Source organism: Enterococcus sp. DIV2384 (genome assembly GCF_050534975.1).
GTDB lineage: Bacteria > Bacillota > Bacilli > Lactobacillales > Enterococcaceae > Enterococcus > Enterococcus faecalis.
This window is the reverse complement of the sequence record NZ_CP172905.1, coordinates 794216-875000: the sequence shown is the minus strand read 5'-3', so window position 1 is coordinate 875000 and position 80785 is coordinate 794216. Positions and strand designations below refer to the sequence as shown.

Here is an 80785-nt window from a genome sequence, read left to right as displayed (position 1 = left end):
AGTAGACCTCTCAAAACTGAACAAAGTAAAGACGAAATGTGTATTTCCGTAATATTCCTTAGAAAGGAGGTGATCCAGCCGCACCTTCCGATACGGCTACCTTGTTACGACTTCACCCCAATCATCTATCCCACCTTAGGCGGCTGGCTCCAAAAAGGTTACCTCACCGACTTCGGGTGTTACAAACTCTCGTGGTGTGACGGGCGGTGTGTACAAGGCCCGGGAACGTATTCACCGCGGCGTGCTGATCCGCGATTACTAGCGATTCCGGCTTCATGCAGGCGAGTTGCAGCCTGCAATCCGAACTGAGAGAAGCTTTAAGAGATTTGCATGACCTCGCGGTCTAGCGACTCGTTGTACTTCCCATTGTAGCACGTGTGTAGCCCAGGTCATAAGGGGCATGATGATTTGACGTCATCCCCACCTTCCTCCGGTTTGTCACCGGCAGTCTCGCTAGAGTGCCCAACTAAATGATGGCAACTAACAATAAGGGTTGCGCTCGTTGCGGGACTTAACCCAACATCTCACGACACGAGCTGACGACAACCATGCACCACCTGTCACTTTGTCCCCGAAGGGAAAGCTCTATCTCTAGAGTGGTCAAAGGATGTCAAGACCTGGTAAGGTTCTTCGCGTTGCTTCGAATTAAACCACATGCTCCACCGCTTGTGCGGGCCCCCGTCAATTCCTTTGAGTTTCAACCTTGCGGTCGTACTCCCCAGGCGGAGTGCTTAATGCGTTTGCTGCAGCACTGAAGGGCGGAAACCCTCCAACACTTAGCACTCATCGTTTACGGCGTGGACTACCAGGGTATCTAATCCTGTTTGCTCCCCACGCTTTCGAGCCTCAGCGTCAGTTACAGACCAGAGAGCCGCCTTCGCCACTGGTGTTCCTCCATATATCTACGCATTTCACCGCTACACATGGAATTCCACTCTCCTCTTCTGCACTCAAGTCTCCCAGTTTCCAATGACCCTCCCCGGTTGAGCCGGGGGCTTTCACATCAGACTTAAGAAACCGCCTGCGCTCGCTTTACGCCCAATAAATCCGGACAACGCTTGCCACCTACGTATTACCGCGGCTGCTGGCACGTAGTTAGCCGTGGCTTTCTGGTTAGATACCGTCAGGGGACGTTCAGTTACTAACGTCCTTGTTCTTCTCTAACAACAGAGTTTTACGATCCGAAAACCTTCTTCACTCACGCGGCGTTGCTCGGTCAGACTTTCGTCCATTGCCGAAGATTCCCTACTGCTGCCTCCCGTAGGAGTCTGGGCCGTGTCTCAGTCCCAGTGTGGCCGATCACCCTCTCAGGTCGGCTATGCATCGTGGCCTTGGTGAGCCGTTACCTCACCAACTAGCTAATGCACCGCGGGTCCATCCATCAGCGACACCCGAAAGCGCCTTTCACTCTTATGCCATGCGGCATAAACTGTTATGCGGTATTAGCACCTGTTTCCAAGTGTTATCCCCCTCTGATGGGTAGGTTACCCACGTGTTACTCACCCGTCCGCCACTCCTCTTTCCAATTGAGTGCAAGCACTCGGGAGGAAAGAAGCGTTCGACTTGCATGTATTAGGCACGCCGCCAGCGTTCGTCCTGAGCCAGGATCAAACTCTCATAATAAAAGTTAGAACAATCTTGCGATTGTTAAGCTCAATTTGTTTGCTAGCATATTGCTTGCTCGTTAAAAATGTTTGTTGTCTTGAATTGAATCAAGACGCCCTACACATTTGGTTCGTCTATTCTTTGTTCAGTTTTCAAAGGTCTACGTTACCTCGCAGCAACTTTTATATCATAACAAACTTTCGTTTGAATGTCAAGAACTTTTTAAAAAAGTTTTTTTAAGTTGTTTTGCTCGGTTGTTGTCGTCTGTTGTGACAACTTCTATATCTTATCATTATCTCAGTTGTTTGTCAACAACTTTTTAAAACTTTTTTGTTATTTTATAACAAGTTTTTTTGATCAAATGATTGATTTAAAAGCAATCTCTTTAACGACTTTGTTATTCTAACATGTTATTTATCTTTTCGTCAAGAAAAATTTTTAACTTTTTAAAACTTTTTTCTTAACGAACTGTTTGTCAGAACAGATATTAATATACCAAGGATTTTTCTAAAACGCAACTATTATTTTGCAGAAAAATAACATTTTTTTCAATTTCGAACGATGAATATTTTCTGCAAAGAAAACATTCGTTTCTTTATCTTATAATCCCTTTTCTCTTACTGAAATGTTCGTTAATCATTCGTAAAAAAAGCAACGTACTTTATTGTACGTTGCTCTCTTCTTTTATTCCAGCGATTGGAATAAAAATTCTAAAGATCGTTCCTTGATGCAATACGCTTTCTGCATCAATACGTCCTTTATAGTTTTCGACTAATTGTTTTGCAATCGATAGTCCTAAGCCATTACCGCCTTTATTTCTTGCACGGGCTTTATCTACTCGGTAGAATCGATCAAATATTTTCTCCAAGTCTTCTTCAGTGATTCCTTCACCAAAATCTTGCACAGCTATTTCAAATTCATTCATCGTTCGAGAAATGGAAATATGCACTTCTTTTCGATCGGTTGAATATTTAATCGCATTATCTAATAGAATAATTAGCAATTGTTCAAAGTGATTACGATAGATTTTCAGCTCAACTTCGGTTGGTAAATCGTCATCTAATGTGATATGAAACTCAGGATAAACCAATTGGAAGTTATTGAATACTTGGTAGACTACTTGTTTAGCATCTGTTCGTTCATTTGCATATTGGGTGTCCACTTGTTCAGCGCGTGAAAGGTCAAGCATTTCTTGGACCAAACTCTTCATGCGACTAATTTCTTGTAAACTGGCCTTTAATGATTCATCTAAAATTTCAGGATCGTCTTTTCCCCAACGATTTAAAAGGTTTAAATGGCCTTCCATAATCGCAACGGGCGTTCTTAATTCATGGGAAACATCTTCAACAAACTGCTCTTGTTGTTCGATATAGCGTCTCATACGATCTAACATTTCATTAAAGATTTCCGAGATATCTGCTAACTCATCTCTCGTATTAATCTCCGGCATGTGGACATCTGATTGCGGGTCTTTGCGGATTGTATCCATCGTGTCTCTCAATACTTTTAATGGTTTTAAGAAATAAGAAGAGAGGATAAAGCCTAAGACACTACTTACAATCAGAGAAATCACTTCTAAAACTACAAGTGTTAATAATAAATGATTACGAATTTCATAAAAAGAAGAAAGTTCATAAAACGCTTGAATATAGCCAATCTTTTCTCGTGTTTCTTTTGAAAAAATAGGTTCCACGGAATAAAAACCGGTTTTATCAAAAACGGTTCGAACAACAGGTAATTGTCGATCCAATTGTAATAACTTATCATATTCATTTTGTGTTTTAAAAACTAGCTTTTGGTTTGTGTCATACACAGATAAATAAAGTTCTGGTTGTCCTAGTTCAGATATGAAACTGTCCATTTCCATAAACGAACCTTCTACTGCTGTATGCTTATTATAGTAGTTTTCATCTCTTTCACTCGGCGTTTTTAAATAGTCAAAAACGTCTGTTACCGTTAAATTTTCATTGGCATTAGCTAATCGATTTGTTACTTCTGCAATCGTTGCTTCGACATTTTCCTTTTCTTTGGCAACAATAAGACTGACAGAAGACTTATAGGTAATCACCGCAAAAATGGTAAAAACTACAAATATAAAGAAAGAACTTGCGAAAGCCCACTTTATAGTTAAAGATGGGCCTTCCAGTTCTTTTTTAATCGTTCTTTTCATTAATTAGTTCTCACGAACGCATAACGTAGCCAGTTCCACGGACAGTTTGGATGTAGCTTTCTTCTCCAGGTACGTCAATTTTATTTCGTAAGTAGCGGATATACACATCCACAACGTTTGTTTCTACTTCTGTTTCATAGCCCCAAACTTTATTTAGTAACACATCACGTGCCAAGACAACATTCACGTTTTCCATTAGCGTTAATAGTAATTCGTATTCGCGTTTTGTTAATTCAATCATTTCAGAATTACGACGAACGACACGATTTTCTTTTTCAATTGTTAAGTCACGATATGTAATCGTTGTTTGTTTTGCAACGTTTTTATCGCCCTCAATATCAATACGACGAAGTAACGCACGTAAACGAGCTAACAATTCTTCAATTGCAAATGGTTTAACAATATAATCATCCGCTCCATGGTCTAAACCAGAAACACGGTCAATTACTGAATCACGCGCAGTCATCATAATAATTGGTGTATTTTTCACTTGGCGAACACGGCGACATACTTCTAATCCATTCAATTCTGGTAACATCAAATCAAGAAGGATAGCATCCCATTCGTTGTTAAGAGCGGCTTCCAATCCTGTACGACCATTGTAGTGTACTTCTGTCGTATACCCCTCATGTTTTAATTCAAGCTCAACGAATCTCGCTAAGTTCTTTTCATCTTCAATAATTAAAATGTTGCTCATTTGATTAATTGTCCTTTCTCTTTAAAAGCTATACTCAAGCTCAACCTTTTTATTCCTTACTACTTATTAGAGAATTACTACTCAATCTGTCTGGTTCTTTTTTAAGCCACAGTAAAACCATGAGCATGGTGAGCCACACTCATGGTCTCCAGCGTGTTTATTCTTCGTTGTACCAGCTGTAATGGTAGATTCCTTCTTTGTCTGTGCGTTCGTACGTATGAGCACCGAAGTAATCACGTTGTGCTTGAATTAAATTCGCTGGTAAGCGATCTGAACGATAAGAATCGTAATAAGCAATTGCAGATGAGAATGTTGGTACAGGAACACCTGCTTGAACAGCAATCGCAACAACTTCACGAACGGCTTGTTGATATTTTTTCGTAATTTCTACGAAGTATTCATCTAACAACAAGTTTTCAAGTGCTGGATTTTTTTCATATGCATCGGTAATTTTTTGTAAGAATTGTGCACGGATAATACAACCTGCTCGCCAGATTTTTGCAATTTCACCAAATGGTAAATCCCATCCGTATTCTTCAGAAGCTGCACGAAGTTGTGCAAAACCTTGCGCATAACTCATTAATTTACTAAAGTATAATGCTTCGCGAATTTTTTCAATCAATTCTTTTTTATCACCTGCAAAGTTAAAGGCTGCAGGTTTTGATAAAATGCCACTTGCTTTTACGCGTTCTTCTTTGTAAGCCGAAATAAAACGTGCAAATACTGATTCTGTAATTAATGGTAATGGTACGCCAAGATCTAACGCACTTTGGCTTGTCCATTTACCTGTTCCTTTGTTGCCTGCTGCATCAAGAATAACATCAACGATTGGTTGGTCGGTTCCTTCATCATCTTTACGTGTCAAAATGTCAGCCGTGATCTCAATAAGGTAACTATCTAATTCGCCTTCGTTCCATTCTTTGAAAATCTCTGCCATTTCATCAACAGATAAACCTAAGATTTGTTTCATTAAATCGTAGGATTCAGCAATTAATTGCATGTCCCCATATTCAATCCCATTATGAACCATTTTTACATAATGTCCAGCACCATTTGGGCCAATGTAAGTCACACATGGTTCACCGTCTTCTGCTTTAGCTGAAATTTTTTCAAGAATTGGCGCAACTAACTCATACGCTTCTTTTTGTCCGCCAGGCATGATAGATGGTCCTTTCAAGGCTCCTTCTTCTCCGCCAGAAACGCCAGTACCAATAAAGTTAATTCCTGAGTTTGCTAGTTCTTCATTACGTCGCATTGTGTCTTTGAAGAACGTATTACCGCCATCAATTAAGATGTCGCCTTTATCAAGGTGTGGTAACAATTCTTGGATTGTCGCATCTGTTGCAGGTCCAGCTTTAACCATCAACATAATTCGACGAGGTTTTTCAATTGCATTCACAAATTCCTCAATTGAGTATGTTGCTTGAAAGTTTTTGTCAGGATGTTCTTCAACCACTTCTGTTGTTTTTGATCCTGTACGGTTATACAGCGCAACTGTATAGCCTCTGCTTTCAATGTTTAAAGCAAGATTTTTTCCCATGACAGCCATGCCGACTACGCCAAATTGTTGTTTTGTCATTTTATGACCTCCTATATTATAATCAACGAAAATTCTATGAGCATTCTCTTATAATCCTCACTATTATAACGCACTATCTTTCATATGAAAACAATATAGTGCCAATAAATTTCCAATTTCTTCATATTTTCTTAAAAAAATACAAATCCCCTAGGCTCCATGGTTAGCCTAGGGGATTCAACATTTCAAAAAATGTTTTTATGCTTATGCTTCTTTAGACATTACGTCTTTTCCATCGTAGTGACCACATGCTGGACATACGTGATGGCTTTTTTTCATTTCACCACAGTTTGAGCATGCATTTAAGCCTTTGATTGTTAATTTGTAGTGTGTGCGACGTTTTGCTTTTTTCGCTTTAGAAGTTCTTCTAGCTGGTACTGCCATTGTTGTTCCACCTCCTTGTAAAGATGCGTGTATTTACATACACAATATATTCCAACCTAGCTGTTATCTTCCTCTTCAGCATTATCGCTGAGTAATTCTGATAGTTTAGCCAGACGAGGATCCACTGTTTGTTCTGCTGCTTTCTGCTTACTTTCCAAATATGCTTCTTCTGAAATCACTTCCCAGTCATTGCCACTTGGCATTTCTTGACTGTTTTGTTCTTCTTCTGTAAGCACTTGAATTGGAATGGACAATAGAATGTTGTCTTCGACAGATTCATCTAAATCAATTGTTGGCTTGTCCAATAAAATAATCTCTTCAGCTGCAAATCGTTCATCTCTTATATCCATTTGTTCTTTTGTCATAAAGACTTCATCGACCGTGATTTGCATTGGCAAAGCCACAGGTTCTAAAGAACGGGATGAAGGAACGGTTACAGTTACCTGAATAGTGTAATGAAGTAAATATTCTGATTTATTGACTGCTAATAAGCCTTCTACTTTGATTGGACTTACATCCAACAAGGTATCATCTCGTTGAAGAAGCTCTTCTTTAAGATGCAATGTTTCTGAAAACACTAGCGGCTCTTCTTTGTATTTATTTAATTCTAACAAAGACCACTTCATAATTATCACTCCTAAGCAACAAAAGCTATTATACAGGGGTATGAAAGCTTTGTCAATGAAATTTTCTTGACAGCCCTTTCTTATTTCCTGTTTTTCTTTCGTTTTTTTTATAATTGTTTTTCTGTTGAAGATAACTTAGCGCTTATTTAATTAAATAACAAAATTTTTGTGTGAAATAACATAAATAATTTAAAACTCAGACATAATTTTACTATTTGCGCCCAACTCTTTATTTACTGAATACGTGTTTTCTGAACATTTCGTACTACTGTCTTCTTTGTAAAAAAAGCTGAGACAAACTGACGAATCGGTTTGTCCCAGCTTTGCGTCCGAGTACATATTGCTTAGAATCAAATGATTGAATTAATTAGACTTAGATAGCTGTTGTTGCTCCGCGGTAAACAATACCACGACGAGGATCAACAGTAATCACTTCGTCATTATTAATTAATGATGTTGCATCTGCAGCACCTACGATAACTGGAATATTTTGCGCAATCGCTACAACAGCTGCATGAGAAGTTAAACCACCTTCTTCAACAACTAATGCTGATGCTTTTTCAATTGCAGGCATGTATTCTTTATCTGTTGTTTTTGTAACTAAAATAGCTCCTTCAGTCGCTTTAGCAACTGCTTCTTCAGCAGTTCCTGCCACAACGGCTTTTGCAATAATTGCTTCTTCGCCGACACCTTGACCTTGAACTAATTTAGAACCGATCATTTGAATTTTCATTAAGTTTGTTGTGCCTTTTTCGCCAACTGGAACACCAGCAGTGATAATGATTAAATCACCTTCTGAAGCATAACCTTCTTCTTGTGATACTTTTGAAGCTAAGTTAAACATTTCATCTGTGCTTGATGGTTTGTCAGCAACTGTTGCGTAAACACCCCATGATAATGATAAGCTACGTGCTTTTTGTTCTGAGAACGTAATTGCAACGATATGTGCTTTTGGACGGTATTTAGAGATCATACGTGCTGTATGGCCTGATTCTGTTGCCGCAACGATTGTTTGGATACCCAAATTACGTGCTGTATGGCCAACAGATTGTCCGATTGCTTCAGTCATATCTGTTTTGCTATATAATTTCAATGCGAATGAATCTTGGTTAACTAATGTTTCTTCTGTACGAACTGCAATACGAGCCATTGTTTGAACAGCTTCTAATGGGTAATCCCCTGCTGCAGTTTCGCCTGATAACATTACTGCATCTGTTCCATCGTAGATTGCGTTTGCTACGTCATTTGCTTCCGCACGTGTTGGACGTGGGTTACGTTGCATTGAATCTAACATTTGTGTTGCAGTGATAACTGGTTTACCTAAAGCATTACATTTTTTAATTAAAGCTTTTTGGACAACTGGAACATCTTCTGTTGGAATTTCAACACCCATGTCACCACGAGCAACCATTAAACCATCAGAAACTTTTAAGATTTCATCGATATTATCGATACCTTCTTGGTTTTCGATTTTAGGAATGATTTGGATGTGTGTTGCGTTTTCTTCTTCTAAAATTTTAGTGATTTCTAAAACGTCAGAAGCACGACGAACGAAGCTAGCTGCGATAAAGTCAATTCCTTGACCAATTCCGAAACGGATATCGTTAGCATCTTTTTCAGTGATCCCTGGTAAGTTTACAGAAACGCCTGGTACGTTAACGCCTTTTTTGTTTTTCAAGACGCCTTCGTTTTTAACAACTGTTACGATTTCGTTTGCATCACGGTCGATATCAGTTACTTCTAAATCGATTAAACCATCATCTAAAAGAATGTGTGAACCTACGTTTACATCATTGATTAATTCTGGATAAGTGATTGAGAATTTTTCATTTGTTCCTAAAACTTCTGTCATAGAAATACGTACTGAGTCACCAATTTTCATTGTGATTGCGCCATTTTCCATGTCATTTGTGCGGATTTCAGGACCTTTTGTATCTAGTAAGATCGCTACGCGTTTCCCTGTAATTTTTACAGCTTCACGAATGTTTTTAATACGAGCACCATGCTCTTCGTAGTCACCATGTGAAAAGTTCAAACGGCAAACATTCATACCTGCATTAATTAAGTTTACTAGCATATCAACGGATTCACTAGCTGGTCCAATCGTACATACGATTTTCGTTTTTTTCATTACTAAAACGCTCCTATTCCAAATTTGTTTATACAAAGCTAATAAGATTAGCTAATATACAAGATTAAAAAGAAATTTCATGATTTAACTCATAAAGAGATAAATCTGGTTTGTGTTTATTGTTTTCTAACGTGTCAATAATATCAGCTGCAACTACTTGGTTATCTAACATACCGATACATAAACCGCCTTTGCCTTCTTTTAGAAGTTCAACAGCATATGACCCAAATTTACTTGCTAATACACGGTCACGAGCACTTGGGGAGCCCCCACGAACCACGTGTCCTAAAATTGATACACGCGTATGGAAATCACCGTATTCAGAAAGTTTATCAGCAAATTCATTTCCGCCCATTACGCCTTCTGCTAAAATGATTAAGCAATGTTTTTTCCCGCGGTCGCGGCCTTCTTGAATACGTTTGGCAACGTTTTTCATATCAAAATCATGTTCAGGAATAATGATTTCATCTGCTCCGCCTGCCACGCCTGACCACAATGCGATATCACCAGCGTTACGTCCCATTACTTCGATAACGAATGTACGAACATGAGAAGTCGCTGTATCACGAATTCGGTCAATTGATTCCAAAACAGTGTTAATCGCTGTATCAAAACCGATTGTGAAATCTGTTCCAGGAATATCATTATCAATTGTTCCAGGAATTCCAACAGCAGGGAAACCACGTTTTGTCAAAGCCATTGCGCCATGATAAGAACCGTCTCCACCAATAACAACTAAGCCTTCAATACCGAATTTTTTCAATTGTTCGATTCCTTTTAATTGCCCTTCTTCAGTAGCAAATTCAGGATAACGAGCAGAGTACAAGAATGTTCCACCACGTTGAATCTTATCGCCAACGTCAGCAACATCTAAACGACGGATGTCGCCTGCGACTAAACCGGCAAATCCATAGTTAATACCGTAAACTTCGATTCCATCAAAAATACTTTTGCGTACGACTGCACGAATTGCAGCGTTCATTCCAGGGGCATCTCCCCCGCTGGTTAAAATACCAATGCGTTTCATTCGCTATTTCACCTCATATAATATACTTTCAACTGCCAAAAGAAACCTTTTCGCAAAAATTGATATACAAAAATATTACGTCATTCATTTTACCATTAAAGAACCAAAATGTCTTGAGTTAAGAAGAAAAAAATGAAAAAAGTTGAAAACAACTAGTATTTTTTACCGTAAATCATTTGAAAATGACGTTTTTCTCGCCTAAAACGTAAGCTAATTGTTGCTGACTAGCGCTTGTATGAGCGACCCAATTTTCTTCATTTAATACTATTTTCTTTCCTGTTTTTTCAAAATAGACAATCACTGGAATGTGTCCAGCATGACGACTGAGTACCTCTTTCATTTTCTGAAAAACGTCCGTTTGTTCGACATCTTTTGTAATTCTGATAAAACACGTTTCGTCACTAATTGATGTTTCTACTTGTTGCGCTTTTTCTATTCGTTGAACCAATATTTGCAATTCTTGATTGTACGTACTGCGTTCCACTTTTCCTTCCACATAATAAACTTGCCCTTTCTCGACACTCTGTCTTAACTGGCGAAAAACAGTTGGGAACAACGTTAGTGAAATACTTCCTGTTGTATCATCCCCATCAACAAAGGCCATTTGTTCTCCCTTTTTGGTCCGAATCGTCCGAATGTTTTTGACATAAATCAATAATTTCGTGGGCTGATTTTCAACAAGTTCATGAACAAGTTGCGTTTGCTTGGCTAAGCGTGTTTTTTTGAACTCTTCTGTCGGATGTCCTGATAAATAGACCCCTAAATATTGTTCTTCTTGTTCTAGTCGCTCTTCTAGCGGATAATCGGCAATTTCTTCTTCCTTTGGCTTCAACGTTTCTAACAAATCCATACTACCACCGCTGAGAAGAATACTTTGGATATTACTCTCTAAACCTACCGCTAATTGACGGCGATTAGGCGCAATTTCGTCAAATGCACCGATGGCAATCAATGGTTCGATATTTTCAACTTTCAACCACTTACGGTCAATTCGCAAAAGAAACTCATCGAACGTTTTGTACGGTCCGTTTTCTCGGCGTTCATTTAAAATATTTTGAATGAAGTCTCGGCGGATTCCTTTTAAAGAACTAAAACCAAATAAAATTTGCTGTTGCTGATTTAGGTAAAAGCTGTAGTGACTTTGGTTAATTGACGGCTGCAAAATCGTCTGCTTGTTTTTTCTAGCTTCGCCAATATATTCTTTAATTTTTGTTGGATTATGACGAACAGAATGCAACAATGCGACATAAAAAGCACTCGGATAATGAACCTTCAAGTAAGCCATTTGAAAACCAATAAAGGAATAGGCAAATGCATGCGAGCGGTTAAAGCCATAATTAGCAAAGCGCTCAATATAATCGTACACTTGGTTAGCTGTTTCTTGGGGATAGCCTTGTTGTAACGCACCATTAACAAAATGATTTCGTTCTTCATCTAGCACATCTTTTTTCTTTTTACTAATGGCCCGACGTAAAATGTCAGCTTGTCCTAAAGAGAAGCCTGCCATTTTCGCAGCAACTTGCATAATCTGCTCTTGGTAAACAATAATTCCGTACGTATTTTCTAAAATGGGGGCGAGACTAGGCTCTGGATAACTAATTTGTTCCAAGCCTTTTTTCCGGCGGATGAAAACATCAATATTTTGCATCGGCCCAGGACGATACAAGGCATTGACAGCAGCAATATCTTCAATGCTAGTTGGTCCTAATTTTCTTAATACATTCCGAATTCCAGCAGATTCAAACTGGAAAACACCACTTGTTTCCCCTTTTCTAAATAAAGCCAGCGTTGTTTCGTCATTTAATGGAATCTGATTTAAACGAATGGTTTGATTATAGACGCGTTTAACAGCTGTGAGGGTATCATCAATGATGGATAAATTTCTTAAGCCCAAGAAATCCATTTTCAGAAGACCAATTTTTTCAACATCATTCATAGTAAATTGGGTCAATAAAATTTCATTCGATCCTGGTTGTAACGGAACCAAATTCAAAAGATTTTCATCACTAATTACCACACCTGCTGCGTGCGTAGAAACATGGCGAGGCAATCCTTCTAGCTGAACAGCTGTTTTATAGAGCAATTGATTATTTGGTGAAAAATTGACCAATTCTTGCATCCGTTTCGACTCTTGGTACGCTTCTTCTAACGTAATTTTCAGCTTGTTTGGGACAGCTGCCGACCAACGATTCGCTTCACTCTGGGACAACCCGAAAACACGTGCAACGTCCCGTAAAACCATTTTCGCAGCCATCGTACCAAACGTGGCAATTTGCGCCATGTGATAATGACCATATTTTTGACTGACATAAGCTAAAACTTCCTCCCGCCGATTATCAGGAATATCTAAATCAATATCGGGCATCGTGTAGCGTTCTGGATTCAAAAAACGTTCAAAAAGCAAATCATATTTGATTGGATCTACATCTGTAATTGATAGCACATAGGACACTAAAGAGCCTGCAGCTGAACCTCGGCCAGCGCCTGTAACAATTTGATTGTTATGACAGAAGTCCATCACATCCCAAACGATTAAAAAGTAATCATCAAAGCCCATATTGTGAATGATGGTTAACTCTTTTTCTAATCGTTTTTGGTAAACTTCATTTAGATGAGGCACTCTTTCTGGTAATTTTTCTAAACACAATGTACGTAAATAAGAACCTGCCGTTTGATTAGCTGGCACAGGAAAATGCGGTAATAATTTTTGATGTAAAGGAATGTCAACTCGGCAATTTCCAGCTAGCTGAATCGTATTCTGGACCACTTCTGCACCAGCTATTTGAAGCATTTGTTCCATCGTCGTCTCTGCTTCACGCAAGTAATTCAGACCTTCTATTTCCGGTGTTTGGCTTGTAATATTCAATTGATTATTTTCTTTGATGCTCTCAAGAACAGTTACGGCAAAGCCTTCTTCCCTTGTTAAATGACGTACCTCTTGCAAAGCCACGCCAGGTAATTGTTCTCTTTGGTAAAAAGAAAAGAGCGCTGGATTGCGTTGTTGATTCATTGAAAAAGAATGTTCAACAAATAACGACTGGGGATCAAAATATGAAGCAAGTTGTTGGAAAGCGTGAACCGCTTGTTGTTCATCTTCAAAAAATGTTTGGGCGACTTCTCCTTTAGCTGACAAAGTCACGGCAAATAAATCACTTAATAAGGATTGATGTTCCGCTAAGTAAAAGGGTCCCTCTGTCGTCATTTTACTGCTAGATAGTTGCATTAATTGCTGATACCCTTTTAAATTTTTAGCAAATAAAAGCAACTCGGAATGCCCTTCTTTTTCTGCTGGGGTATATTCTAATCTTAAACCGATAATTGGTTGAATTCCCGCTTCTTGGCATGCTTCATAAAATTCAACCGCCCCATGCAAGACATTGATATCGGTAATCGCTAATGTTTGATAACCTAACGCTTTCGCTTGTTTTACATAGGAACGAATCCTAACCGTACTAGATAAAAGCGAATAGGAAGTAACGGTATGTAATTGTGGAAATGACATTGGACAGCTCCTTTTTGAATCCTTGCTATTTTTTGCCTCTTCTCTTATTTTCCTATCGCGGATTCTTTACTTTTAAAGAAAATATGCTAAACTAAGAGCTAGAAAAGAGGTGCTCATATGCGTTATCTTGTTGTATTTTTCTGGACCTTCGCATTAGGCCAAGTCGTTGGATATATCGGCGGTGCATTATCTGGTGGTTCATACGACTTTAAAATGACAACGATTCTATCGTTGGTAACAGCCGTTATTATTTTATTAATTGCACACTTTGCAGTACCGAAAGAAACCAAACCTGTTAAATAAGAAAAAACCAGTTACTAAAGTTATTGTAACTGGTTTTTTTATCTTTTCAACTGTTTAGAGCTTTTTATTTAAAACTTTTCGGAAATTAAAGAAGGACAGCCCAATGTTTCCTAAAACGAAACAAGCGGTTACCAGAAAAACAGAAGAATAGCCAAAACCATGGGCAACTGTCGACCCTACCATCGGTCCTAAAACTTGACCGAAATTACTACACATCTGATTGTAACTATAAACTCTACTTACGCCCTCTGTTGGCGTTATTTTACTAATTAACGTATTAATTGATGGCATTAAAGCACCTGTTGAAAAACCTAAAAGGAATCGTAAAACACCTAACTGAAAAGGTGTTTGCACAAACGCCATGGGAATGTAACAAATAAAAGAAAGAATTAATCCGCCTAATAAAACTTTTTGGTTCCCAATGCGGTCCCCAATTTTTCCCAAAGTTGGAGAAGAAATAATTGCTGAAACGCCGGCAATCGAAACAATCAAACCACTAACAAATAATACATTCTCTGTATCGCCACTTAAAGATCGAATATATAGCGTTAAGATTGGGCTGATACTTGTAATTCCTAATTGTAAAATTAACGTAGTCACAAACAAACCAATCAATACTGAAACATGATCCATCTTACTAAAAATTTCTTTCGTCGTTAATAAATCCTTTTTCTCAACTGGTTGAAAATCTTCTTTAACTAAAAAGATAGTCAACAACGTTGTAATGAATAAAATAACGCCGGTAATAATAAAGACATTTTCCATTCCAAACCACTGTGCCAACGCACCGCCAATCGATGGCGCAATTAACGTCCCAGCAATTGCACCTGTTGATAATGTTCCTAGAGCCCAGCCATTTTTCTCTTTTGGCGCCTGCGACGCAATCATCGCTGTTGCGTTAGGAATATAGCCGGATAAAATCCCGTTCATAAAACGCATAATCAACAGCCAGTATACATTAGGGACAAATGCTAACGCCCCCATCGTGATCGTCATTCCTGCTGCAGCCCGAATCATCATAATTTTCCGACCTTTTCGATCAGCTAAATTTCCCCAAATCGGTGCAACAATCGCAGCAGCAAACGCCGTGACAGAAATTGCCAATCCAGAAAACAACTCTACTTGACTCTTAGGCGTCCCTAATTGTTCAACATATACTGGAATAAACGGCATAACTAAGCTAATACTCGCCCCTGTAAAAAAGCAACCAATCCATGCGACTAACAAATTCTGCTTCCATTTTATTTTCATACTTTTATCCACCTTATCACCTCTTCACCTACCACTATACTCTAAAAGAGTGAATCTCTCAAAAGAAAATTCTTTAAAAAAAAGTCTGACAGACCGGTCAAAACGACCAACCTGCCAGACTTCTTAACACTTGGGCTTAAGATAAACAGCTGAATAAATACAACACCTTCAAAGCTAACCGCTGTTATCTTAGCCTCACTTCTGTTTACTATAAAATAGCTAAGATTACAAAGTTTAAGATAAACAACGCATCAATGACCCAAATAATTGGTGAAACTTCTTTGGCTTTTCCTTTGACTACTTTCACCACTGCATAAAAGATGAACCCAGCAGCAATCCCATAAGAGATGCTATAACATAACCCCATGAAAATTGAAGCAAAAAATGCTGGAATCGCATCTTCTAAATCCGTCCAATTGATGTCTTTGAAAGAAGCTAACATCATAATTCCCACTAAAATTAACGCTGGAGCCGTAGCTTGTGCTGGCACAATAGCAATAAGTGGTGAAAAAAGACTACTTAGGGCAAATAGAATTGCTACCACTACCGATGTCAAACCTGTTCGACCACCCGCACCGATTCCTGCTGCACTTTCTACATAAGTTGTCGTATTCGATGTACCAAAAATCGCACCGATAGATGTTGCAATAGCATCTGCAAATAGAGCTTTGTCCATTTTAGTGCTGAAACCCTTACTATCTTCTAAAGCTAATTCATCTTCTTTAGAGAAAATCCCTGTTCGACGTCCCGTACCGATAAATGTTCCAATTGTATCAAACGTATCTGATAAACTGAAGGCAATAATGGTCATTAAAACTTGAGGAATTTTTGAAGAATCGCTAAACAATGACTGTAAGCCCTCAGCACCAAAAGCAGCGCCAAAAGTTGTACCTAATTCTTTAAATGAATTGCCCAACGAATTAGCATGCCAATCAACCGAAGCAGTGTCTACCACCCCCATTGGAATTGCGACTAACGTAGTAACCACAATGCCAATTAAAATAGCCCCACGAACATTCGTGACAACTAAAATCGTTGTTAAAACTAACCCAATTACCGCCAAAATAATGGCTGGATTATCAAAATTTCCTAAAGCGGGCACGATACTCGAACCATTCACAACACCATTTTGAGGTTCTGCTTGTACTGTGAAACTTAGTAAGCCAGCATTTTTCAACCCTACATAAGCGACAAAAATTCCAATCCCACCACCAATAGCATGTTGTAAACTCTCTGGAATTGCTTTAATAATCATTTTGCGAATTTTTGTCACTGTAATCAAAATATTAATCAAACCACAAATAAAAACCATTGCTAATGCTTGTTGCCAAGTATATCCCATCCCAAAAACGACCGTAAACGTGAAGAAAGCATTGAGTCCCATTCCCGGTGCTTGAGCGTAAGGTACATTAGCAAACAGCCCCATAATTAATGTGCCGATGATTGAAGCAATAATGGTCGCTAAAAAAACAGCCTGAAAAGGCATCCCTGTTTCTGAAAGAATGGACGGATTAACAAATAAAATATAACTCATTGCAAAAAAGGTCGTAACCCCCGCCATTATTTCAGTTGATACCGTTGTCTTGTTTTCCTTTAATTTGAAAAACGTATTCATAATTGCACTTCTCTCCCTTAAAATCCATGTTTTCGAATAATTACTCTTTGATTATAAGAGAATCGCTATCTTTTTACAACAAAATATTAACTATTATATATATATTTCTATATAACGTTCGTGTTTTGTAGATATAAAAAAAGAAAAAGCTTTACATTGCTTCTTCTTTTCCTAATAATTGGATTAGCCCAAACAACAGCATCTGTAGAAACATCATTAATAAAATAAACATTAATTTTTGAAGGGACCAGTCAAAAAAGATAATTTTCACTGTTTCAATTGGACTCATAAAAAGATAGACACTGTGTAATCGATCAAAACGTCCAACATAAATCGCCAAAGCAGACAAGAAATGAAGGCTGGCTTGAAAGACTACAATTGTTCTATAGTCACAATAACTTTGCAATTTCTGACTAACAGTTGTTACTGTTTTCATCCCTAAAAGTCCATATATAACAATCCCGCTAGTTAAGCAAACAAACGCCCACCAATCACCAATTTGGTTTGCAAAAATCGTATTAAAGCCTCGATAAATAGATAGCGTTTCTAAATGAAAAAAATCCGTAAATAGGTACGGCGCATTAGGATAAAAAATTAACCAAGCAAAACCTATCAACCAATCCCTTTTACGTTTTTCTGCGTTTAAAAGATAACTAAGTTCAATTGGAATATAGGCTAACAACACGTTCAACGCCATAAAATGAAAATGCGTAGCAAATAACCACATATAGATACAATAGATTAAGGTGATCACTCGTAAATAATTTCTAGAATTTTTCAAGATGCTCTGCGCTCCTTTTTCAAACGGTTTATTTTAGTGTAGCATACTTCTTAAGCTTTTTTTTAAACCTTATAAATGAACATGCTTCTCCCCTTGATAATCTTCGGTTTTATGCTAGACTGAGTAAAAGGCATTTAGGAGGAATTTTTACTTGAAAAAATTAATTGCTATTGATTTAGACGGCACAACATTAAATGCACAGTCTTTAATCAGTCCAAAAACCGAACAAACACTAAAAAAAGCGATTGACAACGGTCATTACGTCAGTATTGCCACTGGACGTCCCTATAGAATGAGTCATCAATTTTACCAACAACTTGGCCTAACGACCCCTATGGTTAACTTTAACGGTGCTTTAGTCCACATTCCAGAGAAAAAATGGGACTTGGAAAGCGAAGCCAATATTGAGCGTGACCTAGTCTTTGACATTTTGGCACAGAAAAAAGAATTACAATTAGATTTTGTTGCTGCTGAAAACAAAGAAACATTTTATATCGATACGTTAGATAGGTTCGATCCGAAATTTTTTGCTTCCAAAGCAACCTTAGATAATTTACTTACTGCTAAAAATTTACGAACAAATCCTACCTCAATGATGGTTCGGACCACACCAAACCAAGCTGAAAAAGTTGCTGATACATTGACAAAACAATATGGTGATTATATTGATGTCCGCACTTGGGGCGGTCCAATGCCTATTTTAGAAATGGTCGCAAAAGGAATTCAAAAAGCCCATGGCGTTGATCAAGTGGCGAACTTTTTATCTGTCAAACCAGCTGATATCATTGCTTTTGGCGATGAACATAATGACGAAGAAATGTTAAGTTATGCTGGTTGGGGTGTTGCTATGAACAATGCCACGGATAAAATTAAATCCGTAGCCAACGATGTCACTGAAAAAACAAATGATCAAGATGGTTTAGCAGATTACTTAGAAAATTATTTAGATCTATAAAAGGCTAAAATAAAAGTATTTCTTTAAAAAGAACTCACTTTGATTTAGCTGATAATCTTAAGATTACGGAAGAGAATGAGAATGGGACAATAATCAGAAAAAAATCTGATTATTGCCCCATTTTTTTAATTTCAAAGTACACAAAAAGCACTCATTCCTGTAAGATTAAAGTGACGAAACCCAATCAGAAAGGAAGCGAGTGCTTTATGTTTAAAAATTATACCATCAATCAAACAACTTTACCATTAGATATGGAACAATATATTCCTGAAACAGATGTCGCTTTTGCGGTTAATGCTTTAGTCGAAGCCATGCCACAAACACTCTTTCTTAAATTAGAAGAACAACTAGGCCGACCGGCCTACCACCCCAAAATGATGTTAAAAATTATTTTATATGCTTATACGCAACGTGTTTTTTCAGGTCGTAAAATTGAATTTCTATTAGATGACAGTTATCGTATGCGTTGGCTAGCTAACCACGAACAAGTCAGTTACCGGACCATCAATCGCTTCCGAAGTCAGGAAACAACTGCTCACCTTTTAGCAGAAGCCTTTGTCTTATTCCGCCGTCAATTAATCACCAATCAGGTAATTGACAATGAAGCGCTATTTATTGATGGTACAAAAATCGAAGCGGATGCCAATAAATTCAGTTTTGTCTGGCGCAAAGCAACAAATCGGTATGAAGCTGCTTTGGATAAACAATCAAACGAATTCTATCAAACCCTTTATAAAGAAGAAATCTTGCCTTCTTTAAAAGAAGAAAACCAAAGTGATAGATTGACAAGCACCCAATTGGAAGAAATCGCGCAGCACTTGGAAACAGAGTTGGTGGCGACAGAAGAACAACTACAAAAGGAAAAGAAGAAAGAAAAACAAAGCCAATTAAAGAAAAAAAGAAGAACCTACAAAAAGTATCTACGCAAAATCCAAGCGGATTATTTACCAAGAAAACAAAGATATGAAACCTATAACCGCCTTTTTCAAGAGCGAAATAGTTTTTCTAAAACAGATACAGATGCCACATTTATGCGGATGAAAGACGATTATATGCGCAATGGTCAACTAAAGCCAGGCTACAATTTACAAATCGCAACAGAAAATCAATATGTCCTAGCGTATGATCTGTTCCCGAATCCAACAGATACAAAAACTTTAAATCCATTTTTAGACAGCTTTTTGGAACAACACAACGAATTACCCGAGTATATTGTAGCGGATGCCGGCTATGGAAGTGAAGAAAATTATACGTATATCAACGATGTCTTGCATAAAACGCCATTAATCACCTATGCTAGTTATCATAAAGAAAATAAAAAGACCTATAGAAACAGTCCTTTTATGGTTGATAACTGGCGCTATTTGGAAAAAGAAGATACATATATTTGTCCTGCCCATCGGGCAGTTCCCTTCAAGCGATATAGTCGAAGAAAAGATAAAGGCGGATTTGTCCGTGACTTCAAAATTTATGAATGTGAAAATTGTCGAGATTGTCCTGTTCGTAGTCAATGTACGAAGGCAAAAAGTGAGCAAAACCGACAAATTTTAGTGAATAATACATGGCGCTATTTCAAAGCCGAATGTAAAAAGAAGCTTTTAGAGGAAAAAACAGGTTCGATTTATCGGAAACGGAAAATCGATGTCGAACCAGTGTTCGGCCACCTAAAGGCTCATTTGGCGTTCCAACGTTTCCACTTACGAGGGAAACAAGGAGCCAAGATTGACATTGGCTTGGCGCTCATGGCATTAAATTTAAGAAAATTAGGGAAATATATGGAGAAAAAACAACGTAAAAATGAAAAACCAAGTCCGATTTTGAAAGTAATCATCAAAATCGGACTTGGTTTCTTTTGGAGAAAGGACTATTGTCCCACTCTCTTCCGTTTTTTTTATTCCTTCAATAAATTTTGAAACGTGCTGATTTTTTCAGCCAATCTTTGATAAGTCGTAAAAGACGGATGCTGTAGCTCTTGTTCTTCGTTAACGGATAAAGTTTGTTGTGTCGTAATGGCCTTTGTTAGTGCATCTACAAAATGAATAAAAGAATTGTTGGTTTGTTTATTATATCCTGGTGAATAATATTTCGATTGACGATAAAAAGGCCGCAGGGCTGTTTCTGTGATTTTTTCCTGTTCATCTGAAAAGTATTCATCATAGCTGACATGTTTTATTTTCTGCTCTTCTGTTATCACTTGAAGTCGAGCGATTAGGCCATTGCCTAAATCTTCTGCGTAACCGATATACGTTTCTTTCGCTGGCTCTTTTAGCCGAGTGTCCATCTCTGCTGCTAAAGGCATTAAACCTTCACGCGCAGAAGTTGATGAACCGCGTACCGTATAAAAATTACCTGTGACACGATTTTCGTCACGCATTTGTTTTTCTACATAAGTAATACCATTAACAACGGTGACTAACGTATCGTCTGTACGCGTGTTGCTTGCTTGAAATTCAGGATAATCCGACAGGCGTTTGTTGACACCCGAATAGCGTGTATCATAGTAAGGGTCACTAGCAAACTCTGTAAACTCAACATTCAGAATCCGTTGCGTTTCAGGTTCTGTAATAATCTCTACAATGCCGTAATTTCCGCCAGTAAATACACCTTCATTTTTATAATAGTTACCCGTCATTAATCCCAAAGGCGGTTGATTGGACCAAAACATTTTTTCCTTTTTTTCTTCTGGTGTATATTTTGCTGGTGGGGTTGTCCCAAATGTCGTTTGTGTGGCCCCTGTAACCACTTCGTACGTGTATTCATGAGAATCAAAAGTCAATTGATTAGCAATCAGTTCGTCATTTTTAGTCGGCGCTTGTTTTTCCACCGCAGAAGTCGTTTGATTGGTGACGGTAACTTGCTTCACTTGCTTTGTCTCTTGCGGACCACTTGTTGTTTGTTTCGTTGGCTCTTGATCTGGCGCACAACCAACCAAAATAAATAATCCGATAAAAACCAACATTCCTTTAATATGTTTCATTCACTTCTCTCCTTTTTATAAACGCTTAATTTCCTCTTATCTCCAGTGTAGCAAACATTTATAAACCAAAACTGACGGAAAAATGAATAAATAATAAACAAAAACGCTAAGTCTCCTGCAGCTTAAGAGACTTAGCGTTTTTTTATTTAATTGCTTGGCGCTTTTGGCGCAACCACTCTTCTTTAATGTGTTCAGATAGGCGAATCATTCGTTTACCAACTTCACTATATTGGTTAGTAGCTAAATTGGCTAAAGAAATTCGAACTGACCATTTGTCACTCCCGAAAGCATCCGCTTTTAAAAGCATTAATTTTTCTTTTTCTGCTAAAGAGGTTAATACTTTTGTGATCGTCCAAGATTTCGTTAAATAACTTGAAAATTCTGGGCCATAACGTTTTTCTGTCCAATCTCTAAAGTTAATTTCACAATAATATGCTGTATTTAAACTTGCTAAAGGCTCTTCAATACCTAAAGTGCGGAACAAGAGCTTTTCACGCGTATGACAAATATCCATCACTTCGTCTTTATATGCTTGACCGTCTTTTAACAAAGCATACAAACTAAATAAAGCCATCATCGCTTGCTGAATAGAAGAAAGTCCCGCTGCATGGTTCAACGCAATATCGCGGCTGTCTGCGACTAAGCGGCTGATAAAGTTAATTTGACTTGTGTCTGCATTCAATGTAGCATAACGTGCCTGTAATTCCATTTTTCGAGCCACTGGCAATTCTTTTAATAATTGATCAAAGATGTTCTCTTGGCTAACCGCAATAGTCCCCACACGCCAACCAGTAGCGCCAAAGTATTTAGAATAAGAATAGATACAAGCTGTATTGTAAGGTAACTCCGTAAATAGTGAACGGAAAGCTGGCACAAAAGTTCCGTAAACGTCATCTGTTAAAATCATTAACTTAGGGTTATCCACTGCAACGATTTGTTTGATTTGTTCAATGGTAGGTTTTCCCATAGCATTAGCAGTTGGATTGCTGGGATTTACGACAAAAACCGCTTTGATGGACGGGTCTTTTAGTTTATCAATTTCCTTGTTTGAGTATTGATACGTCGTTTTTCCATCAATAATCATTTGCTCTGCTTTGATTTTAACCACGTCAAAATCATAACGTGGTAGTTCTGGAATTTCTAGATAAGGAGCAAACGTTGGTAATAACAACGCAATACGATCACCTTTTTCTAGTAAATAATTATTTGCCAACGTATCAAACAAGTAACAAATCCCTGCTGTACCACCTTCAACGGCAAAAATATCAAACGGTTGTGCTTCGCTGGAAAATAATTCTTGATTTAAATATGCTTTAATCGGTTGTTCACACGCCTTCAAGCAACGAACAGGATTCGGATAATTATCCCCAATCACATAGTCTAACATGGCATCTAACCACATTTCCTTATCCATCCCAAAATAGTTATGCTCTGCTGTCCAAATTTCTTGTAAGAAAGTTGCCCCTTTGCTAGGATTTTCTGCTAAAAAGTTTAAGAAGCGTTGCGTTCTACCAAAGCTTGGCTGAATCATACCAGCCGTTTGTTCGCTCCCCTCTCTTAAGGTTTCTTTTGTAGCAAATTGACCTAATAAAAAAAAGGCTTCCCTTGGTGTTGGCGCCGTCCAATTAGGATTGCCTCGCCCTGCATTTAACAATGTTTCTAAATTATGATTTTCTTCATGTAATTTCTTCTCTAAAAATAGACTTAATTCAAACGGACTAAGGTTTTCTGTCAATTCATCACTTGTTATCATTTTATCCTCCTGAAGCACACGCAGTCATTTAGTATTTAGTATGTAGTCTATACTACTCTTCTACCTCCAGATGTCAACCATTTAAGCGGAATATTCTGACAATTAACAAAAAAGAAACAATCCTTTATAAAAAATAAAGGATTGCTTCTTTTTCGCTGATTAACCAAAGAACCGTTGCATCTCAATTTTTGCTGATTGAACAGAATCAGAAGCATGGATTAAATTTTTGGTGACAGACAACCCATAATCCGCTCGTAAGGTGCCACTTTCAGCATCTAACGGATTCGTTGCTCCAACTAATTTACGCACTTTTTTAACCACATTGTCCCCTACAACGACCATCACAACCACTGGGCCACTTGTCATATAGGCTAATAATTCAGGAAAAAATAGTTCATCTTTTAAATGCTCATAGTGTTCCTTCACTGTTTCTACTGTTAGTCGTTCGAATTTAAGGTGCAATAAGTCAATACCTTTATCTTCAAAACGTTGAATGATTTTGCCAACTAACTTCCGTTCAACGCCATCTGGCTTAATAATTACTAAACTTGTTTCCTTCATTTTTTCTTCCATCCCTTTCAAAACTTCCTTTTGCCCTTTCCCAAGGGGTAGCTACAGAATAAAATGAAAGCGGATACTTTGTCAATGATAAATTTTCTTTTCCTTTTGATTAAATAAAAAATTAAAGATTATTCACAAGGTTTGTGAATTGTTCTTTCAGTTCTGTATTACTTGTTTCTTTTAAAAACAAATAAGGTTGCTCTTCTACTGGCTGTTCTTTACTCACATAAACTTTGGCTTCACCATTCACTAAAGTAAATAAATAGACATGCTTCTGGGCAACTTGTGTCGCACTGTCAGAGTATACTGCCACCAGACAATAACCCCCTTCGCTGCCTGTTTCTGACCAATTTAACCAAATGGGATTGTTCCCAATAGCTGGTTGTATTTTAGGTTCATAGCTCAATAAATCATCAGGCACTTGAATCGTGTAAAAAGCTACAGAGTGACCTGGTTGGTACGCTTGATAGTTCTGATTGCGTTCTTGACCCCAGGTTTCCATGTATTGTCCTAACTGTTTTGCTTTTTGCTGATTCCAAATCGTCCCTTCTTCTGTAACTAATTCAGTTAATTCTTGTGTTTGCGTTGTTTGCTCTAATTCCAACGCCGTAGTTTGACTAACTTCGGTTGCTGAAATTGCTCTTGTTTCTTCAGTATTTACATTGTTTGTTTGTACGGTTTGTACTTTCTGTGATTCCTCGTTCGATTTTTGCCAACCACAGCTAGATAAAACGCTTCCAACAACCGCTATCATAATAATCCCGTTTAGTTTCATTCCTTAAACTCCTGTTTTTATTTTTATTCTATCGAAATAAACCTAAAATCTCAATCCCTTTCTTTGGATAGTTGAAAACCATTTGGGAACTAGTAATTCTCCACAATTATAGTCCTCTAGTAATTGTTGGTATTGCTGTTCCATAGTCCTGATTTCTTTTTCACCAAAGCTAAGTGCCCAAACTAAAGAATAGAGTCCTGCGTGAAAAGTATAAAGCTTTTGAAACTGCCAAAATAAGGTAGGAACTTTCCCAGCAAAATAACCTTGTAATTGACCATAAGCAAACAATGGCGAAACATTTCTTGAAAAAAATTGTAACTTGTAAAATTCTTCATAAGGATCCCCAAAATCCCATCGATTAAAATCAATCACACCGACCTGCTTAGTTGGCAAGTAAATAAAATTTCCCACATGGAAATCTCCATGCTGATAAACCACAGGCCGTTGTTGCAATAACGGTAATTGTTTTTCTAAATATGAAATTATTGGCTGCTGGTACGGCATACAAAATTGAGATTCCTTATACTTATTTAGTTGGCTCTGCTTTTTTTCGTATAAATTTCGCGCAATCTCTCTTTGACTAATCCTTTCAGGCAACAAAAGCTTATGGATTTTGTTTAAATAGCGGCCCGCCTCTACGCCTAAGTTCAGTTGTCTTTTGGGAGAAAGAGCGGGTAAAACATCGCTTAAGTCTTCACCTTCTAGATACGTTAATAACATGTATCCTTGTTCACTTTCAGGAATAGGTGCACATAAAAAAGGTTTAGAACTGGGAAATCCTAACGCCGCTACTTTTTTGATAAATTGATATTCTTGTTGTTTGGCTAATAACTCTTCTTGTTGAAAAATTCGCAATAAAAAGGTTTCTTGATTTTTAGTAACTTTAAACTTTAAATCAGTTGACCAACCACGGTGAATAGCTTCAACTTTTTGCCATTGCTGAAACGCTGGAATCTTCTCAAACGCCCTCATTACTTTCGCCTCCATTTCCCTATTGGTTTTAGTATACCAAAGAAAAAAGGCTGGAGACAATTGGGGATAAATTGTCTCTAGCCTTCACTGGTTATTGTTTTCTAGTTTTCCTTATATAAATCGTTCCACTCGTTACTAAGAAAGCTCCTCCTAAAACAATCCAGAAAGTACTAGGTACTTCTGCACCTGCTTTTGGTAATACTTTTTTGGGAAGCTGTTCTTGTTTCCCAATCATATTTTTATCAGAAAAAGCATGTGTACTTCCTGTTGATTTGGTTCCCTGATTTGCTGATGAATTCAGCGAATTAGCTAAGGATGACTCACTAGTAGTTTTTCCAGCTTTGTCTGGGTTTTGGTTTTTTCCTTCGATTGGTTCTTCACTTGTTTTTGTTTCTTTGTCTTTTTCTGGTTTGCCACTTGCATCTGAGTCTTTGTCTTTTTCTGGTTTGCCACTTGCATCTGAGTCTTTGTCTTTTTCTGGTTTGCCACTTGCATCTGGTTCTTTGTCTTTGTCTGCTTCGCCACTTGCATCTGGCTCTTTGTCTTTTTCTGGTTCGCCACTTGCATCTGGCTCTTTGTCTTTTTCTGGTTTGCCACTTGCCTCTGAGTCTTTGTCTTTGTCTGGTTCGCCGCTTGCATTTGGCTCTTTGTCTTTGTCTGGCTCGCCGCTTGCATCTGGCTCTTTGTCTTTGTCTGCTTCGCCACTTGCATCTGGCTCTTTGTCTTTGTCTGCTTCGCCACTTGCATCTGGCTCTTTGTCTTTTTCTGGTTCGCCACTTATATCTGGTCCTTTATCTTTATCTGGTTCGCCACTTGTATCTGGTTCTTTGCCTTTGTCTGGTTCTTCTACATGTGGTTGATTTATCTTGTGGTTATTTTCAAATAAAGCACCTAATTGTAGCAACGTTCGGTCTTCATTTAATGCACTATTAAATTGAATCCCCAAAGGCAGTCCTTCTTTTGAAACGTAAGTTGGTACACTTAATGCTGGATGTCCAAATAAATTTGCTTGTTGTGTAAACGGTGTATATGTGAACGCCGTCAGCCATTGGTCATAAATCAATTGTTTTTGTTCTGCTGGTGACAATTGATCAATTTTTTCCATCTGTGCTGCATGTTCTGGTTTTAGTAACGGATTATCAATACTAGGTGCCGTGGCAGCTGTCGTTGGTGTTAATAAGATAGGATACTGTTGATAAAATTCGTCCATCGCTTGTGCTTGTAAAGCAATATCTGTCCAAGCCGCAGTTGTCTCTTCACTCGTTATATTTTTTCCTGTTTGAAAAAGCGCCCATGTTAACAGTTCTACATCATTTCGTTCAAGCGGTCTTTTCAATTTCTGCCGCGCCATAAAATCGGCAATTCCTGCTGAGCCAGCAGCTACAGTATAATAATTTTTCATTAAACGTTCCCCATCAACAGGGTGCTTCACTTCAACCAATGTGTACCCTTGGTCTTTTAAAAAAGCAACAGCTTCAGCGACCGCCTCTTTTGCTTCGGCACTTACAGGCGTTCCGGCAGGGGATTCTGTTGTATAAGCAATGGGTTGCGCTTGACTTAAATGTCCCGCAGGAAGATCTTTTTTGGTTAATAAGGTTTCAAATAATGCATTTGTATCCGCCACGGTTCGACTTAAACCAAAGTGAACAGTTTGACCTTTTGCACTATTAGAATTGCCAATGATTACTCCTCTAGAAGGTTTCAAGCCTACGGTGCCTGTCCAAGAAGCAGGGATGCGGATAGAGCCACCAGCATCACTTCCAGAAGCAATGGGAACAAATGCCGCGGCGACACTAGCACCCGCTCCGCCTGAAGAACCACCTGAATAATGGTTAGGATTCCATGGATTGACGGAAACACCATATAACTTCGAATCTGAAATATTCTTCCAACCTAATTCTGGATAATTCGTTTGACCAATGATTATGAATCCGGCATTTTGTAGTGCTTTGACAAAGGTCGATGTCCCACCAGCTACTTGATCTTGGAGAAAACCAAAACCGTTCGTGTTGCTTTCACCTTTCAAGGATTGTCCTAACCCTTTTAGTAAGAGCGGCACACCTAGAAATGGTTGACCTGTATCTTGTAAAGCTTTTGCTTCTGTCAAAGCCGCTTCTTCTCGTAAAGTAATGACCGCATTTAATGTAGGATTTTCACGTTTAGTGATGGCCAACGCAATTTTTACTAATTCTTCGCTTGTCACCTTTTTTTCTCTTACTAAAGTTGCTAACTCCAGTGCAGTTGCTTGTTTATAATCTGCTTCTGAAAAAACACTCTCTGCAGAAACAGCTTTTCCATCTGTATCACTATTTTGTATCTCATTTGTGGTTTCAGTGGTTACTGCAACCACATTTCGGCTACTGCTTTCGGCGATTGCCGCAGAGGATTCTTTTTCCTGCATCACCGTTTGGCTAGTAGTTTCAGATTCCAAGTTAGCTACCGTCTGACTGGTTTCTGTTGTTACTGATTCCGTCTCTGTTTGAACGGTTGTTTCTAGTATACTTTCTTGTGCCAACATCGGTACCCCTACCAGTGTTTGGCTAATTAATAAAATAATCCCTAACATTTTGAACAAAATCGACTTCTTCATAAGTCACATCCTTTATCTATTAATACAGTTAAAAAATCTGTATTACTTATAGCATAAATGAAAGCGATTAAAAAGTAAAGTTCTCTTGAAAATTCCCATGTTCAACTTTTAGGCTAGGTTCTTTTTATATGCTAAAATAGAATAGAAACGGAGGTTTTTTAATGGAATGGATTGAAATTAAGCACGCAACACAAAATAATTTGAAGAATATCTCTGTCAATATCCCTAAAAAGCAACTAACTGTTGTTACTGGACTTTCGGGTTCAGGAAAGTCCTCCTTAGTATTTGACACATTAGCCGCTGAATCACGTCGTGAACTAAATGATACATTTAGTTCGTTTGTTCAAAATTACTTACCCAAATATGGTCGTCCAGAAGTTGAAAAAATCGAGAATCTTCCTGTTGCAATTGTCATTGACCAGAAAAAAGTAGCAGGTAATTCTCGTTCGACAGTGGGAACGTACACAGATATTTATACGTTTTTACGTTTGCTGTTTTCACGAGCAGGTTCTCCATTTGTTGGTTATTCAGATACTTTTTCGTTTAATCATCCAGATGGAAAATGTCCAACATGCGACGGCTTAGGAAAGATTACCGAAATCAATCTTCATCAGCTAGTTGATTATGACAAATCATTAAACGAAGGGCCTATCGATTTCCCCACATTTACAGTTGGCAACTGGCGGTGGAAGCGTTATGCCCATAGTGGTCTATTTGATTTGGATAAAAAAATCAAGGACTATTCTCCTGAAGAGTTAGCATTATTTTTATATGCTCCACAACAAAAACTAGCTAATCCACCCAAAGAGTGGCCTCATACAGCTTTGTATGAAGGAATCGTCCCGCGCATGCAACGTAGCATATTGCATACAGACGAAGGCAAACGTCATCAAAAATACCTTAATCACTTTGTTACCGTAAAAAGATGTCCTGATTGTTTAGGAAGTAGAGTCAATGAACGTGTTCGTAGCTGCAAAATTAATCAGAAAAGTATTGCTGATGCTGTTGACATGCCACTCACTGAATTACATTCTTTTATTCGTTCAATGGACCTATCCTTAATAAAAACTATTCAAGAAGAGCTACTTGTACGTCTAGAAGCATTAATTAATATCGGTCTCTCCTACCTCACATTAGGACGAGCAACTGAAACACTTTCTGGTGGTGAAGCACAGCGGATTAAAATTGCTAAGTATGTAAACAGCGCCTTAAATGATATTATGTATATTTTAGATGAACCAAGTGCTGGCTTACATCCAAAGGACATCGAACGGATCAGTCGTGCATTGCTCAATTTAAAAAATAAAGGAAACACCGTGGTTCTCGTGGAACATAATCCACAATTAATTAGAGAAGCTGATTTTATCATCGATATAGGACCTTTCGCAGGCGAAAATGGTGGCCATGTCCAGTTTTCAGGAACGTATGACGCATTTTTAGCCTCCAAAACCTTGACTAGTCAAGCGCTTCAAGAGCCGCTCCTTTTAAACGTCCAACCAAGAAAAGCAAGGAAGTCTTTAACAATCGAACATGCGACACTGCATAATTTAAACAATCTATCTGTCGAAGTTCCGTTAGGAGTTTTGACTGTTATTTGTGGGGTCGCTGGTTCAGGTAAATCATCATTAGCGGAAGAAATTTATCAAAAAGCCCAGGCTGATAACCAAGAAATTATTCATCTTTCACAAAAAAGCATTACCGCAAATTTACGATCCACACCTATGACCTATCTTAATATTTTTGATAAGGTCCGCAAACTGTTTGCGGAAGAAAATCATGTTAGTCCAGCTTTATTTAGCTATAATTCCAAAGGCGCCTGTCCTACTTGCAAGGGGAAAGGCATAATTGTCTCCGATATGTCTTTTATGGAGGATGTTACTAGTATTTGCGAAACCTGTCACGGAACGCGTTACAAAGAAGAGGTGCTTCATTATCTGTATAACGGAAAAAATATCGTTGAAGTACTAGCTTTAAGCGTTAAAGATGGCTATGATTTTTTCAAAGACCAGCCTTTTGCTCTTTCATTAAAAAATTTACTGGAAGTTGGCTTAGGCTACCTTAAACTCAATCAATCGCTCTCAACATTATCTGGTGGCGAATTGCAAAGGGTAAAATTAGCAGACACACTTCACCAAAAAAAAGCTATCTATTTAATGGATGAACCTACAGATGGCTTACACTTAATTGATATCCAACAAAGTCTTCAACTTTTCAATCGAATGGTAGAAGAAGGAAACAGCTTGATTTTATTAGAACATCACATTGATGTGATTAAAAGTGCCGACTGGTTGATTGAACTAGGTCCCGAAGGTGGAGAAAATGGCGGACAGCTTCTTTTTACAGGAACCCCAGCAAATATGTTAAATTCCACTCACTCTATTACTAAAGGCTATCTGTAAAATAAAAAGTACAAACGGTGCAAGCAACAAGCACCGTTTGTACTTTTTCTATTTCAACCCCACTTCCATCTTCACAGGTTGGTGATCTGTATATTTAAATTGTTCGTCCTTTGTTTTCACGCTATGAACAGCCACATTATCAGAAACAATAAAACCATCAATTACATACACTTGGGATGTTTCATAAGAGCCAGTGTAAGGCTTATTAAGCACCCGCACAGTCGGTTGTTGGTCATCATAAGCAAGTGAAAAATGTTTAGGTAAGTCTGCTGGATCAATTTCTCCTGGTGCCCAACCAGCTTCACCTAGGTCAGGATATCGATGACTGCCTTTGAAAACTTGATTAAAGTCACCTCCAGCAATTACATAGTTTCCTTTAGCGTATTCTTGGGATAATACGTCAGCTAACTTTTTGCTTTGAGCAATCTTCCCTTCCCCATTGTCATAGGCTTCCAAATGTAAGTTAAAAACCACTAATTCTTTGTCTGTGCCTTTAATTGGAAAGCGCGTTTCTAGAAGCGCTCGTTTTAAGTTACTAATGCTAACGGGCCAACGAAAGGGATTGGGTAAAGCAATACGTTTGGCCTCTGTTATTTTTTCATTTGATAATGTTAATAAACCACTTTCTACTCGTCCAATCGGCGGCCAAGGAATGGGCACATAATCTACCTTAAAATTATAAGCAAATGCGCTGTTCAGCTGTAGCTGTTTTTGTAATTCTTCCTCTTGATTGACTTCATAAGAACGTTGCGAGCGACGATCAACTTCTTGAAATAAGTAAATCATCGCTGGTAATTCTTTTAAGGTTCCTTCAATGCCTGTTAAATTCTGTTGGACCATTGCCTTATTAACTGGTTGGACAGTTTTGCCACCGTCCATAAAAAAATCTTCTGTTTGTCCTAGGCCGGCATAGCCTATGTTATACGTGACTAAAGAAATGGATTGCTTTTTTTCGATGGTTTGCTCTGAAAATTGTTTATTTATAGCAACTGGTTCAACCGCTCGTGGTCGAAACTCTCGGAAGGTTAAATATCCTATCAAAATTAAAGCTATGCTTAGAAGAAGGACCATCAAGCTACCGAGATATTTAAAAAACTTTTTCATTGATTCCGATGTTCCTTTCACATTATGTCAAACCAAAAGTAGTAATTATCTTCGTTGCTACTTCTTCTGGTGTCATGTTTGAATTATTTATTTTCGTTATTTTTACATTTGGAAATGTACTTTCTAGTTCACCTTCGTGGCTTACTAATCGATGTTCTTTAAAGGTATTGAGTAATTCTTTTCGAGAAAAGTCGACATCGCGTTTTGAAGGTTTTGCCTCTAGCCGCTCTGGATGAACATTTCGTTCTAGGCGGATTGATGTTGAAGAGACGAGTTCGACGAAATAAACGGCCTCATGTTTATTAAGAAAAATTTCTGATATTTCTTCTAAAAATTGAAAATCCTGTTCTTGATCAAAAGCAATCACCACTGTAAAAATAATGTTTTTTGTTGTATTTGTGGCTGGATTTTCTACAAAGGCATGAAAAAGTTCCTTTCTAACGGAATCAGACAATTGAAATGCACGTTCCGTATACCCAAGATAGTTTGCAAATAAGTCAATGGTTTGATGATTAAATAGTAATTTAGCATCTAACTGCTTTTCTAAAGCCTTGCCAACGGTCATTTTCCCGACAGCTTGGGCACCAATTAAAACGATTAAAGACATCAACTTTCCCTCCTCTAGTCTAATTTTTAGGTGGCTATCTTCTACTATATCACACTATATTACAACACCTTACAAAACTGTTCGGAAAATTTTCTGTTTTTTATTACAAAAAAAAGACAAAAGACTCTATAATGAGAGAGGACTCGATTGATTATAGATGAGATAGGTGACGGAGAATGGCAATAGAAAAATATTTTCAAACAATAGATGGCAGTCAAATTTTTTATCAAATTTTTGGCAAAGAAACAAATTACCCCCTTGTGTTACTTCATGGTAATGGCAATGATCATACTTTTTTTAATTATCAAATTTCTTATTTCTCCAAGGAGTATCAAGTTATTGCGGTGGATACCCGCGGACATGGACGTTCCACCAATACACAAAGTCAATTAACTTTTCCGCTTTTGGCAGAAGATTTAGCTGGTATTATTCAACAAGAACACTTAACAAAAATTAATTTATTGGGCTTTAGTGACGGAGCAAATATTGCCATGGTTTTTACCCATTTATATCCTGATTTCGTCAACAAACTCGTCTTAAATTCTGGAAATGTCACCATGTCTGGTCTGAAAAAATATGTAACGATTGCCACTTATTTTCAATATTGGTTTTGTCGTATTGGCGCCTTTTTTTCAAAAAAATTGCGCGCACGGCTCCCTATCGTGGCTCTGTTATTTGAAGATACTGGACTGACAAAACAAGATTTAGAACACATCCCCTGTCCTACTCTTGTTATTACTGGCAGTCGAGATTTAATTGCGCTTTCCCATTCACGGGCGATTGCTGATGCCATTCCTGCTGGCAAATTGGTCTTGGTAAATAAACAGGGTCATTTATTTGCCAAAAACTCACCAGATATTTTTAATAAAACAATCGAAAAATTCTTAAAGGAAATGAAGGTGTCTAAATGAAACAAATTATTCATTGGATCAAAACGCATACAGGATTACTAAAAACACTGTTTGTTATTGCGGTCTCAATTATTGTTGTTGCCCAACTTTTATCAATTGGTAAAACGATCTCATTTGAACAGTTAAAACAGATTTTTGATGAGATTCCGCTATGGAAATTGTTATTGATGATGGTTATCGGTTTAGTTTCCGTTACTCCGATGCTAAATTATGACTTAACATTAAATCGCATTTTAAACTTGAAAGTCTCAAAACGGGAACTCCTTGAATCTAGCTGGATTGTCAATACCATCAATAATATTGGTGGATTCGGTGGTTTGGTCAGCATGGGACTTCGTTCTGAATTTTATGGAAATAAAACAGAGGAAAAGAAAATTTTACCTGCGTTAACCCATATTTTACTTTTTGTGTTATCCGGTCTATCTATTTATAGTATTCTTTGCTTTTTCCTTGTTCAGTTTGATCCAAAGATGGCTTATTTACAGCAATATTGGATTTGGTTATTAGGTGGCGGTCTTTATTTCCCGTTACTTTATCTTATTTTACATTTCCAAAAAAATAGTTCCTTTGGTAACCTCGATGCAAAAAATCGCTTATCTTTAGTTGTTTCTTCGTTTTTAGAATGGACAGGTGTTTTAATTACCTTTATTAGTATTGGTTACTTATTGGACGTGCCGATTCCTTTAATTGATATTGTTCCTTTATATGTAGCAGCTTCGATTATTGGGATTGCTTCGATGATCCCAGGGGCTTTAGGTAGTTTTGATGTCATGATGATTTTAGGACTAAGCAACTTAGGTGTCGATCGTGAAATTATTGTTTTGTGGTTATTGCTCTATCGTTTATTCTATTATATTATCCCTTTCTTAATTGGCTGTTTGTTCTTTACAAAACACTTAAGCCAAAAGTTGGATACTCACTATCGTCAATTGCTAAAACAAATTACTTTGGAAATTGCCCACAAGCTGGAAGTGGTTTTACTTTATTTTTCAGGAATCATGATGGTGCTCCTAGCCACTATTCCAGAAGCCTTCACTCAAGTGCATTGGTTAAGAGATATTAACCCCTTCCGTTCTCATATTATTATTCAAATTCCGAGTATTGTTTTAGGCTTTGCATTATTAATTATGGGACGTGGGATTGCTGATCGTGTTAAAAGAGCCTATTATCCAACGATTATTTTATTAATTGGTGCTATCTTGTATTCATTTGTTGTTGACTTTAGTATGTTTTCCATTTTCTATTTAGCTATTTTATTATTTATCGTTATTTTTTCAAAATCAGAATTGTACCGTGAACAACTGGTTTACTCTTGGGAGTGGATGACGATTGATGGGTTTATCTTTGGCTTGTTGACCTTGTTATACCTGGTAATTGGTGTTTATAATTTACCGAACTTCCCACACCATCGTCATCATTTTGTGGAATTTTTCTTGTTCCCTTCCGAACGGATCTGGTTGTCAGGATTTATCGCTATCCTCTTAGTTATGAGTTTTAACTTTCTATTTGTTCGCTACCTCCAAGGGAAAAAACACCAAGTGGGTGAGTTTCCAGAAGATAGTATCTTGCATAATATCTTAACAACTTATGGCGGGAATATTGACAGTGAACTTGTCTTTCTTCATGATAAACAGGTTTTCTTATATCCCAAAGAAGAACCGACTGTCTTTTTACAATTCAACACCATTAACAATAAATGCGTTGTGATGGGCAACCCTTCTGGGAACAAAGAAGATTTTCCTGCGGCGATTGATGCATTCCTTAAAGAAACAGATCGTTTCGGCTATGTACCCGTCTTTTACGAAACAAATGAGGACAGCGTGATGTTACTACACGAATACGGCTACGAATTTATCAAAATGGGCGAAGAGGCCTTAGTTAATCTAGAAACATTTACGATGTCTGGGAAAAAATTCAAAGGTACCCGCGCAGTGTTTAATAAAATTACCAAAGCCGGCTATTCATTTGACGTACTCCAACCTCCTTTTAGTGCCGAACAAATGCACGAATTAAAAGCTATTTCGGATAGTTGGTTAGACAATCGAAAAGAAAAAGGCTTTTCACTAGGATTTTTCGATGAAGCGTATCTTCAAAGAAACCCAATTGCTGTTGTCCGAAATGCTGAAGGAGAAATGGTCTCTTTCGCTAATATCATTCCTAGTTACACAAATGAAGTTGGTACCATCGACTTGATGCGTCACCATAAAGAAAAAGCCCCTTCTGGAAGTATGGATTTCCTATTTATTCATTTATTTGAATATATGAAAACAGAAAATATTCATTATTTCAATTTAGGGATGGCTCCGTTAGCCAACGTTGGTCAATCAAGAAAAAGTTTTATTCAAGAACGGATTGCTGCGTTAATTTATGAATTTGGTTCAGAAATCTACTCCTTCCAAGGATTACGCGAATACAAGGAAAAATTTGCTAGCAAATGGCAACCCCGCTATACACTTTATTCTAAAAGTAGTTGGATTGTCTACGTGATGATCGCTTTACTCATTGTCGATCAAAAAAATATTGACTAACAAAAAGAAGCCCAATTAAGTATAAAAAGCTTGGCAACTTCACTGAAATTTAGTGAGGTTGCCAAGCTTTTTAATTTCTTTCATCTAGTTTTTCTTTAATTAAAAAGGCTGTTTCTTCGACAGATTTTGCGGTTACATCAATCACTGGGATGCCATACTTCGCAAAAATTTCTTCGGCATAAGCTAATTCTTGTTCAATCCGTTCAACATTGGTATAACTGGTCTCATTACCTAAACCTAAGGAAGCCAACCGACTGCTACGAATCTGTCCTAATGTTTCTGGCGAACAAACTAAACCAATCATTTTTTGTGGATCCATTTCTTCCAAAATTGGCGGCAATGGAACTTCTGGAATTAATGGTAAGTTAGAAACGCGGTAGCCTTGATTTGCTAAATACATACTGACTGGCGTTTTTGAGGTCCGCGAAACGCCTAACAACAATATATCAGAATCAAGAAACCCTTGAGGATTTTTGCCATCATCATATTTTACAGCAAATTCAATCGCTGAGATTTTATCAAAGTAAGCACGATCTAGTTGGTGGCGTCGTCCAGGCTCTTCAATAGGATCTACTCCGGCTTTCGCTTGAATTAATTCAAAAAATGGCGCCATTAAATCTAAATATAACAACCCTGTTCGTTCACTAAATTCTTTCGCCGCTGTGATTAGTTGTTTACTGACTAATGTACTGACAACTAAGGCTTTATCTTTTAAGGCATCTTTTAAAATCTCCAATAATTCTTCTTCTGTTGTGACAAAAGAAAAATTGTATCGATTAAGAAAAGAAATATCTGGATATTGTGCGCTTGCTGCAGCTAACAATTTTTGTGATGTTTCTCCAAGTGAATCGGAAATAGTATAAACAATGATCTCTTTTTTCATAATTAAGCTCCCTTATCTATTTTGTGCGGCTTCTTTCGCTTGTTGCGTAATATAGGTTAAAATTTTCGTTTTCGTAATTTTTCCAATAACTTTTTTAGGATTTTCTTTTTCAACGACTGGCAAAGAATCCACTTCGTATTTTTGCAAAGTGTCAGCAGCTTCAAGAATAGTAAATTCTGGTGTGCAGGTTTTCACATGTGGCACTCTTGTCATACAAACAGCAACAGGTGTGCCATCAATATTTGTATTTAAAGAGGCCCGTAATAAATCTTTTCGTGACAAAACCCCTAATAATTCTTTTGCTTCATCCATGACATAAAGAGAACCGACATCATACATAAATAAGTTGGTAATCGCATCTCGAATTGAGGTGTCTTGGGCAACCATCAATGGTGGACTCATGATCTCCTGAACTTTTGTTTGAAAAACATCAAAAAAGAAAAAAGCCTCCATATTATCACTTTCGTAAGTATACCCAACTTTCGGACTTGCTTTTAAAATTCCTGAAAGTGTTAAAAAAGACAAATCAGAACGCAATGTCGCACGTGAAACGGCTAGTATGTCCGAAATGCGTTCACCACTAACTGGCTGATGCTCTTTTACAACAGCGATAATTTGCTCTTGTCGTTTACTTAATTTCATCATTTCCTCCTCAATTCCTCTTAAACAAATTGTGCATTCGCTTACAATTATACACATATTTATTGTTTTTTCAACATATTGACAAGAATTTTTTTCTATTGACAAACTTATTCCTGTCTATTATGATGTTTATTGAACATATAAGACACATATTAAACGGAGGTCACGCATGAAAAAGTTTATTTATTCTTTTAACGAAACACACAATGAAGGTAAAGAGACTCTTGGTGGTAAAGGGGCGAACTTGGCAGAAATGACACGCTTAGGTTTGCCGATTCCGCAAGGATTCACGATTACAACCCGTTGCTGTATGGACTATTTGGCAGATGCTACTTTCTTTGAAGAACACTTACAATCAGAAATTTTGAAAGCGGTTAAAAATCTAGAAACTGAAACAGGCAAATCTTTTACCGCAGACAATGAGATTCTCTTAGTTTCCGTTCGCAGCGGTGCTGCCTTCTCGATGCCTGGTATGATGGATACTATTTTAAATTTAGGTTTAAATGATCAACGTGTGAAAAAATTTGCGACCTTAACCTCTCCTGGTTTTGCTTTTGATTGTTATCGCCGACTTATTCAAATGTTTGGAGACGTCGTCTATCACATTCCCAAAGAATTATTTGACCAACAAAAAGAGCGCTTGGAACAAGAGCTAAACAAAAAAATTACCGCTTTTCAAGAAGCAGATCATTTCGCCTTGATTGTCCGCTACCAAGAAGTTTTTGAACAACATCATGTGGTCTTCCCGCAAGACCCTGTCGCACAACTTTTTGAAGCAATCAAAGCTGTTTTTGATTCATGGAATAATCAACGTGCGGTGGTTTATCGAAACTTACATCATATTGCACATGATTTAGGTACAGCTGTCAACATTCAAGAAATGGTTTTCGGCAATCGTGGACTAGACAGTGGCACTGGCGTTGTTTTCACTAGAAATCCGGTCACAGGGGAAAATCAACTGTTTGGAGAGTTTCTTTTGAACGCGCAAGGAGAAGATGTAGTGGCTGGTATTCGGACGCCAGAACCCATTCGTCGTTTACGTTTGACTATGCCAAAAGTTTATCAAGATTTTCGCCATTACGCAGAACTTTTAGAATATCATTATCGTGACATGCAAGATATTGAATTTACCATTGAAAATGAAAAATTATATATTTTACAAACAAGAAACGGGAAACGAACCGCCGCAGCTACGGTTAAAATTGCTTTAGACTTAGCCAAAGAAAATCGCATTACTAAACAAGAAGCACTGTTGCGTGTGACACCTGATACGATTGATCAATTAATTCATCCCGTGTTTGATCAAGAGAAACGACAACACATGGAACGTTTAGCTATGGGACTTCCTGCTAGTCCTGGTGCAGCAAGTGGCCAAATTGTTTTTACAGCAGAAAAAGCCAAAGAACTGACCAATCTAGGAAAGAAAGTCATTCTTGTTCGTCAAGAAACTTCACCAGAAGATATTGAAGGCATGGTTGTAAGCGAAGCAATTGTGACCAGTCGTGGCGGAATGACTTCTCATGCCGCTGTGGTCGCACGAGGAATGGGAACTTGCTGTGTGACTGGTTGTGAAAGTTTAACCGTCAATGAAGAAACCAAACAACTACACTGCGGGCCACAAGTCATCTTAGAAGGAACAATCATTTCCGTCGATGGCTCAACGGGGGAAATTTATCTTGGCGAAATTCCTACAATTTCTGCTGATAATAACGATGACCTTCAAGAGCTCTTGTCTTGGGCAGATGCGTATGCTGATTTAACTGTTCGTGCCAATGCAGAAACTACACAAGATTTAGAGACTGCTATCCGTTTTGGCGCAGCGGGGATTGGTTTAGCGCGAACAGAGCATATGTTTTTCGGTGAAGAGCGTGTCTTGGAAATGCGTCGACTAATTTTAGCAGAGTCTGAAAAGGAAGCAACCTATGCGTTGGAGCAACTTCTTCATTTTCAACAGGAAGACTTTTATCAAATGCTGAAAGTAGTTCAAGACAAGCCCATGGTGGTCCGCTTGTTAGATCCGCCGATGCATGAGTTTTTACCTCATGAAAAGAATGATATTCAATTATTGGCGAAGCAACTACAACGGTTCCCGGTGACCATCGCCAAACAAATTGAACGGTTACAAGAAACCAATCCAATGTTGGGCCATCGTGGTTGTCGTTTAGGTGTGACCCAACCACAAATATACAAAATGCAAGTTACAGCCTTATTTACTAGTGCCATTCGATTAGTCAAAGAAGGAATTACTGTTTATCCAGAAGTGATGATTCCTCTAATCGCCGAAAAAGAAGAACTTCTCTATCTCAAACGCATTTTAAAAGAAACGATTGACGGTCTCTTTGAAGAACATAAGATGACTCCTTTCCCTTACGAAATCGGGACAATGATTGAACTACCGAGAGCTTGTCTGATTGCGGATCAGTTAGCAGAAGAAGCAGACTTTTTCAGCTTTGGAACAAATGATTTAACACAAATGACCTATGGTTTTTCTCGTGATGATATCGGTAAATTCATTAATACGTATCGAGAAAAGAAAATCATTACCCAAGATCCGTTTCAATCACTAGATCAAACAGGTGTTGGTCAACTGATTCAATTAGCTGTAGAGAAAGCGCGTCGCACTAAACCAAACATGAGTATTGGCGTATGTGGAGAAGTCGGTGGTGATCCGCAATCCATCACGTTTTTCCAAACACTTGGCCTAAACTACATCTCTTGCTCACCTTATCGGGTACCTATTGCGAAACTCGCAGCTGCCCAAGCCAAAATTTTAACCGAACCGGCTGTGACTGAAGAACAAATGGTCCTTCTTTAATTTAACGTGTGTAACAAATGATTCATCCTTACAAGATAAAAAGTGCTAGGAACATCAGTCGAAACGATTGATGTTCCTAGCACTAAATTTTAAGATCAATGATTGCACTCTGGTTATTTTCTTATAAACGCAGCATCTTTTGTCAAGGGGTCTGTTACATCTGATACATATCTTTCTACTTTCATATGCAAATCATATTTTTCTCTAAGTTCCGTAATACGGGTCATCATTGGAGAAGCGTGGTGTTTGTCTAATGCTTCCTGATCTGTCCAACTATCAATCAGCAGAACTGTTTCTTCATCGTCCATTGGAAAAAAGTATTCATAGCGACTATTCCCTTTTTCTGCACGGATTGCCTCTACAATTCCGCTGGCAATCATTTCTTTGGCAAATTCTCTTGCACGTCCATTTGTCCCACTATAATAAATATTTATAGTAATCGCCATCTGTCTTCCCCCCTAAATTTACTTGCCTTTTTACGTTCCCGACTAAGGTTTTTCATCATTTTACTGTGTTCTTCTGTGTTCGAAATCACTATAATATAGCAATTCTGTTTTGTAAAGAAAAATAGAACTCTAAAATTTTTGGCACATTTTTTGGCACATTTTTTGTTTATTCTATCCAAGTATCATCAAAATATTCATCGACAAATTCATCTATTGTTTCGTCGTGTTCTGGTTCTTCCTCAAATGGATTTTCTTCAGGTATATGATCTTCGCTCCATTTCGTGAAGTTATGAATCTGAATATGTCTTATGTCGTAAAAATCTACTTCATTTTCTCCAATCAACACGACGTCAAATTCTGCCATCCCACGGAAAACTCCGAAAACGTGTGGCTTCACTCGTTCATATTCATCTAATGAGTTCAACTGGATTTCTAGTACCTTATTTTGCTTAATAGAGCGATCTAAAAAATATTCTATTTGTCGCTGTGATTGCTGCGGCAATCTATCAATATTGCGAGCATGATATTCATCAGTACTCTTTATTGCTTCAGTCAATTCACCCAACGGAAAAGCTGTGGGCCACTTTAATTCGAATGGCCTGTCAACATAATCATTGTAAGGTTTAAACTCTTTTTTAGTTCGTCTCACCATCTGATACACTCTCCTATCAGAAATATTATACGAACGTTTGTTCTATTTTTCAACAAAAAAATATTAACATAACAAAAAAACACCTATCTCTCATAAGAAAAAGAGGTAGGTGTTTAACTATGGACCATACAGGACTCGAACCTGTGGCCTAACCGTTATGAGCCGTTTGCTCTAACCAACTGAGCTAATGGTCCTGAAAAAATACCTCTTAAATAATAAGAGGTATTAATAAATTACTATTTGCATTTATGAGACTTATGTTTTGGATCAATCCTGTATATCACTAAATACCCGTCTTCATTATAATAACCAAATACCCTAAATGGATTTTGGTCTTTGCCATAATGATAAACTTCTCTTTTGATCCCATTAATTTCAACTTCTTCATAATTACTTCCTCGGCCTTTTGTCCGCAAAAATAATTTATCGACCTCTGTAATTGATAAATTTTTTCCTGCTGTTTCAGCTATAAATTTATCTAATTCTTTCAAAGAACCTTTATCCATTTTTTTGAAGCAGTATTTATTGTCCAAACACTCTTGAATACAAAATCGAAATTTCATTGATTTTCTATCTAAAAAAGAACCATTTTCTACAACTACATCTCTTGTTAATTTCTTCGCCAACTATTAGTCACCTACATACACACTTTTATAATAATTAGCCATGTCTTCTGTAGATATTTTTTCCCTACAACTATCTCCTTCTGAAACTCCAGCTCTTAATCTTGCTTGTTTCCAAGGTAATTCTGTATGAGTCAATGCTTCAAGCTCATTTGCTGACTTATCACCATAAGTAATCCAAACTGATTCTAGAACATCCACAGTTTGATTATCTATTGCAGCAGGTGAAGTACATTTAGGAATAGAATTCCATTTATATTCTCTATATTTATTATACAATTCTGGAGAAACAGGTCCATGCGCCCAAGCCTGAAATTCAGAATCATCTATTATGCTGTCATCTAAAAGTGCATTGTTCCACGCTTGTGCATAGTAACAAAGTTTTTGTAACTTTTTAGGAGTCATTGACTCTTTATTCAAAAACCAATCAGCTATTTCAAAAATACTATATTTTTTATTCATACTAGCCCCTCCTTAACACTTATAATATAACATTTAGCTACATTATATGCAATAAAAATATAGCATACACCCCTTTGGAAAACGGCATTAAAACAAGTTTAAGAAGTTTTTTTCACTTACAAACACGTAAATATGCCTAATCATAAGCTGGTTATCATATTTGTTAAGTTTAATTAAATAACAAAAAAAGAGCCACCTTGGGGAAGGTGACTCAAGAGAAATTTAAATAAGTGTAATCTTATTTTATATTAAAACTATCAATAGTTCAACGTTTGTCCTGGATAAATCACGTTAGGATTATCTATACCGTTTTGTTGTGCTAACTCTTGATAAGTCGTGCCAAGCTTAACTGCAATGCTTGATAATGTGTCACCGTATTGAATCGTGTAAACGTTGCTTACTGCTGATCCATTGACTTTCAAAACTTGACTAGGATAAATAAGATTTGGATTAGCCAATCTATTTAAAGCCGCCAACGTTTGATAGTCTGTTCCATATTGATAAGCAATGCTGGATAACGTTTCACCGTATTGTACCACATGGGTTGCCTCTGGTTGCTTATCAGGGACAACTGTTGCATCTGGCAATAGTTCAATATCCCCTTTACTAATCCACGATAAGATGCCTTCTAACAATACTCTGCTTCCAGTTACTTCTTGCACTTTGTAACTATTGCCTTTTACCCATTGCGGAATAGCTTCGCCAGTTGCCCATGCATCTACATTAAATTTCACTTTAACTGTGTCGCCGACTTTAACATCAGAATTAGATGTTTTTTCGATTTCTTCACCTGCATCTGTTGCTGGCGTGTCCGTTTCTGGCTTATTGGTATCTGTGTAGCCATTATCAGTAATACCTGTTAAGTCTACGTTACCATCTAACCCACCAGCAATATAAGTAGATGTAAACTGCCAAATTGCAATACCATCCATACTTGGAAAATAGTTATACAACGGACTTGGTGTTATCTCATAACTAGGATATGCAGCAATCCATAAGGAATTAGGGAACTCTTTAATAATTCGCTGATAGTCTACGTATTGCAACGTAAAAGGTTTATAGCTGTAATACATTGGCGTATACCCTGCTTGTTTGATGCGGCGCATACCATACAAAATCGTTTCTGTATTTGCGTTTACATCAGAACTAGCGCCATGTTCAAAATCTAATGCAACGATGGAATTTTTAGGTGTTTGGATGCGTGGCAAGAAGTAATCCATTGTCATTTTGGCAATATCCATGTTTCCCCAGGTGTCATACCAAATATAGGTATGCGCACGTTTACCTTGAGCAATAGCACTTGCTACTTGGGTTTTATAAGTATACTGTTCGTAAATACCACTTGCATTGTAGCCACCAATTTGAGCGATAGTAAATTTATCATGTGCATAGCCAAAGCGACCTTGTTCACCTTGATAAATCGCCCAATCCACACCTTGGTCACCTTTTGCAGCAAACACATTTAAAGGCATAAAAAATAGAGCGATTAACGCTCCTACTAAAATTTTCTTTTTCATTCGTTTACTCCTTGTCTTTTAAATTATAAGCTGACACGCCTGTTATTACTCCTAAAAAAGTTGCAATAGCATTGATAGTTAAAACAGCCATATCTGTTTGTTGCCAACCGTAGGCTTTGCCTAACGTTGCTACTAAAACAGAACTAGCAGGAAGCACGGTTAGCACTCCCCATTTGATGATTTTGTAATACTTGTCTGGTAATATCATTTCTAAATTCCTCCTAAGTATTTCGTGATTAAATAAACAGCAACAGAAACACCAATTCCTGCAATTGTTCGCCACGTCCACTTTTGATTCTCTTTTATTTCCGCAATATCGCCTTCATTGTTTTTGGCCATTGAGAGCGCTATGTCTGCTTTCTCTCTTAATTGTTCATGATTATCCAACTTTGTTTCAATCCGTGCCAAACGATCGACGATTTCAATTAAAGGCTCATCTTTCAAGTTATCGTCTCCATCCCTCTAACAAAAGAACCGCCTAGCTTTTGCTAAACGGTTCACCTGTCATTTTAGTAAATTCATCTTCTGTAATACAACTAGGCACAAATTCTGCAACCTGCTCTGGAGTAAATAGTCCCCAATCATACATCAGTTTAATGTCATCATATGAATACATTATTTTGCACCTCCGATTTGTTCTTTAATAGCGTCAATTTCTCTTGTATTTTGAAGAGAAGTAAGCATCGTCTTAGAATTGATTTGTGCAAGTGATTCTGCTTTAGCAGTTAGCTTTTCATTTGCTTGTTTTAACTCACTATTTGAAACTTCTAAGCCATTAGCAAGATTTTCTAACAAATTCAATTTTTTTGTATAATCCTGTGTCACTGCTTCTTCCCATTTTTGTTCTGAAAAGTTAAAGAATTGGGATTGTTCATTCACTAAATTTTCTAGTGGTTTCTCCTCTACAAATGGCAATGCTACAACATAATCATCTTGAACTTCAAAGGTTTGAAATCCTACTGGGTAGAGTACTTTATATATTTTTTTCATTTTATTATCCACTCCTATTTACGACGCATAACGCCGATTTCTCTAAAAACAATTTTTTTATTTGCTTCATTTAATGTGTTTGCAGTATCTCCTGTAATCACTAAAGATGTACCAGATTTAGAAATAGATATTTTTTTATACGCCATTGTTGGGTCTGCTGAAGCAGAACCTACCCATGCAACTGCTGGTAATTCGTATTTTAATTTTGTGATATTCGGAGTAACTGGTATTGAGTGAACAATACCGCCACTGTTATCGTTGTAACGCGAGAATATCAAAACAATTTCATCTACATTGCTGCTGTTTGAAATTGTTACTGATTGAGATTCTGTCAAATAAGCACCAGTGCCATCCCAGTAGTCTTTCACCACCTCATAGGTTGGTTTTGCATTAACTGATACAGATTTCCCACCAATTTGGATTCCATCTTGAAAATTCTTTGTCCCTAAAACAGTCTCATTTCCAACGGCCTTTACTAATTTTCCTTCCACGCCGTCAATAGCATCTGCATGTGTTTTCATATACTTTACAACACCATTTTCTTTTAGCTGAACGATATCTGCCATTACGCTTCACCTACCTTTTCAAATGTAAAAACTGGTAATGCATCCAATTTTGCTTTATCCGTTTTAGACATTAAACCGTCTTTTTCAGAAGTGGCATTGCTAGGAAGCGTTGGAATAACAGTTGTGTCTGGCAGTGCTTTTACATCAGAAGCAGTTAAAATAACTTCACCTGTATGACCATTTACAGACGAGACAGTGCCTGCTTCAGCACCACTAATTTTTCCATCAACAAATTCATTTAATCCAACAACGCCAGCTGTACTAGTTTGTACATCAATAGCTACGCCGTCTTTTTTCACTACATATAAATCAGGCATTTATTTCTTCATCTCCTTTTACTTTTTCAAACTCAACACCAGAACCACCTAGTTTTCCAGCTTCATAATCAGCTAAAATTAGTTTGAATTTTTCATATTCTTCTTGAGAAATCATAATCCCATCGTTAGGTAAATCTAAGTCTGCACGCGTAATAATAACTGCTCCAGTTTTTCCGTTAACAGATAAAACTTTTGCCTGTCCGCTCATTATTTCTGATAAACCAAGGATTGCTGAAAAATGTGTAATAGGAAAAAACTGACGTTTAATCCCATTTTCATCAGTTTCCATCATTCTTTTAGCATCAACCATTGTCTACACCTTCAATCGTAAAAACATTTTGTTTTGAATCATCAACTGTCGCTATAATTAACGCCCCTTCTTCAATTGGATGATTAACTGTTCCCAATACTTCAACTTCATGATTCTTAGAAAATGAATTATCCTCTAAAATTTCTAACGTGTTTACATTGCCATATTTGACGGTGTATAGTCGTTCTTCTAATCTCTGATACAAATATTCCATATCCGACAACAAACGCTCTGAAAGTGAATTGTGGCGCACTCCTTGTATGTCTACACGTGCATCCATTAATTCGGCTAACATTGTGCCGCCTGGATCAACAGATTTTAAGATATCTTTGATTGATTCGAACCACATTAGATAATCTGTTTCTTGACCGTTCCGCCAAGCTTCAAATGTATCTTGTTGATTTTTGCGCCACTTTTCAAACTCTTCTTTTCTAGCGTTCATCCATGCTGTGAAGTCGCCTTTATTTTCATTGATAAAAGCGGTCATATCAGCTATCAAATCTTCTATTGATTGCCAATACGAACCCATTTCACCTTCTGTTTTAGAAACAGCATTCACAACAAAGTAAGAAAAGTTCTGCGTTGAGCCAATTAGATTGTCGCCTTTATGAATACTGAAGTATGCTTCCTGTCTGTGCAATGACTGCATAGAATATTCATCAAAGGTATACTGGATAATCCCTTTTTTGGCATTCACAATTTTTGCTACTCGTTGAATCGGATATTTGTTATCAATAACTGATTCAAAAAAAACTTCGCAACCTGTTAAATCAAGTGGCAAAGCATTTTCAACTAATACAGCTTCTAAAACCTCAGTATTTCGGTTCCCTTGTCGCACATTTTGAATACCAATGTAATTGTATGGCTCCGTGGTGCTTAGTGTCGCTTGCCATTTAACCATTTGTTTGCTCCTTTCTAAAAATTAATAACATCACGTGGGTTGATTCGTTGCCACTGTCCACCTTTCCACACTTCAAAGTGAAGGTGAATACCTTTAGCAAGTCCAGTGGATCCCATTATCCCAACACGACTATTAGTAGTCACTTTTTCGCCAACAACTAAATCAACTGAATCCAAATGACCATAATAGGTCCAATAACCATCATCGTGCTTAATTACTACATAATTTCCTCCTGTTCCGTCATAAGTGACAGTTTCAACTGTGCCGCTACGTGCCACATAAACAGGGGGACTCGTGCCTGCTGGCACTGAAGCAATATCTATGCCGCCGTGAATAACGTTCGTTCCCCAGCCAATCTGATCCCATTCTTGAGTAATCGTATAAGTTGAACGAACAGGGTTCATCCAGGTTAGCTTGCTAGGTTTCAAGTCTTTCAGCAAGTTGTACCAATATTGAGCCATCGGAATTCGTTCTGGATGTGTGACCGCTGGGCGTTCAAAGTTCGCTTCAAATGCCATCGTTGCAGTGCCAATATCTGTTAGTGCTTTGAACTCTGCAACGGAATATGGATAAGCCGCGGAAGGAATATATTGACCATTATGCATATGCCAATCTAATAATTTCAGCTGCGTGGTAATATTTCGATAGTCGCCACTGATACCAGCTTGAGCCAATAATCGTTGCACATAAGCACGGCCACTTTCACCAGCGATTGGCGACGTCCATTGAACTAGACCATAACCAGGACCTCCGCCACCTTCATCGATATCGGGCATGATTCCAGATTCTTGATCCATGTTCCCTAAAATCCCAGCGGTTGCTTGTTCGCTGTATCCTTTTGATTTCAAGAACTGCCAAACCGCCCAAGCATTTTTCTCTTTTTCGGTTGTTAGCTCTGGTGGTACATCACCATCATTGCCGCCTGATCCATCACCAGGTATTACTTCTTTACCTCCGACAATCAATCTATCAACATAAATAGTTGATTTGTTACCGCCTTTTCCGATGAAATAAGAGTTATTAGCAAGATTCCACTGGGTAGCTCCCCTAATGATCAAACCTGTACTTTCTTCGTTAGAAAGACCGATGATGTTAGTGGGACTGTTACCCACAAGTAACAACGATTTACCATCTGTTACTACGGGATTACCATTCGCGTCGTTTAATAATGGAAATGGGTTTCCTTTAGTCCCCATGTTGCCTACAGGGCTCGAACCATCCCAAAACCCCATGCCTTTTCGGGTTAGTTCCATTATTTTAGTTTTCCCATTCCAAGCTTGCAGAGCGCCGTTAACTAAACGCAAAATATCTCCATATGCATTGAATGATGTCTCAAAAATATCAGATCTAATTTTCCCCGATCGGATAAAGTCGGCATTTAAAATACCATCAATGGTCCAAGCGTTTCTAAAGGGACCTTTCCATCCAGTAGTTGAAAAACCGATACCTTGGTTATTAATAGCGATAACATTCTTCGCGGTATCTGTGGAATCTGTATCCATAAAATAAAGCGTATGTGGCCTATTTTTAGGATATTGAAGAATACTACCACCTTTCACGCCATTGATTAAATCGGTAATGTAATCAATAAAGTTACTCATGTAGTCTTTTTTAGTTAAGGTTTTAATTGCTTCTTGAAAATCTTGACTTTGCTGTTTATAAAAAGCAACTTGGATATCTCCAGCAGTAATCTTTATTGTTTTTTCTGCTAAAGCATCATAGACAATCCCTGTAACTTTCGTTTGAATGTCAATATCATAAAACTTGTGATACACAGTGAACGTATCGAATAAATTATAGTTTCTCATTTTCGCAAATTCTTTTGCTTCTTCTGAATCTGTGAGTTTCTCAATTTCTAGTTCAATAGAGACTTTAGGCTTATCACTTCCTGGATATAATGTAGTGAAGTATTTACCTGCTACTTTATTTAAGCTGGATAAATCTTTTACTCCTTGATCTTCAGTAAACTGAACGTATTGAGCGTAAACATCTGGATACTTGGTAATATATTCGCTTTTAACCGCATTTCCATAAATCCGTTGAGAAGTTCCGTCTGCTCCGCTTTGTAGCTCTGCAAATGGTAAAACTTTAGTAACAATTGATTGCCAATCAAATTTAATGGTTAATCCTTTTAAATCCTTTCCATAACGAACAGTTCCAACGTTATCTCGTCCTCTACGTCTTAACAAAGATAATTTAAAAGGTTCTCGTTTGATTTCTCCACCCCAATATTGAAGCAAAGAACCTTGTTCGCCAGCAATACAATTAAGTACGTTTCTAGCTTCGAATACCGTACTAGAAGCTGTGTTAATATCAGAATGAAGTTTGATATCGCATGGTTCATCCATGTTCTGTTCGATTAATTTCATTGCTTCTGCACCATTACGATTATCAACTGTAACTAGCCTCACTTGTCTGTTTCCTAGTTTATAAGTACGAGATTGAGCATAAATGACAATACTATTGGTAAACGTATCTTTAAACGTTTGTTTGATCTCGAAAATGTGATATTCTTCTAAATCGTTTGGCTTTGCTTTAATTTGATAGCCATTTTCGAAATAATCACTAAATCTGCTAATCGCTGGATAGTCCATTTCTAGTTCATATTTTCCGTTTGCTTCTTCAGTGATTTCGCAACGTGTCGCATCAATAAGACGTCCTAAGCCGTTTGTTGTAAAATCTTTTTCTCCAGGTTTAAAAATAACTGGAATCAAACTTTCCGCCTCCAATTAGGCTGAACCTTAAACTCTGTCACTTTTCCAGTCCAGCGAAAATTATTTTCTCCACTTTTTAAAATTGGGTAATCTTTGAAAAGTGTTTTATGATCCAAGATTTCAAACGCTCCACCTGATTTTCGATAAGCTTCTTGTTTTTCTGAATCAATAATGATATCTCCATCTATAGCTTTTAATGCGTATTCCTGATTATTGATGAAAAAAGAAATATCCCCAGAACCCAAAATCTCAATAGTAGGTTCTGAAGGATATTTTTCTGTGTTTATTAATTGTTTAGGATTACTTGTCCAATATTGGCCAATACGATTTTTTTTGAAAGGTCGGATACTTACAGTAAACTCAAAAGGAATTAAAATCCCTGTTTTTCTTGTTCCTGTAAACTTTGGCGGACTTGTTACGATAGCTTGATAGATGTAATGTTCATCAAAATAAACTATGAAGTCCGAATAGTTGCCCATATCGAGCCAGAACGAGATTTCATCTTCTAAGAAAGAAACTTCTTGTAAATTTCTTGCTTTTGCATAGCATGTAATGGTGCGATCTACATTTTTATAATACTCAAAATCAACAGCTATTGAGTCATTACCCATTCGTTCCCTCAGCTCTACTACACGTCCCGCAGAAAGCCGTTCAGGTCTTTCTCTCATAAACACATTGAATTCAGAGCTATGTTTTCCATTAAGAAAAAACTGACCTCTTTTAAATTCCACCAAAAGCACCTCCTACTGCATCGCTATCTCTATTTTTGACGACTTGAATGTATTTAACTAATTTTTGAGCCATGCTAATTAATTGCTTATCATCTAATTCACCCATTGCTTGTAAATTAATGTTAAAGGTATCACCACCAACGGTAGTCGTTGCATTGTTGTTCTTATTCGATTTAGATGCTTGAGATTCCTGTTGACTAACATATCTACCTGTGACAGAAAAATCCGGTAATTCTGTTGGTAAATCAGCCATATTTTTAACCGATTTATCCAAAGTTCCTTTTTCTTGGTCAATGCCATCCACAACACCCAACACGATATTTTTACCTATCATGTCACGCATCCAACGTGAAGGAGAATGAATTTTTAAAGCTCCTTTAATCCCATCTTTAATATTCCCAGCAACTTCTTTAATTTTTTTACCAACAGCACCAATCATGGACCCGATACCATCGACCAAACCTTGAATAATGTTTTTACCAATTTCAAATAAATCAACATGTTTTAAATCTTCAAAAGTTTGTTTTACATTCGAAACCGTATCACTAACACTTCTTGTGAGATTATTCCATGCGTTTTTAGCCCCTTGTACCATGTTGTTGAAGGTTTCTATTGTGCCATTCCTAATTCTATACCAGGTTTGAACAACTCCATCTTTTATTCCAATTGCCGTATCAACAATCCACTGTTTGAAATTGGACCATGTATCTTTTGACCATTGAACAGTTGCATTAAATGTATCAATGGTTCCTTGTTTTAGGTTGTTCCAGCCATCAATTACACCATTTTTAATGTTTTCTACTGTTTCAAAGAACCAAGTTTTCAAACTTTCCCATATTCTAATTGCTTCAAATTTAATATTTATCCACGTTTCGATGATAGAATATTTAATTTCAATCCAAACGTTGATTGCTCCGTATTTAATGTCAATCCAAAGTAAGGTGAAAAATAACTTCACATCAATCCAAATCTTTTTAATTGTCAACATCAGTCCATTAAAAATAGAAGTGACTGAATAGGAAATAGCTGTGACAGTGTTATAAAAGATATTTTTAATACCAAACCAAATAGTTTGGGCTGCTTCAGCAATATTATCCCAGACAGCAATCATGTTCTCTTTTGCTTCTTCCCATCCGCCTGTAATCATTGATGTGATGAAAAGTATTGGAGCTAACAGAACATTTTTTAGAATGGTAACGACATTTTCAGCGATCATTTTGACATTTTCAATGTTCGCTTTCATAGCGTTAACAACCATTTTAAACGCGTTTTTGATTCCTGTTACATATGGACCAATATATTTCCAAACAAAATCAAATGCTGTTGTGAAAACATCTGATATTGATTTTCCAATACCCTTAAACCAATCTTTCGCATTATCAAAGCCATTTTTAAAACTTTCACCGACACTTTTAGCACTATCAGCAGCACCCTGCTTGATATTTTCCCATGTGTTTTTTGAGCCTTCTTTTGTTGAATCCCAAAGTCCACTAAAGAATTCTTTAGTACCATTCCATTTATTTTTAACCCAGTCGGCTGCATTTCCAGGTGCTTCTTTCATCCATGTACCAGCATTTGAAAAAGCTTCTTTTGTGCCATCCCACATATTGCTGAAGAATTCCATTGTCGAATCCCAAGCTTTTACAACTACATCAGCAGCGCTTGAAATGACCTCCTGGATGTTTTTCCAAATGTTTTTAACAGCATCTCTAAAACCTTCATTGGTTTTCCAAAGATAAATAAATCCTGTGACTAACCCTACAACCGCAGCTAGAATAGCGACAAAAGGATTTGCTAACATTGTTGAATTAAGTATCGCTTGCGCAATTGATAGTCCTTCCGTTGCTTTTTGCCAAGCTGTAAATGCTGCACTTACTTTTTTAGCAAGCATTAACGTCCCGATGCTACCCGCTAAACCCGCAAGTAGCGGTGCATAAGGCTTTAACGTATCATACAATGTTTTAACTGTTTTTATCATTGGTGGAATCGTCTCAGCAAACTTAGATAAAGCTGCTTCCATCTTTGCGCCTTTGTCAGCAATGATTTCACTAATACTTCCAAAACCTGCACTTTTTAAGCCTTCGTCAATTTTAGTTACAACGTTAGCCACACCACGAACGATTGCTGTCTTCATGTTAGCCAATCCGGTTTTAATACCCGCGGTAGAATCTTTAGCAATCTGCTCTAATGATTTAAGGCCTCCACCGCCCTCTTTATTCAATTTAATTAGAGAGTCTTGAAATTCTTCAACTGAAATTGAACCATCAGAGAGACCTTCTTTCATCTGACCAGCAGTTAATCCCATTTGTTTTGCTAATGCATTTAGAGCTGGACCCAAACCACTGTTAATCATTGAGTTCCAAGTTTGCGCATCTACTTTACCATTTGAAAACGATTGGGACAGCTGGATGATGGCGTTGTCTACCATCTCAGCAGAACCACCGAAACCGAGAATTCCGTTATTTAAAGCCGCAAAAATCTGTTCTGATTTCCCTAAGTCATTTGTAGACGAAGCAATTAATTGAACATCTTTAATTGCGCTGTCTAAAGGTGTAGGCAACCCTTGGATACTCTTCTTTAAGCTATCCATTGTTTTTGATGTTTCACCAGCTGAAAAGCCCATATTTTCAAATACACGGTTTGCATTATTTAACGTATCCACACGATTAATGGCCCCATCGATGTTGCTGGTAATCAGCCCAATTCCTTTTGAAATGATTTTGGTTGCTCCGCTGGCTAAAAAGTTACCAACAAATGACGTCCAAATAGATCCAAGAGAGCGGCCGCCTTTTTGTCCTGTTCTGTCAACCTCTCCATCAAAACCTTGCAACTTTTTTACTGCCGAATTTAGACCTTGGGAGAATCCTGATTCATCTAGTATCATTTTTAAGACTAAGTCTTCATTGTTCAATAAGTACCCCCTCCCTTCTTAGAACATTGTGTGTTCATCAAGGAATTTAAGTTCTTCAAATTCTTTAACAGCATCTCTGAACGCATAAAGCTTCATAAGTTCGTTCAAGTCTGTATTCTCAATTTCGTTTAGTGTCCACCCATTTTCAAGCAACGCAATTTTTAATTCTGCTTCTCGGTACTGTGGACTAAATTTAAAATGAGGATGATAAAGGAGATCTATTACTTTTTTTTCTGATCAGAATAAACTGCATCATAACCGCTAGAAACAGACCCTAATAGTTGCCCCGTAATTTTTAAGATTTCACGTGCATCCATTCCGTCAAGAAATTCTTGGCCCGTAAATTGACCTTCAAAAATAACTTTTGCGATAAAGTCATAACACTTACGCAAGACAGGCCGAATTTCCTCCATGTCGTTTGTTTTGACGATTTCTTCTAGTTCTACTTGTAATTCTGTTGCATCTTCCATAACAGATCCTGGTAACATTTCAGCAGATTTAAATTGTTTAGTGGTGAAATTGCCTTCTTCATCTTTCAAATAAAGTTTAATTGTCGTTTGTAATTTGCTTGCCATTTTTTTAGTTCCTCCATATAGATAGGACGACACTTGGCCGTCCTTAAATTTTATTATGCATTAACTGTTACGTTGCATTCAGCTGTATGGTTGCCATCTTCAGTAGTGACAACAATATTTGTGGTTCCTGCTGCTACTGCTGTAACTTTTCCTTGTACAGGTGTTACTGTTGCAATTGAAGTATCATTTGATTTTAATGAATATTTTTTGTTGTTTGCATTTTCAGGTGTAATTGTTGGCGTTAGAGTTGCGGTTTCACCAACCGTTAGAACTAATTCCGTTTTATCTAAAGTTACACCACTGACAGGATTTGTAGACTCTTCACGTGGATTAGTAACCTTAGTAAACCAATTTTTGATCATATCTAAGTCAACACCTTCATCGTCTTCATCGACTGAATACATGTATCCGACACCAGGAACATCAACAAATGAACCTGTCCACTCTGGATGAGTGTAAGATACTGAACTACCTTCTAGAGTTGATGATTCATCAGAAGTCAATGCAAATTTTCCTTTATAAAAAATTGTATAGCGATATTTACCATTTGATTTACGACGGCGATAAGCAAATGCTCCATCTGGTGCAATATCATCTGCGGATCGTAAAACACCGCCTTTCAATTTTTCACCACCCGTAATTTCAGCTAAAACTTCATTTTGATATCCATTTGTTTCCAAAGTAACTTCTGCACCACCAAATGCAACGTACTGATCTTGAACTACACTATCGCCATAGTCAGGCGTTGTTTCTGTTGTAACATCTGGTTTAATACTTACTGCAGTCCCGATTGTTGTTGGCTCTCCGTAGATTGGGAAAGTACCTGTGTCATCTGTTAATGGGAACCAGGTTGGTTTCTCCACAGAAATGACACTTATATTTTTTTTAACTGCCATCTATTCTTCACTCCATTCGATTAATTGAGGAAAAGCAACATTAAAATTAACATGTTGAATTCCATCTGTTTTAAATGTCTGATAATCTTCTGAAAATAGTTCATTTTCATCTAAATTCAAGACATTAAAAAAAGCCCCACAGTTTTCTGTTAGGCTTGTTACTAATTGTTTATTTTTCTTGCTATCAACTAACGCAATATCAACGTTATATGCTTTATTCTGAACGTTTTGGCCAACATTATCAGTCATGCTTTCTTCTACGCTTAAAACAAAATAAAACGGTTCTGACGATTGCATCACATCATCAAGATAGATAGGTGCATCCGAGAACTGTTTTATTTTGCTAGTAAGCATTTTTAAAATTTTATCGTACATACTCTATCCTTTCTTAGCGATGACAATCGCCATTTGTTTAAACCGTTTTGGAATATAAGTTGCATGAGCTAATTTATAAGACTTTTGCAACATGAATCGCCCTTTTACAAATCCACCATTCTTGGTTCTGTGTCCGTCATTAACATATTTGAAATATTTTTCATTGTTAATTAAGGCGCCAACGATTCTACCACTTGATGTTTTTCTAGCTTTAATGATTCTGTATCCACGTCTTAAATCACCTGTTTTAATCGGCGTAATAGGTACAATTAACTGATAAATCTTCGCTAAGGAATCATTGACCATCGCCATACCTTCTTTTTCAGCAATTGGTGTCATTTTCTTCAAGTTTGCAATAACTTTGTCCGCATTCGAAGTCATTCTAAAATCACTTTTACTCATCGATTGCACTTCCTGTCAATGTTACTTCGATGTGGCTTGGATAGTTAAAGGGTTTCTTTGCAAATAAAATATGCTTTTGACCTGTACTTTGAATGACAGTGATTCTGTCGGCCTTTTTCACATCTACATCAGGCATTAAGAATAATTTTTGATCTTCGTAAGTGATATTAAAGGTCCCTTTGTTTTCAACAACTGGTAAGCTACCAGCGCTACCCAGGCCACTTTGAGACAATGCGCATTTTAACTTTCCATCATGGATTGGTGAATACCCTTGCTCAGTGATGCCCGTTTCAGAATTTTCAATATCGTTCATTCTTTCAATGACACACGAATCAAGATAGGTCATTGCCAAAATATCCGCTTCATTCAATAGAAAAACACCCCACTATCACAGCCAATTAAACGTTTTATAGTGTCGCTGTAGTTGCCAAGCAACGCTGTTATACTCTGCTGCGTAGTTGCATAGCTAATAGATGTATCACCGCGCTTAATGCTAGTTACAGCTTGTTCCGTTTCACTTTTAAGTGACTGATATAGAATTTCAATTACAAGCGAGGTAAGTAAATCCCAATCAATTTCAATCTTACATGTATTGTAAGATCCGATTTCCAAAAGAACTAGGTCTAAGACAGACGAAATACGCTCTTTTGAAACATTAGGTAGCATTTTTGAAACTTTTTCTATAATTACTTTTTTTTGTTCGTCTGTCATATAATCACCTAAATTTCTGTTAAATCTGCAGCTTCTTCTAAAATTGCAATAGCTTTTTTATCAGAAACACTCACTTCGATTTTTCCGTCAACTGCTGTAATAAATTTACGTGTTTCAGGATGAACAAAACCAACGAAATTTTTATTTTTTAAAACTTTGAATGTTTTTGTTTCAGGTTTCACTTCTTCAGTTACTTCTTTTGTCTCTTCGATTACTTCTTCTTTGACCTCTGACTTTTTAACCATAATTATTCTCCTTTACTTTTTAATTATTCACCTGGTGCTGCAGTTGCAAGGTTTAAGATTGCCCCTGAATTTGAAGCGTTGTATTCAATCGTGTATTCACCAACTAAACCAATACGTTTTGAATCAGTTGTTTTCGCTAATTCCTCTGCGCGCCATTCACGTAACGGACGTAGCTCCACATAGTTTGTATCTAAAGCAATCATTGTTCCACTTGGCAGTGACGGCTCAATTAAAGCTGTACCTGATCCATAATTTGAAACAATTTTCCCTAGTTGCAATCCAAAAGCTACTTGATCTCCAAAGTTAAACACTTTAGTGCCCGCTTTATCAACTTCATCGGTCATTAAATCAACCATATCAGTCGAAACCAGACATAGTTTTTCACCTGCATAACCTTTGTCAAACATAGTTTTAAACATTTTATCCACATCTTTACGTGTTACTGCATCAGCTGCAGACGTTTTAACTAAGTTATCAGAGTTGATTAAGTTAATTACACCAGCCATTTGACGCCCTTTAGCACCATTTTCATCAGCTTTTACACCAATTAATAGCTTTTTGTTCAAATCTAACTTCATTTCTAGCGCACGTTGAGAGACTTGGTTAGCTAATTCACTACCTACGCCATTAACATTAATTGCATCTAATGTTCCTGAAACAGAAGTAGATTTTCGGAAAATTTCGGTGTAGTTACTGAACCATTTACGCCCTGAATCTGCATCTTTGTATTCTCCACCTTCTAATTGTGCAGATGAATCTTCTCCATCAAGTTCTGATTCACGCCATTTGATCTCCGTAGAAGTTGCTGGGCTAGTTTTACCAGCTCCTAATAACCAGCTTAGAAACGGTGTTGACGGACGTTGTAATGCATTTACCTCTTGTGAAATATCTAAGTATTCTAGATTATTTACTGTAGTTTTTTTCATTTATAAATTCCTCCTAATTAAATGCTTGTAATTTTTGACCTAATGCTTCTTTAGGATTTTCAATCGGCTGCGTTGACTGATTACCATTAGTCGCATTAGTTTGTTGCTTATTACCGAATGCTTTTGTCATTTCCATGTTTTTAATTGCTTCAGCATGCTTTTCATTGATGGTGCTTAAGACACCTGTGAATGACTCTACAGCCTTTTGTGTGAACTCTGTATCTGAACTAACTAAAGTGCTTAACATGAATTGAGAAATTGAATCTTTCAATTCTTTATCCAAATCTAACCCCGCGATTTGTTCAGCAACAAAAGCTTTATTTTCGTTCGAACGGCTCTTAGCTTTCTCTGCTTCAAACTCAGCTTTTAATTTCTCAAGTTCTAGCTGTTCTGGTGTTTTGTTCTTTTTAGCTTCTTCATATTGCTTCACGGCTTCCTGTTTTAGCTTATCGAGGTTATTCTGTTTCCAAGCTTCTAACTGTTTATCTGCAGCACTTTGTGATTGAGATTGAATGAATTTCTGTGCATCTTCATTCGATTCGACAAATGCTTTAAAATCATCAATAGTGAACTCTGGTTCATTTCCCCCACCATCAGCAAACATCTGCAAATTCATTGGTAATAATTTTTTTGTTTTCATTTTATTTCTCCTTTCGCCCCACGATTCGTTTTCACGCCCCGCATTGCTTTAGATTATTTATTGCGCCCCGCCATTCAATCAAGCCCAGCATTACGCTAGTTTTACGTCATTTCGGACAAAATAAAAAGCCCAACTTTTGTTAGACTACTTTAAACAATGTTCATTCTGTTATCCTTCCATTTCATCCAATACTTGTTGTTTTGCCACATCTAGCATGCCTAATAATGGTAAACTACCACTTTGGCTGTAATACGTAGTGACATCTCCGTTCGGCCGCTGTATAACGATTACAGCCTGTTCAAAATCAGGTTCTCGACTTGATACCCATTCGTAAAACTCTTCGTTCGTCTGTCCACGTTCTTTCTTACGCTGAAAATCTTCAATGGTATTGACTTTTTTTGCCATAAGATTCTCCTTCCTCAAAAATTCTTCATAATCACTATCTAAGTAATCATAGGGATCCATCTAATCACTCCCAATTCTTATGGACCAGTTCAGCGTCTAGCATTTGATAATCAGCGACAGCATCTTTTACATTTTGTAGAGTCCTAGACACAATCGAAATAGTTAGTTTACTTTTTTTACCTGGCAAAGAATACAAAATATCGACGTGACAATAATTGCCACTCCAAACTGATTTAAGCTCATCTTTGACGATATTACCGTTGCCGTCTCTCAAAGTGTGCTTGGTCAAATATCGCTCATTTTCTTCTTCAAAAGCTTTTTTATAGGCTTTTTCTGTACCATTCGTAACTTCTAGATTTAATACTGCTTCGAATAATCCTTTCATTGCTATCCTCCTCTCCTATTTAATTTTATTCCCCAATTATTATTAGCGAATTCATCCAATAAATCACCGAACATTTCTTCATACAATTTATCTATATCATCACTAATTTCAGGGATAATTGGTATTTCAGTACAACGACAACGTCCATGATACGGTGGATGCCAATCGTCTTTAATCTCTTTTCCGTGACGTCCACCACAAATAGAGCAAACACGCTCATCTTCTGCTGACCAGCTTTGTGTTTGCTTAACACTTATATCCTTTAGCGATTTTCTTACACCCTCTACAGCAAAATGTGAATATTCCGTTCTAACAAGATTTTCAATCGATCGATTAAACTTTCCTTGTTCCAACTTAAACATGTCGCTAATAACACTATCGTTTTTCATCGTTTTAAGAGCTTCTAAAACACCTTCGCCGCTTGCCAACGAATTAATAATAGAATTGCTCAAACGTTGCTCTAGGGTTGATATATTGCCCCATAAACGAGATGAAAATGTTTTTCCGCTCCACGGATAATTCAGAATGTTTTCCATCTCTTTTTTTGATAAACCAGGAGCAGAGCCGCCTAATAATTGCATCAACGCATTAGAATTAGAATTATAGATTCGTTTTGCAATATTTTCTAAGTCGTTATTAAATTTACCGTTGACATCACTAGATATCGCTTCACCTGCAAGAGTAGAAAAAATGTCTGCTCGTAATTGCAATAGGCGATTGACCTTGGCATAGTCGTAAGATGGAAAATACTCATCTATGAATTGCTTATAAGCTTCGTCAGACTCCATCAACTTTTCATAGTTTTTCTCAATGTACTTGCGGTACTTTTCTTGGTCTCGTTTGCTAAAATCTTCTAGCATTTCGCTTTGTGTGATGTCGTGTAAATCCGCTTGTGACAATAGCTGTCGTTGTATTTTAACTAAAGCACGTTCAAAAACTGATTCAAGCTCACTAAGAGTTTTCTTCTCTAGTTTCAAACGTGCTTTGTCTTCTAATTCTCGGCGTTTTTCCCAATAACGTTCACTAGCCGTTGTTTTCTTCTTCGTCATTATCCGCACCGCCTAGCTTGCCGTATTCCCCGCTTGGATAGTTTTGCCCTTGTTCTAAGTTCATCATGTCCGCCTCGTAATCCGGATCTTTAACGAATGGAATTTGATTAATGATAGTACGTTTTGATACATAAGGTGCTAATTTAGGTAACGCCTCAGCAAGATATCCAATATCGGTTGGTAAACTACGACTAAACGTAAACACAATTTTAGAAACATCTACTTCTAATTTATCGTTAAATTTTATAAAAGCCGCCATCGTCTCTGCAACTTCTTTTAATCCTTCTTTAAAGTACTGTTCTTTCGTGTTTGTTTTGGCTTCTAGTGCTATTATTTGCCACTTGCGAGCTTCACCAGAGCTATTGGATTTAAATACTTCATCGTTGAAGTCGATTGACTTAGTGACTGTGTAGTAAAGCTTTTTCAGCTGATTAAGATGATACTCGTTGAAATCTTTGTTAATATCTTTCGTTACATAGCCAACCTTTGCTTGTGGATCTGGCAAATTAATGACACCTAGCTGTTCCATCATCCTCTGTGCTTCTTCTTCACCTAAACGAGACCCGCTAATCATCATATACGCTAATTTAAATTGCTCTACCTCGTTTTGTTGGTCTGACAGGCTTCTATCAAATGCATCAGAAAGTTCCTCTGCTACTTCAAAATCACAATAACGGTTCGTGTTGTTTTTAAATTCTGATAGGTAGAACGTTTCTAAAGGGTTATCAGTTTCTGCTGTCAATTTAAATGTTTCAGCCGCATTCATTAAATTCGTTTCCACGTATCTGTTATACGTTAAGATTTTTTTCTTAGTAACAACTTTCATTTCTTCGAAAAATTTCTTTTGGTGTGTGTCATATTTCTCTCGAATGAAAATATCTGCATTTTCATATTTTTCGGCTCTCCATGGCTCAACATTGCATGCCCACAATTGCCACTCTCCCGCAGTTTCAACGGGTTCTAACAAACGAAAAGCAACCCCACAAGCGCCTTGATATCGTGCCGTGTCCGAATCCAACATTGCGAATCGCATTTCTTTAACTAATTCTGCTAGTCTATCGAATTCTTTAGGTGTTTTTATCTTTGCGCTGACGTTACCTAAAAATAAATCCTTTGTTTTTTGAATTAAGGACTTCCGTTGTTCAGTAATATCATAATCCCATTTAACTGGGATACCTGTGAAATGATCAGCTGCTTGATCAACAATGGTGTTGTATAAGCCAGCGTGAAGTTTATTATTCACTTTTATAATTTTTGTGTTTGGTTTAGGTCTGCTATCAATCTCATTTTCTTCACTTGTATAAGCTTTGTATTTACGCTCTCTGTCATCAAAAAATGGCTTCATCTCTGTTATAAAGTCATTTGGATCAAACAGCTCTTCGTTTATTTGCGTAGAATATTTCGTTCGTAATCTTTTATATCGACTCAATGTTAAATCACTTTGAAACAATCATTCCACCTCCTAAAATTGGATAAATTGAACTTTATTATCATTTGCTAACGTTTCTACAATTCCTGTAACTGCATCTGGTGCATCATCATGTTTATTTTTTCCCTCTCTTTGGTAGGTCGTCATAGCTTCATAAAAATCTGGCCATCTTATTTTCCAGTCAGAAGGGAAAAACACGTTATTTTCAACAAGTGCTGCATTAGAAAGAATACGTGATTGTTTGTTTGCCGATTGATGAAATGGCTCGTAATAAGCTCCACGATATCCTCGCTCTTTAACGATTCTTTCTGAATTACGAGAAAAACCACGCCCACCAGAGTTAGACTCAATGCGGGCATGGTTCACCTGATTATTTTTAATTTGTTCTGCATGCGCTGTTTCCGTTTGTTCCATTGGTTCTTTTGTAAATAGAACATCCAATACTTCTGCTCTATGGTCTTCTGTCTCACCAAAAACAATTGAACACAAGTTGTCAGCCCCTTTATCTGCCGTATCTGTATAATTCCAAATCTTGATATAATTGGAACGTGTTTCATAAGTTGAAAACTTTTGATACAGCCGTCCTTTTAAATCGATTGGTTCTTGTTGGTAGTTAGCTGAAGCGATGTCAGCACCCATTGTTTTCTTTTTGCGGAAATATTCTTCCTTGGAAAGCACAGACTCACAAAGCATTGTATCTGTTTCTTCATCATATGCTTTCATGCTAATATGTTTTACTTTATAGCCTGATTGCGGCAATTCTTTTAATGCTTTACCTGCTAAATCATTAGAATTCCATCTGGTCATAATGATGATGATTTTGCCGCCTGTTTCTAAACGAGATAGCATCGTATTAACAAACCACTCCCAGTGTTTCTCTAATACCATAGCGTTATTTGCTTCTTCAGCGTTTTTAATTAAATCATCAATGATAATAATGTCTGCACCAAACCCTGTAGCTGTGCCAGTTGGTGACGTTGCTAGATAATTGTTATATCCGCCGGTCAAACTCCATAAGTTCATGGCCCCATCACCAGACTTTATCTCTACACCAGGGAATACATCTGAAAATACAACTCTGTTTTCATCCGCTTTTATTTCTTGAATAGTATTCCTTACGCTTTTAGAAAATGTTGTAGATAGCGTTTCGTTATATGATCCCGTCATTATTTTTTTTCGAGTGTCATTCCCTAACAACCATTCTACGAATTTACTAGCAGTTCTGGATTTCCCATGTCTTGGCGGTTCGTTGATAACTAGAACGTCATCATCGCTATCGTAAATGAATTCTTGCAGATCATCGCATAACTCTTTTAAGTACTCTCTGTCTTGCTTATAAAAGTCAGATGCAGTTAATTTACAATAGTCCCAAAAATAACGACGAGATAATTCTAACTTCGCGCCTAAAACGATTTTATCCATCGCCTTCAGCTAACTTTCTTAATTCTTCCTCAGACAGACCAGCAAAAGGATTGTTAACAGACATTTCACCAGAAACTTGAGTTTCTTTCTTATCTCTCCACTCATCTGGTTTTCTATTTTTCAACCAGAAAATAGCAGATGTCGGGTTAGGAGCCATTTGCTTTGTTACTCGTTTAGTTACTTTCATGCCTGAGTCAGTTAACTCTTTAGTAATTTCGGTGTATTCGTAACCCACCGCACTTTTAAACAGTGCATTTTCCACTTGGCGATCTACAACTTCTTTACCTCTTTTTATGGTGTCCTTAATGTCCGGAAATCGTTTTTTCCATTCATTTAACGTAGAACGACTTATTCCAATATTTTGTGCTATCTGTTCATCGGTGAGGCCGTCTTTAGCCCATCCACCTATTTTTATTAATCCTTCTTCAGAAATCCACTCTGTGTACTTTGCCATGACCTCACCTCCAGTATAATTTTATGTATAAAAAAAGACTACTATTCAAATAAGCAGTCTTTCCAAGTATAATACTCAATCTCGGTCCATTGCATGTTTAATACACTTATTGCATACAAATTGTTCAGGATCATTTTCATTTGGGTAAAATAAATGTCCACAGTTATCACATTTTTTTTCACCATTATAATACTTTCTTGCTGCTTCCATTCTAGCTTGTTTATCTTGTTCATCTTCAAAAGCTCTTGACATATCGACATCTCCGTTCATAAATTTGTTATTAAAATCAACGTTATGAATTTAAGTATAGCGTATGACAAATCGAAAAAAAAGTATCTCAGCAAACTTTATTTTAATTTACAGTACCATATATTAGCTTAACTGCTTTCAACTACCTTATAAATGCCTAATTAAATTGAGTAATTTACAATACTGTTACTGGCCTTCTTTGGCTTTATCCCATTCTATTTTTAAATATAAGGATATAACTGTTGTAAAAAATTCAATAGCCTTATGATAGTTTGTTAAACTAACTTCTATATCTTTTATTTTTTTTTGATAATGCTCAATGTTATTCTCTGCAGCCGCATAATCATAATCTTCACCTTCTAATTTTTCTGGTGGTGTGTTCTTAATTTTCTCTAATTCTGATTGCTCATGTGACATCCAATATTCAAAATTATCTTCATACAATTTATTTATTGAGTCATGATAAAATCTTATTTTATTTGAAATATTTTTATAGTTGTCATCTTTATACAATTCAACTAAACACTCAATGTATTTTTTTATATATGCGTGTTTATTAATATTGTTATTTTCTTTTAAAACTATAGATGTAGCAGTCTCAGAAATAATTATTTTATTTTGTTCAATGTATATTTCTGAATTAACTTTTTTATTCATTTTTGAATTAAAATATAATTTTAATAGCTCAGATACCTTTTCAATTTCCAACCATTGCTCATAGAAAACAGTTTTTTCCTTTTGTAACGAAAGCAGCAAAGAAACAAGTTCTGATGTTTTATCTCTTACGCCACTTATCCATTCTATCCTTGCCCTTGCTTTTAAATTGGCATCAATTTGTTTTTGAGTTATTTCCTTTTGAAGTTCTTCATTTTTCTTTGTCTGTCTATAATTAATATATACATTTGCAAAAATTCCCGCTATAGTTCCACCAAAAGGAACCCATAGTTGCCACCATTCCATCTAAAGCACCCCTGATAATTTTTTATTTAAGTATACCAAAGGTTTAGTTTTTATAATAGCAGCACTCGCAAACATGTAGAAAAAAAGAGAAGGCTCTTCACCTCCCCTCTAAGAGAACGTATCAGTTTGCGAGTGATAGTGTGATCAGTGTTAGCAACGAGATAATATTTATTTTTGATTTCCTTACACTTCTCACACTACTAATTTACCATATTGACTACAGTTAAAATTCCCAACAAATTCCCATTACAATCCTAATTCTTCTGCGACTCTTTCAAAAAAAGCATTTCTTAATCGATAGGCAGTGTTTTTACTGATAAATAACTGTTGGGCTACCCCTAATAAAGTGAGTGTTGGTCTGTTTTTTAAGTAAAGCTCTTCAATGATTACCTGCGTCTGTTCATCCGATTCTGCTAGGCAACTTTGGATAATATTGCGGTTCCTTTCCAAATTCCACAATCGACGATCTGTAGCGATAGTAATAGCTAACCGTTCAGTCGTAGCCGAATTAGTCCCTTTGCCTTGAATATCGCCATTGATATCCGTTTCTTTATATGGATGTCGTAGTTCTAACTCTCGTTGCCGAATATAGTCATCGGTTTTATAATAGTCTCCTAAAATATCTTTGATATAGTTAAATGTTGACGTCCGCAACTAATCATCATCTCCTAAAATTAATTTAAGTTGTCTATCATGCAGATAGTCCATTGTTGCGATTAATTCTGCTGTATATGTTTCTATTTCTAGCGTATCCATGTATCTAGGCTCAATTAATTCTTTTTGTTGATGAATTGCGTTTCTGATATCGTAACCAATTTTTTTCAATGCGTATGAGTATGTTTTTCTGTACTTATCTTGTAAAAAATCTTCTGCTTTTTCACTTAGCGATTTCATTTCTGAACCTCAATCGTGATTGGTCTGCCATACTTTAAAATTTTCCATTCGCCATCTTTTGTATTGGTTTGATTCATATGATTTCTTTCATCACAAGCTATCGTATAATCGAAAAATAAATCGGCTTGCTCTGATCCATGCAGGTACTCAACATAAACGCCGTCTACTTGACGGCCCAGTATATATAATTCTGGATAACTTAGCATTACTTATCCTCCACTTCAATTAAATCTCTTTTCATAAACCAAAATACTTCACCGTTACCAAACTTGATTAATAAAGCTAATATTTCACCATCTACTTTGTCGATGCACTCACCTATTTGTCCTTTCGGAACAATGCTGCTATATCTAGTTTTATATTCCATTTATTCACCTTCTGCCTTCACAGCAAACGGCCAATATCGCTCGTCAACTGCTTTGATTTCTTGTTCAGTATATTTTTTTGCTTCTTCCACATCTTCTGAATAAAAATATCTATAACCAAATCTCATATATCCAATTTCTGGCAACTTCACATAATAAAGCGGCTCTTTCTCGACTTCGTAGCCGTCAAGCCAAGCATGAGCAAACGTCTCTTCATTATCATCTATCCATTTATCAAGGCCATCGTTAATTGGATAAGACATATATATTGGATCATACGACTGCATAAATCCATAGCCTTGTCTTTTAGCATATTTAATCCAGTCAGCCACAACTTGTGGTATCACGACTTTTTTCGGTTCGTCTAGTTGTTTTAAATCGTCTAGGATTTCTTTTCGTGCAACGCCATAACCTGCAATATACATTTCATTTAAAGATGGATTAACTGGAAAGTCGCTTATTTCATATGACGGAACACCTTCCTTACTTTCCCATTTCTCAATCAATTCTTTCTTACCCATTTGCTTCCTCCAATCTGATAAATTTTGCACATTCAGAAATTGTAATAACTCTGTTTTCATATAAGTGCCAGCAAAAATCTCTAAAAGTTCTATTTTCAAAATTAAAGACTTCATACAAACGCTTAACACTTGAATATCTCATTCCGCTTCCTCCTGTTCCAAGGCCCACTGGCTAAATGCTTGTAAGACTTGTAATTGCCCAATTTTTGACATATATCTGTAACATCTATAGACAGTTCTACCACGATAGTCTGGTTTTATAGAATTAACTCTCAGTCTCCAAAATAATTCTATAGGTTCAATATTTGTGACTGTATATTTTTCTTTCAACCAATCAAGCACAACCTGCTGATTTTCGTTGAGTTCTGGTTCATCAGATAAATCATATATCTGTTTTCCATAAGAAAATTGTTTGCCTGGTTCCATATATTCATGCACAAGATCAAATGCCAAATCGTTTATTTTGCTTAATCTACTCATTCTGTTCCCTCCAATAACTCACTATTCTCATAGATATTCCCAACAATCTCAATATCGTCGGTAGCTTCAAATAAATCCTCAGATATATTTTCCCACTCGTATTTAAATGCACCATTTTCAAAAATTACTTGTCCGTGCACTTCTTGATGGTCATCCCAGCCAATATCCCCCTCAAAAATTTCAACGCCGTTCTTGTCTTTCAACCCTGTTGATTGCATGATGACATAAGGAAATTCATCCCAATTAAAAGTTGTATCATAACTTCCTATCTCTATTTCAGACGTACCAGGACTGCCTTTAATCTGAAAATCCGTAATTATGGCCATCATGCTATTCGAGTCATCAAACAAAGGTGTAACATTTTCTAGCATTTCTTTCTCGTAGGTATCCCACGCTCTAAACTTTGGAATCATCTTCTTCACTCACTTTCTAATATTTCCACTTCTTCCGCTGAAAGAAAACTAGCAAGACAATTTGCATCACAAAACATATTGTCTGTTCCATCTTCAAACTGGAAAAAATTAACTATCATAAAATTGTCTCTAATTGTTAAATATGATTGATTAGTAAATTCTCCATCATTAAACAATGCGTTACCACAATTAGCACACGTAGAACTTTCTTTCTGAAAATTTGGATATGACATATTTTTTTCCTTTCTTCTTTTTTAAAATAAATTTATTTGTTCATTCGGTTCATAATTTAGCCATAACACTTCAGTACGATTAGACTTTTTCTTTGTCGTAATGCCTACTTTTGTTTGTTGCTTGATAACATTCCAATTTTTCAATACAGAATTATATAATTCGCTGTCATACCCTGATAAAATCACTTTCCCCTGATGATTTATTAAAGTAGTCAATAATTCTTCATGTTGATGGTTGGTAAATCCGTTCTCATAATGATCACTGACCAAGCTTGATGCGATATAGGGAGGATCACAATAAATCAAAGTGTCTGGATCATTATGTTCTTTAATCAATTGAATCCCATCTTTACATTCAATTTGAGCATTTTTCAATCTAGCGGCTGCATAGCCGATTCTGCTATACATATCCGTCCATTCATAAGCGGTATATGGCCCATTCCAACTTATATTTTTTCTAAATCCAGGCATTGTGACAGTTTTACCACCAACGCTAAACCATAAACGGACGGCCATTCGTCTAGCGTCTTCAACTGGATCAACAGCTATTTCGTTTGACCTTATAAATTCTTCGCGTGAGTACAGCGTGTGATAAATGAGATACTGAAGCTTTTCAGGATCATCTCTCATCACTCTGAATAAGTTGACTAATCGTGCGTCGATATCATTTATTGTTTCAAGAGTTACTCTTGGTTTGTTTAGAAAAACAGCCAGACTACCCATGAATGGTTCTAAATATGCTTTATGCTTAGGCATCTGACTAATTATCAAATCAGACATACGCCATTTGCTTCCTGGATAATTCAATATTCTTTTCATAATGTTAAAGGAGCAAAAAGCTTTTTAATGCGGCCGCAAATCTCCACTCCTTTCTATTAATTAAAGTATTCTACTATATGTTTTCCAATCCATTCCGCCATTGGTACGGCTACGGCATTTCCAACCATTCTCATCCCATCATTATCGGTCCCTTCAAAAGAGAACCAGTCAGGAAATCCTTGAAGTCTCTGCCATTCAAGTAAAGAGTATGGTCTTATTCTTAATCCATCATTAACTAAACGGGTACTTTTATCTTTGGCATAGTGCGCCACCGCTGTTGGCGCTATTCCGTCTAAGCTAGTAATTATGGGTTTATCTCTATATTTTCCATTTAATCTACTATTACCATATCCGGGAATTGATACGTCAGGATTTTTTTCTAAAATATCTTTTAGTCTCAAGTTTGTTATTTGCCCTGGATAGTCCAATTTAGGAAAAGGTCGCTTGCTACCTATAACAATTAACCTTTTCCGCTCTTGCGGAAGCCAAAAATTAGCATTCACGGGGCATTCAACACGAATATAGTAATTGGGAAGTTTTGTCAGACATTCCATTACTACTTGAAATTTTTTCATCCCTGGTACGTTCTCTACAACATATATTTCTGGCTGTGCCAATGCAACATGCCTAAAAAAATGTAAAAATAAATCATCTCCGATTCTAGTACCACTGATGTCAGCAATGCTTGAATATTTTGTACAAGGAAACGTACCTACGTACACATCTGCATCTTGCTGGTCTAAAACTGTAATTTTTGATATATCGCATTCATTTACTTTGTGATTAAAATTTTTTCTTAAAGTTGCACAACATTTTTTATCTATTTCAAAAGATTCAACAACGTTTATACCAGCTTGCAACATACCTAAATCCATTCCGCCCGCACCAGAAAAATAACTTTTCGCTGTAATTTCCATAATTTTCAAAGGAGTAAAGAATTCTTTGTGGTCGACCAAACCTCCACTCCTTTCTTACAAATTCACTGGCTCTTTTTTATAACCAGCATCAATCAAAATACTTTCAATTACATAAAGGTCCGTTTTCTGCTTCAAGCTAGCTTTAAATTTTTTGGCAATATTTCTAGCTGTTTCTAAAGAAACGACCTCATATGTTTTAGCCAATGCATCCGCAATAATAGCGGATGTTGGCGTGTAATAAATCTCCAGCAAAATGAACACTCGCTTTCATTTCATAAATCTAATTTAAATGTTCAGCTTTATATTCCCAAAATTTGTTTCTAGGCATTCCTAACGCTTCTATGATTGCATTCACTGAATAACCAATCCACTGCAAATACAAATATTCTTGAATGGTAAACTTATCTTTATCAATTGAGTTGATTGGTTTAGATTTATCCATTGTTTGCTCACCAATATCCTTACCAAGCATTTTAATTTGACGATAGACCATGCTTTTGGGATGTTTATACCAGTCCGGATTCTCATTCATTAGCTTGAGCATTTCTTTTCGCTTTTGCTTTTTTTCAGCTTGAATACGTGCTATATCTTCAAAAATTACACTGTTCATTTCTTTAACCTCCTAGAACGGCAGATCATCATCGCTAATGTCGATTGAATTACCTGCATCTGCGAACGGATCCACATCTCCACCAAACGACATTTGTTGGCTGTTATTTTGCTGATTTAAGCCTTTATTTTGATTTGTGGCATAATTACTCTCGAAATTATTTTGAACGCTTGTACCGTCATTCTGTGACGTCTGGATGCTATTTCTATTTTCATTGGTACTTTTTGACTCTAATAATTGGAAACTTTCGCAAACAACTTCAGTCACATAGACACGTTGGCCTTGTTGGTTGTCATAATTACGAGTTTGAATTCTTCCAACAACTCCTAATAATGTTCCTTTGCGAGCATAATTAGCCATTGTTTCAGCAGGCTTACGCCAAATTACACAGTTGATAAAATCCGCTTCTCGTTCGCCGTTTTGGTTTGTAAAATTACGGTTCACAGCAAGAGTAAAGCTTCCAACTGCAGAACCACTTGCGGTGTAGCGTAAATCTATATCTTTCGTTAAACGTCCAACTAACACAACTTGGTTTATCATATTGTCACTCTCCTAATAATTCTTGTTTTTGTCGTTCTAATTCAGCTAATTCTTCAGCTGATAAAGGCACATCTTCTTGCATTCCAGTCCAATTTGGTAACTGCTCTAGTCTCACTGGCGCCTTAGAATACGCAGGCTGTTTATTTGTTTGAGACAGATCATATTCATCGTTGTAACGATCATCACGTATCCAACGAAACAATTCTTGCGGGTGATACCAATCGTTTAATTTAATATACGCAAGATAGTCCTTATATCCTTTTTTAAACGGCTCTAAATCTTCTTCCGTCTTGAACTTCTTTAAAAATTGTTCTCTAGCTTTTTTCTTGTTGGTTTTCTTTGGATAAGTTTTCCAAATTTTTTCAAATAATTCAGGCATAGTTGAGCTCGGCTCAACACTATTCTTTTTATTCTTTGTATTATTCTCTGTATTATTAAGTAATGTATTATTATCTTTGGCGTTTTCGCCTATACCCCTATAGTTATTTTCAACTATACCCTCTAGTTGTTTTCGCCTATACCTATCGGTAATTTTAACTACACGTCTCTCTATTGATTTTGTCCCTGATTTGTACTGATAGCTTACGTCAATGTAGCCTTTTTCTTTTAATCCAGATATAAGTTTAGAAACCCTATCTTTACTAAGACCAAAGAAATTTGAAAAGTATTCATTGCTAGCAAAACAGCCATTTTCATTGTCTAAACTATCAATCTCAACTATCAAAAATTTTTCTATCCAGCTTAATTCATCATCAAGCCAAACGTTTTTAGGGATCCAAATACCTTTAAACGCTCTCTCCATTTGTTATCCCCCTATGTTTAATTTTTTACGTTCATCCGTATTCAATTTCACTGGTTTAATTTGATACTTATTCAAAAAGTTCTTAGTACCTATTTGGTGCTCCTCTTGATGGTGCTGACGACATCCTGCATAAAATGTGAATGTCTCATGATTAATCTTTTTACGATTACGCCCCATACCAACAACTTCAATATGGCAAACGTCAGCATGCTTACCGCAAATACAGCACTTACGATATTTCAAGCAGTAATAAAACCATTTGTTATTTTCAAGCAAGTATTGGTATCTTTTTTCAAGTGGTATATCGTTTTTCAAAATGAACTCAATCAAGAAACCGATCCACTCATTCGCTTCATTCCTGGTAGCTCTACTATGTTCAAAATAAACACCACTCTTAGCCTCGTAGTAGTATTTCAAGACACTTTCAATCCATTTAGGTTCGTCATAGCTCCAACGTGCCACATCGGCTATTAGAACGTGAGAAAGTGCATTCTGTTTTTGAGATATCTGTCGATTATCTAAGAATTCAACTTTCGCTAAATTATCATCGTTATTAGCCAGAAGTTCGAGAAAATTTGAATTTATTTCATCCTCAAATTCGATGGCCAACATATTCCCTTTGTGTTTTATGATTTTTCCAATCATTCAATCACTTCTTTTCAAAATCATTTGCAATAGGAGGATTTGCGTCGTCAAATAATTCTGTTTGTTCTTCATCGAGTTCGTTTTCACTTTGTTGTTCTACACTAGGAACTTCAATCTTTTCTAGCATTTCTTTCATACGCTCAAGAACTTTAGTTTTTACGTTTTTTAAAGGTACGTTGTTAATCTTGCTGTGCAACTCTTTAAACATATTTTCATGATTTTCAGATTGTGTAGCAAGTTCTGTAATACTACTAATTAATTCATCTTTTAATTTTTCTAAATCTATTCCTTCGCTACTCCATTCATATATTTTTCCGCCTACTTCTTTTGTTATTTTAAAAGGCATATTAAACATATTTGAGTTATCTTTGGTAGCTTCCGCTATGTGGTCCTGATCAATACGTAAAGCGATAGCAAATTCATATTCCAAACTATCTTTTTGATCAGGTTTCAACCCTAGTTTTACTACTTGTGTTTTACCTTGTTCATTTTTTTCCATGTCGTAGGCTTGCTTACTTCTAGACGTTCCAATCACATACATTGAATTTCCTGTTACTAACTTAAGAAATTCTTTCTCTAATGGTTTTACTTTATTCCAAGCCAACATTTGATTTTTAGAGTTGCCTCTCTGATGGTTTTCTACTTGTTCTAAAATGCCACCTTCACCACTCCAAGCATGTGTTAGAGAATCGACTATCACCACCTCAACCCCAGCTTGTTTGAATAAATTAAAAGCCTGTATATATCGCTGTACAGTAAATGGTGCTTCAAAATCAATATGCAAAAATTCCCCTATGTCGACATTCCCAATAGTTGAATCAGCATATAACAACGATCGTTTGTGCTCAGTGTCAATGACACCTATTTTTTCCCATTGTTCTTGTTCTGATAAGTCTGAATGCATTTTTTCAATAATTCCTTTAGCAATAAACAACGCACTTACTGTTTTTCCACTACCACTTGCGCCAGTTATCATGATAGGAACTTTTATTTTTTCGCGTTTAGCCTTTTTTATTTCCATATTGAAACCTCCTATCTAATTCTCAAACTCTTAGTTTGAACTAATTCTGCACCTTTGATTTCCCCATGTTTCAGTTCTTCTTTCAAAGCTGTTTTATCAACTTTGGGAGGTTGAGGAATTAAAAAGCTAATAGGAATTAATTTTTCGTCTATAATATTCACAGAAACTGGATTGTTTTGAATTCCTACATTGAATAATTCGCCCTTGATTTTCGTTTTGCCGACCTTTTCCATTTCATCTTGCAGATATCCTTTTAGGTTCTTTACATTGTTACAAAGCGTTGTTTTTCGTGACTGTAGCCGTTTGATTTCTTTTTCAACAATAGATATGTTGCTTTCAAGTTCTTTAACTACTTTTGCTGTGTTTTCTACTTTTAAATCGATTGAATCGCTAATACTATCTAACGTATCTTTTAATGTTCCATCATCAAGCTCTTCAGCTAATGACAAAACTTTTAAATAATCGTTGCTAAGTTCATAAAGTGTTGCCACGGCTATCTTCCTCCTCGTCATATTCCCATTCTGGTTCGATTTTCTGTAATTCTTCTAACGGCTCTGTTAAAAATTGATCTAGCGCATCTGCTTCACTACGATTCATTCACAAGACCTCGTTTCTGTGATATAATTTTTCTTGTATAATTTTTGTATGTGCCTTAATCGTTGGCAGACGATTGGGCATTTTTTATAACTTCCGACAAAAATCTGCAAATTCATCGCTTGTTACCTCTTTGAAACATTCGAATTTCTTCTCTTTTCCATCTGAATAATAAATATTGATAATTGGAGTATCCCAATCACTTCCTGGAATTCCAGCAATAGTCTTTACTTTTCCCAAGTCAATAATATATTTGCCTTTTTCCCAAACAGTTTCGGCAGTCCAAAAGTAATCTGGTAGAGTTCCTAAAAATACTTTATCAACATCTGCATTATCCACTTCGACATCAATTAGCTCTTTAGCTTTTTTAAAATCATATAATTTTGGCATTCAAATACCTCTTTTCTTTTTTTGTTGAGCAATATATATCCGCCCCTTTTGTTGCTGGTACCATAAATCAGCAAGTTTTTTCGTTTGCTCTAGTTTTTCTATTCTGGTCATTCTTTTTATTCCTTTCTCTGGTATAATTTATTTACTAAGCTTGGAGGGATGCTCATGTATTTTGTTATAAAAAAATCTAGTGATGGTAAGTACTACTTTTTAATTAAAACAAGTGAACATGAAGTAGTATCATCCAGTAAAACGTACTACTATAAAGCTTCTGTAATTGATATCATCGAATCCATTAGATTAGGAATCGACCCGAAAACAATTGTTGTTGATACTACATATGGTTTCTGATATTTGGAATAGTTTTATCTATTTACTCTGATAGTTTATTGATGTTGCCATAATGATTTAAATTAATATTCTTCCGCTCCATGCTACTCGGAATAGTTTGGAGCTATTTATTTGTTTTCTTTTGTTCTTTGAATATTTTGTTTAGTATTTCATATTCCCCTTTTCTATCTACCTGCAATAGCCATTGCAAAAATACAAATTAAAAATACGACGTTACCTATCAGACTTACATACGCAATTGCTTGGACTCGTCTCATTCGAACCCTAGGATGTTTGGCAATTGCCGCTAACCCTCTTTTATTCATTTTCATTCCTCCTAAATCGTACTTAATACTGATCCTCGAAATCCCTGATTCAATTTTGCTTCATTTAATTTGTTATCTCCGCCGATAATTGATTTAGATTTCTTGTGGTACAAACGATGTTGGCCCCTAAAAATTACTACAAGAGTATTTCTATAGTTGCCTGTCGTATCTACAACTTTTAATTCTTTACCTTTATATTTAATTATTTCCACAGGATTCTCCTTATACATGGATTCTATTTTGAATTTCTAAATATCTTAAAAATTCAAGTTCTCTTTCAATTTGATAAGCTTTTCCTTCGGTCAGTTGTTCTGATTGTCTAAGCGCTGCTCTATCGTCTTGTAGCTGTTTACGCTCTTTTTTGATTTGGTTGAGTATCCAACTTTCTTGTTCAGTTGTATAAGCCATAATATTCTCCCTAAGCAATATCGTTTAAGTCAAAACTCATTTGTCTTACAACTGTTTTTGTGGCTGTGGACGGCTCCCAGTCGTTAATATATTCAATTACGATTGGATAATGTTTTTCTCTTAATTGTGATCGAGTACCCACCCCTGTGATTTGCTTAATACCTGAATTAATATCTTTGTAAAGCTTGCCACGCTGTTCCTTTGTGATTTTCCCAAATCCTCTTGCAACTTCTGCTACTCGTTGATGAACTCGACGTGATAAGTAGCCATAATCATCTGCACCGATTTTTTGATTGTCTTTTAAGTCGGCTACTTCTTTTTCAATTACATCTACACGCTCATTTGTTTCTTCATTTGCTGATAAAGCTAGTAAAGCTAATTCTCGCTTTGAGGTTGGTAATTTAGGCTGTTGAATTTCTTTTTCCATTTGATTAAAAGCCTCAATATATTTCAGTTTGAATTCCAACACTTTTTGAGAGTTATTAAAACCTAATACTGCTAGCGTAAATCCATCTCGATTCATATAAACAACACGGTAAGCCTGTTTGTTTTGCGGATGAATATAAGTGTCTTCACAAAATAGGTCTGCATATTTTTGTGCAAGCCCCTCTTTCAAATCATCAATTGCTTTTAAAACAGCTCTGTGTTCTTTTCCGAAAGTTTCAGCAACTTGTAAACTACTTGTTACTGCTTGTTGATCTTTCATAATTACTAAATTGTTCATTTTTAATTACTTCCTTTCTTTAAAATATCTGCAAAATTTTCATCTAAAAATTCAAGCATTTTTCTTCTCTGAAAAAGATAAGTATCGCGACCGTCCCCTGGATAATAAACAAAACCATCTTTATTTTTATCTACATCTAATATTTTTCTATATCTGGGATTTTTCAATACATTACTCGTAAACCATTCATATCCACGATTTACCCTATCTAATACCTCTTTTAACGTCATCCAGTTTCCTGTCTCATCAGCTTTTTTTAATTCTTCATATTCAATTTTAGAGATAATAACGTAATCTGAAGGTACTGGAATTTTAGCTTCTAAGTATTGTGCTTGAGACATATAACTAAACACCTCACTTTATATTTAAGATTTTTTTGATTTTTTGAACTTGTTCTTCTGAACGTCTGCGACCATGAAGGATATCTGATAAGTATGGGCTTGAAATCCCTAGTTGTTTCGCTAACCAAGATTGGTTTTTTCCTGCACGAATTAGAGCTGCTCTTACGTCAATTGCTAAATCTTGTGACATATTTATTGTTCACTTCCTTTTATTTTTAATTTGTAAGCTAAAAAATTAGCTAATTTAGTAAAATACGTTGACACTTTCTAACACATATTGTAAAATATACCCATAGCTAAATAAGACTTTAAAAGCCTTGTAAATCAATACTTTTACCGTTCCCCAACGATTTTTAAGTTTTGTTTATAGGTTTTATTTGAGAACTTATTAGCTAATAAATTAGCTTACGTGATTATATTACTAACAAATATTGTAAATGTCAAACGATTTTACTAACTTTTTTTGTAAATAACACGTAACTAGAAGGAGAATGCTTTGATATGAACCTTTTGGAACGTATAAAAAAACTAGCAAAAGATAGAGATTTATCTATTTATCAGCTTGAAGAAGAAATAAATATTGGACGAAATACTATTTATCAATGGAATAAGCGAACACCGTCTTCGGATAAACTTGAAGCTGTAGCCAATTATTTCAATGTTTCTGTAGATTATTTATTAGGTCGTACTGAAAATCCAAACCCTGATAATATAGAAGAAGATGAAATCGCAACATTCTTCCGCGTAAATACCGAAGATTTGACAGAATCAGAAAAAAATCAACTTAGAGAAGAGCTGAAAGAGTATTTAGAATTTATGAAGTCAAGACTTAAAAACAAATGATTGGATGAAAGCTTATGAATTTAGACTACGATACTTATTTTGAATATCATGACCAGGCATATATTATCATAGAAAAGGTAGCAAATTATTACGGAATAGAACTAAAAGAATTACGATGGAAACACTACAGAGATTACATGATTGACGTAGAAAATGTTGATATTATTCCTTATAAATTTGGAGAAGTTTCAAGAAAAATATTTTCTGGTAATATAATCAGATTACATGATCAGTGTGGAATATCCTATAATTCAACAATGGTTAAAGGAAGACAAAATTTTTCAATACTTCATGAATCTGCACATTATTTTTTTGATATGAATAAGGATTGTAAGTCTCAAAGTTTTTCAGACTTGTTGTCAGGAAAAGGATATAGTGATGAAGATGCACCAAAAGAATTGCGAGCTAATATTTTTGCATCACTTGCTTTGATTAATAACGAAGCTCTAAAAGAATGTTTTAGAAAGCGAATGTCTTTTTATCAAATTTGTGATGAGTTTGAAATGAGTGCAGCTGCACTTTATGTTAGATTATACGATTTCTTAACAAAATTTATTTTGTTAAATCAAAGTTTAGCTAGAACAGCAATAAATCAATTTAGATATAATTATGATCCATCAAAATTAATAAACTATGTAAAAATGAGCTTGTGAAAACGAAAGGAAAGATTGCAAATGAAAAAGATGATTTTGTTAGGTTTGTCTTTAATAATGTTGGCCGGGTGTTCTTCCGAAACGAAAAAAGAAGTAAAAACAAAAGAATCATCCACAACTGTTACATCTACTACAATCGTTTCATCTAGTAAAACTAAAGAGAAAGAATCAAGTTCAACAGTTGAAACATCTAGCGTTTCCACTTCATTTGTTGAGGATGAAACGCAAACACAAGTGAGCTTAGGTGATTTTGTCGGGGGTTGGGGTATTCCTCAAAGCGATAATCTATTTTTTATAAATGCTGACGGAACACTGACTAGCACTAATCAACCAAATGTTCCGCTCCAAAATTTGAGTTTTTCTGTTGATGCGAATGGTAATCAAACAATGTCATATATTTTGAATAACACTGCAAGAACATTAGTGAAAAATGCAGATGGCACTTTAACTGCTGGCGGACAGATCTATAGTTATCTTGGCAATATTACGATGGAACAATTAATAGAAAGAAATAATCAAGGTCAACAACCCTCCGTCCCTACACAAGATCAGGATGAGCAACCGGTTGTAGCTAACGGCCAAGAGTCACAAATTCAATCTGAAAATAATCAAGAACAAGAAGTTTATGATCAGTTGCGAGATGGGGAAACGGGAAAACAATTTGCAGAACGTCATGGTTTATCGGTAGAACAGCTAGAGGAACTAAACAACGGAAATACCACATATTATCCTAATATGTACCTGCGAGTGAAATAAGGGGGAATATAGTATGTTTTTATTTGGAAATAAAGAAGAAAAAAAGGTAAAGAAAGCCGAAGAAAAGCAAATAAAAGAATATTTTAAAAATAATCATGATATTGTAATAGGCGGCATTTATTTTAATGATTCAGACAGAAAAATATTTATCCCAAAAAGTATTTCTGAATCAAGAAAACAACAAGTTATCAACTATGATGATTTGATTAATTACACAGACATTTTTGTCGGTGGTAATATAAAAAAACATCACGGGATAACTCGTGCAGTAGTTGGCGGCGTTTTAGCTGGCCCTATTGGGGCTTTAGTTGGTGCTGGAACAGGTGGAAAAGAATTTACTTCCATTAAGCAATTAGGAGTTATGTTACATCTTCCTAATAATCAGACAGTAAAATATATGTTAATTACAACTGAAACAAAAACTGATTCTATGATTGGTAAAAGTTTAATGGATAGATACAACGAATTAATTGCAAAACTGGATCAAATACTAAAAACTATTTCAAACAATAAAGATAACACTGTATTATCTTCTGCAGACGAGATAAGAAAATTTAAAGCCTTATTAGATGATGGCATTATTACAGAACAAGAATTTGAAATAAAAAAACGTGAATTATTGCAATAAAAAAAGCGCCATCTCTCCCTGTCCAAAGTTTGAGATGACACAACTATAAAAACAAACCTAAAATAGGCCTATTTGCTATGCCTATTTTACCAGAAAACAGGAGGAATAGGCAATGGCTAGATTTATAAAGCGGGGAAATTCTTGGCAATACGAAATATCTTATAAAAAACAAGATGGCACGCATAGCAAATTAAGAAAAAGCGGGTTTAAAACTAAACGAGAAGCCAAAGAAGCAGCTGATGAAATTGAATATAATTTAAAAAAGGGGCTTCAAGGTGATAAACAAAATATCTTATTGTCTGAATACTTTAAAGATTGGATGAATCTATATAAAAAAGATGTCGTTTCTGAAATAACATACAGAAAATACAAAGATACACTCAACAATATAGAAAGATATATGCCAAATATAATTCTTTCACAACTTACCCGCCCATTGTACCAACGATATTTAAATAAGTTTGCCGAAGAGCATATGAAGTCAACAGTCATCAAATTTAACAACCATATCAGAGCATCGCTTAAAGATGCAGTTGAGGAAGGACTTATTCTATTTGATCCAACTAGAAAAGCTGTAATTAAAGGTAAAGAATCAGATAAAATCAAAAATGATAAATTTTTAGATTACGGGGATTTTAAGCGGTTAATGGAATTAACTGAAAAAGGAATTGACCCACACTACGCATCGCCAATTATGGTTGTGGTAGCTGGTGCTACAGGTATGCGTTTTGCAGAGTTACTAGGAACAACTTGGAACGATATAAATTTCGAGGATGAAATAATCGATATTCATAAAACGTGGAATTACAAAATGAATTGCTGGGGAAAAACTAAAAACGAAAGTTCTGTACGTAAAATAAAAATTGATTTTCATACTGCTCAATTACTAAAAGAATACAAGAAAGCTCAAAAAGAATTGTTTGATAAACTAGAGGTACAAAACCCTGAACAATTTATCTTTTACAATTCTCAAAACGGGCTTATTTCTAATAACGCAGTAACTAAATACTTGAGAAAAAAACTATCTGAAATAGGTGTAACAAAAAAATTCACCTTACACGGTTTACGTCATACGCATGCTTCAGTTCTATTGTATCAAGGTTGTGATACTATATATGTATCTAAAAGGCTAGGGCATTCAAGTTTAGATACAACGATAACTACTTACTTACACATTATAAAAGAGCTAGATAACAAGAATGATGAAATGATTGATTCTGTATTCGATAAAATCTATAAAAGTAATTAACCATTTGGCACATTTTTGGCACAAATAAAACAAAACACCTATCAAATAAACATTTGGAAGGTGTTTTTTACGTTCCCGACTGGAATTGAACCAGCGACCTACCGCTTAGGAGGCGGTTGCTCTATCCTACTGAGCTACGAGAACAATCTGTTTTAATTTTAGAAGTCTTCACTACATCTGTCAATAGACAAAAAGAAAGTATCCCGCATAAACAATTATGCGAGATACTTTCTTTCAGTGAAACACGTCGTTCGTTTATCTATTATTTTTTTTGCCGCCGATCAAGAATCATTTTTCCTAAATAATAAAGTCCTGTCGCAATAGCTATATATTGCCCAATTTTATTATTGCGTGCAACTTTTTCTTGTTTCGTTTTCGCCATTGTCCCCATCACCTTTCTAAAATAATTCTTTTTACATTTTTATTATAGTAGGTTCTGTCATTTTTTGCGAATAAACACACTTTTAAAAATAATCTTCTAAAATTGGCATGCCTTTGACTAAACGTCGGCCTAAACGTTGAACTGTCGTTGCGTCTCCTTGCAAGCGTTCATAAAAAGATAACGTTTCTGCTGAACGATAGCCCAAGAATAGTTGTGTCCACGTTTGGATATCTGCTTTCAAAGCAGCAGTCCCTTCTTTTTCCACAGCACCTTTAGTCACTGTTGCTTTTCCTTGTTCGTCAATTGTGATTGTCCAAATGCCTTCATTCCATGGCCCATAGGAATCTTCAATCTCTAAAGAATACGTTTCTTTTTCTCCTGATTGAAATGGATACTTTTCCAGAAATGTTTGTAACTCAACGATTCGTGCCATCATGTAAGGTAAAATTTTTACAGAAGCTGCTGGCGTTGGCATTAAATCATTTAAATCTTTTC

At 36.5% G+C, this 80785-nt stretch carries 91 protein-coding genes, 2 tRNA genes and 1 rRNA gene (1 of these 94 only partly in view); 13 read left to right on the top strand and 81 right to left on the bottom strand.

Annotated features, from left to right (window positions below; all coding sequences use genetic code 11):
* Positions 1 to 62 precede the first annotated feature (62 nt).
* The 9 genes from IGK54_RS04315 to dnaE form a co-directional block, all read right to left on the bottom strand.
* A 16S ribosomal RNA gene (locus tag IGK54_RS04315) occupies positions 63 to 1623 on the bottom strand.
* Between the two features lie 643 nt (positions 1624 to 2266).
* Positions 2267 to 3775, bottom strand: coding sequence for a HAMP domain-containing sensor histidine kinase (locus IGK54_RS04310; RefSeq protein ID WP_002363430.1), 1509 nt, complete (start codon positions 3773 to 3775; stop codon positions 2267 to 2269).
* 10 nt (positions 3776 to 3785) lie between these two features.
* Positions 3786 to 4472, bottom strand: coding sequence for a response regulator transcription factor (locus IGK54_RS04305; RefSeq protein WP_002355954.1), 687 nt, complete (start codon positions 4470 to 4472; stop codon positions 3786 to 3788).
* A 157-nt stretch (positions 4473 to 4629) separates the two neighbouring features.
* Positions 4630 to 6051, bottom strand: coding sequence for an NADP-dependent phosphogluconate dehydrogenase (gndA, locus tag IGK54_RS04300; protein WP_002355953.1), 1422 nt, complete (start codon positions 6049 to 6051; stop codon positions 4630 to 4632).
* A 204-nt stretch (positions 6052 to 6255) separates the two neighbouring features.
* Positions 6256 to 6435, bottom strand: a complete 180-nt coding sequence (gene rpmF, locus IGK54_RS04295) for a 50S ribosomal protein L32 (RefSeq protein ID WP_002355952.1) — start codon at positions 6433 to 6435, stop codon at positions 6256 to 6258.
* Between the two features lie 56 nt (positions 6436 to 6491).
* Positions 6492 to 7061: a YceD family protein gene (locus IGK54_RS04290; protein WP_142957709.1), complete on the bottom strand. Its 570-nt coding sequence runs from the start codon at positions 7059 to 7061 to the stop codon at positions 6492 to 6494.
* A gap of 373 nt (positions 7062 to 7434) precedes the next feature.
* Positions 7435 to 9192 carry a pyruvate kinase gene (pyk, locus tag IGK54_RS04285; protein WP_002355949.1) on the bottom strand — a complete coding sequence of 586 codons (1758 nt, stop codon included), beginning with the start codon at positions 9190 to 9192 and terminating at the stop codon, positions 7435 to 7437.
* 64 nt (positions 9193 to 9256) lie between these two features.
* A complete protein-coding gene (gene pfkA / locus IGK54_RS04280) occupies positions 9257 to 10219 on the bottom strand; it encodes a 6-phosphofructokinase (protein ID WP_002355947.1) in 963 nt (320 codons plus the stop codon).
* Between the two features lie 172 nt (positions 10220 to 10391).
* Positions 10392 to 13721, bottom strand: a complete 3330-nt coding sequence (dnaE, locus tag IGK54_RS04275; protein ID WP_142957710.1) for a DNA polymerase III subunit alpha — start codon at positions 13719 to 13721, stop codon at positions 10392 to 10394.
* A gap of 117 nt (positions 13722 to 13838) precedes the next feature.
* Here dnaE and IGK54_RS04270 point away from each other — a divergent pair, with 117 nt between their 5' ends.
* A complete protein-coding gene (locus IGK54_RS04270) occupies positions 13839 to 14024 on the top strand; it encodes a YjzD family protein (protein WP_109537799.1) in 186 nt (61 codons plus the stop codon).
* A 54-nt stretch (positions 14025 to 14078) separates the two neighbouring features.
* Here IGK54_RS04270 and IGK54_RS04265 read toward each other — a convergent pair whose 3' ends face one another.
* The 3 genes from IGK54_RS04265 to IGK54_RS04255 all read right to left on the bottom strand — a co-directional run bounded on the left by IGK54_RS04265 (position 14079) and on the right by IGK54_RS04255 (position 17617).
* The gene (locus IGK54_RS04265; protein WP_002381323.1) at positions 14079 to 15275 is read right to left on the bottom strand and encodes a multidrug efflux MFS transporter; all 1197 of its coding nucleotides are present in this window, start codon (positions 15273 to 15275) and stop codon (positions 14079 to 14081) included.
* Positions 15276 to 15483: 208 nt separating this feature from the next.
* Positions 15484 to 16890 carry an NCS2 family permease gene (locus IGK54_RS04260; RefSeq protein WP_002355943.1) on the bottom strand — a complete coding sequence of 469 codons (1407 nt, stop codon included), beginning with the start codon at positions 16888 to 16890 and terminating at the stop codon, positions 15484 to 15486.
* Between the two features lie 151 nt (positions 16891 to 17041).
* Positions 17042 to 17617 carry a DUF1361 domain-containing protein gene (locus IGK54_RS04255; protein WP_002386206.1) on the bottom strand — a complete coding sequence of 192 codons (576 nt, stop codon included), beginning with the start codon at positions 17615 to 17617 and terminating at the stop codon, positions 17042 to 17044.
* A 205-nt stretch (positions 17618 to 17822) separates the two neighbouring features.
* On the opposite strand from IGK54_RS04255, the gene IGK54_RS04250 reads away from it, so the two are divergent.
* Positions 17823 to 18626, top strand: a complete 804-nt coding sequence (locus IGK54_RS04250; protein ID WP_104846075.1) for a Cof-type HAD-IIB family hydrolase — start codon at positions 17823 to 17825, stop codon at positions 18624 to 18626.
* 206 nt (positions 18627 to 18832) lie between these two features.
* Positions 18833 to 20539 (top strand): IS1182 family transposase, encoded by a 1707-nt coding sequence (locus IGK54_RS04245; RefSeq protein ID WP_241408305.1) that lies wholly within the window; start codon positions 18833 to 18835, stop codon positions 20537 to 20539.
* Here the strand turns inward: IGK54_RS04245 and IGK54_RS04240 are convergent.
* The 6 genes from IGK54_RS04240 to IGK54_RS04215 all read right to left on the bottom strand — a co-directional run bounded on the left by IGK54_RS04240 (position 20518) and on the right by IGK54_RS04215 (position 28254).
* On the bottom strand, positions 20518 to 21603 hold the full coding sequence (locus IGK54_RS04240) for a hypothetical protein (RefSeq protein ID WP_430603250.1): 1086 nt from the start codon (positions 21601 to 21603) through the stop codon (positions 20518 to 20520). The two genes, IGK54_RS04245 and IGK54_RS04240, sit on opposite strands and share 22 nt — an antisense overlap.
* Before the next feature lie 142 nt (positions 21604 to 21745).
* Positions 21746 to 23356 carry an aspartate 4-decarboxylase gene (gene aspD, locus IGK54_RS04235; protein WP_002355939.1) on the bottom strand — a complete coding sequence of 537 codons (1611 nt, stop codon included), beginning with the start codon at positions 23354 to 23356 and terminating at the stop codon, positions 21746 to 21748.
* A 159-nt stretch (positions 23357 to 23515) separates the two neighbouring features.
* The gene (gene ndk, locus IGK54_RS04230; RefSeq protein WP_002383435.1) at positions 23516 to 23929 is read right to left on the bottom strand and encodes a nucleoside-diphosphate kinase; all 414 of its coding nucleotides are present in this window, start codon (positions 23927 to 23929) and stop codon (positions 23516 to 23518) included.
* A gap of 109 nt (positions 23930 to 24038) precedes the next feature.
* Positions 24039 to 24692 (bottom strand): DUF4767 domain-containing protein, encoded by a 654-nt coding sequence (locus IGK54_RS04225; protein WP_142957277.1) that lies wholly within the window; start codon positions 24690 to 24692, stop codon positions 24039 to 24041.
* A 42-nt stretch (positions 24693 to 24734) separates the two neighbouring features.
* Positions 24735 to 25679 (bottom strand): aminoglycoside phosphotransferase family protein, encoded by a 945-nt coding sequence (locus IGK54_RS04220; protein ID WP_185938091.1) that lies wholly within the window; start codon positions 25677 to 25679, stop codon positions 24735 to 24737.
* A 76-nt stretch (positions 25680 to 25755) separates the two neighbouring features.
* Positions 25756 to 28254 carry an amidase family protein gene (locus IGK54_RS04215; protein ID WP_430603248.1) on the bottom strand — a complete coding sequence of 833 codons (2499 nt, stop codon included), beginning with the start codon at positions 28252 to 28254 and terminating at the stop codon, positions 25756 to 25758.
* A gap of 161 nt (positions 28255 to 28415) precedes the next feature.
* On the opposite strand from IGK54_RS04215, the gene IGK54_RS04210 reads away from it, so the two are divergent.
* Positions 28416 to 30653 carry an ATP-binding cassette domain-containing protein gene (locus IGK54_RS04210; protein WP_141439557.1) on the top strand — a complete coding sequence of 746 codons (2238 nt, stop codon included), beginning with the start codon at positions 28416 to 28418 and terminating at the stop codon, positions 30651 to 30653.
* Positions 30654 to 30701: 48 nt separating this feature from the next.
* Here the strand turns inward: IGK54_RS04210 and IGK54_RS04205 are convergent, their stop codons facing one another.
* Both IGK54_RS04205 and IGK54_RS04200 read right to left on the bottom strand, forming a co-directional pair.
* Positions 30702 to 31757 (bottom strand): endonuclease/exonuclease/phosphatase, encoded by a 1056-nt coding sequence (locus IGK54_RS04205; protein ID WP_016634667.1) that lies wholly within the window; start codon positions 31755 to 31757, stop codon positions 30702 to 30704.
* Between the two features lie 22 nt (positions 31758 to 31779).
* The gene (locus IGK54_RS04200) at positions 31780 to 32364 is read right to left on the bottom strand and encodes a hypothetical protein (protein WP_033595348.1); all 585 of its coding nucleotides are present in this window, start codon (positions 32362 to 32364) and stop codon (positions 31780 to 31782) included.
* Between the two features lie 176 nt (positions 32365 to 32540).
* On the opposite strand from IGK54_RS04200, the gene IGK54_RS04195 reads away from it, so the two are divergent.
* Both IGK54_RS04195 and mprF read left to right on the top strand, forming a co-directional pair.
* Complete coding sequence (locus IGK54_RS04195) at positions 32541 to 33275, top strand: alpha/beta fold hydrolase (RefSeq protein WP_002358908.1); 735 nt, start codon at positions 32541 to 32543, stop codon at positions 33273 to 33275.
* Entirely contained in the window at positions 33272 to 35803 is a 2532-nt protein-coding gene (gene mprF / locus IGK54_RS04190; RefSeq protein WP_002358907.1) for a bifunctional lysylphosphatidylglycerol flippase/synthetase MprF, read from the top strand. Before IGK54_RS04195 ends, mprF begins: the two co-directional genes overlap by 4 nt.
* Before the next feature lie 70 nt (positions 35804 to 35873).
* Here mprF and IGK54_RS04185 read toward each other — a convergent pair whose 3' ends face one another.
* Together IGK54_RS04185 and IGK54_RS04180 are read right to left on the bottom strand one after the other, a co-directional pair.
* Entirely contained in the window at positions 35874 to 36686 is an 813-nt protein-coding gene (locus IGK54_RS04185) for a pyruvate, water dikinase regulatory protein (RefSeq protein ID WP_002355927.1), read from the bottom strand.
* A gap of 12 nt (positions 36687 to 36698) precedes the next feature.
* Positions 36699 to 37328 (bottom strand): helix-turn-helix transcriptional regulator, encoded by a 630-nt coding sequence (locus tag IGK54_RS04180; RefSeq protein ID WP_002355926.1) that lies wholly within the window; start codon positions 37326 to 37328, stop codon positions 36699 to 36701.
* A 169-nt stretch (positions 37329 to 37497) separates the two neighbouring features.
* Between IGK54_RS04180 and ppdK the strand changes: the two genes are divergently transcribed.
* Positions 37498 to 40143 carry a pyruvate, phosphate dikinase gene (ppdK, locus tag IGK54_RS04175; RefSeq protein ID WP_002376207.1) on the top strand — a complete coding sequence of 882 codons (2646 nt, stop codon included), beginning with the start codon at positions 37498 to 37500 and terminating at the stop codon, positions 40141 to 40143.
* A gap of 113 nt (positions 40144 to 40256) precedes the next feature.
* Here the strand turns inward: ppdK and IGK54_RS04170 are convergent, their stop codons facing one another.
* The 52 genes from IGK54_RS04170 to IGK54_RS03915 all read right to left on the bottom strand — a co-directional run bounded on the left by IGK54_RS04170 (position 40257) and on the right by IGK54_RS03915 (position 73650).
* Positions 40257 to 40589, bottom strand: coding sequence for a putative quinol monooxygenase (locus IGK54_RS04170; protein WP_002358903.1), 333 nt, complete (start codon positions 40587 to 40589; stop codon positions 40257 to 40259).
* A gap of 166 nt (positions 40590 to 40755) precedes the next feature.
* Positions 40756 to 41241 (bottom strand): hypothetical protein, encoded by a 486-nt coding sequence (locus tag IGK54_RS04165; RefSeq protein ID WP_368023812.1) that lies wholly within the window; start codon positions 41239 to 41241, stop codon positions 40756 to 40758.
* Positions 41242 to 41361: 120 nt separating this feature from the next.
* Positions 41362 to 41435: transfer RNA gene (locus IGK54_RS04160), tRNA-Ile, on the bottom strand.
* A 42-nt stretch (positions 41436 to 41477) separates the two neighbouring features.
* Complete coding sequence (locus tag IGK54_RS04155; protein WP_002410143.1) at positions 41478 to 41867, bottom strand: MAG6450 family protein; 390 nt, start codon at positions 41865 to 41867, stop codon at positions 41478 to 41480.
* A 3-nt stretch (positions 41868 to 41870) separates the two neighbouring features.
* Positions 41871 to 42326, bottom strand: coding sequence for a Panacea domain-containing protein (locus IGK54_RS04150; RefSeq protein ID WP_202255171.1), 456 nt, complete (start codon positions 42324 to 42326; stop codon positions 41871 to 41873).
* A gap of 257 nt (positions 42327 to 42583) precedes the next feature.
* Positions 42584 to 43843: a LysM peptidoglycan-binding domain-containing protein gene (locus tag IGK54_RS04145; RefSeq protein ID WP_368023813.1), complete on the bottom strand. Its 1260-nt coding sequence runs from the start codon at positions 43841 to 43843 to the stop codon at positions 42584 to 42586.
* 4 nt (positions 43844 to 43847) lie between these two features.
* Complete coding sequence (locus tag IGK54_RS04140) at positions 43848 to 44051, bottom strand: phage holin (protein WP_010711247.1); 204 nt, start codon at positions 44049 to 44051, stop codon at positions 43848 to 43850.
* A 2-nt stretch (positions 44052 to 44053) separates the two neighbouring features.
* Positions 44054 to 44287: a hemolysin XhlA family protein gene (locus IGK54_RS04135; RefSeq protein ID WP_002367247.1), complete on the bottom strand. Its 234-nt coding sequence runs from the start codon at positions 44285 to 44287 to the stop codon at positions 44054 to 44056.
* Between the two features lie 34 nt (positions 44288 to 44321).
* Positions 44322 to 44459 (bottom strand): XkdX family protein, encoded by a 138-nt coding sequence (locus IGK54_RS04130; RefSeq protein WP_002380794.1) that lies wholly within the window; start codon positions 44457 to 44459, stop codon positions 44322 to 44324.
* Complete coding sequence (locus IGK54_RS04125; protein WP_368023814.1) at positions 44459 to 44833, bottom strand: hypothetical protein; 375 nt, start codon at positions 44831 to 44833, stop codon at positions 44459 to 44461. The genes IGK54_RS04130 and IGK54_RS04125 overlap by 1 nt, the downstream gene beginning before the upstream one ends.
* A gap of 14 nt (positions 44834 to 44847) precedes the next feature.
* A complete protein-coding gene (locus tag IGK54_RS04120) occupies positions 44848 to 45399 on the bottom strand; it encodes a hypothetical protein (protein ID WP_002417849.1) in 552 nt (183 codons plus the stop codon).
* Positions 45399 to 45716, bottom strand: a complete 318-nt coding sequence (locus tag IGK54_RS04115; protein ID WP_002383822.1) for a hypothetical protein — start codon at positions 45714 to 45716, stop codon at positions 45399 to 45401. Before IGK54_RS04115 ends, IGK54_RS04120 begins: the two co-directional genes overlap by 1 nt.
* Positions 45709 to 46026, bottom strand: coding sequence for a hypothetical protein (locus tag IGK54_RS04110; protein WP_368023815.1), 318 nt, complete (start codon positions 46024 to 46026; stop codon positions 45709 to 45711). The genes IGK54_RS04115 and IGK54_RS04110 overlap by 8 nt, the downstream gene beginning before the upstream one ends.
* A complete protein-coding gene (locus tag IGK54_RS04105; protein ID WP_368023816.1) occupies positions 46019 to 46927 on the bottom strand; it encodes a phage baseplate upper protein in 909 nt (302 codons plus the stop codon). Before IGK54_RS04105 ends, IGK54_RS04110 begins: the two co-directional genes overlap by 8 nt.
* Positions 46928 to 46941: 14 nt before the next feature.
* On the bottom strand, positions 46942 to 49656 hold the full coding sequence (locus IGK54_RS04100; RefSeq protein WP_430603243.1) for a phage tail spike protein: 2715 nt from the start codon (positions 49654 to 49656) through the stop codon (positions 46942 to 46944).
* Positions 49638 to 50372 carry a phage tail protein gene (locus IGK54_RS04095; protein WP_368023818.1) on the bottom strand — a complete coding sequence of 245 codons (735 nt, stop codon included), beginning with the start codon at positions 50370 to 50372 and terminating at the stop codon, positions 49638 to 49640. The genes IGK54_RS04100 and IGK54_RS04095 overlap by 19 nt, the downstream gene beginning before the upstream one ends.
* Positions 50362 to 53256 (bottom strand): tape measure protein, encoded by a 2895-nt coding sequence (locus IGK54_RS04090; protein ID WP_430603355.1) that lies wholly within the window; start codon positions 53254 to 53256, stop codon positions 50362 to 50364. Before IGK54_RS04090 ends, IGK54_RS04095 begins: the two co-directional genes overlap by 11 nt.
* Before the next feature lie 248 nt (positions 53257 to 53504).
* A complete protein-coding gene (gene gpG / locus IGK54_RS04085) occupies positions 53505 to 53858 on the bottom strand; it encodes a phage tail assembly chaperone G (protein WP_002364485.1) in 354 nt (117 codons plus the stop codon).
* Positions 53859 to 53911: 53 nt separating this feature from the next.
* Positions 53912 to 54754, bottom strand: coding sequence for a major tail protein (locus IGK54_RS04080; RefSeq protein WP_430603240.1), 843 nt, complete (start codon positions 54752 to 54754; stop codon positions 53912 to 53914).
* Entirely contained in the window at positions 54755 to 55129 is a 375-nt protein-coding gene (locus IGK54_RS04075; protein ID WP_010712243.1) for a phage tail terminator family protein, read from the bottom strand.
* A 3-nt stretch (positions 55130 to 55132) separates the two neighbouring features.
* Positions 55133 to 55531 carry an HK97 gp10 family phage protein gene (locus IGK54_RS04070; RefSeq protein ID WP_368023820.1) on the bottom strand — a complete coding sequence of 133 codons (399 nt, stop codon included), beginning with the start codon at positions 55529 to 55531 and terminating at the stop codon, positions 55133 to 55135.
* Complete coding sequence (locus IGK54_RS04065; protein ID WP_085345203.1) at positions 55524 to 55901, bottom strand: hypothetical protein; 378 nt, start codon at positions 55899 to 55901, stop codon at positions 55524 to 55526. The genes IGK54_RS04070 and IGK54_RS04065 overlap by 8 nt, the downstream gene beginning before the upstream one ends.
* The gene (locus tag IGK54_RS04060; protein ID WP_002395886.1) at positions 55898 to 56242 is read right to left on the bottom strand and encodes a hypothetical protein; all 345 of its coding nucleotides are present in this window, start codon (positions 56240 to 56242) and stop codon (positions 55898 to 55900) included. Before IGK54_RS04060 ends, IGK54_RS04065 begins: the two co-directional genes overlap by 4 nt.
* An 8-nt stretch (positions 56243 to 56250) precedes the next feature.
* Positions 56251 to 56487: a hypothetical protein gene (locus IGK54_RS04055; RefSeq protein WP_002372022.1), complete on the bottom strand. Its 237-nt coding sequence runs from the start codon at positions 56485 to 56487 to the stop codon at positions 56251 to 56253.
* Between the two features lie 23 nt (positions 56488 to 56510).
* Positions 56511 to 57413 (bottom strand): SU10 major capsid protein, encoded by a 903-nt coding sequence (locus IGK54_RS04050; protein WP_010784640.1) that lies wholly within the window; start codon positions 57411 to 57413, stop codon positions 56511 to 56513.
* 13 nt (positions 57414 to 57426) lie between these two features.
* On the bottom strand, positions 57427 to 58053 hold the full coding sequence (locus IGK54_RS04045) for a capsid assembly scaffolding protein Gp46 family protein (protein ID WP_002404572.1): 627 nt from the start codon (positions 58051 to 58053) through the stop codon (positions 57427 to 57429).
* Between the two features lie 168 nt (positions 58054 to 58221).
* Positions 58222 to 58458 (bottom strand): hypothetical protein, encoded by a 237-nt coding sequence (locus tag IGK54_RS04040; RefSeq protein ID WP_225583308.1) that lies wholly within the window; start codon positions 58456 to 58458, stop codon positions 58222 to 58224.
* A gap of 64 nt (positions 58459 to 58522) precedes the next feature.
* A complete protein-coding gene (locus IGK54_RS04035; RefSeq protein ID WP_368023821.1) occupies positions 58523 to 58843 on the bottom strand; it encodes a hypothetical protein in 321 nt (106 codons plus the stop codon).
* A gap of 2 nt (positions 58844 to 58845) precedes the next feature.
* Positions 58846 to 59892, bottom strand: a complete 1047-nt coding sequence (locus IGK54_RS04030) for a phage head morphogenesis protein (RefSeq protein WP_368023822.1) — start codon at positions 59890 to 59892, stop codon at positions 58846 to 58848.
* On the bottom strand, positions 59867 to 61342 hold the full coding sequence (locus IGK54_RS04025; RefSeq protein WP_368023823.1) for a phage portal protein: 1476 nt from the start codon (positions 61340 to 61342) through the stop codon (positions 59867 to 59869). The genes IGK54_RS04030 and IGK54_RS04025 overlap by 26 nt, the downstream gene beginning before the upstream one ends.
* A gap of 12 nt (positions 61343 to 61354) precedes the next feature.
* Positions 61355 to 62743, bottom strand: coding sequence for a phage terminase large subunit (terL, locus tag IGK54_RS04020; RefSeq protein ID WP_430603235.1), 1389 nt, complete (start codon positions 62741 to 62743; stop codon positions 61355 to 61357).
* Positions 62736 to 63197, bottom strand: coding sequence for a helix-turn-helix domain-containing protein (locus tag IGK54_RS04015; protein ID WP_174098281.1), 462 nt, complete (start codon positions 63195 to 63197; stop codon positions 62736 to 62738). The genes terL and IGK54_RS04015 overlap by 8 nt, the downstream gene beginning before the upstream one ends.
* A gap of 75 nt (positions 63198 to 63272) precedes the next feature.
* On the bottom strand, positions 63273 to 63467 hold the full coding sequence (locus tag IGK54_RS04010) for a hypothetical protein (protein WP_430603233.1): 195 nt from the start codon (positions 63465 to 63467) through the stop codon (positions 63273 to 63275).
* Positions 63468 to 63632: 165 nt separating this feature from the next.
* Entirely contained in the window at positions 63633 to 64406 is a 774-nt protein-coding gene (locus IGK54_RS04005; RefSeq protein ID WP_430603231.1) for a hypothetical protein, read from the bottom strand.
* Positions 64407 to 64652: 246 nt separating this feature from the next.
* A complete protein-coding gene (locus IGK54_RS04000; RefSeq protein WP_002364505.1) occupies positions 64653 to 65060 on the bottom strand; it encodes a transcriptional regulator in 408 nt (135 codons plus the stop codon).
* The gene (locus IGK54_RS03995; RefSeq protein WP_202518405.1) at positions 65061 to 65300 is read right to left on the bottom strand and encodes a hypothetical protein; all 240 of its coding nucleotides are present in this window, start codon (positions 65298 to 65300) and stop codon (positions 65061 to 65063) included.
* Positions 65297 to 65506, bottom strand: a complete 210-nt coding sequence (locus tag IGK54_RS03990; protein WP_430603229.1) for a hypothetical protein — start codon at positions 65504 to 65506, stop codon at positions 65297 to 65299. Before IGK54_RS03990 ends, IGK54_RS03995 begins: the two co-directional genes overlap by 4 nt.
* Positions 65506 to 65667 carry a hypothetical protein gene (locus IGK54_RS03985; RefSeq protein ID WP_202255443.1) on the bottom strand — a complete coding sequence of 54 codons (162 nt, stop codon included), beginning with the start codon at positions 65665 to 65667 and terminating at the stop codon, positions 65506 to 65508. Before IGK54_RS03985 ends, IGK54_RS03990 begins: the two co-directional genes overlap by 1 nt.
* The gene (locus IGK54_RS03980) at positions 65668 to 66186 is read right to left on the bottom strand and encodes a DUF1642 domain-containing protein (RefSeq protein ID WP_430603353.1); all 519 of its coding nucleotides are present in this window, start codon (positions 66184 to 66186) and stop codon (positions 65668 to 65670) included.
* A gap of 138 nt (positions 66187 to 66324) precedes the next feature.
* Positions 66325 to 66612, bottom strand: a complete 288-nt coding sequence (locus tag IGK54_RS03975; RefSeq protein ID WP_430603351.1) for a hypothetical protein — start codon at positions 66610 to 66612, stop codon at positions 66325 to 66327.
* Positions 66613 to 66662: 50 nt separating this feature from the next.
* Complete coding sequence (locus IGK54_RS03970) at positions 66663 to 67079, bottom strand: YopX family protein (RefSeq protein ID WP_025189984.1); 417 nt, start codon at positions 67077 to 67079, stop codon at positions 66663 to 66665.
* 254 nt (positions 67080 to 67333) lie between these two features.
* Positions 67334 to 68119, bottom strand: coding sequence for a DNA adenine methylase (locus tag IGK54_RS03965; protein WP_430603226.1), 786 nt, complete (start codon positions 68117 to 68119; stop codon positions 67334 to 67336).
* A 68-nt stretch (positions 68120 to 68187) separates the two neighbouring features.
* Positions 68188 to 69048 carry a DNA cytosine methyltransferase gene (locus tag IGK54_RS03960; protein WP_430603225.1) on the bottom strand — a complete coding sequence of 287 codons (861 nt, stop codon included), beginning with the start codon at positions 69046 to 69048 and terminating at the stop codon, positions 68188 to 68190.
* Positions 69049 to 69102: 54 nt separating this feature from the next.
* The gene (locus tag IGK54_RS03955) at positions 69103 to 69309 is read right to left on the bottom strand and encodes a hypothetical protein (protein ID WP_002395813.1); all 207 of its coding nucleotides are present in this window, start codon (positions 69307 to 69309) and stop codon (positions 69103 to 69105) included.
* A gap of 19 nt (positions 69310 to 69328) precedes the next feature.
* A complete protein-coding gene (locus tag IGK54_RS03950; protein ID WP_002381635.1) occupies positions 69329 to 69658 on the bottom strand; it encodes a hypothetical protein in 330 nt (109 codons plus the stop codon).
* 12 nt (positions 69659 to 69670) lie between these two features.
* Positions 69671 to 70198 carry a single-stranded DNA-binding protein gene (gene ssb / locus IGK54_RS03945; protein WP_430394868.1) on the bottom strand — a complete coding sequence of 176 codons (528 nt, stop codon included), beginning with the start codon at positions 70196 to 70198 and terminating at the stop codon, positions 69671 to 69673.
* Between the two features lie 4 nt (positions 70199 to 70202).
* A complete protein-coding gene (locus IGK54_RS03940) occupies positions 70203 to 71000 on the bottom strand; it encodes a helix-turn-helix domain-containing protein (protein WP_430603222.1) in 798 nt (265 codons plus the stop codon).
* A 3-nt stretch (positions 71001 to 71003) separates the two neighbouring features.
* Positions 71004 to 71645: a putative HNHc nuclease gene (locus tag IGK54_RS03935; protein ID WP_095714954.1), complete on the bottom strand. Its 642-nt coding sequence runs from the start codon at positions 71643 to 71645 to the stop codon at positions 71004 to 71006.
* Between the two features lie 4 nt (positions 71646 to 71649).
* On the bottom strand, positions 71650 to 72666 hold the full coding sequence (locus tag IGK54_RS03930; protein WP_095714955.1) for an AAA family ATPase: 1017 nt from the start codon (positions 72664 to 72666) through the stop codon (positions 71650 to 71652).
* An 11-nt stretch (positions 72667 to 72677) separates the two neighbouring features.
* Positions 72678 to 73157 carry a siphovirus Gp157 family protein gene (locus IGK54_RS03925; protein ID WP_430603219.1) on the bottom strand — a complete coding sequence of 160 codons (480 nt, stop codon included), beginning with the start codon at positions 73155 to 73157 and terminating at the stop codon, positions 72678 to 72680.
* A complete protein-coding gene (locus IGK54_RS03920; RefSeq protein WP_002364322.1) occupies positions 73141 to 73263 on the bottom strand; it encodes a hypothetical protein in 123 nt (40 codons plus the stop codon). The genes IGK54_RS03925 and IGK54_RS03920 overlap by 17 nt, the downstream gene beginning before the upstream one ends.
* An 84-nt stretch (positions 73264 to 73347) precedes the next feature.
* The gene (locus IGK54_RS03915) at positions 73348 to 73650 is read right to left on the bottom strand and encodes a hypothetical protein (protein ID WP_430603217.1); all 303 of its coding nucleotides are present in this window, start codon (positions 73648 to 73650) and stop codon (positions 73348 to 73350) included.
* A gap of 159 nt (positions 73651 to 73809) precedes the next feature.
* On the opposite strand from IGK54_RS03915, the gene IGK54_RS03910 reads away from it, so the two are divergent.
* On the top strand, positions 73810 to 74001 hold the full coding sequence (locus IGK54_RS03910) for a YegP family protein (protein WP_002404543.1): 192 nt from the start codon (positions 73810 to 73812) through the stop codon (positions 73999 to 74001).
* A gap of 316 nt (positions 74002 to 74317) precedes the next feature.
* Here the strand turns inward: IGK54_RS03910 and IGK54_RS03905 are convergent, their stop codons facing one another.
* The 5 genes from IGK54_RS03905 to IGK54_RS03885 are packed head-to-tail and all read right to left on the bottom strand — an operon-like array spanning position 74318 to position 75969.
* The gene (locus IGK54_RS03905; protein WP_239407776.1) at positions 74318 to 74518 is read right to left on the bottom strand and encodes a hypothetical protein; all 201 of its coding nucleotides are present in this window, start codon (positions 74516 to 74518) and stop codon (positions 74318 to 74320) included.
* 10 nt (positions 74519 to 74528) lie between these two features.
* Positions 74529 to 74714, bottom strand: coding sequence for a hypothetical protein (locus IGK54_RS03900; RefSeq protein ID WP_033598023.1), 186 nt, complete (start codon positions 74712 to 74714; stop codon positions 74529 to 74531).
* 10 nt (positions 74715 to 74724) lie between these two features.
* Positions 74725 to 75438, bottom strand: a complete 714-nt coding sequence (locus IGK54_RS03895) for a Rha family transcriptional regulator (RefSeq protein WP_252709830.1) — start codon at positions 75436 to 75438, stop codon at positions 74725 to 74727.
* Between the two features lie 2 nt (positions 75439 to 75440).
* Positions 75441 to 75779 carry a DUF771 domain-containing protein gene (locus IGK54_RS03890; protein ID WP_252709831.1) on the bottom strand — a complete coding sequence of 113 codons (339 nt, stop codon included), beginning with the start codon at positions 75777 to 75779 and terminating at the stop codon, positions 75441 to 75443.
* Between the two features lie 13 nt (positions 75780 to 75792).
* A complete protein-coding gene (locus IGK54_RS03885) occupies positions 75793 to 75969 on the bottom strand; it encodes a helix-turn-helix domain-containing protein (protein WP_002364354.1) in 177 nt (58 codons plus the stop codon).
* 311 nt (positions 75970 to 76280) lie between these two features.
* Here IGK54_RS03885 and IGK54_RS03880 point away from each other — a divergent pair, with 311 nt between their 5' ends.
* The 5 genes from IGK54_RS03880 to IGK54_RS03860 all read left to right on the top strand — a co-directional run bounded on the left by IGK54_RS03880 (position 76281) and on the right by IGK54_RS03860 (position 79908).
* Positions 76281 to 76622: a helix-turn-helix domain-containing protein gene (locus IGK54_RS03880; protein WP_174125400.1), complete on the top strand. Its 342-nt coding sequence runs from the start codon at positions 76281 to 76283 to the stop codon at positions 76620 to 76622.
* A 14-nt stretch (positions 76623 to 76636) separates the two neighbouring features.
* A complete protein-coding gene (locus IGK54_RS03875; RefSeq protein ID WP_010716880.1) occupies positions 76637 to 77275 on the top strand; it encodes an ImmA/IrrE family metallo-endopeptidase in 639 nt (212 codons plus the stop codon).
* A 21-nt stretch (positions 77276 to 77296) separates the two neighbouring features.
* Positions 77297 to 78031: a DUF4950 domain-containing protein gene (locus tag IGK54_RS03870; RefSeq protein WP_368023836.1), complete on the top strand. Its 735-nt coding sequence runs from the start codon at positions 77297 to 77299 to the stop codon at positions 78029 to 78031.
* Between the two features lie 13 nt (positions 78032 to 78044).
* Positions 78045 to 78659 (top strand): SHOCT domain-containing protein, encoded by a 615-nt coding sequence (locus IGK54_RS03865; RefSeq protein WP_252709833.1) that lies wholly within the window; start codon positions 78045 to 78047, stop codon positions 78657 to 78659.
* 112 nt (positions 78660 to 78771) lie between these two features.
* Positions 78772 to 79908, top strand: a complete 1137-nt coding sequence (locus tag IGK54_RS03860; RefSeq protein WP_252709834.1) for a site-specific integrase — start codon at positions 78772 to 78774, stop codon at positions 79906 to 79908.
* Positions 79909 to 79978: 70 nt separating this feature from the next.
* On the opposite strand, the gene IGK54_RS03855 is transcribed toward IGK54_RS03860, so the two are convergent.
* Together IGK54_RS03855 and IGK54_RS03850 are read right to left on the bottom strand one after the other, a co-directional pair.
* Positions 79979 to 80052, bottom strand: a tRNA-Arg gene (locus IGK54_RS03855).
* 320 nt (positions 80053 to 80372) lie between these two features.
* Positions 80373 to 80785: the 3' portion of a GNAT family N-acetyltransferase gene (locus IGK54_RS03850; protein WP_142957273.1), read on the bottom strand. It continues 781 nt past the right edge of the window; only the last 413 of its 1194 coding nucleotides appear in the window; its start codon lies off the right edge, out of view; it ends in the stop codon at positions 80373 to 80375.

Coding starts and splice junctions, on each gene's coding strand:
- terL (WP_430603235.1), bottom strand. CDS start 62,743: ATGGATAAAATCGTTTTAGGCGCGAAGTTAGAATTATCTCGTCGTTAT.
- IGK54_RS03920 (WP_002364322.1), bottom strand. CDS start 73,263: ATGAATCGTAGTGAAGCAGATGCGCTAGATCAATTTTTAACAGAGCCG.
- IGK54_RS04255 (WP_002386206.1), bottom strand. CDS start 17,617: ATGTGGTTATTTGCTACGCATTTTCATTTTATGGCGTTGAACGTGTTG.
- IGK54_RS03960 (WP_430603225.1), bottom strand. CDS start 69,048: ATGGAAATTACAGCGAAAAGTTATTTTTCTGGTGCGGGCGGAATGGAT.
- IGK54_RS03885 (WP_002364354.1), bottom strand. CDS start 75,969: ATGTCACAAGATTTAGCAATTGACGTAAGAGCAGCTCTAATTCGTGCA.
- IGK54_RS04270 (WP_109537799.1), top strand. CDS start 13,839: ATGCGTTATCTTGTTGTATTTTTCTGGACCTTCGCATTAGGCCAAGTC.
- IGK54_RS03990 (WP_430603229.1), bottom strand. CDS start 65,506: ATGCTAAGTTATCCAGAATTATATATACTGGGCCGTCAAGTAGACGGC.
- IGK54_RS04215 (WP_430603248.1), bottom strand. CDS start 28,254: ATGAAGAAGTCGATTTTGTTCAAAATGTTAGGGATTATTTTATTAATT.
- IGK54_RS04170 (WP_002358903.1), bottom strand. CDS start 40,589: ATGGCGATTACTATAAATATTTATTATAGTGGGACAAATGGACGTGCA.
- IGK54_RS04245 (WP_241408305.1), top strand. CDS start 18,833: ATGTTTAAAAATTATACCATCAATCAAACAACTTTACCATTAGATATG.
- IGK54_RS04200 (WP_033595348.1), bottom strand. CDS start 32,364: ATGTCTTTAATCGTTTTAATTGGTGCCCAAGCTGTCGGGAAAATGACC.
- IGK54_RS04075 (WP_010712243.1), bottom strand. CDS start 55,129: ATGTACGATAAAATTTTAAAAATGCTTACTAGCAAAATAAAACAGTTC.
- IGK54_RS04055 (WP_002372022.1), bottom strand. CDS start 56,487: ATGGTTAAAAAGTCAGAGGTCAAAGAAGAAGTAATCGAAGAGACAAAA.
- IGK54_RS03895 (WP_252709830.1), bottom strand. CDS start 75,438: ATGAACAATTTAGTAATTATGAAAGATCAACAAGCAGTAACAAGTAGT.
- IGK54_RS03930 (WP_095714955.1), bottom strand. CDS start 72,666: ATGGAAATAAAAAAGGCTAAACGCGAAAAAATAAAAGTTCCTATCATG.
- IGK54_RS04150 (WP_202255171.1), bottom strand. CDS start 42,326: ATGAATAAAAAATATAGTATTTTTGAAATAGCTGATTGGTTTTTGAAT.
- dnaE (WP_142957710.1), bottom strand. CDS start 13,721: ATGTCATTTCCACAATTACATACCGTTACTTCCTATTCGCTTTTATCT.
- IGK54_RS04080 (WP_430603240.1), bottom strand. CDS start 54,754: ATGGCAGTTAAAAAAAATATAAGTGTCATTTCTGTGGAGAAACCAACC.
- mprF (WP_002358907.1), top strand. CDS start 33,272: ATGAAACAAATTATTCATTGGATCAAAACGCATACAGGATTACTAAAA.
- aspD (WP_002355939.1), bottom strand. CDS start 23,356: ATGATAACAAGTGATGAATTGACAGAAAACCTTAGTCCGTTTGAATTA.
- IGK54_RS04120 (WP_002417849.1), bottom strand. CDS start 45,399: ATGGCAGATATCGTTCAGCTAAAAGAAAATGGTGTTGTAAAGTATATG.
- IGK54_RS04210 (WP_141439557.1), top strand. CDS start 28,416: ATGGAATGGATTGAAATTAAGCACGCAACACAAAATAATTTGAAGAAT.
- IGK54_RS04180 (WP_002355926.1), bottom strand. CDS start 37,328: ATGAAATTAAGTAAACGACAAGAGCAAATTATCGCTGTTGTAAAAGAG.
- IGK54_RS04130 (WP_002380794.1), bottom strand. CDS start 44,459: ATGTATTCATATGATGACATTAAACTGATGTATGATTGGGGACTATTT.
- IGK54_RS03870 (WP_368023836.1), top strand. CDS start 77,297: ATGAAAAAGATGATTTTGTTAGGTTTGTCTTTAATAATGTTGGCCGGG.
- IGK54_RS04240 (WP_430603250.1), bottom strand. CDS start 21,603: ATGAAACATATTAAAGGAATGTTGGTTTTTATCGGATTATTTATTTTG.
- IGK54_RS04145 (WP_368023813.1), bottom strand. CDS start 43,843: ATGAAAAAGAAAATTTTAGTAGGAGCGTTAATCGCTCTATTTTTTATG.
- IGK54_RS04220 (WP_185938091.1), bottom strand. CDS start 25,679: ATGGAGGCGAAAGTAATGAGGGCGTTTGAGAAGATTCCAGCGTTTCAG.
- IGK54_RS04310 (WP_002363430.1), bottom strand. CDS start 3,775: ATGAAAAGAACGATTAAAAAAGAACTGGAAGGCCCATCTTTAACTATA.
- IGK54_RS03985 (WP_202255443.1), bottom strand. CDS start 65,667: ATGGAATATAAAACTAGATATAGCAGCATTGTTCCGAAAGGACAAATA.
- IGK54_RS03980 (WP_430603353.1), bottom strand. CDS start 66,186: ATGGGTAAGAAAGAATTGATTGAGAAATGGGAAAGTAAGGAAGGTGTT.
- gndA (WP_002355953.1), bottom strand. CDS start 6,051: ATGACAAAACAACAATTTGGCGTAGTCGGCATGGCTGTCATGGGAAAA.
- IGK54_RS04260 (WP_002355943.1), bottom strand. CDS start 16,890: ATGAATACGTTTTTCAAATTAAAGGAAAACAAGACAACGGTATCAACT.
- IGK54_RS04305 (WP_002355954.1), bottom strand. CDS start 4,472: ATGAGCAACATTTTAATTATTGAAGATGAAAAGAACTTAGCGAGATTC.
- pfkA (WP_002355947.1), bottom strand. CDS start 10,219: ATGAAACGCATTGGTATTTTAACCAGCGGGGGAGATGCCCCTGGAATG.
- IGK54_RS04185 (WP_002355927.1), bottom strand. CDS start 36,686: ATGAAAAAAGAGATCATTGTTTATACTATTTCCGATTCACTTGGAGAA.
- IGK54_RS04265 (WP_002381323.1), bottom strand. CDS start 15,275: ATGAAAATAAAATGGAAGCAGAATTTGTTAGTCGCATGGATTGGTTGC.
- IGK54_RS04110 (WP_368023815.1), bottom strand. CDS start 46,026: ATGGTTGATGCTAAAAGAATGATGGAAACTGATGAAAATGGGATTAAA.
- ppdK (WP_002376207.1), top strand. CDS start 37,498: ATGAAAAAGTTTATTTATTCTTTTAACGAAACACACAATGAAGGTAAA.
- IGK54_RS04010 (WP_430603233.1), bottom strand. CDS start 63,467: ATGAACGGAGATGTCGATATGTCAAGAGCTTTTGAAGATGAACAAGAT.
- IGK54_RS04045 (WP_002404572.1), bottom strand. CDS start 58,053: ATGAAAACAAAAAAATTATTACCAATGAATTTGCAGATGTTTGCTGAT.
- IGK54_RS04195 (WP_002358908.1), top strand. CDS start 32,541: ATGGCAATAGAAAAATATTTTCAAACAATAGATGGCAGTCAAATTTTT.
- IGK54_RS04030 (WP_368023822.1), bottom strand. CDS start 59,892: ATGACGAAGAAGAAAACAACGGCTAGTGAACGTTATTGGGAAAAACGC.
- ndk (WP_002383435.1), bottom strand. CDS start 23,929: ATGGAAGAAAAAATGAAGGAAACAAGTTTAGTAATTATTAAGCCAGAT.
- pyk (WP_002355949.1), bottom strand. CDS start 9,192: ATGAAAAAAACGAAAATCGTATGTACGATTGGACCAGCTAGTGAATCC.
- IGK54_RS04165 (WP_368023812.1), bottom strand. CDS start 41,241: ATGGTGAGACGAACTAAAAAAGAGTTTAAACCTTACAATGATTATGTT.
- IGK54_RS04070 (WP_368023820.1), bottom strand. CDS start 55,531: ATGAGTAAAAGTGATTTTAGAATGACTTCGAATGCGGACAAAGTTATT.
- IGK54_RS04015 (WP_174098281.1), bottom strand. CDS start 63,197: ATGGCAAAGTACACAGAGTGGATTTCTGAAGAAGGATTAATAAAAATA.
- IGK54_RS04225 (WP_142957277.1), bottom strand. CDS start 24,692: ATGAAACTAAACGGGATTATTATGATAGCGGTTGTTGGAAGCGTTTTA.
- IGK54_RS04035 (WP_368023821.1), bottom strand. CDS start 58,843: ATGAAAGGATTATTCGAAGCAGTATTAAATCTAGAAGTTACGAATGGT.
- IGK54_RS04005 (WP_430603231.1), bottom strand. CDS start 64,406: ATGGAATGGTGGCAACTATGGGTTCCTTTTGGTGGAACTATAGCGGGA.
- IGK54_RS03865 (WP_252709833.1), top strand. CDS start 78,045: ATGTTTTTATTTGGAAATAAAGAAGAAAAAAAGGTAAAGAAAGCCGAA.
- IGK54_RS03875 (WP_010716880.1), top strand. CDS start 76,637: ATGAATTTAGACTACGATACTTATTTTGAATATCATGACCAGGCATAT.
- IGK54_RS03860 (WP_252709834.1), top strand. CDS start 78,772: ATGGCTAGATTTATAAAGCGGGGAAATTCTTGGCAATACGAAATATCT.
- rpmF (WP_002355952.1), bottom strand. CDS start 6,435: ATGGCAGTACCAGCTAGAAGAACTTCTAAAGCGAAAAAAGCAAAACGT.
- IGK54_RS03935 (WP_095714954.1), bottom strand. CDS start 71,645: ATGATTGGAAAAATCATAAAACACAAAGGGAATATGTTGGCCATCGAA.
- IGK54_RS03970 (WP_025189984.1), bottom strand. CDS start 67,079: ATGATTCCAAAGTTTAGAGCGTGGGATACCTACGAGAAAGAAATGCTA.
- gpG (WP_002364485.1), bottom strand. CDS start 53,858: ATGGCAAGCAAATTACAAACGACAATTAAACTTTATTTGAAAGATGAA.
- IGK54_RS03995 (WP_202518405.1), bottom strand. CDS start 65,300: ATGAAATCGCTAAGTGAAAAAGCAGAAGATTTTTTACAAGATAAGTAC.
- IGK54_RS03940 (WP_430603222.1), bottom strand. CDS start 71,000: ATGGAGAGAGCGTTTAAAGGTATTTGGATCCCTAAAAACGTTTGGCTT.
- IGK54_RS03910 (WP_002404543.1), top strand. CDS start 73,810: ATGCTCATGTATTTTGTTATAAAAAAATCTAGTGATGGTAAGTACTAC.
- IGK54_RS04290 (WP_142957709.1), bottom strand. CDS start 7,061: ATGAAGTGGTCTTTGTTAGAATTAAATAAATACAAAGAAGAGCCGCTA.
- IGK54_RS04205 (WP_016634667.1), bottom strand. CDS start 31,757: ATGAAAAAGTTTTTTAAATATCTCGGTAGCTTGATGGTCCTTCTTCTA.
- IGK54_RS04040 (WP_225583308.1), bottom strand. CDS start 58,458: ATGGCAAAAAAAGTCAATACCATTGAAGATTTTCAGCGTAAGAAAGAA.
- IGK54_RS04140 (WP_010711247.1), bottom strand. CDS start 44,051: ATGATATTACCAGACAAGTATTACAAAATCATCAAATGGGGAGTGCTA.
- IGK54_RS04125 (WP_368023814.1), bottom strand. CDS start 44,833: ATGAAAAAAATATATAAAGTACTCTACCCAGTAGGATTTCAAACCTTT.
- IGK54_RS03900 (WP_033598023.1), bottom strand. CDS start 74,714: ATGGCTTATACAACTGAACAAGAAAGTTGGATACTCAACCAAATCAAA.
- IGK54_RS04115 (WP_002383822.1), bottom strand. CDS start 45,716: ATGCCTGATTTATATGTAGTGAAAAAAGACGGCGTAGCTATTGATGTA.
- IGK54_RS03880 (WP_174125400.1), top strand. CDS start 76,281: ATGAACCTTTTGGAACGTATAAAAAAACTAGCAAAAGATAGAGATTTA.
- IGK54_RS03950 (WP_002381635.1), bottom strand. CDS start 69,658: ATGAACAGTGTAATTTTTGAAGATATAGCACGTATTCAAGCTGAAAAA.
- IGK54_RS04060 (WP_002395886.1), bottom strand. CDS start 56,242: ATGACAGACGAACAAAAAAAAGTAATTATAGAAAAAGTTTCAAAAATG.
- IGK54_RS04090 (WP_430603355.1), bottom strand. CDS start 53,256: ATGATACTAGATGAATCAGGATTCTCCCAAGGTCTAAATTCGGCAGTA.
- IGK54_RS03975 (WP_430603351.1), bottom strand. CDS start 66,612: ATGGAACCAGGCAAACAATTTTCTTATGGAAAACAGATATATGATTTA.
- IGK54_RS04105 (WP_368023816.1), bottom strand. CDS start 46,927: ATGGTTAAATGGCAAGCGACACTAAGCACCACGGAGCCATACAATTAC.
- ssb (WP_430394868.1), bottom strand. CDS start 70,198: ATGATAAACCAAGTTGTGTTAGTTGGACGTTTAACGAAAGATATAGAT.
- IGK54_RS03890 (WP_252709831.1), bottom strand. CDS start 75,779: ATGTCTCAAGCACAATACTTAGAAGCTAAAATTCCAGTACCTTCAGAT.
- IGK54_RS03915 (WP_430603217.1), bottom strand. CDS start 73,650: ATGCCAAAATTATATGATTTTAAAAAAGCTAAAGAGCTAATTGATGTC.
- IGK54_RS04050 (WP_010784640.1), bottom strand. CDS start 57,413: ATGAAAAAAACTACAGTAAATAATCTAGAATACTTAGATATTTCACAA.